Origin of the sequence: Bradyrhizobium sp. SZCCHNS1050, assembly GCF_032484785.1 — a bacterium.
In the GTDB taxonomy this organism is placed as follows: domain Bacteria; phylum Pseudomonadota; class Alphaproteobacteria; order Rhizobiales; family Xanthobacteraceae; genus Bradyrhizobium.
In genome coordinates, this window is record NZ_JAUETR010000001.1 from 5150658 (window position 1) to 5265114 (window position 114457).

The 114457-nt window shown below is 65.8% G+C and carries 98 protein-coding genes (2 of these 98 only partly in view); 58 read left to right on the forward strand and 40 right to left on the reverse strand.

Features of this window, described 5'->3' with window-relative positions; all coding sequences use genetic code 11:
* Positions 1-412, forward strand: the 3' portion of a protein-coding gene (locus tag QX094_RS23310; RefSeq protein ID WP_315715690.1) for an alkyl/aryl-sulfatase. The gene continues 1532 nt to the left of window position 1, outside the view; 412 of the gene's 1944 nt are visible here — the last part of the coding sequence; the start codon falls outside the window, past its left edge; its stop codon occupies positions 410-412.
* A gap of 46 nt (positions 413-458) precedes the next feature.
* Here the strand turns inward: QX094_RS23310 and QX094_RS23315 are convergent, their stop codons facing one another.
* On the reverse strand, positions 459-1529 hold the full coding sequence (locus tag QX094_RS23315; RefSeq protein ID WP_315715691.1) for a glycosyltransferase family 4 protein: 1071 nt from the start codon (positions 1527-1529) through the stop codon (positions 459-461).
* 291 nt (positions 1530-1820) lie between these two features.
* Between QX094_RS23315 and QX094_RS23320 the strand changes: the two genes are divergently transcribed.
* From QX094_RS23320 to QX094_RS23335, 4 genes are all read left to right on the forward strand, one after another.
* Positions 1821-3584, forward strand: a complete 1764-nt coding sequence (locus QX094_RS23320) for an ABC transporter ATP-binding protein (RefSeq protein ID WP_316164324.1) — start codon at positions 1821-1823, stop codon at positions 3582-3584.
* A 72-nt stretch (positions 3585-3656) separates the two neighbouring features.
* Positions 3657-5858 carry an amylo-alpha-1,6-glucosidase gene (locus QX094_RS23325; RefSeq protein ID WP_316164325.1) on the forward strand — a complete coding sequence of 734 codons (2202 nt, stop codon included), beginning with the start codon at positions 3657-3659 and terminating at the stop codon, positions 5856-5858.
* Positions 5855-6364 carry a PRC-barrel domain-containing protein gene (locus QX094_RS23330; RefSeq protein WP_316174691.1) on the forward strand — a complete coding sequence of 170 codons (510 nt, stop codon included), beginning with the start codon at positions 5855-5857 and terminating at the stop codon, positions 6362-6364. The genes QX094_RS23325 and QX094_RS23330 overlap by 4 nt, the downstream gene beginning before the upstream one ends.
* 96 nt (positions 6365-6460) lie before the next feature.
* Positions 6461-7786 (forward strand): MFS transporter, encoded by a 1326-nt coding sequence (locus QX094_RS23335; protein ID WP_315715696.1) that lies wholly within the window; start codon positions 6461-6463, stop codon positions 7784-7786.
* A gap of 14 nt (positions 7787-7800) precedes the next feature.
* Here the strand turns inward: QX094_RS23335 and QX094_RS23340 are convergent, their stop codons facing one another.
* The 4 genes from QX094_RS23340 to fixL all read right to left on the reverse strand — a co-directional run bounded on the left by QX094_RS23340 (position 7801) and on the right by fixL (position 11232).
* On the reverse strand, positions 7801-8505 hold the full coding sequence (locus tag QX094_RS23340; RefSeq protein WP_315715816.1) for a helix-turn-helix domain-containing protein: 705 nt from the start codon (positions 8503-8505) through the stop codon (positions 7801-7803).
* Positions 8506-8616: 111 nt separating this feature from the next.
* On the reverse strand, positions 8617-9021 hold the full coding sequence (locus tag QX094_RS23345) for a response regulator (RefSeq protein WP_315715697.1): 405 nt from the start codon (positions 9019-9021) through the stop codon (positions 8617-8619).
* A gap of 77 nt (positions 9022-9098) precedes the next feature.
* On the reverse strand, positions 9099-9716 hold the full coding sequence (fixJ, locus tag QX094_RS23350) for a response regulator FixJ (protein ID WP_315715698.1): 618 nt from the start codon (positions 9714-9716) through the stop codon (positions 9099-9101).
* Entirely contained in the window at positions 9709-11232 is a 1524-nt protein-coding gene (gene fixL, locus QX094_RS23355) for a sensor protein FixL (RefSeq protein WP_409999224.1), read from the reverse strand. The genes fixJ and fixL overlap by 8 nt, the downstream gene beginning before the upstream one ends.
* 271 nt (positions 11233-11503) lie before the next feature.
* Here fixL and QX094_RS23360 point away from each other — a divergent pair, with 271 nt between their 5' ends.
* From QX094_RS23360 to ccoS, 10 genes are all read left to right on the forward strand, one after another.
* Positions 11504-12337, forward strand: coding sequence for a universal stress protein (locus tag QX094_RS23360; RefSeq protein ID WP_316164328.1), 834 nt, complete (start codon positions 11504-11506; stop codon positions 12335-12337).
* Between the two features lie 37 nt (positions 12338-12374).
* On the forward strand, positions 12375-12800 hold the full coding sequence (locus QX094_RS23365) for an HPP family protein (protein WP_315715700.1): 426 nt from the start codon (positions 12375-12377) through the stop codon (positions 12798-12800).
* A 215-nt stretch (positions 12801-13015) separates the two neighbouring features.
* Entirely contained in the window at positions 13016-14662 is a 1647-nt protein-coding gene (gene ccoN / locus QX094_RS23370; protein ID WP_315715701.1) for a cytochrome-c oxidase, cbb3-type subunit I, read from the forward strand.
* A 10-nt stretch (positions 14663-14672) separates the two neighbouring features.
* On the forward strand, positions 14673-15407 hold the full coding sequence (gene ccoO / locus QX094_RS23375) for a cytochrome-c oxidase, cbb3-type subunit II (RefSeq protein ID WP_316170621.1): 735 nt from the start codon (positions 14673-14675) through the stop codon (positions 15405-15407).
* 17 nt (positions 15408-15424) lie between these two features.
* Positions 15425-15589 carry a cbb3-type cytochrome c oxidase subunit 3 gene (locus tag QX094_RS23380; RefSeq protein ID WP_315715702.1) on the forward strand — a complete coding sequence of 55 codons (165 nt, stop codon included), beginning with the start codon at positions 15425-15427 and terminating at the stop codon, positions 15587-15589.
* A gap of 6 nt (positions 15590-15595) precedes the next feature.
* Positions 15596-16468, forward strand: coding sequence for a cytochrome-c oxidase, cbb3-type subunit III (gene ccoP / locus QX094_RS23385; RefSeq protein WP_316164330.1), 873 nt, complete (start codon positions 15596-15598; stop codon positions 16466-16468).
* Positions 16469-16580: 112 nt separating this feature from the next.
* On the forward strand, positions 16581-18062 hold the full coding sequence (ccoG, locus tag QX094_RS23390) for a cytochrome c oxidase accessory protein CcoG (protein WP_316164331.1): 1482 nt from the start codon (positions 16581-16583) through the stop codon (positions 18060-18062).
* Positions 18063-18079: 17 nt separating this feature from the next.
* Complete coding sequence (locus tag QX094_RS23395) at positions 18080-18580, forward strand: FixH family protein (RefSeq protein ID WP_315826421.1); 501 nt, start codon at positions 18080-18082, stop codon at positions 18578-18580.
* Positions 18581-18594: 14 nt separating this feature from the next.
* The gene (locus tag QX094_RS23400; protein WP_315715706.1) at positions 18595-20796 is read left to right on the forward strand and encodes a cation-translocating P-type ATPase; all 2202 of its coding nucleotides are present in this window, start codon (positions 18595-18597) and stop codon (positions 20794-20796) included.
* A complete protein-coding gene (gene ccoS / locus QX094_RS23405) occupies positions 20787-20972 on the forward strand; it encodes a cbb3-type cytochrome oxidase assembly protein CcoS (RefSeq protein ID WP_315715707.1) in 186 nt (61 codons plus the stop codon). The genes QX094_RS23400 and ccoS overlap by 10 nt, the downstream gene beginning before the upstream one ends.
* On the opposite strand, the gene QX094_RS23410 is transcribed toward ccoS, so the two are convergent.
* Together QX094_RS23410 and QX094_RS23415 are read right to left on the reverse strand one after the other, a co-directional pair.
* The gene (locus QX094_RS23410) at positions 20942-22171 is read right to left on the reverse strand and encodes an MFS transporter (protein WP_315715709.1); all 1230 of its coding nucleotides are present in this window, start codon (positions 22169-22171) and stop codon (positions 20942-20944) included. The two genes, ccoS and QX094_RS23410, sit on opposite strands and share 31 nt — an antisense overlap.
* Positions 22172-22263: 92 nt before the next feature.
* On the reverse strand, positions 22264-22749 hold the full coding sequence (locus QX094_RS23415; protein ID WP_409977935.1) for a cupin domain-containing protein: 486 nt from the start codon (positions 22747-22749) through the stop codon (positions 22264-22266).
* Between the two features lie 244 nt (positions 22750-22993).
* On the opposite strand from QX094_RS23415, the gene QX094_RS23420 reads away from it, so the two are divergent.
* Positions 22994-23275: a hypothetical protein gene (locus tag QX094_RS23420; protein ID WP_315715711.1), complete on the forward strand. Its 282-nt coding sequence runs from the start codon at positions 22994-22996 to the stop codon at positions 23273-23275.
* An 85-nt stretch (positions 23276-23360) separates the two neighbouring features.
* On the forward strand, positions 23361-24080 hold the full coding sequence (locus QX094_RS23425; protein WP_315715712.1) for a peroxiredoxin-like family protein: 720 nt from the start codon (positions 23361-23363) through the stop codon (positions 24078-24080).
* Here the strand turns inward: QX094_RS23425 and QX094_RS23430 are convergent.
* Positions 24068-24964, reverse strand: coding sequence for a LysR family transcriptional regulator (locus QX094_RS23430; protein WP_315715713.1), 897 nt, complete (start codon positions 24962-24964; stop codon positions 24068-24070). The two genes, QX094_RS23425 and QX094_RS23430, sit on opposite strands and share 13 nt — an antisense overlap.
* A gap of 183 nt (positions 24965-25147) precedes the next feature.
* Here QX094_RS23430 and QX094_RS23435 point away from each other — a divergent pair, with 183 nt between their 5' ends.
* The 3 genes from QX094_RS23435 (at position 25148) to QX094_RS23445 (ending at position 29563) form a co-directional block, all read left to right on the forward strand.
* Positions 25148-25969 (forward strand): 3-hydroxybutyrate dehydrogenase, encoded by an 822-nt coding sequence (locus QX094_RS23435; RefSeq protein WP_315715714.1) that lies wholly within the window; start codon positions 25148-25150, stop codon positions 25967-25969.
* A 76-nt stretch (positions 25970-26045) separates the two neighbouring features.
* The gene (locus QX094_RS23440) at positions 26046-27200 is read left to right on the forward strand and encodes a patatin-like phospholipase family protein (RefSeq protein WP_315715715.1); all 1155 of its coding nucleotides are present in this window, start codon (positions 26046-26048) and stop codon (positions 27198-27200) included.
* Between the two features lie 239 nt (positions 27201-27439).
* On the forward strand, positions 27440-29563 hold the full coding sequence (locus QX094_RS23445) for a HAMP domain-containing methyl-accepting chemotaxis protein (RefSeq protein ID WP_315715716.1): 2124 nt from the start codon (positions 27440-27442) through the stop codon (positions 29561-29563).
* Between the two features lie 21 nt (positions 29564-29584).
* Here the strand turns inward: QX094_RS23445 and glgA are convergent, their stop codons facing one another.
* Positions 29585-31000 carry a glycogen synthase GlgA gene (glgA, locus tag QX094_RS23450; protein ID WP_315715717.1) on the reverse strand — a complete coding sequence of 472 codons (1416 nt, stop codon included), beginning with the start codon at positions 30998-31000 and terminating at the stop codon, positions 29585-29587.
* Positions 31001-31339: 339 nt separating this feature from the next.
* On the opposite strand from glgA, the gene QX094_RS23455 reads away from it, so the two are divergent.
* The 3 genes from QX094_RS23455 to QX094_RS23465 all read left to right on the forward strand — a co-directional run bounded on the left by QX094_RS23455 (position 31340) and on the right by QX094_RS23465 (position 34949).
* Complete coding sequence (locus tag QX094_RS23455; RefSeq protein WP_409977934.1) at positions 31340-32407, forward strand: CaiB/BaiF CoA transferase family protein; 1068 nt, start codon at positions 31340-31342, stop codon at positions 32405-32407.
* A 230-nt stretch (positions 32408-32637) separates the two neighbouring features.
* On the forward strand, positions 32638-33705 hold the full coding sequence (locus QX094_RS23460; RefSeq protein ID WP_315715718.1) for an alcohol dehydrogenase: 1068 nt from the start codon (positions 32638-32640) through the stop codon (positions 33703-33705).
* Between the two features lie 164 nt (positions 33706-33869).
* A complete protein-coding gene (locus tag QX094_RS23465) occupies positions 33870-34949 on the forward strand; it encodes an isocitrate/isopropylmalate dehydrogenase family protein (RefSeq protein WP_315715719.1) in 1080 nt (359 codons plus the stop codon).
* On the opposite strand, the gene QX094_RS23470 is transcribed toward QX094_RS23465, so the two are convergent.
* From QX094_RS23470 to QX094_RS23480, 3 genes are all read right to left on the reverse strand, one after another.
* The gene (locus QX094_RS23470; protein ID WP_315715720.1) at positions 34946-35767 is read right to left on the reverse strand and encodes an enoyl-CoA hydratase; all 822 of its coding nucleotides are present in this window, start codon (positions 35765-35767) and stop codon (positions 34946-34948) included. The two genes, QX094_RS23465 and QX094_RS23470, sit on opposite strands and share 4 nt — an antisense overlap.
* 439 nt (positions 35768-36206) lie before the next feature.
* Positions 36207-36602 carry a helix-turn-helix domain-containing protein gene (locus QX094_RS23475; RefSeq protein WP_015668220.1) on the reverse strand — a complete coding sequence of 132 codons (396 nt, stop codon included), beginning with the start codon at positions 36600-36602 and terminating at the stop codon, positions 36207-36209.
* A gap of 7 nt (positions 36603-36609) precedes the next feature.
* Positions 36610-37830, reverse strand: coding sequence for a LysR family transcriptional regulator (locus QX094_RS23480; protein ID WP_315715722.1), 1221 nt, complete (start codon positions 37828-37830; stop codon positions 36610-36612).
* A gap of 515 nt (positions 37831-38345) precedes the next feature.
* On the opposite strand from QX094_RS23480, the gene QX094_RS23485 reads away from it, so the two are divergent.
* Both QX094_RS23485 and QX094_RS23490 read left to right on the forward strand, forming a co-directional pair.
* On the forward strand, positions 38346-38591 hold the full coding sequence (locus QX094_RS23485; RefSeq protein ID WP_315737708.1) for a hypothetical protein: 246 nt from the start codon (positions 38346-38348) through the stop codon (positions 38589-38591).
* Positions 38592-38895: 304 nt separating this feature from the next.
* On the forward strand, positions 38896-39630 hold the full coding sequence (locus tag QX094_RS23490) for a cytochrome c biogenesis CcdA family protein (protein ID WP_315715723.1): 735 nt from the start codon (positions 38896-38898) through the stop codon (positions 39628-39630).
* 6 nt (positions 39631-39636) lie between these two features.
* Here the strand turns inward: QX094_RS23490 and QX094_RS23495 are convergent, their stop codons facing one another.
* Together QX094_RS23495 and QX094_RS23500 are read right to left on the reverse strand one after the other, a co-directional pair.
* Entirely contained in the window at positions 39637-41154 is a 1518-nt protein-coding gene (locus tag QX094_RS23495) for a sensor histidine kinase (protein ID WP_315715724.1), read from the reverse strand.
* Between the two features lie 242 nt (positions 41155-41396).
* Positions 41397-42671 (reverse strand): serine hydrolase domain-containing protein, encoded by a 1275-nt coding sequence (locus tag QX094_RS23500; RefSeq protein WP_315715725.1) that lies wholly within the window; start codon positions 42669-42671, stop codon positions 41397-41399.
* 149 nt (positions 42672-42820) lie between these two features.
* On the opposite strand from QX094_RS23500, the gene QX094_RS23505 reads away from it, so the two are divergent.
* On the forward strand, positions 42821-43735 hold the full coding sequence (locus QX094_RS23505; RefSeq protein WP_315715726.1) for a dioxygenase: 915 nt from the start codon (positions 42821-42823) through the stop codon (positions 43733-43735).
* Between the two features lie 20 nt (positions 43736-43755).
* On the opposite strand, the gene QX094_RS23510 is transcribed toward QX094_RS23505, so the two are convergent.
* Positions 43756-45486, reverse strand: a complete 1731-nt coding sequence (locus QX094_RS23510; RefSeq protein ID WP_315715727.1) for a bifunctional protein-serine/threonine kinase/phosphatase — start codon at positions 45484-45486, stop codon at positions 43756-43758.
* A gap of 69 nt (positions 45487-45555) precedes the next feature.
* Positions 45556-46389, reverse strand: a complete 834-nt coding sequence (locus QX094_RS23515; RefSeq protein ID WP_315715728.1) for a formate/nitrite transporter family protein — start codon at positions 46387-46389, stop codon at positions 45556-45558.
* Between the two features lie 679 nt (positions 46390-47068).
* Here QX094_RS23515 and QX094_RS23520 point away from each other — a divergent pair.
* The 10 genes from QX094_RS23520 to QX094_RS23565 all read left to right on the forward strand — a co-directional run bounded on the left by QX094_RS23520 (position 47069) and on the right by QX094_RS23565 (position 61307).
* Positions 47069-48385, forward strand: a complete 1317-nt coding sequence (locus tag QX094_RS23520; RefSeq protein ID WP_315715729.1) for a CmpA/NrtA family ABC transporter substrate-binding protein — start codon at positions 47069-47071, stop codon at positions 48383-48385.
* 64 nt (positions 48386-48449) lie between these two features.
* Complete coding sequence (gene ntrB, locus QX094_RS23525) at positions 48450-49358, forward strand: nitrate ABC transporter permease (protein WP_315715730.1); 909 nt, start codon at positions 48450-48452, stop codon at positions 49356-49358.
* A gap of 9 nt (positions 49359-49367) precedes the next feature.
* Positions 49368-50162: an ABC transporter ATP-binding protein gene (locus tag QX094_RS23530; protein ID WP_315715819.1), complete on the forward strand. Its 795-nt coding sequence runs from the start codon at positions 49368-49370 to the stop codon at positions 50160-50162.
* An 82-nt stretch (positions 50163-50244) separates the two neighbouring features.
* Positions 50245-50670 carry a globin family protein gene (locus QX094_RS23535; RefSeq protein WP_315715731.1) on the forward strand — a complete coding sequence of 142 codons (426 nt, stop codon included), beginning with the start codon at positions 50245-50247 and terminating at the stop codon, positions 50668-50670.
* 5 nt (positions 50671-50675) lie between these two features.
* Positions 50676-51890, forward strand: a complete 1215-nt coding sequence (locus QX094_RS23540) for an NAD(P)/FAD-dependent oxidoreductase (protein ID WP_409977925.1) — start codon at positions 50676-50678, stop codon at positions 51888-51890.
* 19 nt (positions 51891-51909) lie between these two features.
* A complete protein-coding gene (locus tag QX094_RS23545) occupies positions 51910-54600 on the forward strand; it encodes a molybdopterin-dependent oxidoreductase (RefSeq protein ID WP_315715732.1) in 2691 nt (896 codons plus the stop codon).
* Positions 54601-54812: 212 nt separating this feature from the next.
* Positions 54813-55652, forward strand: coding sequence for an aldo/keto reductase (locus QX094_RS23550; RefSeq protein ID WP_315715733.1), 840 nt, complete (start codon positions 54813-54815; stop codon positions 55650-55652).
* Between the two features lie 195 nt (positions 55653-55847).
* On the forward strand, positions 55848-56801 hold the full coding sequence (locus QX094_RS23555; protein WP_315715821.1) for a DMT family transporter: 954 nt from the start codon (positions 55848-55850) through the stop codon (positions 56799-56801).
* 266 nt (positions 56802-57067) lie between these two features.
* Positions 57068-60049 carry an autotransporter domain-containing protein gene (locus QX094_RS23560; RefSeq protein ID WP_316188157.1) on the forward strand — a complete coding sequence of 994 codons (2982 nt, stop codon included), beginning with the start codon at positions 57068-57070 and terminating at the stop codon, positions 60047-60049.
* Between the two features lie 85 nt (positions 60050-60134).
* Entirely contained in the window at positions 60135-61307 is a 1173-nt protein-coding gene (locus tag QX094_RS23565; protein ID WP_315715735.1) for a fumarylacetoacetate hydrolase family protein, read from the forward strand.
* A gap of 203 nt (positions 61308-61510) precedes the next feature.
* On the opposite strand, the gene QX094_RS23570 is transcribed toward QX094_RS23565, so the two are convergent.
* The 4 genes from QX094_RS23570 to QX094_RS23585 all read right to left on the reverse strand — a co-directional run bounded on the left by QX094_RS23570 (position 61511) and on the right by QX094_RS23585 (position 65747).
* Positions 61511-62770, reverse strand: a complete 1260-nt coding sequence (locus QX094_RS23570) for a 2Fe-2S iron-sulfur cluster-binding protein (RefSeq protein ID WP_315715736.1) — start codon at positions 62768-62770, stop codon at positions 61511-61513.
* Between the two features lie 55 nt (positions 62771-62825).
* Positions 62826-63929: a ferredoxin gene (locus QX094_RS23575; RefSeq protein WP_315715737.1), complete on the reverse strand. Its 1104-nt coding sequence runs from the start codon at positions 63927-63929 to the stop codon at positions 62826-62828.
* 453 nt (positions 63930-64382) lie between these two features.
* Complete coding sequence (locus tag QX094_RS23580) at positions 64383-64757, reverse strand: hypothetical protein (RefSeq protein WP_315715738.1); 375 nt, start codon at positions 64755-64757, stop codon at positions 64383-64385.
* Between the two features lie 528 nt (positions 64758-65285).
* On the reverse strand, positions 65286-65747 hold the full coding sequence (locus QX094_RS23585; protein ID WP_315715739.1) for an Lrp/AsnC family transcriptional regulator: 462 nt from the start codon (positions 65745-65747) through the stop codon (positions 65286-65288).
* A gap of 141 nt (positions 65748-65888) precedes the next feature.
* On the opposite strand from QX094_RS23585, the gene QX094_RS23590 reads away from it, so the two are divergent.
* Positions 65889-68258 (forward strand): transketolase, encoded by a 2370-nt coding sequence (locus QX094_RS23590; RefSeq protein ID WP_315715740.1) that lies wholly within the window; start codon positions 65889-65891, stop codon positions 68256-68258.
* A gap of 490 nt (positions 68259-68748) precedes the next feature.
* Complete coding sequence (locus QX094_RS23595; RefSeq protein ID WP_315715741.1) at positions 68749-70179, forward strand: aldehyde dehydrogenase family protein; 1431 nt, start codon at positions 68749-68751, stop codon at positions 70177-70179.
* 95 nt (positions 70180-70274) lie between these two features.
* Here the strand turns inward: QX094_RS23595 and QX094_RS23600 are convergent, their stop codons facing one another.
* Positions 70275-71243 carry an SMP-30/gluconolactonase/LRE family protein gene (locus QX094_RS23600; RefSeq protein WP_315715742.1) on the reverse strand — a complete coding sequence of 323 codons (969 nt, stop codon included), beginning with the start codon at positions 71241-71243 and terminating at the stop codon, positions 70275-70277.
* 89 nt (positions 71244-71332) lie between these two features.
* On the opposite strand from QX094_RS23600, the gene QX094_RS23605 reads away from it, so the two are divergent.
* Both QX094_RS23605 and QX094_RS23610 read left to right on the forward strand, forming a co-directional pair.
* Positions 71333-72151, forward strand: a complete 819-nt coding sequence (locus QX094_RS23605; protein WP_315715743.1) for an NAD(P)-dependent oxidoreductase — start codon at positions 71333-71335, stop codon at positions 72149-72151.
* Positions 72152-72289: 138 nt separating this feature from the next.
* Positions 72290-73996: an IlvD/Edd family dehydratase gene (locus QX094_RS23610; RefSeq protein ID WP_315715744.1), complete on the forward strand. Its 1707-nt coding sequence runs from the start codon at positions 72290-72292 to the stop codon at positions 73994-73996.
* An 8-nt stretch (positions 73997-74004) separates the two neighbouring features.
* On the opposite strand, the gene QX094_RS23615 is transcribed toward QX094_RS23610, so the two are convergent.
* Positions 74005-74790 carry an enoyl-CoA hydratase/isomerase family protein gene (locus QX094_RS23615; RefSeq protein ID WP_315715745.1) on the reverse strand — a complete coding sequence of 262 codons (786 nt, stop codon included), beginning with the start codon at positions 74788-74790 and terminating at the stop codon, positions 74005-74007.
* A gap of 114 nt (positions 74791-74904) precedes the next feature.
* On the opposite strand from QX094_RS23615, the gene QX094_RS23620 reads away from it, so the two are divergent.
* Positions 74905-76140 carry an NAD(P)/FAD-dependent oxidoreductase gene (locus QX094_RS23620; protein ID WP_315715746.1) on the forward strand — a complete coding sequence of 412 codons (1236 nt, stop codon included), beginning with the start codon at positions 74905-74907 and terminating at the stop codon, positions 76138-76140.
* Here QX094_RS23620 and rbsK read toward each other — a convergent pair.
* Both rbsK and QX094_RS23630 read right to left on the reverse strand, forming a co-directional pair.
* Positions 76137-77045 carry a ribokinase gene (gene rbsK, locus QX094_RS23625; protein WP_316185145.1) on the reverse strand — a complete coding sequence of 303 codons (909 nt, stop codon included), beginning with the start codon at positions 77043-77045 and terminating at the stop codon, positions 76137-76139. The two genes, QX094_RS23620 and rbsK, sit on opposite strands and share 4 nt — an antisense overlap.
* 20 nt (positions 77046-77065) lie before the next feature.
* Complete coding sequence (locus tag QX094_RS23630; protein WP_315715822.1) at positions 77066-77959, reverse strand: sugar kinase; 894 nt, start codon at positions 77957-77959, stop codon at positions 77066-77068.
* A 205-nt stretch (positions 77960-78164) separates the two neighbouring features.
* Between QX094_RS23630 and QX094_RS23635 the strand changes: the two genes are divergently transcribed.
* The 3 genes from QX094_RS23635 to QX094_RS23645 all read left to right on the forward strand — a co-directional run bounded on the left by QX094_RS23635 (position 78165) and on the right by QX094_RS23645 (position 81349).
* On the forward strand, positions 78165-79424 hold the full coding sequence (locus QX094_RS23635; RefSeq protein WP_315754716.1) for a Glu/Leu/Phe/Val dehydrogenase: 1260 nt from the start codon (positions 78165-78167) through the stop codon (positions 79422-79424).
* The gene (locus tag QX094_RS23640; protein ID WP_316188158.1) at positions 79421-80269 is read left to right on the forward strand and encodes a VOC family protein; all 849 of its coding nucleotides are present in this window, start codon (positions 79421-79423) and stop codon (positions 80267-80269) included. The genes QX094_RS23635 and QX094_RS23640 overlap by 4 nt, the downstream gene beginning before the upstream one ends.
* A gap of 138 nt (positions 80270-80407) precedes the next feature.
* Positions 80408-81349 carry an NAD(P)H-binding protein gene (locus tag QX094_RS23645; RefSeq protein ID WP_316188219.1) on the forward strand — a complete coding sequence of 314 codons (942 nt, stop codon included), beginning with the start codon at positions 80408-80410 and terminating at the stop codon, positions 81347-81349.
* A gap of 747 nt (positions 81350-82096) precedes the next feature.
* Here the strand turns inward: QX094_RS23645 and QX094_RS23650 are convergent.
* On the reverse strand, positions 82097-83314 hold the full coding sequence (locus QX094_RS23650; RefSeq protein ID WP_316188159.1) for a cytochrome P450: 1218 nt from the start codon (positions 83312-83314) through the stop codon (positions 82097-82099).
* Between the two features lie 280 nt (positions 83315-83594).
* Here QX094_RS23650 and QX094_RS23655 point away from each other — a divergent pair, with 280 nt between their 5' ends.
* The 3 genes from QX094_RS23655 (at position 83595) to QX094_RS23665 (ending at position 88652) form a co-directional block, all read left to right on the forward strand.
* A complete protein-coding gene (locus QX094_RS23655; protein WP_315715751.1) occupies positions 83595-84281 on the forward strand; it encodes a helix-turn-helix domain-containing protein in 687 nt (228 codons plus the stop codon).
* A 1-nt stretch (position 84282) separates the two neighbouring features.
* Positions 84283-85473: an efflux RND transporter periplasmic adaptor subunit gene (locus QX094_RS23660; protein ID WP_315715752.1), complete on the forward strand. Its 1191-nt coding sequence runs from the start codon at positions 84283-84285 to the stop codon at positions 85471-85473.
* Positions 85474-85553: 80 nt separating this feature from the next.
* A complete protein-coding gene (locus QX094_RS23665) occupies positions 85554-88652 on the forward strand; it encodes a MexW/MexI family multidrug efflux RND transporter permease subunit (RefSeq protein ID WP_316188160.1) in 3099 nt (1032 codons plus the stop codon).
* Between the two features lie 121 nt (positions 88653-88773).
* Here the strand turns inward: QX094_RS23665 and QX094_RS23670 are convergent, their stop codons facing one another.
* The 11 genes from QX094_RS23670 to QX094_RS23720 all read right to left on the reverse strand — a co-directional run bounded on the left by QX094_RS23670 (position 88774) and on the right by QX094_RS23720 (position 100974).
* Positions 88774-89055 carry a hypothetical protein gene (locus QX094_RS23670; protein WP_316183413.1) on the reverse strand — a complete coding sequence of 94 codons (282 nt, stop codon included), beginning with the start codon at positions 89053-89055 and terminating at the stop codon, positions 88774-88776.
* Positions 89056-89080: 25 nt separating this feature from the next.
* Complete coding sequence (locus QX094_RS23675; RefSeq protein ID WP_316188220.1) at positions 89081-89911, reverse strand: ABC transporter permease; 831 nt, start codon at positions 89909-89911, stop codon at positions 89081-89083.
* A 64-nt stretch (positions 89912-89975) separates the two neighbouring features.
* Complete coding sequence (locus QX094_RS23680) at positions 89976-90917, reverse strand: ABC transporter permease (protein WP_316188161.1); 942 nt, start codon at positions 90915-90917, stop codon at positions 89976-89978.
* A gap of 223 nt (positions 90918-91140) precedes the next feature.
* Positions 91141-92652 carry an ABC transporter substrate-binding protein gene (locus tag QX094_RS23685; RefSeq protein ID WP_316188221.1) on the reverse strand — a complete coding sequence of 504 codons (1512 nt, stop codon included), beginning with the start codon at positions 92650-92652 and terminating at the stop codon, positions 91141-91143.
* An 84-nt stretch (positions 92653-92736) separates the two neighbouring features.
* Positions 92737-93447: a DUF1028 domain-containing protein gene (locus tag QX094_RS23690; protein ID WP_316188162.1), complete on the reverse strand. Its 711-nt coding sequence runs from the start codon at positions 93445-93447 to the stop codon at positions 92737-92739.
* Positions 93448-93460: 13 nt separating this feature from the next.
* Positions 93461-95263, reverse strand: a complete 1803-nt coding sequence (locus QX094_RS23695) for a gamma-glutamyltransferase family protein (protein ID WP_315715757.1) — start codon at positions 95261-95263, stop codon at positions 93461-93463.
* 48 nt (positions 95264-95311) lie between these two features.
* On the reverse strand, positions 95312-96307 hold the full coding sequence (locus QX094_RS23700; protein ID WP_315715758.1) for an oligopeptide/dipeptide ABC transporter ATP-binding protein: 996 nt from the start codon (positions 96305-96307) through the stop codon (positions 95312-95314).
* A complete protein-coding gene (locus QX094_RS23705; RefSeq protein WP_315715759.1) occupies positions 96304-97287 on the reverse strand; it encodes an ABC transporter ATP-binding protein in 984 nt (327 codons plus the stop codon). The genes QX094_RS23700 and QX094_RS23705 overlap by 4 nt, the downstream gene beginning before the upstream one ends.
* Positions 97288-97321: 34 nt before the next feature.
* A complete protein-coding gene (locus QX094_RS23710; protein WP_315715760.1) occupies positions 97322-98287 on the reverse strand; it encodes an ABC transporter permease in 966 nt (321 codons plus the stop codon).
* A 2-nt stretch (positions 98288-98289) separates the two neighbouring features.
* Positions 98290-99270, reverse strand: coding sequence for an ABC transporter permease (locus QX094_RS23715; RefSeq protein WP_315715761.1), 981 nt, complete (start codon positions 99268-99270; stop codon positions 98290-98292).
* Between the two features lie 108 nt (positions 99271-99378).
* Positions 99379-100974 (reverse strand): ABC transporter substrate-binding protein, encoded by a 1596-nt coding sequence (locus tag QX094_RS23720; RefSeq protein ID WP_315754699.1) that lies wholly within the window; start codon positions 100972-100974, stop codon positions 99379-99381.
* A gap of 525 nt (positions 100975-101499) precedes the next feature.
* On the opposite strand from QX094_RS23720, the gene QX094_RS23725 reads away from it, so the two are divergent.
* Positions 101500-101760: a DUF6489 family protein gene (locus QX094_RS23725; protein ID WP_315715763.1), complete on the forward strand. Its 261-nt coding sequence runs from the start codon at positions 101500-101502 to the stop codon at positions 101758-101760.
* A 138-nt stretch (positions 101761-101898) separates the two neighbouring features.
* On the forward strand, positions 101899-102903 hold the full coding sequence (locus QX094_RS23730; protein ID WP_315715764.1) for an alpha/beta hydrolase: 1005 nt from the start codon (positions 101899-101901) through the stop codon (positions 102901-102903).
* 99 nt (positions 102904-103002) lie between these two features.
* Here QX094_RS23730 and QX094_RS23735 read toward each other — a convergent pair whose 3' ends face one another.
* A complete protein-coding gene (locus tag QX094_RS23735) occupies positions 103003-103923 on the reverse strand; it encodes an alpha/beta hydrolase (RefSeq protein WP_315715765.1) in 921 nt (306 codons plus the stop codon).
* 146 nt (positions 103924-104069) lie between these two features.
* Between QX094_RS23735 and QX094_RS23740 the strand changes: the two genes are divergently transcribed.
* The 8 genes from QX094_RS23740 (at position 104070) to paaE (ending at position 110474) form a co-directional block, all read left to right on the forward strand.
* Positions 104070-104843 carry a hypothetical protein gene (locus tag QX094_RS23740; RefSeq protein ID WP_315715827.1) on the forward strand — a complete coding sequence of 258 codons (774 nt, stop codon included), beginning with the start codon at positions 104070-104072 and terminating at the stop codon, positions 104841-104843.
* 188 nt (positions 104844-105031) lie between these two features.
* Positions 105032-105508 carry a phasin gene (locus QX094_RS23745; RefSeq protein ID WP_315715766.1) on the forward strand — a complete coding sequence of 159 codons (477 nt, stop codon included), beginning with the start codon at positions 105032-105034 and terminating at the stop codon, positions 105506-105508.
* 90 nt (positions 105509-105598) lie between these two features.
* On the forward strand, positions 105599-106480 hold the full coding sequence (gene paaX / locus QX094_RS23750; protein WP_315715767.1) for a phenylacetic acid degradation operon negative regulatory protein PaaX: 882 nt from the start codon (positions 105599-105601) through the stop codon (positions 106478-106480).
* Positions 106481-106559: 79 nt separating this feature from the next.
* A complete protein-coding gene (gene paaA / locus QX094_RS23755) occupies positions 106560-107549 on the forward strand; it encodes a 1,2-phenylacetyl-CoA epoxidase subunit PaaA (protein ID WP_315715768.1) in 990 nt (329 codons plus the stop codon).
* A gap of 15 nt (positions 107550-107564) precedes the next feature.
* Positions 107565-107852 (forward strand): 1,2-phenylacetyl-CoA epoxidase subunit PaaB, encoded by a 288-nt coding sequence (gene paaB, locus QX094_RS23760; protein ID WP_315715769.1) that lies wholly within the window; start codon positions 107565-107567, stop codon positions 107850-107852.
* A 129-nt stretch (positions 107853-107981) separates the two neighbouring features.
* A complete protein-coding gene (paaC, locus tag QX094_RS23765) occupies positions 107982-108758 on the forward strand; it encodes a 1,2-phenylacetyl-CoA epoxidase subunit PaaC (RefSeq protein WP_315715770.1) in 777 nt (258 codons plus the stop codon).
* Positions 108752-109255, forward strand: coding sequence for a 1,2-phenylacetyl-CoA epoxidase subunit PaaD (gene paaD / locus QX094_RS23770; protein WP_315715771.1), 504 nt, complete (start codon positions 108752-108754; stop codon positions 109253-109255). Before paaC ends, paaD begins: the two co-directional genes overlap by 7 nt.
* A gap of 139 nt (positions 109256-109394) precedes the next feature.
* Entirely contained in the window at positions 109395-110474 is a 1080-nt protein-coding gene (gene paaE / locus QX094_RS23775; protein WP_315715772.1) for a 1,2-phenylacetyl-CoA epoxidase subunit PaaE, read from the forward strand.
* Between the two features lie 138 nt (positions 110475-110612).
* On the opposite strand, the gene paaK is transcribed toward paaE, so the two are convergent.
* Positions 110613-111941 (reverse strand): phenylacetate--CoA ligase PaaK, encoded by a 1329-nt coding sequence (gene paaK, locus QX094_RS23780; RefSeq protein WP_315715773.1) that lies wholly within the window; start codon positions 111939-111941, stop codon positions 110613-110615.
* Positions 111942-111984: 43 nt separating this feature from the next.
* Positions 111985-112434, reverse strand: a complete 450-nt coding sequence (paaI, locus tag QX094_RS23785; RefSeq protein WP_315715775.1) for a hydroxyphenylacetyl-CoA thioesterase PaaI — start codon at positions 112432-112434, stop codon at positions 111985-111987.
* A gap of 232 nt (positions 112435-112666) precedes the next feature.
* On the opposite strand from paaI, the gene QX094_RS23790 reads away from it, so the two are divergent.
* Positions 112667-113713: a YeeE/YedE family protein gene (locus QX094_RS23790; protein WP_315715828.1), complete on the forward strand. Its 1047-nt coding sequence runs from the start codon at positions 112667-112669 to the stop codon at positions 113711-113713.
* 192 nt (positions 113714-113905) lie between these two features.
* On the opposite strand, the gene QX094_RS23795 is transcribed toward QX094_RS23790, so the two are convergent.
* Positions 113906-114457: the final stretch of a bifunctional alpha/beta hydrolase/OsmC family protein gene (locus QX094_RS23795; RefSeq protein WP_315715776.1), read on the reverse strand. It continues 666 nt past the right edge of the window; 552 of the gene's 1218 nt are visible here — the last part of the coding sequence; the start codon falls outside the window, past its right edge — the gene reads right to left on this strand; it ends in the stop codon at positions 113906-113908.

Genomic DNA, 114457 nt, shown 5'->3' on the forward strand with positions numbered 1-114457 from the left:
GGAGGTTCCGGCCCGGCCCGGCCTGCCGCGCGAGACGCTGGCGGCGCTGCGCACCGAGCAGCTATGGGACGTGCTCGGGGTCAGGCTGAACGGGCCCAAGGCGGAAGGCAAGCATATCGTGCTGAACTGGACGTTCACCGACACCGGCGAGCGCTTCGTGCTCACCTTGCAGAATTGTGCGCTGACCTATGCGGTCGGCGTGCAGGCGTCGACCGCCGATGCGGGGTTCACGCTGGCGCGTTCGACGCTCGATGCGGTCATTGCCAAGGCCACGAGCTTTCCGGAAGCGGTCGCGGCCGGGAAGATCAGCTTCGCGGGCAATCCGATGCGGCTGGCCGAGCTGATGTCGCTGATGGACGAGTTCCCGCGCATGTTCGAGATCGTCGAGCCGAAGCGGGCTGCCGTCACCTGAGATGAGGCGGAGGCCGGGCTCGCCGAACTTGCCCGGCCTCCTCATGCTACTCGGCGCTGCTGACCAGCCGGATGCGCGGCGCAGCGATGTCGATCAGGCGGCGATAGGCCGCGAGATAGTCGAGCGCCATCCGGCGCGCGGTGAAGCGTCGCTCGAACTGCGCGCGCACGCGGGCGCGGCTCAGCTCGGGCAGGCGACTGACGGCCGCTACCGCGCTGAGCTCGTCCTCGACGATGAAGCCGGTCACACCGTCGTCGATCACTTCGGGAACCGAGCCGCGGTTGTAGGCGATCACGGGCGTGCCGCAGGCCATCGATTCGATCATCACCAGGCCGAACGGCTCCGGCCAATCGATCGGCAACAGCAGGCCGAGCGCGCCGGACAGGAACTCCGGCTTCTCGTGATCGCTGATCTCGCCGATGAACTCGACGAGCGGATTGCCGTGAATCAAGGGACGGATCGTCTGCTCATAATAGTCTTGGTCGGCGCGATCGATCTTGGCCGCGATCTTCAGCGGAATCCCGCAGCGCATCGCGATCTTGATGGCACGGTCGACACCCTTTTCCGGGGCGATGCGTCCGAGCACGGCGAGATAGCTCGGCGTCACCGGCCTGGGCACCAGGAGCGTTGCGGGCAGTCCATGCAGCACGGTGCGCACCCAGTTCGCATTCGGAACCGGCCGGCGCTGCGAGTCCGAGATCGAAACGACGGGAACATCCTTGAAGACCGAGAACACCGGCTGGTGCTCCGGAAGATCGAGCCTGCCGTGCAAGGTGGTCAGGAACGGTGTGGGTTGCCGGTGGAACAGGGAGAACGGGTAGTAGTCGAGGTGGAAGTGCAGAATGTCGAACTGTTCGTCGTCGCATTGCTGCCGCACGTTTTCGAGCATCACCATGTGCAGCGCGTTCGGATCCCTCACCGAGCCGTCGAGGCGCAGAGCTTTTGGCCATGTCGGAGAGAGCTTCGCCGAGGTCTGAGAATCTCCGCTGGCGAACAGGGTGACGTCGTGTCCGAGGGCAACGAGTTCTTCGGTCAACCAATGGACGACCCGCTCAGTGCCGCCGTAGAGCTTCGGAGGCACGGCCTCCGTCAATGGAGCTATTTGCGCAATGCGCATCTCATCGTCTCCTGTTCGTGACCGATCATGGATGAATCCCCAATGGCACCGGCACTGCCACAGCGGGAACGTTGTCGCATGTGCGAAGTTCCATTCACGCGATCACTCTTTCTTCGACACAACGTGTTCCGTGCCGTCTCATTGATGCCATCCCCGCTCTCCAACGCTGCTGCCGCGGCATCGTCGGAGGGCAGGTTTGCGCCGCGAAGGCGCACGGAACCCGAGAAACCGTTCGTCGTTCATCTGGCCGCATCAGGTGTCGCCACGACCTCGCTCATCAACGGGAAGACCATGGATCAGCTTTCTGGCTACGCGCACCGCCCCTTTCCCTTCGTGATGCGCTATCTGCGCAAGCGCCCCACCGCCCACCTCGTGATTCTGATGGCCGTCATCGGTGCGGTTGCCTGTTCGGTAGGCACGCAATATGGCGTGAAATCCCTCGTCGACAGCCTCTCGGCAGGGCCTGCGGGCGGCGGCAACGTCTGGGCCGCGTTCGTGCTGCTGATGGCGCTGATCGCGACCGACAACATTCTTTGGCGTGTCGCCAGCTGGATCGCGAGCTTCACCTTCGTCCGTGTCACCGGAGATCTCCGGCGCGACATCTTCCGTCATCTCACCGGGCATTCGCCGAGCTATTTCGGCGACCGTTTGCCCGGCATGCTGTCGAGCCGCATCACGGCGACGTCGAACGCCGTGTTCACCGTGGAGAACATGTTCGTCTGGAACGTCTTGCCGCCATGCCTCGCCACCGTCGCGGCGATCTGCCTGATCGGAACCGTGAGCGGCCCGATGGCCATCGGCCTGCTGCTGATCGCGGCGATGATGGTGGCGGCGATGTTCCGTCTGGCGGCCGCCGGCAAGCCGCTGCATGACGATTTCGCCGACAAGGCGGCCATGGTCGACGGCGAGATGGTCGACGTGATCTCGAACATGCCGCTGGTGCGCGCGTTCTGCGGCCTGCGCCACGAGCACGACCGGTTCGACGCGACGGTCGACAGGGAGTTGGAGGCACGCGGGCGCAGTCTCCGCTACCTCGAAAAGCTGCGCATTCTGCACGCGACGGTGACGATCGTGCTGACGATCGCGCTCATGGCGTGGGCGATCTCGCTGTGGCAGCGGGGCGGGGCGACGACCGGCGACGTCGTGCTGGTCTGCACGCTCGGCCTCTGCATTCTCAACGCGACGCGGGATCTGGCGGTGGCGCTGGTCGATGTCACCCAGCACGTGGCGCGCATGAGCGAGGCGATCGCGACCCTGCTGCAGCCGCACGAGCTGCGCGATGACCCGCAGGCCGAGCCGCTGGTCAAGAGCGGTGCGGCCATCGCCTTCGACAACATCACCTTCCACTATCCTGGCGGTCACAAGCTGTTCGAGAATTTCACGCTGCGCCTGCAGCCAGGCCAGCGCGTGGGCCTGGTTGGGCAGTCCGGCGGCGGCAAGTCGAGCCTGTTCACGCTGCTGCAACGGTTCTATGATCCGCAAGCCGGGCACATCAGGATCGACGGCCAGGACATCGCCAAGGTCACCCAGCAGAGCCTGCGCGAGGCGATCTCGGTGGTTCCGCAGGACATCTCGCTGTTTCATCGCTCCATTCTGGAGAATATTCGCTACGGACGTCCGAGTGCGACCGACGACGAGGTGTTGCGGGCGGCGATCGCGGCGCGCTGCGACTTCGTCGAGACGCTGCCGGAAGGATTGCAGACGATGGTCGGGGATCGCGGCGTCAAGCTGTCGGGCGGGCAGCGCCAGCGCATCGCGATCGCGCGCGCCTTCCTCAAGGATGCGCCGATCCTTCTGCTCGACGAGGCCACCGCCGCGCTCGACAGCGAGTCCGAGGAGGCCATCCGTGAGGCGTTGAGTCGTCTGATGCGCGGCCGCACCGTCATCGCGATCGCGCATCGCCTTGCGACCTTGCGGAACTTTGACCGCGTGGTGGTGCTGAGATCGGGCAGGATCATCGAGGACGGCGCGCCTGACCGGCTGATGCAGGACGAGGGCCCGTATCGTGAGCTCGTCACCCAGGAGATGAACCGGCTCGCCAAGTTCGCCGCCTGATCGTAGCGTCGGGTCGCGTCGAGAATGTGCACTCTCGGTTGTCTGGGCACTTCAACATCGCATGAGGCCAACATGTCCGCCGAAGTCGCAAGCACACTGTCGTTGATCACCCAGACGGACGAGCCTGCCGAGCAGCCGTTCTATATTCCCATGACGGGGCCGGCGTCCCGGCCGCGGCGCTCGCTCAAGCACGACGATACGTTCATCGTCCTCGACGGCCATGGCGACATCGGCGCCTCGGCCGGCGGACCGGACGGTCTCTTCAACGCCGATACGCGCTATCTCGCGCGGCTCGAATTGACGCTGGACGACGTTCAGCCCCTGCTGCTCGGCTCGAGCCTGCGCGACGACAACTCCGCGCTGACCGTCGATCTCACCAATCCCGACATCTACAGCCAGGGCCGCCTGGTGCTGCCGAAGGATATGCTGCACATCGTGCGCACGATCTTTCTCTGGCATGGCACGGCCTATCAGCGCATCGGGCTGCAGAACCATGGCGATCGCCATGCCAGCTTCGATCTCAAGCTGACATTCGACAATGATTTTGCCGACCTTTTCGAGGTGCGAGGCACCGTGCGGCCGCGGCGCGGCATCGGCTCGAGCCGGCTGGTGGAACCGTCCGAGGTGGTCCTGCACTATCGCGGCCTGGACAATGTCCTGCGCACCACCGACGTGAGCTTCGATCCGCGTCCGACGCATCTCACCGTCAATGTCGCAACCTATCATTTCGACCTTGCCCCGCAGGAATCGGCCTCGCTGTTCGTGGCCGTGATGTGCAACGCCAAGGCCGGCGAGCGGCCCCGGCCCTTCTTCCGCAGCCTGCTCGCCCATCGCCGAGAGATGCGCCGATGCACCGTTGGCGCCGCCAGCATCGAGACCTCCAACGACATCCTCAACGAGGTGCTGTGCCAGGCAGCGGCCGATCTGAACATCCTGATGACGGATACGCCGGAGGGGCGTTATCCCTATGCCGGCATTCCCTGGTATTCGACCACATTCGGTCGCGACGGGCTGATCACCGCGATGCAGATGCTGTGGGTCGATCCGCGCATTGCCCGCGGCGTCCTGCGCCGGCTCGCCGTGCATCAGGCGCGCACGACCGATCCGCTGTCCGATGCCGAGCCCGGCAAGATCCTGCACGAGATGCGCGGCGGCGAGATGGCGGCGCTGCGTGAGGTGCCGTTCGGCTGCTATTATGGCAGCGTCGATTCCACGCCGCTGTTCGTGCTGCTCGCCGGGCTCTATATCGAGCGCACCGGCGACATCGACACCCTGAGGGAGCTATGGCCGGCGATCGAGCTGGCGTTGCGCTGGATCGACGGCCCCGGCGATCCCGATCGCGATGGCTTCGTGGAATATCAGCGCGCCTCCGAGCAGGGTCTCGCCAACCAGGGCTGGAAGGACTCCTACGACGCGGTGTTCCATGCCGATGGACGTCTCGCGGAAGGTTACATCGCGCTTGCGGAGGTGCAGGGCTATGTGTTTGCCGGCAAGCAGCTGGCGGCGCGTTGCGCCCGCCGGCTCGGCAAGGCCGAGATGGCGGACCGGCTCCAGGCCGAGGCCGCTGATCTCGCGGAACGGTTCGAGGACGCCTTCTGGTGCGAGGATCTGAACACCTATGCGCTCGCGCTCGACGGCCACAAGCAGCCCTGCCGCGTCCGGACGTCCAACGCCGGGCAGCTGCTGTTCAGCGGCATGGTACGCGAGGATCGCGCCCGCAAGCTTGCCGCCGAACTGCTGCGGCCGCATTTCTTCTCGGGCTGGGGCATCCGCACCGTCGCCTGCGGCGAAGCGCGCTACAATCCGATGTCCTATCACGACGGATCGATCTGGCCGCACGACAACGCGCTGATTGCGCTGGGCCTGTCGCGCTATGGCCTCAAGCATGCGGTCGAGCAGGTGTTCGGCGGCCTGTTCGAAGCCGCGTCCTACATGGATCTGCGCCGGCTGCCGGAGCTGTTCTGCGGCTTCCGGCGCGAAAAGCATCGCGGCCCGACGCTCTATCCGGTGGCCTGCGCGCCGCAGGCCTGGGCCAGCGCGACGCCGTTCACCTTGCTCGAGGCGGCGCTCGGGCTCGAGTTCGACGCCGCGCGCGGCGAGATCCGTCTGCGCAATCCGCGGCTGCCCGCCTTCCTGGACTGGGTGGTGCTGCGCGATCTCAGGCTCGGCAGCTCGACGATCGACCTGCGCATTCGCCGCCATGGCGAGGACATCTCCATGGAGGTGCTGCGGCGGCGCGGTCAGATCCAGGTCTCGCTGGTGCTGGCGCAATGATGGCGTTGAAACCCACTCTCCACCGAGCTGCTTGCGGCTGTCTCGTCACGCTGCCGTTGCTCATCGGTCCGTATGTCGGCGACGGGCATGCGCAGCAGCCGTCGCCGGCACCGCCTGCCAAGGATGCCGCGGCGCCCGCGAAGGAGCCGGCACCGCCGCCCTCGGTCACCATCCTCGGCGCGCGCGATGCGCATGGCGTGCTCGGTCGCGACGTGCGCAGCTCGACCGGCGAGGACATGGGCCACATCGTCGACGTCATCGTCGATTCCACCGGCACGGTGCGAGCCGCGGTGATCGATTTCGGCGGCTTCCTCGGTGTCGGCAGCCGCAAGATCGTGGTCGACTGGACCGCGCTCGACTTCAAGCACATCGCCGAGAAGAGCGACCAGGTCACGCTCGACCTCACCAAGGAGCAGGTGAAGGCCGCGCCCGAATACAAGGAGGACAAGGCCGTCGTCGTGCTCGGCGCGTCCGGCAAGCTGTCACCCTGGGATTTCGATCATTGAGTTGATGTGTGCGATTGCCGGTCCGGCCTGCGCGTGCAGCGGAACACGGTGGGGATGTTCTGTCCCGTCAGCCTCATGAGTTGAGATGTGAGAGCCATGCCGATTGCACGGCCGTCGAGATCGCCTGACCGGGAGCCCGAGCCTGACCGCGCGGCAGAGGCGGGCGCGCGTCCGGATGCCGGGCAGGATCATGGCCAGTCGACTGCGAGACCGGCGCCGTCGCGGCAGAGCCTGCGCGGGCTGGACTGGTTCATCTTCTTCCTGGCCGACGTGCAGACCGGCTTCGGTCCCTTCATCGCGGTCTATCTGACGACGCAGAAATGGACGCAGGCCCAGATCGGCCTAGTGCTGTCGATCGGCGGCATCGTCGGGCTGATCGGGCAGATGCCGGGCGGCGCGATCATCGATGCGGCCAGATCCGAGCGCCGCGTCGCCGGTCTTGCCATCGCGACCATCGGCTGCTGCGCGCTGGCCTATGCCGCTTGGCCGATCTTTCCCGTGGTCGCGGGTGCCGCGACGTTGCATGCGGCGGCGAGCTGCGTGCTGGGCCCTGCGATCGCGGCGATCAGCCTCGGCCTGGTCGGGCCGCGCGGCATGGCGGAGCGGCTCGGCCGCAATGCGCGGTTCGCGTCGCTCGGCAATGGCGTGGCTGCGGCCGTGATGGGCACCTGCGGCTATCTGCTGTCCAGCCGCGCCGTGTTCCTGGTCACCTTCATTCTCGCCTTTCCGACGCTGATCGCGTTGTCGCGCATCCGCGAGCGCGAGATCGACGTCGCGCGGGCGCACGGCCGGGCCCATCACGAGGACAAGGAGGTCGCGCGGCTGTCGAATCTGCTCGGCCTGCTGCGCCAGCGCGCGCTGCTCGTGTTCGCGCTCGGCGTGTTCCTGCTGCAGCTCGCCAATGCGGCGATGCTGCCGCTGATGGCCGGCGTGGTGACGACGAAATCGAGCGAATGGGCGCCGATGCTGATCGCGTTCTGCATCGTGGTGCCGCAGGCGATCGTGGCGCTGACCTCGCCCTCGGTCGGCGCGGTCGCGCAGCAATGGGGCCGCAGGCCGCTGCTGATGCTGGGGTTTGCCGCGCTCGCGATGCGCGGCGCGCTGTTCGCGGTCGTGCACGATCCCTACGTGCTAGTGGCGGTGCAGATCTTCGACGGCGTCACGGCGGCCGTGTTCGCCGTCATGATTCCGCTGACGGTGGCCGACGTCGCCTTCGGCAGCGGGCATTTCAATCTGGCGCAGGGAATCGTCGGGACGGCGTCCGGGATCGGCGGATCGCTGTCCACCGTCGTCGCCGGCTTCGCCAGCGACCGTTACGGCAGCGCCACCGCCTTCATGGGTCTGTCAGGCGTGGCGCTGACGGGTCTTCTCTTGATCGCGCTGCTGATGCCGGAGACCGGGCAGCGCGAGCGCAGGGCGTGAACGGGCAGGGCCGCTCAGGCGTCCATGCTGCGCAGGCGCTGACGGTTGCGCAGCACGATCTGGCGGGCACCGGAGAAGCCGAGAACGCCCTGGCTGTGCAACTGCGACAGCGCGCGCGACACGGTCTCCAGGGTCAGGCCGAGATAGTCGCCGATATCGCGGCGGCACATCGGCAGCGCCATCATGCCGGCGACGGCGAGGCGGCGGTCCATCTCGAGCAGGAAGGTCGCGACGCGCTCCATCGCAGTCTTGCGTCCCAGCAGCAGCATGTGGTCCTCGGCATGGCGGAGATCGCCGGCCGTCATGGTCCAGAGCTTGCGGGCGACCGCGACGTCGACGCCTGCTGCCTGTTCGAGGCTGCGGCGCTTCACCAGGCGCACGGTGGTATCGATGATGGCCTCGGCGGCGAGGCGATGCATGGAGCCGAATTCGAGGCCGAAAACGTCACCGGGAAGATGGAAGGCGCCGATCTGGCGGCGGCCGTCGGAGAGCAGCTTGTAGCTGCGAACCGCGCCGGAGATCACCTGGTAGACGTACTCGGCCGGCTCGTCCTCGCCATAGATCTCCTCGTCCTTCTTGTAGGAGAACTCGCTGGCGATGAGCCCGGCATGGCCGGTGATCTCGGCAAAGGGATTGGCGGCAGGAGAGACGACAGGAGAGGGGACGGCGTGGGGGGCGTTGGTGCTGACGACCGAATTGGTAATCGACTGATTGAGCATGACCATCTCCTTGCGGCGGATGGCGATGTGGTACACGGCGGCTCCCGTTAAGGACATTTCGGCCGTTATCTTAAGGGGGGTTCCTTACGTAGATATACGTAGCCGGCCCGCTCAGGAGACGCGCTGGGCGGTACCCGAATGGTCGTTGGCGATCGCCTTGCGGATCCGCTTCACCAGATTGTCGTCGAGCAGCGGCTTGAGCAGGAAATCCTGGATCCCGACGGCCGCCGCGCGCGCCGCAAGCCGGTCATCGTAGTGCCCCGTGATCAGCACCACCGGCGCGGTCGCCCCCTGCTTGCGCAACCGTTCGGCGAGCTCGACGCCGTTGATCTCCGGCATCTTGTAGTCGACCACGAAGCAGTCGACGGGCGCGTGGTCCGAGGCCTTGAGCAGCGCGGTGCCGCTGCGAAACGTGCGCACGTCGAAGCCATCGGCCTCCAGCAGGAAGCGCAGCGAGCCGAGGACGTCAGCATCGTCGTCGGCTACGTAGACCGTAGGTTTTGTGTGAGCCGACATCGCACGTGCCGCGAGAATGTGATGTTGAACCGAGGCGCAAGATAACACTCGATTCTGTCAAGGTAGCTTGATCTAGCTCAATCCTTCAGCGCGCCTGCGCGCATCGCCAGACGCACCAGCTCGGAGAGGCTGTTCGCTCCCATCTTGGTCATCACGTTGGCCCTGTAGACCTCGATGGTGCGCGGACTGATGTCGTATTCGCGCGCGATCAGCTTGTTGGAGAGACCGGCCATCAGTCCATCCATTACCTGGCGCTCCCGGGGGCTCAGGCTGGCGACGCGGGCCAGGATGTCCTGCGTGACCGATTCGTTCTTCGCGGCCGGCTCGGCCTGCTGGATTGCCGTTTCGATCATGGCGACCAGTCGCTCGTCCTCGAACGGCTTCTCCAGAAAATCGACCGCGCCGAGCTTCATCGCCTCGACCGCGAGCGGCACGTCGCCATGGCCGGTCATCACCAGGATCGGAAAGCTGCTGCCGGCGGCCTTCATGCGCTTGAGCAGCTCGATGCCGTCGATGCCGGGCATCCGCACGTCCGAGACGACGCAGCCGAAAGGGAGCATCGGCAGTCGGCCGAGAAAGACCTCCGCGTTCTCGAACAGCGTGACGTCAAAGCCTGATGAATCGAGCAGGAAGTTGAGCGAATCCCGCATCGCCTCGTCGTCGTCGATCACATAGACCTTGGCCCGTTCAGCCATCGTGCTCAACCTTGGTGGAGGCCGCGGGCAGGGTGAAGCGGAACGTCGCGCCTCCCGCTTCGTTGTTCTCGGCCCACATGCGCCCGCCATGGGCCTCGATGATGGACCGGCTGATCGAGAGGCCGACTCCCATTCCGGTGTCCTTGGTGGTGAAGAAGGTCTTGAAGAGATTGGGCATGACGTCGTCGTGGAATCCCGTTCCGGTGTCGGACACCGAGACCTCGATCAAGTCGTCGCTGAGTCTGCAATTTGTCGCACTGAGCTCGCGGCGTTCGGAATGAGACATCGCCTCGAGTCCATTGCGGAACAGATTGACCAGGACCTGCTGGATCTGGACCCGGTCGGCGAGCACGAGATCGGCCTCCGGATTGAGTTGGAAGCGCAACTGGACGTTCTGCTCGCGGGCGCCGGAAAGGCCGAGGGCGCCGGCTTCCTCGATCAGCTTCGACAGGCTCTCGACCCGCTTCTCCGATTCGCCGCGCGAGACGAAATCGCGCAGACGGCGGATGATCTGGCCGGCGCGAATCGCCTGCTCGGCGGCGCGGTCCATCGCGCTCTCGATCTTGGGCGTGTTCGGATCACTGCTGCCGGCCAGCAGCCGGCGCGAGCCTTTCATGTAATTGCTGATCGCGGCGAGCGGCTGGTTGAGCTCATGCGCCAGCGCCGAGGCCATCTCGCCCATGGCGCTGAGGCGCGACACGTGGACCAGTTCCGACTGCAGTTCCCGCAGCCGTGCCTGGGTCTGCTGGTGCTCGGTGAGATCATGGGCGAAGCCGGTGAAATAGGGCTTGCCGCCGGACTGCATCTCGCCGATCGACAGATGCATCGGGAATGTCGTGCCGTCGCGGCGGCGGCCGGTCACGATGCGGCCGATGCCGATGATGCGGCGCTCGCGGCTGGCATGGTAGCGGGTGAGGTAGCCGGCATGGCGCGAGCGGTCCGGCTCGGGCATCAATTCGCTGACGTCAAGGCCGACCGCTTCTGCCTCGGTGAGGCCGAACATCCGCTCCGCCGCGGAGCTGAAGAACTGGATCGTGCCGCTGCCGTCGATCACGATCATCGCGTCCGGCACGGTGTCCAGGATCGAGCGGAAATGCTGCTCGCGCAGCCGCAGCGTCTCCTCCAGCCGCTTCTCCTGGTCGATGTCGAGGGCGATGCCGCGCAGATGATGCGGCGCGCCGGCCTCGTCGGGGACCACGCCGGCAAGCACGCGAATCCAGTGGCCGCCGCCGGACACCTTGAACGACATGTCGAACCCGGTGCTCCGATGGCGCGAATCCTCGATCGCCGCCTCGACCGGCGCGCGATCCTCGGGCGCGAGCAGCGCCAGGAAGGACCCGTAGGTCACCGGCTGATCGGCCGCCACGCCGAACAGCTTCCGCGTCGTCACCGACCAGTAGAACTCGCCCGAGGCCAGATCGAGATCCCACGCGCCGAAGCCCAGCCTCCGAGCGTCCTCGGGAGCGTCGTCGAGCCTGGCGGATGCATCCGGGAAGGGGTGGGTGAAGTCGCGCAATTCGAGGCCTTTGATCGATTCGCCGTTGTCCGATTCGCCGTTGCCGCCGCGGCCGGGAGGCCGACCACCGCGGTATCCTATACCAGATTGCGCCCCTGCAACCCGGCCCGACTTAAACTTTGGTTCGACAATTCAAGGCTTTCTCCGATCCTGGGCCGGGTTCCAACGGTGTCCTGCCGCCCGTGCTTCACCGCCGCACCTTGATCTATCTCATCACGGCAGGTGATTTCACCTCTAAGAGCTGCATGGAAGCAATGTTTGGAGAGGCGGGATGACGTTCGCGACTGTCATGGTGAGCCTTGCGCTCAGTCAGCCGAATGAGGCCCGCCTTCAGGTCGCGGCCGACTTGGCGGCGCGCTTTGACGCAGGTGTCATCGGCGTGGCGGCCGCGGAATTCGCGCCGCCGCTGTATTTCACGACCGGCGAGCAGGCGCAGGATCTGATCGAGCAGGGTGAGGCCGCGCTGCGGAATCGACTGGCCGAGCTCGAGCAGCAGTTCCGCACCGCAGTGGGTGACCGGGCTGCGTCGTTGAGCTGGCGCAGCGCCGTGGATTTCCCCGCGCGCTACGTGCTGGCGCAGGCCCGTGCCGCCGACATTCTCGTCACCGGCGGCGTGCCGCCCGGGGTGTCCGATGCGTTCGCGGTGGCCAATCCCAAGGATCTCGTCATGCAGGCCGGGCGCCCGCTGCTCGTGGTGCCGGACAACGTCAGCAGCCTCGATCTCGGGACCGTGCTGGTGGCCTGGAAGGAGACACCGGAGGCGCGCCGCGCTTTGACCGATGCCCTGCCGCTGCTCGCCAAGGCGAGCGGCGTCGTGGTCGCCGAGATCCCGGAGACCGCCTCGGAATATGACGCCTGCGCGGCGCGTCTTGCGGACGTCGTCGCATGGCTCGGCCGTCACAAGATCGTCGCATCGGCGCGCGTCGCGGAGCCGGGGCAGGGGCGCAACGTTGCGGCTACGCTCGACGCCGTCGCCACCGATGTTTCGGCCGGTCTCGTCGTGGCGGGCGCCTATGGCCATTCCCGATTCCGCGAGCTCGTGCTCGGCGGGGTCACCGAGCATCTGATGACGCGCAGCGAGCGTTGTGTTCTGCTGTCGCACTGAAATTCGACCCGCTCCATTCGAGAACAGGATTGCCGCCTTGTACAGATTTCTCGAGGAAACCGCCGGCAACTACATGACGCGGAACGTCACGACCGTGACCCGGGAGACGACGATCCGCGAGCTCGGCGAGATGTTCGACCGCGACGATTTCAACACCTACCCCGTCGTCGAGAACGACGAGGTGATCGGCATCGTCACCAAGTTCGACGTGCTGAAATGCTTTGCCTTCACGCCGAATCAGATGCTGCCGCGCTACAGCGACCTGATGAACCGGACGGTCGCCGACGTGATGACGTCCGAGTTCATCTACGTCAGGCCGGATACGAAGCTGACGCGCGTGCTGCAACTGATGGTCGAGCATCGCATCCGCAGCCTTCCCGTGACCGATGCCGACAACCGCGTGGTCGGGATCGTGGCGCGCGAGGACATCGTGCGAGCGCTGGCGGCTGCCGCCAAGGATTGAGCGCGGCGCGCTGAGTCCGAAGCCTGCTACGAACGTCTAATGACGGCCGGCATGCATCGCTGCATGCCGGCCGTCGCCGTGTCTGCGAGCGAAACCGCGTCGTCGTGCAACACTCTGCCTGTTTACCGGCGAACTGGTCGCAAAGTTGATTTCGATCAATTCCACGTGTGAACGATTGTGGTTGCTGGGCTCGTGTTCTTTCAGCGAGATTCCGCATGAGCGCGTCCTCATCCACAAAATCCATGACCATCGGCGAAAGTGGCTTGTCGCTCACTTTTGCCGTCACCGCCTTCCTGTGCGTCTTCGCTGCGGCGAAGGCACTGGATACGGCCTTCGCGTTCCACGCCTCGCTCGCGGCTGCCGCCAGCGCGGCGTCCGTCTTCTTCATCCTCAACCGCTACTTCGAGCGCCGCGAGCTGCCTCCGCAGGAGATCAATGGTCGGCCGAACTACAATCTCGGTCCGATCAAGTTCGCCTCGTTCATGTCGATGTTCTGGGGCATCGCCGGCTTCACGGTCGGCCTCATCATCGCCTCGCAACTGGCCTGGCCCGCGCTGAACTTCGACCTGCCATGGACCAGCTTCGGCCGCCTGCGGCCGCTGCATACCTCGGCGGTGATCTTCGCCTTCGGCGGCAACGTGCTGCTGGCGACGTCGTTCTACGTCGTGCAGCGGACCTGCCGCGTGCGTCTCGCCGGTGATCTCGCGCCCTGGTTCGTGGTGATCGGCTACAACTTCTTCATCCTGATCGCGGGCACGGGCTATCTGCTCGGTGTCACCGAGGGCAAGGAGTATGCCGAGCCCGAATGGTACTCGGATCTTTGGCTGACGATCGTCTGGGTGGTCTACCTGCTGGTCTTCCTGACGACGATCATCAAGCGCAAGGAGCCGCACATCTTCGTGGCGAACTGGTTCTATCTTGCCTTCATCGTCACGATCGCGGTTCTGCACCTCGGCAACAATCCGGCGCTTCCGGTGTCGCTGTTCGGCTCCAAGTCCTACATCGCCTGGGGTGGCGTGCAGGATGCGATGTTCCAGTGGTGGTACGGCCACAACGCGGTCGGCTTCTTCCTGACCGCCGGCTTCCTGGCCATCATGTACTACTTCATCCCGAAGCGGGCTGAGCGTCCGATCTACTCGTATCGGCTGTCGATCATCCACTTCTGGGCGCTGATCTTCCTCTACATCTGGGCCGGCCCGCACCATCTGCACTATACGGCGCTGCCGGACTGGACGCAGACCCTGGGCATGACCTTCTCGATCATGCTGTGGATGCCCTCCTGGGGCGGCATGATCAACGGCCTGATGACCCTGTCGGGAGCGTGGGACAAGCTGCGGACGGACCCCGTGCTGCGCATGCTGGTCGTCTCGGTCGCCTTCTACGGCATGTCGACCTTCGAAGGTCCGATGATGTCGATCAAGGTGGTCAACTCGCTCAGCCACTACACCGACTGGACCATCGGTCACGTGCACTCCGGTGCGCTCGGCTGGGTCGGCTTCGTCTCCTTCGGCGCGCTGTACTGCCTGGTGCCGTGGATCTGGAACCGCAAGGGTCTCTATAGCCTCAAGCTCGTGAACTGGCACTTCTGGACGGCCACGCTGGGCATCGTGCTCTACATCTCCGCGATGTGGGTCTCGGGCATCCTGCAGGGCCTGATGTGGCGGTCCTACACGGCGCTCGGCTTCCTCGAATACTCGTTCATCGAGACCGTCGAGGCGATGCACCCCTTCTACATCATCCGTGCCGCTGGTGGCGCACTGTTCCTGATCGGCTCACTCATCATGGCCTACAATCTCTGGATGACGGTCCGTGTCGGTGAGGAAGAAGTTCAGTCGCCCGTCGCCCTTCAGCCGGCGGAGTGAGGTATCAACCATGTCTTTCTGGCAACGACACCAAGTCTTCGAGAAGAACTCGATCATCCTGGTCATCGGCATCCTGCTGGTGATCGCGATCGGCGGCCTCGTCGAGATCACTCCGCTCTTCTACCTGAAGAGCACGATCGAGGCGGTCGACGGCGTGCGTCCCTATACGCCGCTCGAGCTGGCCGGCCGCAACATCTACGTCCGCGAGGGCTGCTATCTCTGCCATTCGCAGATGGTTCGTCCGCTGCGCGACGAAGTGGAACGCTACGGCCACTTCTCGCTCGCCGCGGAGAGCATGTACGACCATCCGTTCCAGTGGGGCTCCAAGCGTACGGGTCCTGACCTCGCCCGCGTCGGCAACAAGTACTCCGACGACTGGCATGTCACCCACCTGACCAACCCGCGCGCCATCGTCCCGCAGTCGATCATGCCCGGCTATCCCTTCCTGAAGGAGGCCGAGCTGAACGCCGACAACGTCGCCGATCACCTGAAGACGCTGCGGGCGGTGGGTGTGCCCTACACCGACGACCAGATCGCCAACGCCGCCGCCGACCTCAAGGCGCAGGTCGATCCGGATGGTGCCGGTGCCGAGGCGCTCACCAAACGCTATCCGAAGGCGGTGGTGCGCAACTTCGACGGCAAGGCGGGTGCGCCGACCGAGATGGATGCGCTGGTAGCGTACCTGCAAATGCTCGGCACCTTGGTCGACTTCAAGATCTACAACGAAAAAGCCAATCTGCGCTGAGATCAGAGGCGAACATCATGAAGCCCATCATTGCAGTCGAAAACATCGCGTCGTCACTCGTGACGACGCTGTGGACCCCGATCTTCGTCGCGATCTTCATCGCGATCGTGACCTATGCCCTCTGGCCTCGCAACAAGGCCGCTTTCGACGAGGCGGCGAGCATGCCGTTGCGGGAGGATTAATTCATCATGGCTGACCATACCGAAGTCGACAGTGTCTCCGGCACCCCCACCACCGGCCACGCCTGGGACGGCATCAAGGAGCTCAACACCCCGCTGCCGCGGTGGTGGGTGATCACCTTCTACATCACCATCGTCTGGGCGATCGGCTACTGGATCGTGTATCCGGCCTGGCCGACCATCTCCAGCAACACTCAGGGCCTGTTCGGCTACTCGTCCCGTGCGGACGTGGGGGTCGAGCTTGCCAATCTCGAGAAGATCCGCGGCGCCAAGATGGCGGCGCTCGCGACCGCCTCGCTCGCCGACATCGAGAAGGATCCGGCGATGCTGGCCCTGGCGCGTGCCAAGGGCAAGACCGTGTTCGGCGACAACTGCGCCGCCTGCCACGGGACCGGCGCGGCCGGCGCCAAGGGCTTCCCGAACCTGAACGACGACGATTGGCTGTGGGGCGGCTCGCTGGAGCAGATCCAGCAGACCCTGCTGTACGGCGTGCGCTCGGGTCACCCGAAGACGCGCGAGGGCCAGATGCTCGCCTTCGGCAAGGACGGTGTCCTGAAGCCGGCGGAGATCGTCACGGTCGCCAACTACGTCCGCGAGCTGGCGGGCCTGCCGACCCGGCCGGGTTATGACGCCAAGGCCGGCGCCAAGGTCTTCGCCGAGAACTGCGTGGCCTGCCATGGCGACAACGCCAAGGGCAATCCGGAGCTCGGCGCGCCGAACCTCACGGACAAGATCTGGCTGTACGGCTCCGACGAGGCGACCTTGATCGAGACCATCACCAATGGTCGCGCCGGTGTCATGCCGGCCTGGGAGGGCCGTCTCGACCCGACCACGATCAAGGCGATGGCGGTCTATGTCCACTCGCTCGGTGGCGGAAAGTAACGGAAATCCAACGGAACTTTCCCTTCGATTGAGCTGGATCAACTGAGCGGCCGGAGGTGGACATACCTTCGGCCGCAACTGCGAGAAGACCCCCAGCCATGATCCGCCAGCCATGAACCAGACGGTAAGACCGGACGACCTGAAGCCTCAGGACCTGCAGCCCGTGGACGATTACGGTCCGCTCTATGCTGCGCACAAGAAGGTCTATCCGCAGAGCGTCTCGGGCACTTTCCGCCGGATCAAATGGGGCCTGATGGGCTTCTGCCTCGGCGTCTATTATTTCCTGCCGTTCGTGCGCTGGAATCGCGGCCTCGGCGCGCCCGACCAGGCGGTGCTGATCGACTTCTCGAACCACCGCTTCTATTTCTTCTTCATCGAGCTGTGGCCGCAGGAGGTGTACTACTTCACCGGCCTCCTGATCATCGCCGCCATCGGCCTGTTCCTGATGAACGCGATCGGCGGCCGTATCTGGTGCGGCTATCTGTGCCCTCAGACGGTGTGGACCGACCTGTTCTATGCCGTCGAGCGCCTGATCGAGGGTGACCGGCGGGAGCGCATGAAGAAGGATGCCTCCGGCGACCCGATGAAGCTGGAGCGGATTTCGGAGCTCGTGCTCAAGCATTCGATCTGGCTGATGATCGCGTGGTGGACCGGCGGCGCCTGGGTGCTGTATTTCAGCGATGCGCCGACGCTCGTGAAGGATCTCATCACCTTCCAGGGGCCGATGCTCGCCTATGTCTGGATCGCGATCCTGACCGCGACGACCTACACGCTCGCCGGCTTCATGCGCGAGCAGGTCTGCGTTTATATGTGCCCGTGGCCGCGCATCCAGGCGGCGCTGACCGACGAATGGGCGCTCAACGTCACCTACCGCTATGACCGCGGCGAGAGCCGCATGTCGGTCAAGAAGGCCGCCGAATTGCGCGCGCTCGGCCAGCCGGCCGGCGACTGCATCGATTGCAAGCAATGCGTGGCGGTATGCCCGACCGGCATCGACATCCGCGACGGCGCCCAGATGGATTGCATCCAGTGCGGCCTCTGCATCGACGCCTGCGATACCGTCATGACCAAGATCGGCCGCCCGACGCGGCTGATCGGCTATGACAACGACATCAACATCCATCGTCGACAGGAAGGCAAGCCGCCGATCTACAAGCTCGTGCGCCCGCGGACCATCGTCTATGCCGCGATCATCGCCGTGGTCGGCGGCGCCATGGTCTACAAGCTCGCGACCCGGTCGCTGCTCGAGGTTAACGTGCTGCACGATCGCAATCCGATCGCGATCAAGCTGTCCGACGGCTCGATCCGCAATGCCTATACGGTGCGCGTCCTCAACAAGCACGGCTTCGATCGCGTCATCGCCATCGACATCGAGGGGCCTGCCAATTCGACCGTCCACGTCGTCGGTGCGGATTCGGTGACGCCGGACCGGCCGATGATCGTGATCGGGCGCGACCAGACCGAGGAGCTGCGCCTCCTGGTGACCGCTCCCGAGGAGAACAATCCCGCGAAGTCCATCCCAGTGAAGTTCCATGTGACGGATATCGGTCTCGGCGTCGTCGCCTCCGCCACCGACAATTTCGTCAGCCCGTAGAGCTAAGGAGCCTGTCAATGGCCAGCCGTTCCAATCCTTCTTTCCAGCTGACCGGAGGCATGGTGCTCGCGATGCTCCTCGCCTTCTTCGGGACCGTGATCGGCGTCAACGTCTACATGATGAAGATGGCGATCTCGACCCTGCCGGGCACCGAGGTCGACAGCGCCTACAGCGCCAGCCTCGGCTACGAGAAGGAGATCGCGGCGGCGCGCGCCCAGGAGGCGCGGCGGTGGCAGGTCGAGGCGCATATCGAGCGTGGCGCCGGCGGCGCCGCCATCCTGCAGGTCAACGCGCGCGACGCGAGCGGCAATCCCGTCTCGGGCCTGACCTTCCAGGGCCGGCTCGAGCGTCCCGCCGACAAGCGCGCCGATCAGGACGTCGCCCTCGCCGAGGTCGGCATCGGCATCTATCGCGGCACGGCGGAGGCGATCGCGCCGGGCCAGTGGGACCTCGTGCTCGAAGGTGATTCCAGCGGCCGCCGCCTGTTCATGTCGAAGAACCGCGTGCTGCTGAACTGAAGGGACTTCCGATCATGCATGTGACGCGTGACTTCTCCCATTACGTCAAGGATCTCGGCGCCGGCCTGAAGCACATCGACCTCGCGGTCGAGGGTGTCAGCTGCGCCGGCTGCATGGCCAAGATCGAGCGCGGCCTCTCGGCACTGCCCGACGTGACGCTCGCGCGGGTCAACCTGACCGACCGCCGCGTCGCGCTGGAATGGAAGCAGGGCACGCTCGATCCGGCCAAGTTCATCGACCGCCTCGCCGAGCTCGGCTACAAGGCCTATCCGTTCGAGAAGGCAAGCGCCGAGGCCACCGAGGCCGAGGAATCGCGCTTCCTGCTGCGCTGTCTCGGCGTCGCCGCGTTCGCGACCATGAACGTGATGATGCTGTCGATCCCGGTGTGGTCCGGCAATGTCAGCGACATGCTGCCGGAGCAGCGCGACTTCTTCCACTGGCTGTCGGCCGTCATCGCATTGCCGGCCGCGGCCTATGCCGGCCAGCCGTTCTTCCGTTCGGCATGGCGCGCGCTCAAGAGCGGCAACGTCAACATGGACGTGCCGATCTGCATCGGCGTGATCCTGGCGCTGGGCATGTCGGTCGTCGAGACCTTCCACCACGCCGAGCACGCCTATTTCGACGCCGCGATCATGCTGCTGACCTTCCTGCTGGTCGGCCGCTATCTCGACCAGAACATGCGGCGGCGGACTCGCGCCGTCGCCGGCAATCTCGCCGCGCTGAAGGCGGAGACCGCGACCAAGTTCATCGGCCCCGACGAGATTTCGGAGGTACCGGTCGCCGCCGTTCGCGCCGGCGATCTCGTGCTGCTGCGGCCCGGCGAGCGCTGCGCTGTCGACGGCGTCGTGGTCGAGGGCCGCTCCGAGATCGACCAGAGCCTGATCACCGGCGAGACGCTGTACGTGCCGGCCGAGCAGGGCACCGCGGTCTATGCCGGTTCGCTCAACATTTCCGGCACGCTGCGCGTCCGGGTGTCGGCCGCGGCCGAGGGCACCTTGCTCGCCGAGATCACGCGCCTGCTCGACAACGCGCTGCAGGCCCGCTCGCGCTACATGCGCCTCGCCGACCGCGCCTCGCGGCTGTATGCGCCGGTGGTGCATGCGACCGCTGCGCTCACCGTGCTCGGCTGGGTGCTGATGGGCGCGAGCTGGCACGACGCCATCGTCACCGGCATCGCCGTGCTGATCATCACCTGCCCCTGCGCCCTCGGGCTCGCGATTCCCACCGTGCAGACCGTGGCGTCGGGCGCGATGTTCAAGTCCGGCGTGCTGCTCAATGCGGGCGATGCGATCGAGCGCCTCGCCGAGGCCGATCACGTCATCTTCGACAAGACCGGCACCTTGACGCTGCCGGAGCTCGAGGTCGTCAACGCCGCCGACATCCCTGCAGATGTGTTCGCGCTGGCCGGCCAGCTAGCGCTGTCGAGCCATCATCCGGTGGCCGCGGCGGTGGCCCAGGCCGCCAATGCGCGGTCGCCGCTGATGGGCGCGGTCGAGGAGCCGGGCCAGGGTGTCCGCGCCGTCGTTGACGGCGTCGAGATCAGGCTGGGACGTCCAACCTTCTGCGGCGCCGAGGCGCTGGTTGCGCAGACCGGCAGCGTCGATCCCGAGGCCTCGGTGGTGGCCTTCAGCCGCGGCGACAGCAAGTACCTGTTCTCGGTGCGGCAGGGCTTGCGCCCCGACGCCGCCAAGATCGTCGCCGGCCTGCAGCGGCGCGGCATCAAGGTCGAGATCCTCTCGGGCGATCGCGAGGCGGCGGTGGCTGCGGCCGCCAAGGCGCTCGGCATCGGCGAGTGGCGCGCCGGCGTCACGCCGGCCGACAAGATCGCGCGCATCGAGGAGCTGAAGCGCGCGGGCGTCAAGGTCATGATGGTCGGCGACGGCATGAACGACGCGCCGTCGCTCGCCGCCGCGCACGTCTCGATGTCGCCGATCTCGGCCGCGCATCTGAGCCAGGCCACCGCCGATCTCGTCTTCCTCGGTCGTCCCCTGGCGCCGGTGCTGGCCGCGATCGACTACGCGCGCAAGGCGCTGCATCTGATGCGGCAGAATCTGTGGCTCGCAGTCGGCTATAACGCCCTGGCGGTGCCGCTTGCGATCAGCGGCGTCGTCACCCCGCTGATCGCGGCAGCCGCGATGTCCGGCTCGTCGATCATCGTCATGCTGAATGCGCTGCGTGCCCGCAAGGTGGCCGGGGAGGCCGCGTCATGGAAGTGATGATCATTCTCGTCCCGCTCGCTCTGGCGCTCGGCCTTGCCGGCCTGGTCGGCTTTCTCTGGTCGCTGAAGAGCGGCCAGTATGAGGATCTCGAAGGGGCGGCCTGGCGCGCCATCGCCGACGACGATGAGCAGGCCCCGCCGGCTCAGCCCGAGGCCGCGCCGAGCCGGTCCTGAACGCCTGGCAGCGTCATCCGACGCGCCAGGTATCCCGCGACCGCGAGCGCGGCGGCGATGCCTGCCACGCAAGCCGTCCAGCCGAACCGGTCGAACAACTGGCCGAGCACGGCCGTTCCGATGATGCCGCCGGCGAAATAGCTGGCGAGGTAAAGACCGCTTGCAACGCCCTGATCGTGGGCGGCGGTCTTTCCGACGAAACCTGTGGTCACGGCCTGGGCGAAGAACGTGCCCGCTCCGACCAGCACCATGCCGGCGAGCACCGCCCCGAGCTGTGACGACAGCATCAGGACGAGGCCGAGGCCTGCGGTTGCGAGTGCGCCCCAGATCGCGCCCTGTGTGCCAATCCTTGCGACCGTCCGGCCGGCGAGCAGCGTGGTGACGATCGAGGGCAGGAAGACGAAATACACCAGTCCGACCTCCATCATGCCGAGCGACAGCGGCGGTCGCACCAGCACGAAGTTCACGAAGGTGAAGGCGCCGATGAAGGCGAACAGGACGCAGAAGCCGACGCCGAAGGCCGCGCGCAGCCGGCGGTCGCGCAGGTGATCGGCGATGGCCCCGCCGCGCAGCCGCATCGTTCCCTGCGCACGCATGGCCGCGCCTCCGACCGCGAATGCGGCGAGAAGGGCGCCGCAGACATTGAGCGCGGCGAAGACGTAGAAGGTCGGCTTGAGGCCCAGGGCACCGGTGAGACCGGCCGAGAGCAGGCGCCCGACCAGATTGCTGGCGACGTTGCCGGTGATATAGGCCGCGAAGGCGCCGCCGGCCTCGCTGGCGGTGCACTGCTCGCCGAGATAGGCAAGGGTGAGGGCGAACGCCGAGGCCATGCACAGGCCCTGCAGGATGCGCAAGCCTGCGAACACCGTCAGGTCGGGCGCGCTGCCGAGCAAGGCGGTGAAGCCGGCGAGCAGGGCAAGGCTGGCGACGATGCCGATCCGGCGATCGATCAGCGGGCTGAGCAGGCCGATGACCAGGCTCGCGATCGCCATTCCCAGCGTGCAGGCGTTGACGGCAAGCCCCATCTCGGCCGCGCTGACCTGATAGTAGCGCGCGAGGACCGGCAGCATCGCCTGCGCCGCGAACAGATCGACGAGGCTGAAAAAGGCGAGCAGGCCGACCAGGACCGCGCGCCGCGCCGCCCTTCGTGCATTCACATCGGCGGCTCCAATCGGCAACCGTGCGGACAGATCCGTCATGGCAATCTCCTCGGCTCCACAGGCAACGCGGCCGCATCCGGATCGCCTGCCTGAAGGGGGCGATCCGAAGGCGGCTGGCGGAGGCCCGCGATCTACATGTTGTGATCGTGCGGATCCTTGCGAACGTCGCCGACATAGAGGATGACCGTCTCCTTGCCGTCGTTCTTCCACCAATGCGACGTGCCGAACACCTCGGCTCTCAGATCGCCGGCCTTGTGCAGGATCGGCTCGGCGCAGTTGCTGGCATATTCGATGATCTCGCCCTGCTGAACGAAGATCAGCGCCGGGCGATCGTCATGGCTGTGCCACGGCACGATGCCGCCGGGCGCGATGGTCAGCTTGCGGAAGCGCAACTCGCGGTCCTTGATATTGGCGGGCTGCTTGGCGAGATCGATCGCGCCAAGCGTGACGTCGGTAACGCCGACCGCCTTGACGTCGGCTTTCTCACGTACGCCGGCCTTGATCTTGTCGGCCGGACACTCGCCGGCGCGGGCGCCGGACGCCGCGATCACCGTCGTAGCAACGGCCAGGACGAAAGCAGCGCTCAGGCGGCGCGCGCGTGTAGGTGCGATCTGCATCAACATGTCATTGTCTCCTCTGATGGAACAGCGGCCCGCGCCGAGCGGGCATCGCGAGGCGCACCATCGGGGAGCAGGGGACATGATGGAAATGCATCCTTTCTCTGGAGCCGATAGACCGCCGCTATCGATAGGCGGACGCTATCCTCGCGATTGGACAACGGCATTTCTCAAGCAGAGCAGGTCGCGCTTGTAATGCGGACGCCCGATGACGGGCGACAGCATTCATGAGGAGGAGATATCCATGACCCGCCTGTCCAAGACCTTGATCGCCGCGGCCGTGGTCGCGGTCTCTGCCACCGCAGCCATCGCGCAAGGCGGTCTCGATCTCGCGCCCGGCATGGCCTATGTCTACAGCGCCGGCAAGACCAGCATGATGACGATGGCCGCCGGCGACGCCAATCATCGGGCCATGATGCGCCACGCCAGGAAGGTGCCGAACAACACCGTCTTCTTCATGAGCGACGGGCAGCTCTATTCGGCGTCCGGCATGCTCGATCCCACCGGCAATTTCTATCGGCCCTGAGCGCGACGGTCGGGCAGGCCGCCCTTGTGGTCGGCTTGCCCGGGAAACTATCATGGTTGGGGTCCTGAACCTGCCGGAGCTGCTCATGACAGTGCTTTCACCCGCGGATGCCGAGCGGCTCAGACAGGCCTTCCTGCAATGCAGGGAGATGCAGGGCACCCTGCGTCAGCAGCTCGAGGCCTATGCCGCTGCGGGTCGCGAGATCTTTCCGGCCTACGCATCCGCCGTCGACCGCCTGGTGGCGCGGCTCGGAGACAACGGCGGCGGCGAGACTGCGCCGCGGCCCGGTGAGACGATGCCGCCATTCGTCCTGCCCGATGAGGCTGGCCGGCTAGTGAGCCTGCAATCCTGCCTCGTCCGGGGGCCGGTCGCCGTGATGTTCTTCCGCGGCCATTGGTGCCCCTATTGCCGGCTCAACGTTCGCGCGGTGATCAAGGCGCAGGAGCGCATCGACGCCGCGGGCGGCGCGATCGTCGCGATCATGCCGGAGCTGCAGGCGTTCACGCAGCAGTTCAAATCGGACGCCGGCGCCACCTTCCCTGTGTTGACGGACCTCGACAACGGCTATGCCTTGTCGCTCAACCTCGCGATCTGGCTTGGTCGTGAGATCCAGCAACTACTGGCGCACCAGGACCTGGCGAGCTTCCACGGCAATGACGGCTGGGTGTTGCCCATTCCGGCTGCCTTCGTGGTCGGGCGTGACGGTCTCGTAAAGGCGCGTTTCGTCGATCCCGATTTCCGCAAGCGGATGGAAATCGACGATCTGGTCGAAGCGCTTCGCCAGGCCGCGGCTCAGGACAGCTGAGCGAGCCATTCCTGCCAGTTCCTGCCGCGCAGCATGCGCATCACGGTCGAGGCAACCGCCGTGCGTTCACGGCCAGCAACGCCGTAGAGATGAACGGTGCGCCGCACGTCGAGTCCGTCGACGGTGGCCCGATGCAGGGTCTCCGGCAGCGTGGTCGTTTGCGGCACCACACCGATGCCGACTCCGGCTTCCATCAGCGCGATCAGGTCGCGTTCGGAGTGGACATCATGAGTTCGTCCGAGGTCGACGCCGCGTTCGCGGAGCAGCGTGCGCAACCTGTCCGCATGTTCGCAATAGTTGCGGCACAGCAACGCGTCACCGCCCAGATCATCGATCGCGATCGGATCCTGCCCGGCCAGCCGGTGCCGGCTGCTCACGGCGAGCGCGAAGTCCTCCGTGAAGAGAGGCCAGACATCCAGCCGATCCCAGGTCTCGTCGATCTCCGAGGCGATGCCGAGCTCCGCTTCGCCGCTCTTCAGATGCTCTGCGATCATGCGGCTGCTGCCGCGTAGAAACCTGAGCTCGAGCTGGTTGAACTGGCGCTGCAGCTGATCGAGCAGCGGGATCAGCAGCGCAAGGTCGACCGAGTCGGCGAGCGCGATCCGGAGCGTGCCGAGCTCTCCGCTCTTGAAGGACGAGGCGAGGGTTCGCGCGCCAACGGCAGCCTCGTAGCATTGCTTCAGCAGTGGATGCATGCGCTGGCCGAGCTCGGTGAGTTGCGCGGCCGGCCGCTCACGCCGGAACAAGTCGCCACCGAGCTCGGCTTCGAGCTGCTTGATCGCACGCGTCAGCGACGGCTGCGTCACGTTGCATTCCTCGGCCGCGCGCGTGAAGTGCAGCAGCCGGGCAACGGCAAGAAAATACCGAACCTGATGCATTTCCATCGAGGTGCTCCGTTCGATCGGGCTGACGTCCCGGGTGCAATATCCTACCAAGCGGGGCTTGGCACCAGCGATTGCGATAGCGAGCACCTATCGTGTGGCGAGCCAAACGGCATTTCCATTGGTCATGGCGGCCCGGCAATTTGTGCAGGCACGGGGCTCAACTGCTCGGACGAAGGCGACGCCATGGCTGTAGATTCACTGAAAGCCCGATCCACATTACCTCCGTTGTCCGGCAGGGTGGCGGTGATCACCGGCTCGTCCAGCGGCATCGGTCTGGGGATTGCGCAGGCACTTGCCGGTGCCGGGGCGCACGTCATGCTGAACGGCTTCGGAGCTCCCGAGGAGATCGGCCGCATCAGGTCGCAGATCGCTGCGGAGTTCGGTGTTCGCACCGGCTATGCTGCGGCCGACATGACGCAGCCGGAAGCGATCGCGAGCATGATGGCCGGTACCCTGCAGGAATTTGGCCGTATCGACATCCTGGTCAACAACGCCGGCATTCAACACGTCGCGCCGCTCGAGCAGTTTCCCGTCGAAAAGTGGGACGCCATCGTTGCGGTCAATCTCTCGTCGGCGTTCCACACGATGCGGTTGGCACTGCCGTCGATGCGGCGGAATAGCTTCGGTCGCATCATCAACATCGCCTCGGCGCATGGCCTCGTCGCGTCGCCGTTCAAATCGGCCTATGTCGCTGCCAAGCATGGCATCATCGGCTTGACCAAGGTCGCGGCGCTGGAGGCGGCCGAGATCGGCATCACCTGCAATGCGATCTGTCCAGGCTACGTCTACACGCCGCTGGTCGAGGCGCAGATCGACGGACAGGCCAGGGCGCACGGCATCTCCCGCGATCAGGTCATCCGCGATGTCCTGCTGGCGCAACAGCCGAACAAGCGCTTTGCAACGGTGGAGGAGATCGGTGCGCTCGCCGTCTTTCTCGCCAGCGATGCCGCCGCATCGATCACCGGTGTTGCCCTGCCGGTCGATGGTGGTTGGACCGCACATTGACGGTTGGGCGATGTAACAGCGACGGGAAAACTGCGAACAGGACAATGCATCAGGAGGGAGACATGAGGAGGGAGACATGGCCGACGTCGACGACACGATGTGCGCGATGATCGATCGCAGCAGGCTGCCTGGGCAGGTGGTTCTCGTCCTGCAGGGCGGTGGTGCGCTCGGTTCATACCAGGCCGGCGTCTATCAGGCGCTGCACGAGGCTGGTCTGGAGCCGGACTGGGTGATCGGGACATCGATTGGCGCCATCAATGCCGCTCTCATCGCCGGCAGCCCGGTGCAGGAGCGCATGACGCGGCTGCGGGAGTTCTGGAAGCGGATGCACCGGCGGCCAGCCTGGACAGTGCGCACGGCCTTTCCGGATTTCAACGAGCGGCTGTCCTATTGGACGACCGTGACGCATGGGATTCCGGGCTTCTTCCGTCCCAACGCCCTGGCGCATGCCGGGGAGTCCTATCCGCTCGGTGCCGAGCAGGCCGGCTATTACTCGACCGCTCCGCTGCGCGAAACGCTGCAGGAGCTCGTCGACTTCGATCGTCTCAACAATGGCGGTCTACGCCTCACGGTCGGGGCGGCGCATGTCAGGACGAGCCGGATGAGCTATTTCGACAGTCGCGACGAGGTGCTGGATGTCCGCCACATCCTGGCATCGGGCGCGCTGCCTCCCGCGTTTCCGGCAGTTCGCATCGATGGCGAACTGTATTGGGACGGCGGCATCCTGTCGAACACGCCGACCGAGGTCGTGTTCGACGACAATCCGCGAAAGGACTCGCTGATCTTCGCCGTGCATCTGTGGAATCCCGAGGGAGCCGAGCCGACGACCATGGCGGAGGTGTTCAACCGCCACAAGGACGCGCAATATTCGAGCCGGATCTCGAGCCATATCGCGCGCCAGCAGCAGACGCATCGGCTGCGGCATATCATCAATCAGCTTGCGGTTCATTTGCCGGAGTCGGCCCGCAATGATCCGGCGATCCGCGATCTTGTCAGTCACGGTTGCCAGACGCGGATGCATGTCGTCCGGCTGCTGGCCCCGCAACTCGCTCGCGAGAGCCATACCAAGGATATCGATTTCACCGAGCGAGGCATCATCGCGCGCTGGACTGCGGGCTATCAGCACACGCGATCGGTCCTGCAGCGCAGGCCCTGGTCGGGCGAGCACGATCCGCTCTCCGGCGTGGTGTTGCACGATCCCTCGGTCACGCTTGCAGCGGCTGCGGAGTAGAGGGCCCGATGAGCCGAGTCGATCCGATTGGCGCGGTATCGCGGCATTCAGATACCGCTCGGATCAGCTCAGTTTAAGGGATTAGTCGCCATTCGTTCTTAATCATTATGGCGCGGCAGCATCGCCGCGATTCGTGTTTGCCGACCGCGCGGGGACGTCGCCGGAGGCCGCTGCGCCAGCGCGTATCGGCCGACGCGAGCGTGACCGGCCGGGCAGCGATATTTGATTGGGAACGGCCGATGTCCGAGCGCTCGGTGCTGCAGAATGAGACGATCAAGCCGGAGACCGGTGCGGTCAGTCTCAAATGGAAAATTCTTGCCGGCAATCTGCTGACCGGCTTCTTCGCGATGGCCTTCGCCTTTGCGCTCGCATGGAGCGGGTGGGGCGACTTGCGCAAGCGCGAGCGGGCGGAGCAGGTTCTGGACGCCTTCGAGCTGGCACTGAAGGTCAATGCGCAGATCCCGCTCGAGCGCGGCCAGTGGAATCTGCTCGCGGCGGCCGGGTCCGCGTCGGCGGATGATGTCGCCAAGCTCGACAAGGCCATCGCCACGACGGACGAGTCGCTGGCACGGGCCAAGGCCGCCGCGCAAGTTGCGGGCCTGCCGACCACCAACATCGATGCCGCAGCGACGACACTGCGTGGCGTCCGTTCGGCGGCGCGCAACGCTGTACCGCTTCCGGCCGCGCAACGTCCGGCGAACATCCAGGCGACGACCACGGATGGCCTCGGTCGGGCGGCCGAGTCCCTGAATGCCGCCATCGACGAGACCGCGATCGAGCTGTCGGGGGCCGGCGGCGAGGTCGAGAACCTGTTGCCTTCGGCCCAGCTTGCGCAGCTGTCGCAATCGATGCGCACGATCAACGGCGCGCGCTCCGCCGTGCTGCGCTTCTTCATCCAGAACGTCAGCTGGACCCCGGCGCGTCTTGCCGAGGTGACCGAGCAGAGCGGACAGGTGACCCTGCTGTGGCAGCAGATCGAGCTCGCGGCGCGCAGCGTTCGCAATACGCCGGAGGTGTCCGCCGCGCTGGAGCACGTGCGCACGACCCTGATGGGTGCTGGCGAACAGCGCTACCGTCAGATCGTCACGGCGGGGCGCGACGGACAGCCGTCGCCGGTCACGGCTGAGGAATGGGGCCGCTGGACCACGCCGATGCTGAACAACGTCATCGTGCTGCGCGATGCGGCGCTGAAGTCCGCGCATCAGGCCATCGATCAGGCGATCGGCGCGGCGCGGCTGCGGCTGTTCATCGCGCTCGGCGTTCTGCTGCTGGTGGCGATCGTGTCGGTCGCCGTGGTCATCGGCGTCGTCCGCGGCGTCATCGGCCCGCTGGTCGGACTGACCGGCGTGACCCTGCGCCTCGCCAATGGCGAGCTGAGCGCCGATATTCCGAACGAGTCCCGCAAGGACGAGATCGGCGCGATGGCGCGCGCCCTGAAGATCTTCAAGGACGCGCTGATCGCCAAGAAGGCCTCGGACGAGGCCGCGCAGCGCGACGCGCAGGCGCAGATCGATCGGGCCCAGCGGCTGGATGCGCTGACGCGCAACTTCGAGTCGACGATTGCCGACATCGTCAACACCGTGTCGTCGGCGGCCTCGGGCCTCGAGACGTCGGCGGACATGCTGACAAACACCGCTAGCCGCTCGCAGGAGCTCAGCACGGTGGTGGCGGCTGCGTCGGAGGAAGCGTCCGCCAACGTTCAGTCGGTCGCCTCCGCCACCGAGGAGCTCTCCTCGTCGGTGACCGAGATCAGCCGTCAGGTCCAGGCGTCGGCCCGCATGGCCGGCGACGCCGTGCAGCAGGTGCGCCAGACCAATGGGCGCGTCGCCGAGTTGTCGCAGGCCGCAGCCCGCATCGGCGACGTCGTCGAGCTCATCAACAGCATTGCCGGACAGACCAATCTCCTCGCACTCAACGCCACCATCGAGGCGGCGCGCGCCGGCGACGCCGGCCGCGGTTTCGCGGTGGTTGCGACCGAGGTGAAGGCGCTCGCGGAACAGACGGCGAAGGCGACCGAGGAGATCTCACAGCAGATCTCGGGCGTGCAGGCCGCGACGCAGGAATCGGTGAATTCGATCCAGGCGATCAGCTCGACGATCGAGCGGCTTGCCGAGATCGGAGCAGCCATTGCGGCGGCGGTCGAAGAGCAGGGCGCGGCAACGCAGGAAATCTCGCGCAACGTGCAGCAGGCCGCCCACGGCACCCAGCAGGTCTCGTCCAACATCACGGACGTGCAGCGCGGCGCCTCGCAGACCGGCTCGGCCTCCGCCGAGGTGCTGTCGTCGGCCAAGTCGCTGGCTGGAGATTCCAACCGCCTCAAGCGGGAGGTCGGCAGCTTCCTGGAAGCGGTCCGCGCAGCGTAAGAAGCCAGCCTTTCAAGCGGGCTACGACGCCAGCATCTTCCGGTACAGTGCGTTGTAGCAGGCGGCCGACAGGTTCCAGCTGAATGAGCGTGCCATCGCCGACAGCCGCATCTCGTTCAGCCGTTCGGTGCTGGTGAACGCCGAAAACGCGCGCTTAACCCCGCCGAGGAAGGATTCCGCCGACGGCTTCTCGAACAGGAATCCGGTCTCGCCATCTGTGATGGTCTCGGCGAGGCCGCCGGTCTGGTGGCCGATCGGCAGCGAGCCGAAGCGCTGGGCATACATCTGGCTCAGGCCGCATGGCTCGAAGCGCGACGGCATCAGGGTGAAGTCGCTGCCGGCGAAGATGCGCCGCGCCTGTGCATCGTTGAAGCCGATGGCGACCCCGATCGCGTCCGGCCGGCGGCGGTGGGCCTCCATCAGCGCGCGCTCGATGGCGGGCTCGCCGGTGCCGGTGACCACGATCTGGCCGCCGGCGCCGACGATCTCATCGGCGGCTTCCAGCACCAGGTCGATGCCTTTCTGATGGACGAGGCGCGCGACGATGCCGAACATCGGACCGCGCGACACGGCGAGGCCGAACTGCTTGCGGACGTAGTCGGCGTTGGCCTTCTTGCCCTTCCAGTCGCCCGCGGCGAAGGGCTGCGCCAGCTGCTGGCAGTAGCGGGGATCCCAGCTCTCGTCGATGCCGTTGAGAATGCCGGTCAGCTCATCGGCATTGGAGCGCTGCCGGAGCAGGCCCTCCAGCCCGCAGCCGAGCTCGGGCGTCGTGATCTCCTGGGCATAGGTCGAGCTGACCGTGGTGAGATGCGACGCATAGATCAGACCGCCCTTGAGAAAGGACAGTTTGTCGTAGAACTCCAGACCGTCGATGTGGAACGAGGATTCGGGGGCGCCGATCCGGCGCAGCGACTCGCGCGGGAACAGGCCCTGATAGGCGAGGTTGTGGATGGTCAGGATCGACGGTACGTCGACCCCGCGCCACGCCAGATAGGCCGGCACCAATGCGGCCTGCCAATCATTGGCGTGGACCAGATCGGCTGCCCAGTTCTTGTCCAGCGTGCCCGCCGCCAACTCGGCGGCGGCGGCGGCGAGACGGCCGAAGCGGATGTCGTTGTCCGCCCAGTCCTGCCCGCTTTCGTCGCCATAGGGGTTGCCCGGCCGGTCGTAGAGCTCGTCGCAGAGCAGGACGTAGACCGGCAGGCCGTCGCGGGTCGACGACCGCCCCAGGGCGCAGCCCGGCATCTCTGCCAGGGGCGCGCAGTGGCCGACGATCTCGATGTGAGTGAGTTGCTCGATCACGTCCCGGTAGCCGGGCAGCATGATCCTGACATCGGTGTGTGAGCGCAGCGCCCGGGGAAGTGCCGCCGAAACGGCAGCCAGTCCGCCCACCCGGACGAAATCGTCCATTTCGGTCGTAACGAACAGAACCCGCAAGAGATGTCCTCGATCAAGCCCCATGTTCGTCCTATGCAAGAAAAGGTCCAAATTCAGTCATGAAGAAAGGCGCTGCCGCACCGCGGCGGGACGCCAAACGCTTTCGACATCGAATGGTTCGATCTAGAAACGACCTGCACAACGATCGATGGCTTACGCTTTGTGAATCCGCGACGGCAAAGCGGACCTTCGGCCTCGGTGCCGAGCGAGAAGAGTTCAAACCAGGGAGCTGCCAGGGTGAGTCTAGTGGGAAACGATGAGAGCCGTTTGACAGGATGTTTCGAGGGACTGCGCGTCCTCGACTTCTCGACCACCATCGCCGGCCCGCACTGTGCCCGCATGCTTGCCGATATGGGAGCGGAGGTGATCAAGATCGAGTCAGTCGAAGGTGAAACCATGCGCACCCGGCCTCCGATGCGTCATGGCTGCTCTACCGCTTTCGGTCAGCTCAACGTCGGCAAGAAGAGCGTCGTGCTCGACCTCAAGTCGCGCGACGGTGTCGCCGCGGTGCGTCGGCTGGTCGCATCGGCCGATATCCTGGTTGAGAACTTCCGCCCTGGAGTGATGCAGCGGCTCGGGCTGGACTATGCGGCCTTGAGCGCGCTGAATCCGCGGCTGATCTACTGCTCGATCTCGGGCTACGGCCAGACTGGCCCATCGGCGGAACTCCCGGCCTACGCCCCGGTGATCCATGCGGCTTCGGGCTACGACATGGCGCATCTCGCCTACCAGCCGGGGCGCAGCCGACCCGATTATTGCGGCATCTACCATGCCGACGTCGTCACCGGGACCTACGCGTTCGGCGCCATCGCCTCCGCTCTGTATCAGCGCGAACGCAACGGGCGCGGCCAGCACATCGACTGCTCGATGCTGGAATCGATGCTGAGCCTGACACTGAACGAGATCCAATGGTCGCAATTTCCCGTCGCGCAGCCGTCGCGGCCGACCTTCGGCCCGGCGGAGTGTCGCGACGGCTATGTGATGATCGCCATCGCCAGCGAGAAGACGTTCCAGAACCTGATGACCGCGATCGGCCATCCGGACTGGGTCGATGATCCCAGATTCGCAAAATATTCCGACCGGCGGGCAAACTGGGGGGCGCTGATGGATGGCGTGGAAGCCTGGTCGCGCCGGCTCACCGTCGCCCAATGCCTGGAGGCATTGAATGCGGGCGGCGTGCCAAGTTCGGCCTACCGCAGCGTGGCCGATGCGCTGGCTGATCCGCAGATCGCGCATCGCGGCGCGCTGGCCGATGTGGAGGATGCAGCCGGCAGCTTCAAGGTCGTCAACCTGCCGTTTCGGATGTCGGAAGCGAAGGTTGCGGCCGGCCCGCGGGCCGCAAGCCTCGGAGAGCACACCGTGGAAATCCTGCGGGGGGCTGGCGTAGGCGACGCTGCAAAACCTTGAGCTCGCTGAGGCAAAACGCTGCAGGGCTGCCATGACCGCAGGCGCTGCGCGCAGCCTTGCCGCTCCTCGCGTTTCCAGCCAATGTCGCGATATCGCAAGAACAGTCCGGACCAGCCGGACGCGCTCATGCCGGGGAGGAGGTCCAAGGCGACGTTGCCGCGCGCAGCCTCGCCGCTCGTCCCGTCGATGCGCCACCGGTCGCGCCCGCACCGGACTACGGGAGTGAAACCATGAAGAGCTTCAAGGTCACCGATTTCAATGCGCCGCTGACCGAGGTCGACGAGCCGACACCGCAACCATTCGGCAAACAGGTGCTGATCAAGGTGAAGGCGGCCGGCGTCTGCCACAGCGATCTGCACATCTGGGAAGGCGGCTATGATCTCGGGCACGGCCGCAAACCGCTGTCCCTCAAGGATCGCGGCGTGTCGCTGCCGCGGACCATGGGCCATGAGAGCGCCGGTGAGATCGTGGCGTTCGGGCCGGAGGTCACCGAGGCGGAGAAGGGCGGGCTGAAGGTCGGCGACGTCGTGCTGGTCTATCCCTGGATCGGCTGCGGCAAGTGCGCGACTTGTCTCGCCGGCGACGAGAACATGTGCCTGAAGCCGGCCTCGCTCGGCGTCTATTGCGACGGCGGCTATGCCGACCACATGACGGTGCCGCATCCGCGCCACCTGATCGATCTCAAGGGGCTCGATCCGGTGACGACCGCGCCTTACGCCTGCTCCGGTGTCACGACCTACAGCGCGCTCAAGAAGGTCGAGAAGGATTTCGACACGCCGATCGTGATCTTCGGCGCCGGCGGCCTCGGGCTGATGGCGCTGTCGCTGTTGAAGGCAATGGGCGGCAAGGGTGCGATCGTGGTCGATATCGACGCGCGCAAGCGCGAGGCGGCGCTGGCGGCCGGCGCGCTGGCGGCGGTCGACGGCAAGGCGCCGGATGCGCTGGAGCAACTGAACAAGGCCGCAGGCGAGCCGATCCGGGCCGTCATCGACCTGGTCGGCAATGCCGCCACCGCGCAGCTGGGCTTCGACTGCCTCACCAAGGGCGGCAAGCTGGTCATCGTCGGCCTGTTCGGCGGCGGCGCGCCGTGGGCGCTGCCGCTCATTCCGATCAAGGCGGTGACGATCCAGGGCAGCTATGTCGGCAATCTCCGCGAGACAAAGGAGCTGCTCGACCTCGTCCGCGCCAAGCACATCGCGCCGATCCCGGTGACGCCGATGCCGCTCGCCAAGGCCAACGATGCCCTGCGTGAGCTGCAGAAGGGTCAGCTGGTCGGCCGCGCCGTGCTGACGCCGTAGGACACACCCTCTCCATCGTCATTGCGAGGAGCGAAGCGACGAAGCAATCCAGAGTCTCAACCTGGGCCCTGGATTGCTTCCGCCGTCGCCCTTCGGGCTAAGGCGGACAAGTCGCTTCGCTCGCAATGACGGCGCTAAATCCCTCGTGTGACGAAGAAAAAAGCATGCCCTCCACCAACGCACTCCACATCGCAGTCCTCCCCGGCGACGGCATCGGTCCTGAAGTCATGGCGCCGGCACTCGAAGTGCTGCGCAAGGTCGAGGCCAAGGCCGGCCTGTCGTTCCGGTTCACCGAGGCCCAGGCCGGCGCGAACAACTATCTCGCGACCGGCGTCTCGATCGCCGACTCCACGATCCGGCTGTGCGAAGAGGCGGACGCGATCCTGCTTGGCGCCTGCGGGCTGCCGTCGGTGCGCTATCCCGACAACACCGAGATCGCGCCGCAGATCGAGCTGCGCTTCCATTTCGACCTTTATGCCGGCGTGCGGCCGGCGCGGCTGATCCCGGGCGTGCCGAGTCCGATCGTCGGCGCCGCCGAGCGCGGCATCGACTTCGTCGTGATCCGCGAGTCCACCGAAGGCCTGTTCGCTTCGATGGGCAAAGGTGTCGTGACGCATGAGGAGGCGCGCGAGACCCTCGTCATCACCCGCAAGACATCCGAGCGGCTGTTCAACTTCTCCTTCAAGCTCGCCGCCCGGCGCCGCGCGCGCGGCCGCTCGGGGACTTTAGCCTGCGTCGACAAGGCCAACGTCTTCAAGGCCTTCGCCTACTTCCGTAAGATCTTCGACGAGGTCGCTCAACTTCATCCGGACGTGAAGACGGACCGCCTCTACATCGATGCTTGCGCGCTCATGCTGGTGAAGCGCCCGTGGGATTTCGACGTTCTGGTCACCGAGAACATGTTCGGCGATATCCTGTCCGATCTCGCCGCCGGTCTCGTCGGCGGCATGGGCATGGCGCCGTCGGCCGACATCGGCGATCGCCACGCCGTGTTCCAGCCCTGCCACGGCACCGCGCCCGACATCATGGGGCAGGGCAAGGCCAACCCGACCGCGATGATCCTGTCGGCCGCGATGATGCTGGACTGGCTGGCGGACACCCATGGCATCGAGGGGGCAGCCGAGGCGGCCCAGCGGATCGAGCAGGCCGTCGACCAGGTCTACGCATCCGGCCTCAAGCCATTCGAGTTCGGTGGCAATGCCGGCACGATCGACGTGACCAGGGCGGTGCTGGAGGCGCTCTAAAGTCCCTTGAAGGCTGGCTTGCGCTTCTCCATGAAGGCGCGGCGGCCCTCGCGGAAATCCTCCGAATCCATGCAGATGTCGCCGATCCGCTTGATGGCTTCCATGTCGCGGCGGCTTTCGTCCTTCAGCACCTCGGCGATGGTGATCTTGGCGGCCTTGACCGCCAGCGGCGCATTGACGGCAATGGTGCGGGCGATCTCCAGCGTGGCCGGCAGCAGTTCGTCGTTGCTCATCATCCGGTCGACGAGGCCGATCCGCAGCGCCTCCGCGGCATCGATCCGCAGGCCCGTATAGAGCAGCAGCCGCGCCTGCGACGGGCCGACCAGTGACACCAGGTTGCGCAGGCCGTCATAGCCATAGGCGATGCCGAGCCTGGCGGCGGGGATGCCGAACTGGCTGTCCGCGGCGGCGAAGCGCATGTCGGTCAGCATCGCGATCTGCAGGCCGCCGCCGAGGCAGAAGCCGCTGATGCAGGCGATCGTCGGCTTCGGGTAGCCGGCGAGCAGCGCCCGCTGGGCGGCGCTTCGCTCGGCATAGGCCTCCGAGGCCGCGGCATTGTGGCGGCTCTGCTCGAACTGGCTGATGTCGGCGCCGGACACGAAGGCCTTGCCGCCGGCGCCGGTCAGCACCACGACCCGGATCGCGTCATCGTCGCGCAGCGCGACCAGTGCCTGGCCAAGCCCCTCCCACATCTCCAGCGACATCGCATTGCGCTTGTCCGGGTTGTTGAAGGTGATGATGCCGACGCCATCGCCCGCTCTGGTCATGAGGATCTTGTCCCCGGCGAAGGTGGTGGGGAGCTCGGAGATAGTCGGCATGTGGGTCCGTCCGCAGGAGGGCAGGCGGCCGGCATCGTTCACCGCGCCGGTGACGGCGTCAATGCAAGTTCAGGACATGATGGGCAGGCAAAGGGACGTTCGGGCCGAGCTCTCGACCTGTGCACGGGTGGCCCAGGAGAGGACGCGCAGCGTTCATGATCAGCGTCGGCCGGACGGAACCGAAACGCCGGCATGCCGCCACTTCCTATGACGGCAGAGAGCACGAGATTATAAAAGCGACGAAGCCTCAGACCGCGCAGCGATCGCTGTGCGGACGAGAAGGGCCGGTGTGTCGGCCGCGCCGATCGCTCGGCCTTGAGCCGAGGCAGTGAACTCGCCCGAGCTGGCAGAGCGCCTGGCGCCCCCAAGTTGCGCCCTCGAGCGAAGATGGCCCATATCCATCACGGGCAGACCTGTCTGACGGATCAGACAGCCTTGCCTATTCTTCGTTCGCTGCGATCGATTCCATCAAGGATACCAGCTGACGTTGCACGGTCTGGTCCTTGATCTTGCTGTAGGCGCGCAGCAACCGCAGGCTGAAGGCTGAGTCCAGGAACAGGAGGCTCTCGACCTCGCGCGCCTTGCTGTCGCCGTCGTAGAAGAACGTCACAGGCACGTCGAGCGCGGTGGCGATCTGCTGCAGACGCGCAGCGCCGACCCGGTTGACGCCCTTCTCGTACTTCTGGACCTGCTGGAAGCTCACGCCGAGCTTCTCGCCGAGCTCGGCCTGCGAGATCTTCTGCTCTACACGCCGCAGGCGAATCCGCTTGCCGAGCTCGATGTCGGGCTTGCCCGCACTGCGCTGCTTCATTTTCTTTGCCGCTGATTTGTTCATACTGATTTTACCGTCCTTCCATCGGAAAGCCCCCGAATAGATGGGTCAGGGGTTCACCCATATATACTGTTTTAAGTTGCTGTGGATGAATGAATTCGTCTTTAAACCACGGGTATTTGCCAGGGTTAAAAGCCTCGACCAGCCAGTCGATCATGTGACGCACCCTAGGGATGCGTCCGGTGGTGGCATGATAAGACAGCCAGATGTCGTAGGACCACTTGAGGTCAACCTCCAGTGGTATGATCTTCCCGCCCAGGGCACTCGCATAGGTTGGGAAGACCCCGATGCCGGCGCCGTGCGCCACGGCCCAGTAATTGGCGCTCGAGACATTGGTGGTCATCGCGATCAGGTCCCGCTGTTCGAAACCGGGGAAGATGGTGGCGAAGGCGGCATTGGCGGCGGCTTCGTCCGCCACCTGCAGAACCAAGCGGTGTTTGACGAGATCGTCAATCGTCTTTGGGATGCCAAATATCTCCAAATATTTCTCGCTCGCAAAGCACATCAGGTGCATGCGGCCAAGCCGGACCAGCTTGACGTCGAGCGCCGCCGGCCGGGAGAGGTGGATGGCGACGTCGGCCTCGTGACGCGACACGTCGGCCGAGCGCATCGCGCAATAGAGATCGACCATGACGTTGGGAAAGCTCTGCTGAAATTCGACCAGCCGGGGCGCCAGCCAGAACGTGCCGAGCCCCTCGGTCACCGCGACCCGGACCTCGCCCGACGCAGCGCCGGCGAGACCATCGCCCGCGCGCAGCAACTCGAATGACGCGGCCTCCATGTGCTCGACGGCGGAGACCACCAGCGCGCCTTCGTCGGTCAGCCGAGCGCCGTGGACATCGCGCGTGAACAGCGTCGCGCCGATCTGCCGCTCGAAATCATCGATGCGTCGCCGTACGGCATTGATCGAGAGCGTCAGCCGCTCGGCCGCGGAGCGAAAGCTGCCGGCCCTGACAACCTCGAGGAATATCCGCGCTGCATCCCAGTCGGTGAGGCTTGCCTGCGCCGATTTGCTCACGGTCGACTTGGCCGGGGCGGCCCGGCCCGTCGCAGTTCTTGCCGGCTTGCTCGCCGTTGCGCCCTTGGCGCCGCCACTCTCTCGGCTCAGTTCAATGCTCGATCCTGCCCCAGCAGACGAGCCGCCGTGCTCCCCTGGTGCCAGCGTCGCAGGGGTCTCGGCTAGTTCCCGGCGTTCCTTCTGAGGAACGCCCCGTTCCGCCGCAACGCGCATACAAGCTCTCTCCGCCTGCTAGAGTGATTCCGATAAATTACGGGCAGGGCACGTTCGTGCCATGATTTGGTTGAGCGATCGAGGGTCGATGAGTCTGCCACCTTCAGTTCTCTGCAGCATGGTCTTACTGCCAGCAGATGCGCGGTCTGACACATCATGTAGGACAGGGACACGCTTAACGCGAGTCGAACCTAAGATCGACGGTTTTTGCCTCGACCGCAATGAAATGGTATTCGAAGATGGGCCGTTGTCATGCTATCGTGATGAACGGATCGTGGCGCTAATTCATCGAATGCCGGGGAGCGGTGATGTCTCTTCACCCTGCGTCATGCCAGGACGCCGTCGTGCCGTCCCAGGGGGTAGGTGCATGGCTCGGCTGAGCCGCATCGGCAAAGCGCAGGGGAGCAACGACATGACGTATTTGGAAGCCATCCGCGAGTCGGGAGTTGCTCGGCTCCATCTCGTCGCACGCTACTAGAACGGAAACGACGCCTGTGGCCAATTCAGACGAACAAATGCTTGCAGTGCTTGCGTCCCTCGAGCAGTGCCGCGCCATGCTCGCGGCGACGGGCAATCGCGAATCGGCGCATTTGGTCTCGGTTGCCATCCTCGACCTGCGCATGAAGCTGAACCGTCTGAGCGAGGACGATCTGAAATCGCTTTGCGATGAGATGGTTCAAGCCGACAATCCCGACAAGCTGCGCGATGCGAAGCTGCAGCCAGGTCAGCGCCGGCCACCGTTGCTTCGAGTGGTGAAATAGCACAGTTCGGTGTGTGCACAAGGGTGCATTTGGCGCATTTGTGATATGTCGTGATCCCACGGTGAGGCGCGCGCCGGCTCGCAGACGAGCCGGTTGAAGCGAGGCGACACTCCCTATCGGGGCGGGGGACTTCGCCAATGAGGCCCCGATCCGGGGGCGTCGGGCTCTATCCTGGCGAAAGCCCCCAGGCCGTGATCATCGTTGACCGCCGTAACTTCGGCACGTCTGTTGCGTATTCCCCGCATCGGCGGCAAGAAGCGTCGTGCCCCGGCTTGCGCCTGGAGGGGCGTATCGCGGGACTCGCATGATCCAGAACGTATCGATTCCGGCCGCGTTCATTGCTGGCTTGGTCAGTTTTCTTTCGCCCTGCGTGCTACCGCTGGTTCCTCCGTATTTGATCTATCTCACCGGCGCCACGATCGAGCACATCGAGAGCGACGAGCCTCCGGCCGCGTCGCGTCGCGCCGTGATGATCTCGGCCGCACTGTTCGTGCTGGGCTTCTCCACCGTGTTCGTGATGCTGGGGGCGAGCGCCTCGCTGATCGGCGGCCTGATCCGGGCCTGGTCGGAGCAGTTGTCCATCCTCGCCGGCGTCGTCATCATCGTGATGGGCCTGCACTTCCTCGGCCTGACGCGGATCTCGTTCCTGATGCGCGAAGGGCGGCTGCCGATCCCCAAGCCGGTCGGCCTGTGGGGCGCCTATGTCATGGGGCTCGCCTTCGCCTTCGGCTGGACGCCGTGCATCGGGCCGATCCTGGCGGCGATCCTCTCGATCGCAGCTGCGGAGACGACGGTCGCCAAGGGGGCCGGGCTTCTTGCCGTCTATTCCGCCGGCCTCGGCATTCCGTTCCTGGTCGCGGCGTTCATGATCGAACAGTTCTCGGCGCTGTTCATCCGCATGCGTGGCCATCTCGTGAACATCGAGCGCGCGATGGGCGTGCTGATGATCGCCACCGGCATCGGCTTTCTCACTGGCGCGGTCTCGACCTTCAGCATCTGGCTGCTCGAGACGTTCCCGGCGCTGCAGAGGTTCGGCTGACGCGGCTCAATCGTCGAGCTTGCAGGTGATGGTGTAGACCACGCCCGGCGGCAGGAAGTCGACCGTGGCCTCGCCGCCGAGCTGATCGCGCGCGCTGCGCTCGATCAGGCGGGAGCCGAAGCCGCGCTGGATCGGCGCCGAGACCACCGGGCCGCCGGTTTCCTGCCACACCAGCCGCAGCCGTGCCGGCAGCTTCTTCGCCGCGTCGGCCGCGTTCGCCAGCTCCCAGGACAGATCGACCGTGCCGGTGTCGTTGGAGAACGCACCATATTTGGCGGCGTTGGTTGCGATCTCATGCACGATCATCGACAGCACGACGGCGAGCCGCGGCGACAGCGCCACCTTCGGGCCGGAGATCCTGATGCGGTCGGGCGTGTTGAGGCGGTAGGGCTTGAGCACGCGCTCGATCACGTCCTGCAGCTCAGAACCCTGCCATTTCTCCTTGCTGAGCAGATTATGCGCCTCGGCGAGCGCGCCGAGCCGGCCCTCGAACTTCTCACGCTCAAGGCGGCTGGCGCTGCGGAAGGTCTGCACCGCGATCGCCTGCAGGATCGCCAGCGTGTTCTTGACCCGGTGATTGAGCTCCTCGATCAGCAGGTCGTGCAGCATCTCGGCGCGCGCGATCGTCGTCGCCATCCGCACCGCGAAGGCCAGACCGATCGCCAGCATGATGCCGCCGAGCAGGCTGGTGACGGCGAGGTTGCGCCACAACGGCGCAACCAGCGAATCCTCGGCGATGCCGGCGCCGATGGTCCATCCGGTGAGGGTGGAATGGGTGAAGCTCGACAGCAGCGGCACGCCCTCGAGCGATACGCTCGACAGCGTCGCCTCCTGCTCGCTGCGCATGCGATCAAACACCGAGGGCGAGGCCTGCTTGCCTATCGTCTCCGCCGGATTTGGCACGCGTGCGAAGACGGTCGCCTGGCGGTCGAGCAGCGACAAGGTCCAGTCCGGATTCGGCCGCTGCTTTTCCAGGATGGTCTGGAACATCTCGATCGGCGGGCTGAACGAGATGTCATAGACGACCTCGCCGTCGCGAAAGACGGGCACCTCGACGGTGACGATCAGGCTCTTCTTCACGACGCCGTAGAACAGGTCGGAATATTGCGGCTGCCGGGTCTCGAACACGCGGCGGGTGATCTCGCGGTTGTTGCGCGTCGGCAGGTGAGCCGTATCCGTCGTCGCCGACGAGAACAGCTGGCGTCCGTTGCGGTCGGCGACCACGATCGTGCCGTTCTTGCCGTACTGCTCGAGGAAGCCCGTCGCGATCGGCCGGAAGCGTTCGAAATCGCCGGTGGTCAGGGCATCGGTCAGCGCCAGGACCTGAACGCCGCCAGTCATGCGCTGCATTTCGGCATCGAGCGTCAGCCGGATGCTGCGCACCGTCTCCAGCACGCGCTGACGGGCGTCGCTGCGATCCTGCATGTAGCTGTGCAAGACGATTCCGCCTGCGAACAGGATGAGCGGCAGTGTGGTCCCTGCGACCAGAAGAGCAAGCCGGATCGGCAGGGAGAGTTTTGGCACGGATGCCCCGTTTGAGCTGGCGCTGCTGATCGCCGTTGGGACTGACGCAGGCGGGAGACGCGTCGGGCGGAGGCGAATTTGTGCGGCGAGCGCATATCAGGCTGGAGCGGCTGCCTCCGCAAGGGCTCGGCGGTTGCAGCCGTTCACATGACTGTCAGCATAAGAGAGCACCGCGTGCACGCCAAGCGCAACGCGCGGGGATCGCCGGTTCCCTGAGCGGCTTTACCGCCACGACGCCGCTCCTAGACGTTGCTTTCGGTGATCGCCGCGTACACCATCGTGCGCAGCTCGCGGCGGATCGGGTAGGCGCTCGACGGCAAGACCTGGGTCATGAAGATCGTGATCAGCTCCTCGGCCGGGTCGATCCAGAACGCCGTGGAGGCCGCACCGCCCCAGGCATATTCGCCGGCGCTGCCGGGAATCAACGTCTTGGCCGGATCCATCGTCACCGAGAAGCCGAGACCGAAGCCGATCCCGTTATAGGCTGCTTCCGCGAACATCGAGCGCGACAGCGCCGGCAGGTCGACGCCGCCCGGCAGATGGTTCGAGGTCATCAGCTTCAGCGTCTTCGGTCCGAGCAGCCTGACGCCGCCGAGCTCGCCGCCATTGAGCAATGCGCGGCAGAACGTCAGATAGTCGGCCGTGGTCGAGCACAGGCCGCCGCCGCCGGAGATGAAGTCGGGCGGGCTCAGGAACGAGCTGGTCGCCGGGTCGTCCTGCAAGGTCAGGCCGCCCTTGCGATCGGCGGCGTGGAACGACAAGGCGCCGCCGGCATCGGCCGAGTAGCACGCCGCCAGCCGGTGCGCCTTCGCCGCGGGCACGTGGAAATCGGTGTCGCTCATGCCGAGCGGATCGAAGATGCGCTGCTTCAGGACTTGCTCGAACGGCTGGTCGGCGATCTTGCCGACGAGATAGCCGACCACGTCGGTCGAGACCGAGTAGTTCCAGGCCTCGCCCGGCGAGAATTCGAGCGGAATACGCGAGAGATCATCGATCATCGACTGCAGCGTTCCCGCCTTTTCGACTGCGCCGATCTTGGCGTCGCGATAGGCGGCATCGACGTTCGATCGCTGCTGGAAGCCGTAGGTCAGGCCGGAGGTGTGGCGCAGCAGGTCGACGATCAGCATCGGCCGCGACGGCGGCCGGCTGACAAAGGCCGGCGCGGTGCCGGCGACGAACACGCCGAGATTCTTCCACTCCGGAATGTATTTCGCGACCGGCTCGTCGAGCGCGACCTTGCCTTCCTCGACCAGCATCATGAAGGCGACCGAGGTGATCGGCTTGGTCATCGAATAGATGCGGTAGATCGTGTCGTCCCTGACCGGGACCTTGCGCTCGACGTCGGCATAGCCGAGCGAGCTCGCATGCACGATCTTGCCGCGGCGATAGACCATCAACTGCGTCCCGGGAAAGCGGCCGGCCTCGACATAGCGCTGCCGCAGATGGGCATCGATGCGATCGAGCGCGGCTTTCGACATGCCGACGGTTTCGGGCGAGGCGGGTGTCGGGGCGAGCATCGGGCGTCTCCGCTATGATCGGTTTCTGGCGGCCTGCGCGAGGATCGGCCGCGCATCCCGTTTGTTCCGGGTGATAGCCGAAAATCGCGCCGCGTCCAATGGCAGGCCAGGCATGCGTCGTGTACCCTTTGCGCCGGGAGGAATTGGCAATGACACAATTCAATGAAGGCGAGCTCACGGAGGCCGTCGTCGCGAGCCTCGAACGGACACCCGATCCGCGCGCGAAATTCCTGCTGCAGGAATTGGTGAAGTCGCTGCACGATTATGTGCGCCGGACGGAGCTCACTTTCGACGAATGGGCCGCCGCCATCGACTTTCTCACCCGCACCGGACAGACCTGCACCGCAAGCCGGCAGGAGTTCATCCTGCTGTCCGACGTGCTCGGCGTGTCGATGCTGGTCGACGCCATCAATCATCGCGACCGGGCAGGGGCGACGGAGACGACCGTACTCGGCCCGTTCTACGTCGGCGAGCACAAGGTGACGCCCCACGGCACCGACATCTCGGCGGATCTCAAGGGCGAGAAGATGTTCGTCCAGGGACGGGTGACCGATCTGGCGGGTGCCCCGCTGGCAGGCGCCGCGGTCGATGTCTGGCATGCCGACGACGAGGGCTTCTACGATTCGCAGCGGCCGTCCTATGAAAGCGATGGTCCGTCGTCGCGGGCGCGCTTCATCACCGATGCGGATGGCCGCTTTTTCTTCCGCACCATCCTGCCCTGCAGCTATCCGATCCCGACCGACGGTCCGGTGGGACGGATGATCCTCGAGACCAAGCGTCATCCGATGCGCCCGGCCCATGTGCATTTCCTGGTGGACGCCAAGGGCTACGAGCCGCTCATCACCCATGTCTTCGTCGGCGGCGACGAATATCTCGACAGCGACGTCGTCTTTGGCGTCAAGGACGAGCTCATCGCCCAGGTCGAGCGGCGCAGCGACGCTGTGATGCCGGACGGCAAGCTGGCCATCGGGCCATGGCACTTGATGACCTACGATTTCCGCATGAAGCCGGGAGCGGGCGTGGCGCCGAGGCCGCTTGGCGCGATCGCGCCTGAACCCGCCTGATCCGCAGCCGGCAGGTCCGCCTACCAGCCGCCGTGGCGAGCCGCGAGCAGGATGATCACTGCGATCGCGAGCAGCGCAGTCGTCGCCTTCCAGAACAGCAGCGGATTGCGCTCGATCAGGGGCGTCCGGCCGCCGCCGATATAGGCGGGATTGGGGTGCCGAAGGTCGAAGACGAATTCCGAGAGGCTCTCGTAACGTTTGGCGGCGACGGGATGGACGGCGCGCCGGAGTGCGCCATCGATCCAGAGCGGGACGGTTTGGTCATCGCCGGAGGCCGGGTGATAAAGCACCTTGCGAAACTGCGCCCGGGTTCGTGCACGTGCCATCTGCGCGCCGTAGGGCAGCCGGCCCGTCAGCATCTGGTAGGCGATCACGCCGAGCGAGAACTGGTCGGACCATTCGGAGCCGCCCTCGCCGAGAAAATATTCCGGCGCCGTATACTGCTGGGTGCCGAGGATGCTGTCGTGGTCGGCAGCCGGATCGGCCTCGACCACGCCGCTGACGCGCACCGATCCGAAATCGATGATCTTCACCGTCCCGGTCCGGTCGATCATGATGTTTGCAGGCCGCAGATCCTGGTGCAGCACTTCCTTGCGATGCAGCGCCTGCAGCCCCCTGGCGATCTGCTCGATGATGTCTCTGACGGCATCGAGATCGGCTTTGGGATGGTCGATCATCCATTGCGCCAGGGTCTGGCCTTCGACGAATTCGGTGACGACGTAGAGATGATCGCGGCGACGCGTCGATGGGAAGGCCTTCAGCACGTGCGGGTTGTCGATCCGCCGCGCAATCCAGTCTTCCATCAGGAACCGTTTGAGATAGGCCGGGTCGCCGCGCAGGTCGATCGAAGGCACCTTGAGGGCGACGGCGAGCTCCGTCTCGACGTCGACGGCCAGATAGATGTGGCTGCGGCTGCTGGCGTGGATCTCGCGCACGATCCGGTAGCCCTCGAAGATCATCCGCGCGTCCAGCACCGGCGCCGGCGGCAGCTGCTCGGCCTGGACCGGAATCTCGGCGGCATCGCCGGCACCGAGTTCGTCGATCCGCACGATCTGGATCGTGAGATTGTCCGCGCTGCCCTGCGCCAGCGCCTCAGCGACGATGATACGGGCCGCCTGGTCGAGGTCGTGGGAATTCTCTTTCAACACGTTGGCGACAAAACGCTTGCCCACGTGTTCGTGAACGCCGTCGGTCGCGAGCACGAAGATGTCGCCGCGCTCGATCCGAATGGCCTGATAGTCGATTTCGACCTCGGGATTGACCCCGAGCGCACGCCCCAGATAGCTCTGCTGCGACGAGATGATGACGCGATGATCGTCGGTGAGCTGTTCGAGCGAATGGCCTGCGGGGCGATAGATGCGACAATCGCCGATATGGAAGAGATGCGCCGTGGCCGCCTTGATCACCACCGCGCTGAGCGTGCAGACGTAACCCTTGTCGCGGTCATAGGCGTATTGGCTGGCTCTGGTCTGGGCGTAGAGCCAGGAGTTGGCCGCGGCGATCACGCGTCGCGCCGAGGTCTTCACCGACCAGGCATCCGGCGTACAATAATAGTCGGTCAGGAAGCTCTTGACCGCCGACTCGCTCGCAATGTGGCTGACCTCGCTGCTGCTGATCCCGTCCGCGATGGCGATCGCGATGCCCTTCAGGCTGAGCGCCGGCTCATCGGGAATCAGTGCGCCGTGGAAGTCCTGGTTGCCCGGCTTCTGCCCTTTGTCGGAATGCGCTCCGATGGTGATCCGCAATGGCATTTGGGCTATCGAGCGATTTGAGGAGAGTCCGACCTTAACTGAAGCCGGGCTCTCCAAGGGAGACGGAAATCAGGCCGCGACGCGGGCTGCGATCTTGGCATCACGCTTCGGCTGCGTCCTGATGTGAGTGGCATAGAGCGTCAGGCCGGTGAACGAGAGACCGCCGACGAGATTGCCGAGCACGGTCGGGATCTCGTTCCAGATCAGGTAGTCCATGATCGAGAACTTCGCATGGAGCATCAGCCCCGACGGAAACAGGAACATGTTCACCACCGAATGCTCGAACACCATGTAGAAGAACACCAGGATCGGCATCCACATCGCCAGCACCTTGCCCGGGACCGTCGTCGAGATCATCGCGCCGACCACGCCGGTGGAGACCATCCAGTTGCACAGCATGCCGCGGATGAACAGCGTCGCCATGCCGGCCGCGCCATGCGCCGCGTAGCCGAGCGTCCTGCCTTCACCGATATTGCCGATGACAGCGCCGACCTTGTCCGGCTCCTGCGTGAAGCCGAACGTGGTCACGAATGCCATCATGAAGGCAACGGTCAGTGCTCCGGCGAAATTGCCGATGAAGACGAGGCCCCAGTTGCGCAGCACGCCCGCGAGGGTCACGCCCGGACGCTTGTCGATGAGCGCCAGCGGCGACAGCACGAACACGCCGGTCAGCAGATCGAAGCCCAGCAAATAGAGCATGCAGAAGCCGACCGGAAACAACAGCGCGCCGATGATCGGCTGGCCTGTGTTCACATTGATGGTGACGGCAAACCAGGCCGCGAGCGCCAGGATCGCGCCAGCCATGTAGGCGCGGATGACGGTGTCCCGGGTCGACATGAAGATCTTGGACTCGCCTGCGTCCACCATCTTGGTCACGAATTCTGAAGGCGCGAGGTACGACATTCAAACGTCCTTTGTTTGCTCTCGGGAATAGATTGCGCGCTGCCTTGCGAGAGGTTCTGGCTCTCGCGGGACATCGCCACGGGCAGGCGGATCGGATGTCGAATGCGGGGAAGGGCGTCACGACGACCGCGCCGAGGTGACCCCGGTCGCGAGCGCGCGTCCGTCCCGGAGATCAGGCGCCATCGGCCTCGACAGTCCGGCGAACCGCAGTCATCGTTGACTTGTAGGCGTCGAAGCAATGCCTGTGCCAATTTTGACGCCAATCAAAAGATCATCGATTTCAATCGATTACGTTTGGACGTCCGGGCCGCGGCTGCTTGAAAGGGCTGATTTGCTGCCCTGGTGCTCATGGAACAATCGCGCCATGCCCACTTTGTGTGCGGCGCACACAAAGTGGGCGAATCGCAAATTTTGGATGCGGCCTTCTGCCTCTGATGGATTTGCTGTGTGCAGTTAAACGATTGAATTTACTTGTAAATTCAAAATTGATGCGTTGGCACGAAGCTTGAAAGAGCATTCGCGACGCCATCGATGCCGTCCGCGCAATCCTCATCCGAATCGTGACGCTGCCCCTTCCGAGGCCACCTCGGAACACGCGCCTTCGTGCGTGGCGCAGCGACCCGCAACGGACGGCCTTTTCACCCATCGAGCGCTCTTCAGACAAAGGACGACAGCACTCATGACGAAGACTGCCAATCCTGCTCGCCGCAACGGCTTCAGCCGTCGTCAGCTTCTCAAGGCGGGCGCCGGCACGGCTGCGCTGCTAGCAGCCGCGAAGCTGAACTTGCCGGGCGGAGCGTTCGCCCAGGGGGCGGGGCCGGAAGTCGCCAGCGCCAAGCTCGGCTTCATCGCGCTCAGCGATGCCGGTCCGCTGTTCGTGGCCAAGGACAAGGGCATCTTCGCCAAATACGGCATGCCCGACGTCGACGTACAGAAGCAGGCCTCGTGGGGCACCACGCGCGACAATCTCGTGCTCGGCTCTGAAGGCAACGGCATCGACGGCGCGCACATCCTGACCCCGATGCCGTACCTGATCTCCTCGGGCAAGGTGACGCAGAACAACCAGCCGACGCCGATGTACATTCTGGCGCGGCTCAATCTCGATGCGCAGTGCATCTCGGTCGGCAAGGAATATGCGGACCTCAAGCTCGGCCTCGATACCGCGCCGTTCAAAGCCGCGCTGGAGAAGAAGAAGGCCTCCGGCAAGTCCGTGAAGGCCGCGATGACCTTCCCGGGCGGCACCCACGATCTCTGGATCCGCTACTGGCTCGCCGCCGGCGGCATCGATCCCGACAAGGACATCGAGACCATCGTGGTGCCGCCGCCGCAGATGGTGGCCAACATGAAGGTCGGCACCATGGACTGCTTCTGCGTCGGCGAGCCGTGGAATGCGCAGCTCGTCAACCAGGGTATCGGCTACACCGCCGTCACGACGGGCGAGATCTGGAACAAGCATCCCGAAAAATCCTTCGCGATGCGCGCCGCCTTTGTCGACAAATATCCGAAGGCCGCGAAAGCGTTGACGATGGCGGTGATGGAAGCGCAGCAGTGGGCCGACAAGATGGAGAACAAGCAGGAGCTTGCGACCATCATGGCCAAGCGGCAGTGGATGAATTGCCCGGTCGAGGACGTCGCCGGACGCACGGCCGGCAAGTTCGACTACGGTACCGGCAAGGTCGTCGACAACTCGCCGCACATCATGAAGTATTGGCGCGACTTCGCGTCCTATCCATTCCAGAGCCACGATCTCTGGTTCATCACCGAGGACATCCGGTGGGGCAAGTATGAGGCTGGCTTCGACGCCAAGTCGCTGATCGCCAAGGTCAACCGCGAGGACATCTGGCGCGAGGCCGCCAAGGAGATGAACGTCGCAGCCGCCGAGATTCCGACCTCCAAGTCGCGCGGCAAGGAGACCTTCTTCGACGGCAAGGTGTTCGATCCGGAAGATCCCGCCGCCTACCTGAAGTCGCTGTCGATCAAGCGCGTCGACGCCTGATCAGGACCTCCCGCTGCGCGCGCAAGGCGCGCGGCCTCTCTCATTGCACGGAGAAAGATTTCCGATGTCCATGCCAGCGTTGACCAACGATAGCGCTCCCCAGGTCGTGCCGACCGCGGCGGCGTCCACCTCGGCGTCCATCGTGACCATGACGCCCAAGCAGGCGCCGAAAGCCGAACGCTATGGAAAGATGGCCCGCGAGGCCGCGGTGCGCGTGGTGCCGCCGTTGATCGTGCTGGCGCTGTTCCTGCTGATTTGGGAGCTGGTCTGCCGCCGGGCCGGCTCGGCGCTGCCGCCGCCCTCCCGGGTGTTCAGCGATACCCGCGAGCTGATCTTCGATCCGTTCTTCGATCATGGCGGCATCGACAAGGGACTGTTCTGGCATCTCGAGGCCAGCCTGCGCCGCGTCGCCTTCGGCTACGCGATTGCTGCCGTCGTCGGCGTCGGTGTCGGCACGCTGATCGGCCAGTCGGTGTGGGCCATGCGCGGCCTCGATCCGATCTTCCAGGTGCTGCGCACGATCCCGCCGCTCGCCTGGCTGCCGCTGTCGCTGGCGGCGTTCCGCGACGGCCAGCCGTCGGCGATCTTCGTCATCTTCATCACCTCGGTATGGCCGATCATCATCAACACCGCGGTCGGCATCCGCAACATTCCGCAGGACTATCGCAACGTCGCCGCGGTGGTGCAGCTCAATCCGCTGGAGTTCTTCGCCAAGATCATGATTCCGGCGGCCGCGCCCTACATCTTCACCGGCCTGCGCATCGGCATCGGCCTGTCGTGGCTCGCGATCGTCGCGGCCGAGATGCTGATCGGCGGCGTCGGCATCGGTTTCTTCATCTGGGACGCGTGGAATTCCTCGCATATCAGCGAGATCATCCTGGCGCTGTTCTATGTCGGCATCATCGGCTTCGTGCTCGACCGCCTGATTGCGGTCGTCGGCAAGATCGTCACCCGCGGCACCGCGACGAATTGAGAGGTAGAGATCATGGCCTATCTGAAGCTCGACCACGTCGACAAGACCTTCACCCGCGGCACCGCCACCACCGAAGTGCTGAAGGACATCAACCTCTCGATCAACAAGGGCGAATACGTCTCGATCATCGGCCATTCCGGCTGCGGCAAGTCGACGATGCTCAACATCGTTGCGGGGCTCACCACGGCCACGACCGGCGGCGTGCTGCTGGAGGAGCGCGAAGTCAATTCGCCGGGACCCGACCGCGCCGTGGTGTTCCAGAACCACAGCCTGCTGCCCTGGCTGACGGTCTACGAGAACGTGCGGCTCGGCGTCGACAAGGTGTTCGCCAAGACCAAGACCCGCGCCGAGCGCGACGCCTGGACCATGCACAATCTGAACCTGGTGCAGATGGCCCATGCCAAGGACAAGCGGCCCAACGAGGTCTCCGGCGGCATGAAGCAGCGCGTCGGCATTGCCCGTGCGCTCGCCATGGAGCCGAAAGTGCTGCTGCTCGACGAGCCGTTCGGCGCGCTCGACGCGCTGACGCGGGCGCATCTGCAGGACTCGGTGATGGCGCTGCACCAGAAGCTCGGCAATACCATCCTGATGATCACGCACGATGTCGACGAGGCGGTGCTGCTGTCCGACCGCATCGTGATGATGACCAACGGCCCGAGCGCGCATATCGGCGAGGTGCTCGAGGTCGCCCTGCCGCGGCCGCGCAAGCGGCTCGAGCTGGCGACCAACGCCACCTACGTCAAGTGTCGCCAGCGCGTGCTGGAGTTCCTGTATGAGCGGCATCGCTACGTCGAGGCGGCGTGACGATTGGAAAGCGGAGAGCGCATCGAACCGCTCTCCGCGTCGGGCAACTAACGGGTTCTCGTTTCCATCATAAGGATTTCCCATGACGCCGTCTCAGATCGCATTGGTTCAGAATAGCTTTGCCAGGGTCGCGCCGATCTCCGATCAGGCCGCGACCATCTTCTACGATCGGCTGTTCGAGGTCGCGCCGCAGGTGCGCGCGATGTTTCCCGACGATCTCACCGAGCAGCGCAAGAAGCTGATGGCGACCTTGGCGGTCGTCGTCAATGGATTGACGAATCTGCCCGCGATCCTGCCGGCGGCAAGCGCGCTCGCCAAGCGCCACGTCGATTACGGCGCCAAGCCGGAGCACTATCCGGTGGTCGGCGCCGCGCTGCTGTGGACCCTCGAGAAGGGACTTGGCGACGGCTGGACGCCCGATGTCGCCGATGCCTGGACCGCGGCCTACGGCACGCTGTCCGGCTACATGATCGCGGAAGCCCATGGCAAGGCGCAGGCGGCGGAGTAGGCGCTTTGAGTGAACCGCTCGTCATCGTCGGCAACGGCATGGCTGCCGCAAAGCTGGTCGAGGAATTGTCGCAGACTGCGCTCGGCCGCTACGCGATCGCCGTCATCGGCGAGGAGCCGCGGCTCGCCTACAACCGCGTGCTGCTGTCGTCGGTGCTGGCCGGCGAGGCCGCGTCCCACGAGATCGAGCTCAAGCCGGCGGCCTGGTGGCGCGAGCGCGGGGTAACGTTGAAATACGGTGCGCGCGTCACCGCCATCGATGTCGGCCGTCGCGAACTGCGGATCGAGAACGACGAGAACGTGGCGTTCTCGCGCCTGGTCCTCGCCACCGGCTCGCTGCCGCTGCGGCTGCCGGTGCCGGGCGCCGATCTGCCGGGTGTGCACACATTCCGCGACAGCCGGGACACGGACGTGCTTCTGGCGCTGGCGGCGAAGAAGGGGTGCGTGGTGGTCGTCGGCGGCGGGCTGCTCGGGCTGGAAGCGGCCTATGGCCTGGCGCGTGCCGGCGCCAGGGTGACGCTGTTGCATCTGATGGACCGGCTGATGGAGCGGCAGCTCGATGCGCCGGCCGCCGCGTTGCTCAAGTCGCTGGTGGCGCGCAAGGGCATCGAGGTTCTGCTCAATGCCAGCACCGCGGCCATCCATGGCGATGGTCGCGTCGAAGGAGTCGAGCTGGCCGATGGGCGGCGCCTTGCCACCGACGCCGTGGTCTTCGCGGCCGGCATCCGGCCGAATGTGACACTGGCGAAGGAGGCGGGGCTCGCGGTCAATCGCGGCATCGTCGTCGACGACGCGATGCAGACCTCGGCGCCCGGCATTTTCGCGCTCGGCGAATGCGCCGAGCACCGTGGCACTTGTTATGGGCTGGTCGAACCTGCTTATGAGCAGGCGCGGGTGCTGGCGCGGCATCTCGCCGGCCGCCAGGCGGCCTATGGCGGCAGTGTCGTCTCGACCAATCTGAAGGTGTCGGGTGTGTCGGTGTTCTCGGCCGGCGACTTCATGGGCGCCGAGGGCAGCGAGGCGATCGTGCTCAACGACGCCAGGCGGGGCATCTACAAGAAGCTCGTCATCGCCGAGGGACGCCTCACCGGCGCCGTGCTGATCGGTGAGACTCAGGACGCGTTGTGGTATCGCGACCTGATCCGGAGCCGCGAACCGGTCGCAGCGATCCGGACAGCGATGATGTTCGGCCGCGCGGGGGCGCGGCCGCAGGCAGCGTGAGAAGGGGCCACGCACGACGATGACGACGCTCGATCCGAAGCTGCCGATGGTGCGCACCGCCTGTCCTTATTGTGGCGTCGGTTGCGGCGTGCTCGCCACGCCCGACGGTCGCGGCGGCGCGGCGATCTCCGGGGATCCTTCGCATCCGGCCAATCTCGGCCGGCTCTGCTCCAAGGGCTCGGCGCTCGGCGAGACGCTCGGGCTGGAGAGCCGGCTGCTGTACCCGATGATCCGCTGCAAGGGCGGAATGCAGCGGGTGGCCTGGAGCGATGCGCTCGATCACGTCGCGACCCGGCTGAAGCACATCGTCGCCCGCGACGGCGAGGATGCAGTGGCGTTCTATCTCTCCGGCCAGATGCTGACCGAGGACTACTACGTCGCCAACAAGCTGATGAAGGGCTTTCTCGGCTCGGCCAATGTCGACACCAATTCGCGGCTGTGCATGGCCTCGTCGGTCGCCGGCCACCGCCGTGCCTTCGGCGCCGACACCGTGCCCGGCACCTATGAGGATCTCGATCAGGCCGATCTGCTGGTCTTCGTCGGCAGCAACGCCGCCTGGTGCCACCCGGTGCTGTACCAGCGCATGCTGGCCAACAAGCAGGCGCGCGGCGCCAGGTTCGTGGTCATCGATCCACGTCGCACCGACACGTCGAGCGAAGCCGATCTGTTCCTGGGATTGAAGCCCGGCGCGGATGCGGCGCTGTTCTCCGGCCTGCTGGTGCATCTCGCCGACAGCGGTGCGCTCGATCACGACTACATCAACGCTCACACCGGCGGCTTCGACGAGACCCTGGCCCGCGCCCGGAGCCTCGCCGGCAGCGCCGCGGCGACCGCGCTCGCCACCGGCCTGTCCGAGGTCGACGTCGCCGCCTTCTTCAAGCTGTTCCGCGATACTCCCAAGGTCGTCACCCTCTATTCGCAGGGCGTCAACCAGTCGGCGCAGGGCACCGACAAGGTCAACGCGATCCTCAACTGCCATCTTGCGACCGCGCGCATCGGCAAGCTGGGCATGGGGCCGTTCTCGCTGACCGGCCAACCCAATGCGATGGGCGGCCGCGAGGTCGGCGGGCTCGCCAACCAGCTCGCGGCCCACATGGGCTTCACGCCGCCGGACATCGACCGCGTCCGCCGCTTCTGGAAGGCCAAGGACATCGCCACCCATGAGGGTCTCAAGGCGGTGCAGATGTTCGAGGCGATCGCGCGCGGCGAGATCAAGGCGCTGTGGGTGATCGGCACCAACCCCGCGGTGTCGCTGCCGGACGCCGATCTGGTCCGCGCCGCGCTCAAGAAGCTCGAGCTGCTCGTCGTGTCCGAGAACGTCCGCTCCAACGACACCGTCGATGCTGGCGTCCACGTGCTGCTGCCGGCGCAGGCCTGGGGCGAGAAATCGGGCACGGTCACCAACTCCGAGCGCCGCATCTCGCGCCAGCGCGCCTTCCTTGCGCCGGCCGGCGAGGCCATGCCGGACTGGTGGATCCTGAGCGAGGTCGGCAAACGGCTCGGCCACGCGGGCGCCTTCAATTACAACTCTGCGGCGGACGTGTTCCGCGAGCACGCGGCGTTGTCGGCGTTCGAGAACGACGGCACGCGCGACTTCGACATCGGCGCGCTGGCGACGCTCACCGACGACGAATACGACGCGATGGCGCCGGTGCAATGGCCGGCGCGCGCGGGCAGGCCGCCCGAGCCGCGCTTTTTCGCCGAAGGCGCCTTCTTCACCAACGATCGCAAAGCGCGCTTCGTCGCGCCGGAGGTGCCGGCGCTGCGCGGCGAGACCACCGCCGCCCGCCCGCTGCGCCTGAACACCGGTCGCATCCGCGACCAGTGGCACACGATGACGCGCACCGGCTTGAGCCCGCGGCTATCAGCGCATCTGCCGGAGCCGTTCGTCGAGGTGCACCCGGATGACGCGCTGCGCTATGGCCTGATGCATGACGGTTTCGCCAAGGTCACGACCGAGCACGGCCAGTGCATCCTCAAGGTCGTCGTCAGCGAGCGCCAGCAGCGCGGCATGCTGTTCGCGCCGATCCATTGGAGCGCCACCAACTCATCGCATGGCCGCGTCGGCGCGCTGGTCGCCTCCTACACCGATCCGTTCTCCGGCCAGCCCGAGGCCAAGGCGACCCCGGCTGCGATCAGTTCTTATGAGTACGTATTCCGCGGCTTCATCCTGTCGCGCAACGAGCTCACGCTGCCGTCCAACCTGTGGTGGGCGCGCGCGACGGTGCAGGGCGGCTTCGGCTATCTGTTCGCCGACAACGGCGATCTGTCGCGCTGGCCGGCCTGGTTCAAGGCGCGCGCCACCGACGATGTCACGGACTACATGGATGTCGGCGGCGGCGTCTATCGCGCCGCGTCGTTCGCCGACGATCGCATCGAAACCTGTTTGTTCGTCGGCCCCGGCCATGATGCTGGCGACTGGAACGTCGTGAAGACGATGTTCGCCGCCGACCGCCTCGACGACGACCAGCGTCGCACGCTGCTGTCCGGCCGCGCGCCCGACGGCGTCGGCGGCGGCCCGATCGTCTGCGCCTGCTTCGGCGTCGGCCGCGACACCATCTGCGATGCGATCACGGCAGGTGCGCGCACGCCCGCCGCCATCGGCGCGCAGCTCAAGGCCGGCACCAATTGCGGCTCGTGCATTCCGGAGATGAAGCGGCTGATCGCGCAGACGGCCACGGACGCCCCGCCCATCGCGGCGGCGAGCTAGCCGAGAACACTGTCGTTCCGGGGCGAGGCCAACGGCCTCGAACCCGGAATCTCGACATGGTGGAAATGAAACAGCGCAAGACAAGCTCGGGATTCCGGGTTCGACGCTGACGCGTCGCCCCGGAATGACGTGGGTGTGGAAGCGTGTCAGATGCCTTGAGCAGGGAGGGCACCCAATCGACGCCGTGCGCCTCATCCACTATGCTCCCGCGCATGAAGCACAAGACATTCGGAACCGGCGGCGGCGGCGTCTCCGTCATCGGGCAGGGCACTTGGTATCTCGACCACGCCGATCGCCGCCGCGCCATCGCCACGCTGCGGCGCGGCCTGGATCTCGGCATGAGCCACATCGACACCGCCGAGATGTATGGCGATGCCGAGCTCGTCATCGCCGAGGCCATCGCCGGCCGACGCGACGAGGTGTTCCTGGTGTCGAAGGTGCTGCCGAGCAACGCCTCGCGCAAGGGCACCGTCACCGCCTGCGAGCGCTCGCTGCAGCGGCTGAAGACCGACCGGCTCGACTGCTATCTCCTGCACTGGCCGGGCTCCTATCCACTCGCGGAGACGGTGGCGGCGTTCGAGGAGCTCAAGGCGGCCGGCAAGATCGCGTCCTGGGGCGTCAGCAATTTCGACGTCGACGATCTCGACGAACTGCTGGAGGTCGCAGGCGAGGGCAAGATCGCCTGCAACCAGGTGCTCTATCATCTGCAGGAGCGCGCCATCGAGCATGCCGTCATCCCGTGGTGCGGCCAGCATGGTGTTGCCGTGGTCGCCTACTCGCCGTTCGGCCATGACGACTTTCCGGAACGCCGCGGCGCCGGCGGCGAGGTGCTGCAGCGGATCGCGGAGCAGCATGGTGCAACGCCGCGCCAGGTCGCGCTGGCCTTCCTGACGCGGGCGTCGTCGCTGTTCGCGATCCCCAAGGCGTCGCGGCCCGAGCATGCCGAGCAGAATGCGGCGGCCGGCGACATCGAGCTCACCGCGGCCGAGATCGCCGCGATCGATCGCGCCTTTCCGCGCGGGCCGAAGCCGCGTGGCCTGCCCATGCTGTAATGCAGCATCACGGAAAATTACGGATGTTTGCTACCCCGGCGCGTAGCAACGCATAAGTGCTGCCCGCTTCGATGGGTTGTCGCGGCGTCGCGATTGGCGTCTTGTCGGCACTCACCGAATCGTCCTGTTTCCAAACTTCCGAGTTCGACCGTGACCCCGCCACCGAGTGCGGCCGCCGCCGCGCGCCTCGACGACGTGCCGACATCCGTGCAGGAGAAGCCGCAGGCCACGCGCAAGCGCGCGCCCGCGCGCGCCGACCGGCCGTTCCGCGGCATCGCGCTGATCCTACTGTCGACCGTGTTCCTCGGCACCTCGGACGTCACCGCGAAGTATCTGTCGAAGACGCTGCCCTCGATCGAGATCACCTGGATCCGCTTCGTGGTATTCGCAGCGATCATGGTGCCGGCGATGATCCCGGGCTCGCCGCTGTTCGCGATGCGCACCGAGCAGCTCAAGTTCCAGCTGCTGCGCGGCGTTGCGCTGCTCGGCTCGTCGCTGATGTTCATCACCGGTTTACGCTATCTGCCGATCGCCGAGGCCTCCGCGACCGGCTTCGTCGCGCCGCTGTTCGTCACCGCGCTGTCAATCATCTTCCTCAGCGAGAAGGTCGGCCTGCGCCGCTGGGTCGCAACCGCGGTCGGGCTGTGCGGCGTGCTGATCATCCTCCGCCCCGGCACCGGCGCGTTCCATCTTGCCGCGCTGTTCCCGATCGTCTCGGCGTTCGCCTGGGCCTGCACGCTGATCATGACGCGGATGATGAGCGGCCGCGAGCACGCCATCACCATCATGACCTATTCCTCGATTGCCGGCGTCTGCGTGCTCACGGCAATCGTGCCGTTCGTATGGACCACGCCGTCCTGGCAGGACATCGGCTTCGGCGTGCTGGTCGGCGTCGCCTCGACCATGGGGCAGTGGATCGTGGTGCTGGCATTCCGCTATGCCGACGCCTCGGTGCTGGCGCCGTTCTCCTACACCCAGCTCCTGTGGGTCAGCATCCTCGGCTTCCTGGTGTTCGGCGAGGTACCGGACGTCTGGACCATCGTCGGCGCCGCCTTTATCGTCTCCAGCGGCCTCTACACCGCCCATCGCGAGCGCGTCCGCCGCTCGCAACTGCTCCAGGTCGCCGGCGAGAGCTCGCCGAATCCTTGAGCCATCGGTCGCACGCCCCGGGCCATTACGGGGGAGCGACTTTTTGGGTGGATGCGTTGCGTGTCCGCTACACCTGCGATCAAACGCGTAACGTGCTGATTTCAAATAAGAAACAGTAACGCCGTCGATCTCGGCGGGCGCCGTGCGCCTGCTAGGTCTTAAATTGCATCACGGGGTGCAGAGCAAGATCGGGGGATTGCGTGCGGAGGCGGGTCGAAACGGCGGTGTGTCGGACGGCGCGGGCCGTGTGGGGCGCGCTGGGACTCATGCTCGGGCTCTGTGGGCTCGGGCTGACGACGTCGGCGCAGGCCCAGACCGACTACACCTGGGGCGGCACCGGCTCGTCCACCGCGACCTCCGACTACAATCTCTCGACCAACTGGGAGAGCCCGCCGGCCGGCGCGCCGCCGGCATCGAGCGGCCAGGAGGCGCTGTTCGGCGCCACCGGCGCATCGACCATCACGGTCACCGCGCCGATCAATCCGGATTCCTGGATCTTCCTCAGCAACGCCCAGTCCTATTCGATTGGCGGCGCCGACGTGAATTTCGGCGTCGCCGGCTCCGGCTGGGGCTTCATCAACAACGCCAATTCCGGCCAGACGATCACGATCGGCAACAATCTCGGCGAGACCGTTGCCGGCGTGCGCGCCGAGCTGCTCGGCAACAGCACCACGATTCTGCTCGGCACCAACTCCTATTCCGGCGGCACCTTCATCGGCAGCGTCGCGACGCTGCAACTCGGCGACGCCACCCACACCGCCCGCATCATCGGTGACGTGTCGAATTTCGGCATCTTCAACATCGTCAGGGCCGACACCTCCGGCATCACCTCGCTCACCAATGACGGCGGCACCACCAACTTCCTCGGCGCGAACTCCGCCGGTGCGATGACGATCGTGAACCAGTCGATCGCCACGACCGCGTTCGGCGTCGCCGGCGGCACCGATACCGCCACGGCGGGGAACGCCGTGATCACCAACCATCAGGGTCGTACGCTGTTCAACGCCAACACCAGCGCCGGCAACGCGACGATCACCAACGATACGTTCAGCATGCTGGCGTTCGTCAATGCCGCCACGGCCGCCAATGCGGTCATCACCAATGGCGGCAATTCGTACGTGATGTTCGGGATCGGCTTCGGCAGCGACACCCCGTCGGCCGGCAATGCCACCATCATCAACAACATGAACGGCCAGGTCCAGTTCAACGCCCATTCCACCGCGGCGAACGCGACCGTCACCACCAATGACGGCGGATCGACGCTGTTCTTCGATCATGCCAGCGCCGGCTCCGCCACGATCATCACCAATGATGGCGGCCGCACCCGCTTCCTCGACAATACGACCGGCGGCACCGCCCAGTTCGTCACCAATGGCACCGGCGTGGTCGATTTCTCCGGTAGCGTGGGTGTCAATGGCGACGGCCGCATCACCGCCGGCTCGCTGGCGGGTTCCGGCAACTACTACATCGGCGCCTTCAACACGCTGGTGGTCGGCGGCAACAATCTCTCCACCGAGGTCTCCGGCGTGATCGGCGACACCGATCCTTGCGGGTGCGGCACCATCGGCCCAGGCTCGCTGACCAAGGTCGGCAGCGGCAAGCTGATATTGTCCGGCATCAACACCTACACCGGCACGACCACGGTCGATGGCGGCATCCTCGCCGTCAACGGCGCCATCGCCGGCAGCAGCGTCACCGTGAATGCCGGCGGCACGTTCGGCGGCAACGGCATCGTCGGCAGCACGCTGGTCAATGGCGGCGCGCTCGCGCCGGGCAATTCGATCGGGCTGCTCACGGTGCAGGGCAGCCTCACCTTCACGGCGGCCGCGAGCTACATGGTCGAGGTGTCGCCGGCCAATGCCGACCGGGTCAACGTGACGGGCACCGCGACGCTCGGCGGCGCGACCGTGCAGGCGGCGTTCGCCCCTGGCAGCTATGTCAACAAGCAGTACACGATCGTCAACGCCGCCGGCGGCATCAGCGGCACCTTCAACACGCTGATCAACACCAACCTGCCGGCCAACTTCTCTTCGAGCCTGAGCTACGACGCCGACAACGTCTATCTGAACCTGACGCTCGGCACGGCCGGGACCAACACCAACCAGCAGAACGTCACGGACACCACGACCGGCTATTTCAACCGCACCGGCGGCATCCCGCTCGCTTTCGGCGCGTTGACCCCAGCCGGTCTGACACAGGCGTCCGGCGAGATCGCCACCGCCTCGCAGCAGGCGATGTTCGACTCGATGAATATCTTCCTTGGCCTGATGACCGATCCCTTTGTCGCCGGGCGCAGCGCGAACGCATCTGGTCCGGCTGCAGCGTTCGCCGACGCAGGACAGGGCGCCGCGCCGCGCGATGCCTTCGCGCGCATGCCGGTGAAGGCCACACCGGCCCAGCGCTTCGATGAGCGCTGGAGCACCTGGGCGGCGCCGTTCGGTGGCGGTTCGTTCGCCGACGGCAATGCCGCGCTCGGCTCGAACAACGCCACCATCCGCGAGGTCGGCTTCGCCGCGGGCGCCGATTACATCGTGTCGCCGAACTGGCTGGCCGGCTTCGCGCTGTCGGGCGGCGGCACCAGCTTCGGCGTCAATGGCGGCGGCAGCGGCCGCTCCGACCTGTTCCAGGCCGGCGCCTTCGCCCGCTATCGCAGTGGTCCGGACTATCTCTCCGCGGCGCTCGCCTATGGCTGGCACGACGTGACCACCGACCGCGCCGTGACCGTCGCCGGCGTCGACCAGCTCCGCGCCCGCTTCGATGCGTCGGCCTATTCGGCCCGCCTCGAGGGCGGCCGCCGCTATGCCACGCCGTGGGGCGGGATCACGCCCTATCTCGGCGGCCAGGCGACGGCTTACGTGCTGCCGTCCTATGCCGAGCAGGTGCTCTCCGGCGCGGGCACCTTCGCGCTGAGCTATGCCGGCAAGACCGTGACGGATGCGCGCACCGAGCTCGGCGCGCGCGTCGACCGGTCGTTTGCGCTCGCCGACGGCATGCTGTCGCTGCGCGGCCGCGCCGCCTGGGCGCACAATTTCAACCCCGATCGCACCATGACCGCGGGCTTCCAGGCGCTGCCGGGCACGAGCTTCGTCGTCAACGGCGCCGCGCAGTCGCGCGACCTCGCGCTCACCACGGCCTCGGCCGAAATCGCCTGGCGCAACGGCTGGTCGGCGGCCGCCACCTTCGAAGGCGAATTCTCGTCCATCAGCCGCTCCTACGCCGGCAAGGGCGTGGTGCGCTACAGTTGGTGATCGCGCGACGTCGTGTGGCTTGGAGCCGGCGTGCACCGATGCTAGGGGTGCGCTGAGCAACAAGAACAACAGGGAGCACGACGCCATGATCAACCTGACGCCCGAGACCGTCCTGCCCGACGACGGCACCAGCGGCACGCTGGTTGGCCGGGTCTGGCGCCCCGACGTGGACGGACCGGCCGTGGTCGCGGTGCGCGATGACGGTGTTTATGACGTCACCTCGGCTTTCCCCACCGTCAGCGCGCTGTGCGAGCAGGATGATCCGGCGACGGCGCTACGCGGCATGGGCGGGCAGCGCATCGGCGACCTCGCCGCCATCCTCGCCAACACCCCGCCGGATCGCCGCGATCCGGCCAAGCCATGGCTGCTGGCACCGGTCGACCTGCAGGTCCTGAAGGCGGCCGGCGTCACCTTCGCGATCTCGATGCTGGAGCGCGTCATCGAGGAGCGGGCGCGCGGCAATCCGGCCTCGGCCGAGGCGATCCGGAAAGAGGTGGTGCGCCTGGTCGGCGACGATTTCTCCAAGCTGAAGCCCGGCTCCGACCAGGCGATGCACCTCAAGCAGGTGCTGATCGAGCAGAACGCCTGGAGCCAATATCTCGAGGTCGGCATCGGCCCCGATGCCGAGGTCTTCACCAAGGCGCCGACGCTGTCATCTGTCGGCACCGGCATGGATGCCGGGCTGCATCCGAAATCGACCTGGAACAATCCGGAGCCGGAGGTCGTGCTGGCGGTGTCGAGCCGCGGCCGGATCGTCGGCGCGATGCTCGGCAATGACGTCAACCTGCGCGACTTCGAGGGCCGCTCGGCGCTGCTGCTGTCGAAAGCCAAGGACAACAACGCCTCCTGCGCCATCGGCCCCTTGCTGCGCCTGTTCGACAAGACCTTCACGCTGGATGACGTCCGCAAGATGGACGTGGCGCTGAACGTGACCGGCAGCGACGGCTTCGTGCTCGACGGCCATTCCTCCATCAGCAAGATCAGCCGCGATCCGACCGACCTCGTCGCCCAGACCATCGGTGCCGTGCATCAATATCCCGACGGCTTCGCGCTGTTCCTCGGCACGATGTTCGCGCCCGTCAAGGATCGCGACGCACCGGGCCAGGGGTTCACCCACAAGCGCGACGACATCGTCACGATCTCGGCGCCTCAACTCGGTCGTCTCGTCAACCGCATGCGCAACAGCGACGAATGCGAGCCGTGGACGTTCGGCGTGGGTGCGCTGATGCGCAGCCTGGCGCGGCGGAAGCTGATCTGAGGCACGCAGCCTCCACACCCACGATGTCATTCCGGGGCGCGCGACAGCGCGAGCCCGGAATCCATACGCCGCAGCGCTCGTGAGGCAGACGGCCTGAGTTACGATCGCGCTCCATCACGCAGGCTGGTGGTTATGGACTCCGGGCTCGCTCGCTTCGCGAGCGCCCCGGAGTGACGGAGAGACTGGGGGGCTCCTGCGTCATCTCACACATGCCCCGAGGCCATCTGGCTGGCGGCGCGGCGCGGGCGCTCCTGCAGCGATGAGGCGTCGCCCAGCGCGCGCTCGCGCACCAGCGAGAGTGCGTGGTCGCGTTCGGCGGCCGTGCTGCGCCGTGGCTCCGACCGGCGCAGGCCCAGATCGTCGTCGATCGGATCCTTCGGCACCAGCGACAGCGCCCGCTCGAACGGATCGAGCGACGCGTCATGCCCCCTGCCGCCGTCACGGCCCGGCTCAGGCTCGGGCGGACGTCGCGCCACGAGCGTCTTGATGCGGCCGATCAGGCCGGATGGCGCTTCTGGTGGCGCGGAATCGAACGGGTCGGCATAGAACGTCGCGCCGGCCTTCTCGACCATCCCGGCGAGCGCGGTCACCATGCGCGGCGAGCCGCAGGCATAGACGACATCGGAGGCCGTCAGCGTCGGCATGTGCGGCTCGATCCGTCCGGTGCGGATCGAGGGATGATTGACCGGACCTTCCTCGACCGTCGGGATGATCGTGACGTTCGGCAGCCGCGCCAATTGCGCCAGGATCGGCGTCATGTAGAGCTGCGGCAGCTTCTTGGCGCCGGCGATGATCACCATCGGCCGGTTGCGGGACTCGCGCAGCGCCATCGCGGCGATCGCCCAGATCGGCGCGAAGCCGGTGCCGCTGCCGGCGAGGACGAGACGGCCGGTGCCGCCCGGGCGCAGGAACGCATGCCCATACGGCCCCTGGATGCGCAGCCGATGGCCGGGACGGATGCCGCTGCCGAGCGCCGTCGTGACGCGGCCGCCGCGCACGCGCTTGATGTTGAGATGGATGACGCGGCCGCCGATGCGGCCGTCGAACGACGCCGTTGGGCTGTAGGCGCGTGCCGGATAGCCGTTGAAGGTGAACTTGAAGTACTGCCCGGGCAGATAGCTGATGCTCTTCTCCGGAGCGATCATCAGCTCCATGATGTCGGGCGCGACCTCGCGCAGGCCGACCAGCCGCGCCTTGCTGGTGTCGATTTCCGGCACGTCCTCCAGCTCGACGTCGAGATCGGAGACGACGCGCGCCTGGCAGGCATAGATCATGCCCTGCGTATGCGTCTCGCCGCACACCGTCTGGCCCTTGGAGACGTGAACCATGCAGGTGCCGCAGGTGCCGGCGCGACAGTCGAACGGAATCTCGACGCCGTTGGCGAGCGCGCCATCGAGCAGCACGTCACCCGCGCGGACGCGGAACTGGCGGCCCTTGACGGTGACGGTCCTGAAGTTCGACATGGTTCACTCCTCGATCGGATACGCTGTGACGATGGTGGGATGAGACCGCGGGGATTCACGCCTTGCCGGGCGACACGCGGATGAGATTCTTGTTGGCGGTGCTCTCGAACCGGCTCGACCAGTAGTTCGACGCCATCACCGGCCGCTTCAGCCAGCTCACCTTCGGCGAACGCAGCACCAGGAACCAGAAGAAGAACGGCGTCGTGATGAGATGCGAGACCAGCGGAAACCAGTCCGGCAGCAAGGATGCCGGGCCGGGCAGGCGATACCAGTAGTAGGTGCTGATCGCGGCCGCCGCGAAGATGCGATGCATCCGGGTGCGGGCGGCGGGCCTGTAGCGCAGGATGTGCTCGCCGACCCTGAAGACGACGTAGCTGACGAGCGCGGCGCCCAGCGGCCACACATAGGCGGTGATGATCGCGGCCTGGTCGACCTGCTGCGGCGGATAGTCCGGCACTTGATACCAGCCCCAGACGAAGCCGGGGAAGCTGCCGATCAGGAAGTTGCCGAGGAACTGCTGGACTTTGGTGGGCACGCCCGCCGTCGGCGTCAGCTCGGGCGTGGAGTCGGGACACGGATTGCTGCAGGCCTCGCAGATGTTGCAGCGGGCATTCTTGAAGGTCAGGGCGGGGTTGGTGCCGTAGAGCCGCTCGACGGGGTGGATCGGACACAGCGAGGTGCACCAGCCCGAGCGCATTTCGAACACAGAGCCCATCGCGAACGCCATGACCGCGGCCGACAGCAGCATGACCGCCGTCAGCGGACCGTCGACATTGAGTCCGATTCGTCGCATCGGCACGACGATGAAAAGAAGCGTCACGCTGATCACCGCGAGCGTCGCCGCGCCCCATTCCGGCATCCGGATGTTCTGCGAGATGCCCATCTTGTTCGGCAGCAGATGGAATGTCGCCATTGGACAGATGTTGCGCCACAGGCCGGGCGAGATCGTCACCAGCGCGGGCGCGATCGGAATCAGGAGATTCCACATCAGGGCGATGCCGAGGGGAGGGAAGAACAGCAGCAGGTTCACCAGCAGCACGCCGACGACCAGCATGACCGTCTGCATCGTCAGCCAGAATCGCCGCTCGGCCCGTCCGGTGCTGCGGCTGCCGGCCTGTGCGGCCGGCTGATACCTGGCGGGAGCCACCTTCACCGCCACGTGCGCGAGCGGCCGGGCATCTCGATGTTGCGAAGCGTAGTCGTGTCGGGGCGAACGTTGAGCGCTGTTGTTCTGCATTGCTTTCCAGGACGCGAGTTGGTCTTCACGATCGCGCCGACGTCACGTTCACAGGCGCGGAGTTGTTAGTCCCGCAATCCCTGTGACTTCGTGTCGCAGCGCATGCTGTGACGCAGAATCTGACGGCGAGATGTGGCGCTTTTTGACGGCCAATATGGACGTCCCTGGGCCATGCTGCGGTCGGCCTGCGGCCGTTTGATCTGGATCAAATCGAGGAACATCAAGGATTTGATCGGGGGCTGGAGCAGTTTTTCCAGATCGTTTGATCTGGATCAATGACGGCCTCGGCTGTGACGTAGTTCGGGCGTGATCAGGGCAGTGCGCAGATGATTTCGACGCTGCCATAACGACCCGACGGGCAAATCAGATCGCGCGCTAAAATCCTGTCCAGCCGTCAGGCAAAAAATAAATCGCTTGCCGATTTCGTATAATCAGCATTACAGTCCAGCCCGTTCCGTTGCGTCGGAGGGGACGTATCGCGGTCGTCATGGACGTCGGCAGCGGAATGCGATGGGCGTGTGTCGTTGCAGCGTGATCATTCGCGCCGACGAACAATGATGCACGCACGGTCAAGTCGCGCGGTCCTGGCACCCCGATGCTGGTGTCCCCGCGGCGGCGCGCGGACAGCGCGTCGTCGCGCACGGTGGCCAAAAGCCGGCGCACCGGGGAGAACGCGAAGCAGCCGTCAAAACCATCGCGCAGGGAGGGCCGGGCGTCTTCGGCCAGACCTGTGGTACCTGCCGCCTGCATTTTTTCCGCAGGCGGGCCACGGGCGCGGCCAGCGCCCGGCCTTCCCTGCGCCCTTCACGTCATAAGGGCGATGATATCGGCATCACCCGGACGCAACGCGCCGCGGGAGTGAGAACGCATGTGACCATCCCGGTCGGTCCTGGACTCACGATTGTGGCAAATCCGATGACACAACAAAGGTCGTTATTCCGGGACGCGTCGCGCAGCGGCGCGGGCCCGGAATCCATACGCACGATCGTGGTTATGGATTCCGGGCTCGCCCTGCGGGCGCCCCGGAATGACGGCGCAGGGAGAGGGGCTCATGCGAGGTCTCTCATGGCCGAGCGCCAGAGATGGCCGAAAGTCTCGCTTGGCTCTCCGCCGTCGTCCCGGACAAGCGTGCGCAGCACGCGCAGATCCGGGACCCATAACCCCAGGGAGATGTTGTTGCGCACGATGTTGGACCAGTCGTTCTTCGCAACGTCTGCCGCGGAGTATTGGTCCCTGCGTTCGCAGGGACGACAGCTGAGGTCGTGGCGATGGCCTGCCTCACACCGGCAGCGCGATGGAGTACTTCACCTGGCTCAGCGCAAAGCTCGATTCGATCGAGGCGATGCCGTCGAGGCGGGTCAGCTTGCTCTTCAGGAACGCCTCATACGACGACAAATCAGCCGCCACCACGCGCAGCAAATAGTCGCGATTTCCCGTCATCAGATAGCATTCCAGCACCTCGGGCCAGGCCGAGATCGCCTTTTCGAAGCGCTTGAGGTCCTCCTCCTTCTGCCGCGCGAGCTTGATGGAGATGAAGACGGACACGTGCAGCCCGAGCGCCTTCTGGTCGACGGTCGCGAGATAGCGGGTGATGACGCCGCGCTCCTCCAAGAGCTTGACGCGGCGGTGGCAGGGCGAGACCGACAGCCCGACCTTGTCGGCGAGCTCCTGCATGGTGATGCGGCCGTCGGCCTGGAGATGGCCGAGGATCTTGCGGTCGATGGCGTCGAGCTCGGGCATTGGGATAAAATCGCTCAAAGTGGATTCTGAATGGGAAAATATCTCAACAATCGGCAACTGCACGCGAAAAATTGAGAATTATGGCCGGTGCGACAGGATTAAAATCGGCGAATCCAACAAGGCCCCGGGGAGCAGCGCGCCATGGCCACGCCATCCGCATCGTCAGACCGTCTCGACATCCTGAACGCGCTGACCCGCAAGGCGCTGTGGCTGTCGTCCTGGACCATCCATCACGCCAACCACATCCGGCCGAACACCGACGGCCTGAAGGTCGGCGGCCACCAGGCCTCCTCCGCCTCGCTCGCGACCATCATGTCGGCGCTGTACTTCTCGGTGCTGCGCCCGGAGGACCGCGTCGCGGTGAAGCCGCATGCGAGCCCCGTCTTCCATGCCATCCAATATCTGTTCGGCCGGCAGACGCGCGAGAAGCTGGAGAATTTCCGCGGCTTCAAGGGCGCGCAATCCTATCCGTCGCGCACCAAGGATGTCGACGATGTCGACTTCTCGACCGGCTCGGTCGGCCTCGGCGTCGCGCAGACTTTGTTCTCCTCGCTGGTGCAGGACTACGTACACGCGCATGGCTGGATGAAGGGCCGCCGCGAGGGCCGCATGATCGCGCTGGTCGGCGACGCCGAGATGGACGAGGGCAATATCTTCGAGGCCCTGGCCGAGGGCTGGAAGCACGGCCTGCGCAACACCTGGTGGATCGTTGACTACAACCGCCAGAGCCTGGACGCCGTCGTGCGCGAGGGCCTGTGGGAGAAGTTCGAAACCATGTTCCGCAATTTCGGTTGGGACGTGGTGATCGTGAAATACGGCCGGCTGATGCGAGAGGCGTTTGCCGAACCCGGCGGCGAGGCGCTGCGGCGCTGGATCGATAACTGCCCGAACGCGCTTTATGCGGCGCTGTGCTTCCAGGGTGGGGCTGCCTTCCGCAAGCACATCCAGGACGAGATCGGCGATCAGGGCGACGTGACCCGGCTGCTCGACAAGCGCACCGACGACGAGTTGCTGGCGCTGATGAGCAATCTCGGCGGCCACGACATGGCCAGCATGCTTGATGCCTTCGAGTCCATCGACCACGACCGCCCGGTGTGCTTCATCGCCTATACCATCAAGGGCGTCGGCCTGCCGTTCCAGGGCCACAAGGACAATCACGCCGGCCTGATGACCGTCGCCCAGATGGAGAAGTGGCGCGCGCAGCAGAACATTCGCCCGGGCCATGAGTGGGACAAGTTCGAGGGACTGACGCAGGATGCTTCGACGCTGGAGTCGTTCCTCGCGTCGGTGCCGTTCAATCGCGATGGCCGCCGGCTCGATGATGCGGTGTTCGACGTGCCGGAGCGGCTGACCTTCACCGCGGCGGCGCAGATGTCGACGCAGCAGGGCTTTGGCCTGATCCTCAACGATCTCGCCCGCAGCGACACCGCGCTGGCCTCGCGCATCGTGACCTCGTCGCCCGACGTCACCGTCTCGACCAATCTTGGCGCCTGGGTCAACCGCCGTGGCCTGTTCGCCCGCGCGGAGAAGGCGGATTTGTTCCGCAGCGAGAAGATCCCGTCGACCTTCAATTGGGCGGCCTCGCCGAAGGGCCAGCATATCGAGCTGGGGATCGCCGAGATGAACCTGTTCATCATGGCCTCGGCGCTTGGCCTGTCGCACGCCATCAACGGCGCGCGGCTGCTGCCGGTGGTCACCTTGTACGATCCCTTCATCGAGCGCGGCCTCGATGCGCTGAACTACGCCTGCTATCAGGATGCGCGTTTCATGGTGGCGGCCACGCCGTCGGGCGTGACCTTGGCGCCGGAGGGCGGCGCGCATCAGTCGATCGCGACACCGTTGATCGGCATGGCGCAGGACGGGCTGTCGTCGTTCGAGCCGGCCTTCGTCGACGAGCTCGCCGCGATCATGAAATGGGGCTTTGCCCACATGCAGCGCGAGGCAGGCGAGGGCGGCTCGCTCTATCTGCGGCTGTCGACGCGCACCATCGATCAGCCGCAGCGGATCATGACGCCGGAGCTGGAATCCGACATCGCCGCCGGCGCCTATTGGCTGCGCAAGCCGGGACCGAATGCCGAGGTGATCGTCGCCTATACCGGCGCGGTCGCGCCGGAGGCGATCGAGGCCACCGGCCTGATCGGCGAGTCCCGCCGCGACGTCGGCCTGCTCGCGATCACCTCGGCGGACCGGCTGCATGCCGGATGGACGGCGGCGCGCAGCCTGCGGCGGCATCGGCGCGGTGTGCAACATCTCAGCCACATCGAACAACTGCTGGCGCCGCTGCCGCGCGATTGCGGCATCGTCACCGTGATCGACGGCCATCCGGCGACGCTCGGCTGGCTCGGCTCGGTGCGCGGCCATCGCGTCGAGGCGCTGGGGGTTGAGAAATTCGGCCAGACCGGGACGATCGACGACCTCTATCGCCACAATGGGATGGACGCCAACGCGATCATCGATGCGGCCGAGAGCCTCACTGGCGCGCCGGTCCGGCATCGCAAGATGGCAGTGTGAGGGCGGGCCAAGAACGGGGACGCCGTCTCCCTCACCTGGATGAAGGAGACGGCGTCGCAACTTGGATCAAATGTCTACGTACTGAAAGGCTGCGCAATAAGAACTGGCGAAAATATCGGTTCTGAAATCTTATCCGGCGTCCTTTCGAGATGCCGGGATGTCTATGAAGAGGAGATTAGCCAGAGCGATCGAACGGCGATGTGAAGCAGTTCACATCTTGGAAATGAATCTTCGACGGCGGGAATTCTGCCATCCGGAATGATGGCGATCTGGAGGGGGCGAAGGGGACACGCGGTTGCTGCGATGCAAAATGGAGCGGCGACGAAACGCAGGCCGGTCGGCTTGCGCCGGTCGCGGCCTTGCTCCTATATCCGCGGGACGCAACCCCGGTCCCCGCATGTGGCGGGTTCATCCCGCGGATCGCGCGTGCCAGGATGCCGGCCGCGTGCTGCCGCCCCCTCCAGATGCTTCCACGTGAAGAGGTTTTCCGATGGTCAATCGCCTGCAATTCTACATCGACGGCGCCTGGGTCGATCCGGTCGTCAAGAAGTCCACCCAGGTCATCAATCCGGCGACCGAGGAGGCGATGTACGAGGTTGCGCTGGGCTCCAAGGCCGATGTCGACAAGGCCGTCGCCGCCGCCAAGCGCGCCTTCGAGACCTTCTCACAGACCTCGCGCGAGGAGCGCGTCGCGCTGCTCGAGAAGATCATCACGATCTACAAGGGCCGCATGAAGGAGATCGGCGCCGCCGTCTCCGACGAGATGGGCGCGCCGCTGCCGATGGCGGAGAAGCTGCAGGCCGGCGCCGGCCTCGGCCATCTGATGTCAACGCTCGACGTGCTGAAGAAGTATGAGTTCGAGGAGACGCTGCCTGCGTCCGTGGTGGTGCGCGAGCCGGTCGGCGTGGTCGGCATGATCACGCCCTGGAACTGGCCGCTGAACCAGATCGCCTGCAAGGTCGCGCCGGCGCTGGCCGCGGGCTGCACCATGATCCTGAAGCCGTCGGAATTCACTCCGACCTCGGCGCTGATCTTCGCCGAGATCCTGCATGAAGCCGGCGTGCCGAAGGGCGTGTTCAACCTGATCAACGGCCTCGGGCCGGAGGTCGGCGCTGCGATGAGCGAGCATCCGGACATCGACATGATCTCGTTCACCGGATCGACCCGCGCCGGCATCGACGTCGCCAAGCGCGCGGCGCCGACCGTGAAGCGCGTCAGCCAGGAACTCGGCGGCAAGTCGCCGAACGTGATCCTGGAGGGCTCCGACCTGGTGAAGGCAGTGACCGGCGGCGTCATGCATATGTTCAACAACTCCGGCCAGTCCTGCAACGCGCCGTCGCGCATGATCGTGCCGGCCGCGCGCATGAAGGAAGTCGCTGCCATCGCGAAGGGCGTCGCCGACAAGACCAAGGCGGGTGACCCGCGCGGCGAGGGCACCACGATCGGCCCGGTCGTCAATCGCGGCCAGTGGGACAAGATCCAGGCCCTCATCAATAAGGGTATCGAGGAGGGCGCGACCCTCGTCGCCGGCGGCCCGGGCCTGCCGGAGGGCGTCAACAAGGGCTTCTATGTGCGGCCGACCATCTTCGCCGACGTCAAGCCTGAGATGACGATCTCGCGCGAGGAGATCTTTGGACCAGTGCTCGTGATCATCGGCGCCAAGGACGAGAACGAGGCGGTGCGTATCGCCAACGACACGCCCTATGGTCTTGCCGGCTATGTCACGGCCCCGACGATCGAGAAGGCCCGCGAGGTCGGCCGCAAGATCCGCGCCGGCAACGTCAACCTGCAGGGTGTCCCGAACGACCGCACCGCGCCGTTCGGTGGCTACAAGCAGTCCGGCAACGGCCGCGAATGGGGCCGGTTCGGTCTCGAGGAGTATCTCGAGGTCAAGGCCATCGCGGGCTACAAGGCGGCTTGATTGGTCTCCGTCATTGCGAGCGCAGCGAAGCAATCCAGGGGCCGGGAAGGAAGTCTGGATTGCTTCGTCGTTTCGCTCCTCGCAATGACGGCCAATTATCCCCCCAGCGCGCCCTGCGTGTTGACGTAGAGCGCGTAGATCGACTGGCTGGCGGCCATGAACAGCCGGTTGCGCTTCAGGCCGCCGAAGCAGAGATTGGCGCAGCGCTCGGGCAAGGCGATGCGGCCGATCGGGGCGCCGTCGGGCGCGAACACCATGACGCCATCGAGTTCGGGCGAGCCCATCCCCCAGCCGCACCAGAGATTGCCGTCGACGTCGCAGCGCATGCCGTCCGGCGTGCCCGGACCGGCATCGATGTGGACGCGCTTGTTGGCGAGCTTGCTGCCATCGGCGGAGACGTCATAGGCGAGGATCTTGCGGTTCGGTACGCCGCGGGATTCGACGATGTAGAGGATGGATTCATCGGGCGAGAAGCACAGCCCGTTCGGTCCCAGCACGCCCTCGGCGACGATGGTCGCCCGGCCCGTGGCCGCGTCGATCCGGTACACGTTGGCGTCGATCTCGGACTCGGCCTTGTAGCCCTCGTAATTGCCGAGCAGGCCGAAGGTCGGATCTGTGAACCAGATCGAGTCGTCCGATTTGACGACGACGTCGTTTGGCGAGTTCAGCCGCTTGCCGTCGAAGGAGTCGATCAGCACGGTGATGGAGCCGTCATACTCGGTCCGCGTGACGCGGCGGCCACCGTGCTCGCAGGTGACGAGACGGCCCTGGCGATCCCGGGTGTTGCCATTGGCGAAATTGGAGGGCTTGCGAAACACCGAGACCGCGCCGCTTTCCTCCTCCCATTTGAGGATGCGCTGGTTGGGGATATCGCTGCACAACAGATAGCGCCCGTCGCCGAACCACACTGGCCCCTCCGCCCAGCGCAGGCCCGTCGCCAGCCGCTCCACGGCCGAGAGCTTGAGCCAGTATTTCTCGAAGCGCGGATCCAGCGCCTGGATCGCCGGATCGGGATAGAAGGTGGCAGGGCGCCAGCCCTGCGCGTGAGCGTTTCCGTCGGACATTTGGCCGGTCCTGTTATTGCGCGGTTGCGATCTCTGCTATCATTGGCCCGCCACAACCGCAAACCTGCGGACCCAACACGAGGGATGAAATGCCACGTATCTTGATGACCGGTGCGAGCGGTGGAATCGGCACTTCCTTGCGGAAGCTGCTGCCGCCGATCTATCCGGACCTTCTGCTCAGCGACCTGAAACCGCCTGCCGATCTTTCCAGCCAGGAGACCTTCAAGGCGGCCAATCTTGCCGACCTCGCTCAGGTCGAGGCGCTGTGCGAAGGCGTCGACGGCATCATCCATTTCGGCGGCTATTCGGTCGAGGGACCGTGGAACGACATCCTGCAGGCCAACATCATCGGCGGCTACAACCTGTTCGAGGCGGCCCGCCGCAAGGGCGTCAAGCGCGTGGTGTTCGCCTCGTCGAACCACGCGGTCGGCTTCTATCCCCGCCACCGCAAGATCGACAATGACGTGCAGCCGCGTCCCGACGGCCGCTACGGCGTCAGCAAGGTGTTCGGCGAGGCGCTCGGCTCGCTCTATGCCGACAAGCATGGGCTGAAGGTGACGTGCCTGCGCATCGGCAATTTCGGCGACAAGCCGCTCGACAAGCGCCGGCTGTCGATCTGGCTCAAGCCGGAAGATCTGGTGCAACTTTGCCGCATCGGCCTCGAGCATCCCGACATCCATTTTGAAGTGCTCTATGGCGCATCGCTGAACGAGCGCGCCTGGTGGGACAACCAGCGTGCCTATGACCTCGGCTATCGCCCGACCGGCCGCGCGGAGGATTTCCGCGAGCACGCCTTGGCCGAGCAGGCCAAGCTGCCCGCCGATCCGATCGGCGACTATTTCCAGGGCGGCGCGTTCTGCACCACTGAGTTCGACGGCGACACCAGCCGGATCATCGACTGGGGTTGATCCGACCTCGTCATTCCGGGGCGCGTCCGCAGGACGCGAACCCGGAATCTCGATGTGAGAGCGCAAGACAATGTCTGGATTCCGGGTTCGCGCTTCGCGCGCCCCGGAATGACGTTGAGAATGAAAGAAGAGAAGACCATGACCGATGGATTGCGCAAGGGACTGACCGCTTACGGCGATGCCGGCTTCTCGCTGTTCCTGCGCAAGGCCTTCATCAAGGCGGCCGGCTATTCGGACGACGCGCTCGATCGCCCGATCGTCGGCATCACCAACACCTACAGCGACTACAATCCGTGCCACGGCAACGTGCCGCAGATCCTGGAGGCGGTGAAGCGCGGCGTCATGCTGTCGGGCGCGATGCCGTTCGTGTTTCCGACCATCTCGATCGCCGAGAGTTTTGCGCATCCGACCTCGATGTATCTGCGCAATCTGATGGCGATGGAAACCGAGGAGATGATCCGCGCGCAGCCGATGGATGCGGTGGTGGTTATCGGCGGCTGCGACAAGACCCTGCCCGCGCAGATCATGGCTGCGGTGTCGGCCGATCTGCCGACGGTGGTCATTCCGGTCGGGCCGATGGTGGTCGGGCATCACAAGGGCGAGGTGCTCGGCGCCTGCACCGACTGCCGACGTCTCTGGGCGAAGTATCGCGCCGGTGAGATGGACGGCAGCGAGATCGACGCAGTCAACGGCCGGCTCGCTCCTTCGGTCGGCACCTGCATGGTGATGGGCACGGCCTCGACAATGGCCTGCATCACCGAGGCGCTCGGACTGTCCTTGCCGATGAGCGCGACCATCCCGGCGCCGCATGCCGAGCGCTTCCGCTCGGCCGAGGCCAGCGGCCGGGTCGCGGCCGAGATGGCCAAGGTGAAGGGACCGAAGCCGAGCGAACTGCTGACCCCTGCGGCGTTCCGGAATGCGCAGGTGGTGCTGCAGGCGATCGGCGGCTCGACCAACGGGCTCGTGCATCTCACCGCCATCGCCGGCCGGACGCCGCATAAAATCGAACTCGATGCATTCGACAGCATCGGTCGCGAGGTGCCGGTGCTGGTCGATCTCAAGCCGTCCGGCGATCACTACATGGAGCATTTCCATCACGCCGGTGGCGTGCCGAAGCTGATGAAGCAGCTCGGCGATCTCATTGATCTCGATTGCCGCTCGATCACCGGCCAATCGTTGCGCGACATCGTGGCCGCTGCCGAGGACGTGCCGGGGCAGGACGTGATCCGCGCGCGCGGCGACGCGATCAAGCCGGAAGGCGGCCTTGCCGTGCTGCGCGGCAATCTGGCGCCGCGCGGCGCGGTCATCAAGCATTCGGCGGCAAGCCCCAAGCTGCTGCAGCACACCGGGCGCGCCGTCGTGTTCGAGTCGATCGAGGACATGACCTTGCGGGTCGATGCTCCCGATCTCGACGTCTCGGCCGACGACGTCCTGGTGCTGCGCAACGCCGGGCCGAAAGGCGCACCCGGCATGCCGGAGGCGGGGTACCTGCCGATCCCGAAGAAGCTCGCGCGCGGCGGCACGAAGGACATGGTGCGCATCTCCGATGCGCGCATGAGCGGCACCGCCTTCGGCACCATCGTGCTGCATATCACCCCGGAGTCCGCGGTTGGAGGCCCGCTGGCGCTGGTGCGGAGCGGCGACATGATCCGGCTCGATGTTCCCAAGCGCAGCATCGACCTGCTGGTCGACGACGCCGAGTTGGACCGGCGTCGCGCTGCGCTGAAGCAAGCCGCAACGCCCGAATGGGCGGAGCGCGGCTATGCGCATCTCTTCCATGAAACGATCCTGCAGGCCGACGACGGCTGCGATTTCGATTTCATGCGCCGGAAAGGGAAGGGGTGAGCGCAGTCCTACTTTCCCTTGCTGGTGAACCGCTTCACGGCGGCGCGGAATTCATCCGTGTGCATGCAGTTGATGATGGCATCGCGCTCGGCGGCGAGCTGGTCTTCGACCGAGCTGGTTGGCGCGCGATGGATCAGCGCCTTGGTCGCCGCGATCCCCGCCGGCACATTCTGCGCCAGCCGCGCAGCCAGCGCGTCGGTGGCTGCCGCGAGCTCGGGGGCGGGGACGACTTTCGCGACCAAGCCCCATTCATGGGCCTGCGCGGCCGTGAAGCTGTCCTCCGCCAGGAAGATCTGCAGCGCCCGCCTGATGCCCACAGTGGCGACCACGCCAACTGTACCGCCGCCGTCGGGCGACACGCCGAGCTTGGCATAGGCCGGCGTGAAGCGCGCGTCCTCGGCGGCAATGCAGAGGTCGGCGGCGAAGGCGAGCGACATCCCCGCGCCGGCGGCGGAGCCGTGCACGCTCGCCAGCACGATCTTGGGCATGCGCCGCAGGCTCGCGATGAAGGCATGGTAGTGATGCAGCAGTTCGCTGACGACAGGCGTGATGGCGTCGGCCTCGGCGGCAGCGCCGATCGTCTGCAGGTCGCCGCCGGCGCTGAAGGCGCGGCCTTCGCCTTTCAGGATCAGCACGCGGATGGTGTCGTCGGCCTCGACCTGGGCCGCAAGCAGCTCCAAGCGCTTCGCAATCGCAAGGTTGATGGCGTTGAACGCTGCCGGGCGGTCGAGCGTGATGGTCGCGATCGGACCTTCGATGCTCAGGCGGGCAGGTTCCGCTACGGCGTCCGACATTCATACCTCCCGGGGCGTGGCTTTTGTTGCCGCATTTAAACCGTACGGCGGGACCGGTGACAATGCCGGACAAGTCTGCCAAAACCCGGTTCCGTCGGCGTGGACAATGACAGAATGGGGCAGGGTGCAGTGACGAAGGGACCGGTGGTGATCGTGGGTGCGGGGCATGCGGGATTCCAGCTCGCGACCTCGCTGCGTCAGGCAGGCTTTGCCGATCCGATTCATCTGATCAACGACGAGTCGCATCTGCCGTATCAGCGCCCGCCGCTGTCGAAGGCGTATCTGAAGGGCACTGGCGGTCCCGAGACCCTGATGTTCCGACCGCAGAAGTTCTACGCCGACCAGACCATCGATCTCGTCTACGATCGTGCCGTCGCTGTTCAGCGCGATCAGCGCCGGGTGCTGCTCGCCTCCGGTAGGACGCTCGACTATGGGCACCTCGTGTTCGCGACCGGTGCGCGCAACCGGCTGCTCGACATTCCCAACGCCAATCTCCCGGCGGTGCGCTATCTGCGCATTCTCGACGACAGCGAAGCGCTGCGAGGCTTGCTCGCCGATGCCAAGCGGGCCGTCGTCATTGGCGCCGGCTTCATCGGTCTTGAATTCGCGGCGACTGCGCGGATCAAGGGCCTCGCGGTCGACGTGCTCGAGCTCGGCGCGCGGGTGATGGCGCGGGCAGTGACCGCCGAGATCTCGGACTACTTCCAGAAGCAGCATGCGGAAGCCGGCGTGCGCATCCATCTCGGCGTGCAGGCCACCAGCATCGAGGCCGACGGCAACAAGGTCACCGGCGTCAGCCTCAGCGATGGTCGGCACATCCCCGCTGACCTCGTCGTGGTCGGCGTCGGCGTGCTGCCGAATGTCGAGCTCGCCGCCGAGGCTGGATTGCAGGTCGCCTCCGGCATCGTCGTCGACGAATATCTGCTCACCAGCGATCCGCACATCTCGGCCATCGGCGACTGCGCCCTGTTCGTCAGCCAGCGCTTCGGCGGGACGCTGCGGCTGGAGTCGGTGCAGAACGCCACCGATCACGCCCGCTGCGTCGCGGCGCGGCTGACGGGCGACGTCAAGCCCTATGACGGACAGCCGTGGTTCTGGAGCGACCAGGGCAATGACAAGCTCCAGATCGCGGGGCTCACCACCGGCTATGACCAGGTCGTTCTGCGCGGTGACCCGGCGCAAAAGGCGTTCTCCGCGTTCTGTTACAAGGAGGGCCGACTGGTCGGCATCGAGTCGGTCAACCGCGCCGGCGACCATATGTTCGGCCGCAAGTTGCTGGCTGCGGGCGGCACCTTGGATGCAGCCAAGGCCGCTGATCCCAGCTTCGACCTGAAGAGCGCTCTGGCCTAGAGCCACGCGCGAACCTCCTCCTCGGTCGGCATCGACGGGCCGGCGCCCATGCGCTGCACCGAGATCGACGCGGCGACGTTGGCATAGCCGATCGCATCCGCAATCGCCGCGCCCTGTGACAGCCGCGCGGCCAGCGCACCGACGAAGCAGTCGCCGGCGCCGGTGGTGTCGACAGCCTTCACCGCGCGGCCTTCGACCAGCCGGGCCTCGGCACCAGAAACCGCAACCGCGCCACGCGCGCCGAGCGTGATGCAGACTGTCTGGTCGTCGCGAGGCTTGAGCGCGCGAACCGCCTCATTCACCTGCTGCGGCGTCGACGCGTCGCCGAGCTCGATGCCGGCCAGGAAACCGAGCTCGGTTTCGTTGAGCACGAGGACATCAACCAGCGCAAACAGCGTGCTGTCGAAGGCGCTCGCGGGGGCGGGGTTGAGGATCGTGGTGGCGCCGGCCGCTTTGGCACGCTGGAAGAACGCGGCAATCGTCGCTTGCGGGATCTCGAACTGGCTGACGGCCACGTCTCCCGAGCCAAGAGACACCTGCGCCACATCGTCGGCGCTGACCTCGGCGTTGGCGCCTGATATCACCACGATCGAGTTGTCGGCCTTGGCCAGCGTGATGATCGCGGTGCCGGTCGACGCGCTGGCGCTGTCCTTCACGGCGGTGAGATCGATGCCCTGAGCCGTGAGAAATGCGCGCAACTGCTCCCCGAAGGCGTCGCGACCGAGCCGACCGATCAGCGCCGTCGGCACGCCGAGCTTGGCCGCGGCGACGGCCTGGTTCGCTCCCTTCCCGCCCGGAAAGTACATCACCGACCGGCCGGCGACGGTCTCGCCGATGCGCGGATGGCGCTCGGCCGCAGCCACCACATCCATGTTGATGCTGCCGGCGACGACGACCCGCCCCATCCGCCTGCTCCCCACAACCGCTAGACGCGAGCCTCGAATTCCTGCCGAACCAGCTCGATATCGGCGAGCGTCGGCAGGCCGGCCTCGTTGCCGAGCTTCTGGATCTTGAACGTCGAGGCCGCGCGGGCGAACTCGAAATGCTCCTTCCAGCCCTTCGCAGGATTGGCGAGGTACGAATACACATAGGCGCCATGGAAGACGTCGCCGGCGCCGTTGGTGTCGATCACGCGCTCGCGCGGGATCGGATAGGCGGGCAGCGTATGCACGGCGCCGACCTCGTCATACCAGAGCAGGCCCTTTTCGCCCTGGGTGACGCCGCCGATGCGGCAGCCGCGGCTCTTCAGGTAGTCGAGCATCTTCTCCGGCGTGAGGTCCATCTGCTCGCACAGCCGCTCGGCCACGATCGCGACGTCGATATATTCCAGGAGCTCATGGGTGTTGGTGCGCAGGCCGCCGCCGTCCAGCGAGGTCAGGATGCCGGCCTCGCGGCACAGCTTGGCATAATGCAACGCCGCGTCGGGCTGGTGGCCGTCGACATGCAGCGCCTTGCAATTGCCGAGATTGAGCAGCGGGAACGGGTGGATATGCGCATCGTCGCGGCAGCGCACGATGGCGCGCTTGCCGTCCTTCGGCATGATGAAGGACAGCGAGGAGGCATTGACCTTCCGGGGATGGACGGAGATGCCGTATTTCGCGGTCATGTCCTGGAACATCCGCCCGAGCCAGTCATTCGCGACGGTGGCGATCAGGTCGGGCACGATGCCGAGCTTGGCGCAGCAAAATGCCGCAGTCACCGCATTGCCGCCGAACGAGACGGCATAGTCGGATGCCACGTGCTTCTCGTCCCCCGTCGGCATGTGGTCGGTGATGAACGTCACGTCGATGTAGGTCTGTCCGATGAAGAGGGCCTGCATTGCCATTTCTGTCTCACTAAGGGGTGATCGCGGCCCCGGCGCCGCAGATTAGCAAGCGGTCAAAGCGGATCAACGCTGAAATTCTTCGTCAAATCGTCACCTTGGTGGTTGAGATCGGCCGTCTGCTACCGGTGGCCCCCTGCCGCCGGCGCTCGGGTCGCGCTATGGTTGCCGGCCTGCAGAAGCGCAGATTCGGGAGTGGAATATGACTGTCTATGCGGGTCCGGTCTTCGAGATGGCCACCAATCAGTTCAACGTGATCGCCGACCACCTTGGCATCCCAGCCGACGAGCGGGACCGGCTGCTCTTGCCGAAGCGGGCGATCACCGTCTCGTGTCCGATCCACAAGGATGACGGCACGATCGCGGTCTATGAAGGCTACCGGGTCCAGCATCTGCTGACGATGGGGCCGACCAAGGGCGGCACGCGGTTCGCTCCGACGGTCGACATTGGCGAGGTCGCCGCGCTCGCGATCTGGATGAGCTGGAAATGCGCGCTGGTCGGGTTGCCCTATGGCGGCGCCAAGGGCGGCATCAACGTCGATCTCTCCAAACTGTCGAAGCGCGAGCTCGAATCGCTGTCGCGCCGCTATATGCAGGAGATGATCCCGTTCGTCGGCCCGCATACCGACGTGATGGCGCCCGACATGGGCACCAACGAGCAGGTGATGGCGTGGTTCATGGACACGTATTCCATGTACCAGGGGCAGACGGTGATGGAGATCGTGACCGGCAAGCCGGTGTTCTCCGGCGGCACGTTGGGGCGCCGCGAGGCGACCGGCCGCGGCGTCGCCCATGTGTCGAGGCGGGTGATGGACGAGCTGGGCATCGACCCGACCAAGTCCACCGCGGTCGTGCAGGGCTTTGGCAACGTCGGCTCGTATGCCGCGCTCGGCTTCCACCAGATGGGCATGAAGGTGATTGCGGTCAGCGATCACACCGGCGCCCTCCATGATCCGCGCGGCCTCGACATCCCGGCCTTGATGGCGCACGCCGCCAGGCACGGCAGCATTGCCGGCTTCTCCACCGAGCTCGCCTTCGATCCGCGGGAGATCCTGACCCTGGCCTGCGACATCCTCGTGCCGGCCGCGGTCGAGCGGGTGATCGACGCCAAGGTGGCGGCGAACCTGAAATGCCGCGTCATTGCGGAAGCCGCCAACGGCCCGACCACGCCGGATGCCGATCTGGTGCTCGACCAGCGCCGCAACGAGATCTTCCTCATTCCCGACATTCTCTGCAATTCCGGTGGCGTCATCGTCAGCTATTTCGAATGGGTGCAGGACCTGCAGCAGCTGTTCTGGGAGGAAGAGGAGGTGATGCGCAGGGAGTACCAGATCCTTGACCGTGCCTTCGAGCGCATGCTGACGCGCGGCAAGACCGACGGCATCTCCCACCGGACCGCGGCGATGGCGATCGGCGTGGAGAAGGTGCGCGCCGCCAAGAACTCGCGAGGGCTGTTTCCGTGATCACCGGCCTCGACCACGTTGTCGTCCTGCTGCAGGACATCCAGGCCGGCAGCGCCGCGTTCGAGACGCTGCTGGCGCGCAAGCCGTCCTGGCAGAATTCGGGCGAGGGCGCCGATCGCGTCCTGTTCACGCTCGACAATATGAGCCTGGAGCTGATGGCGCCGGCGGGCCAGGGCGTGGCCGCCGACCGCATCCGCAACGTGATCAAGATCTGGGGCGAGGGGCTCGCCAGTATCTGCTTCGCCACCGGCGATATCGGCAAGATGCATCGGCGGCTCGAGCGGGTCGCGCTGAAGCCGGATCCGATTGCCGAGGTCGACAGCACCGACCGCATCTCGGGCCAGACGCTGCATTGGAAGCGCACCCGCGCCATGACCGATCTCACGCGTGGCGTGCGCATGTTCTTCCTCGAGCTCGCCGAGCCGCGCCCGCCGTCCGCCAAGACCGCCGATACGGCCGTGCTCGGCCTCGACCATATCGTGATCTCGACCGAGGATCCCGAACGCGCCGCCGCGCTCTACGGCGCGCGGCTCGGCCTCGACATGGCGCTCGACCGCAGCCATCAGGAATGGGGGCAGTTGATGTTCTTCCGCTGCGGCGACCTGATCGTCGAAGTGGTAAAGCGGCCGGTCGCCGGCAACGACAAGGCCCATGACAAGCTGTGGGGCCTGAGCTGGCGCGTCGCCGACATCGAGGCGACGCGCGCGCGGCTGCTCGCCGCCGGCCTGCAGGTCTCCGAGCCGCGCGCCGGCCGCAAGCCGGGCACACGGGTGATGAGCCTGTACAGCGGCACCTGCGGCATCCATACGCTGATCCTGGAGAAGACGCCGCGCGCGGCGCAGTGAGGTCGAAGCGGAGCCGACAGCGTCATGGGCCAGCCGGCCGTGATATGGGTCGGAACGGCATTCGGAGTCTTTGCCACGCCGATGATCTCTCCTTCCGAACCGGCTCCCGCCACTGTGTCCCGTCCACGCCGCGTCTTCATGCTTGGCGCGACGGGAACGATCGGCCGTGCCACGGTACGCGCGCTCGTCGCGCGCGGGCACGAGGTGGTCTGCTTGGTGCGTCCGCGCCATGACGCCGTGAAGATCGCGGGCGCCACCGTCAGGACGGGGGATGTCACCGATCCCGCCTCCCTCGCACGTGACGGCTTTGGCGGTGAGCGGTTCGACGCCGTGGTGTCCTGCATGGCCTCGCGGACCGGCGTGCCCAGGGATGCCCAGGCGATCGACGACCAAGCCCATGTGAACGTGCTGGATGCCGCGCGGAGTGCCGGTGTGAGTCACTTCGTCCTGCTGTCCGCCATCTGCGTGCAGAAGCCGCTGCTGGCGTTTCAGAGGGCCAAGCTGGCGTTCGAAGCGCATCTGATGGAGCAGGGGCTGACCTACTCGATCGTCCGCCCGACCGCGTTCTTCAAGTCGCTGTCGGGACAGGTCGCGCGGGTGAAGCAGGGCCGGCCCTATATGGTGTTCGGCGACGGCCGGTTGACGGCGTGCAAGCCGATCAGCGACGGGGACCTCGGCGACTATCTGGCCGGATGTCTCGATGACGAGCGCCGCTGGAACCGGGTGCTGCCGATCGGCGGCCCAGGCCCCGCCATCACGCCGATCGAACAGGGCGAGCATCTGTTCGCGCTGCTCGGACGCAAGCCGCACTTCCGGCACGTCCCGGTGGCGCTGCTCGATGTCATCATCGGCGGGCTCGATGTCGCCAAGCGGATCGTGCCGTCGCTGGCCGACAAGGCGGAGCTCGCCCGCATCGGCCGCTACTACGCGACCGAATCCATGCTGGTGCTCGATTCCGCCACCGGCCGCTACGACGCCGACGCCACGCCGTCGACCGGATCGGAGACGCTGTTCGACTACTACGCCAGGCTGATCCGCGGCGAGGCGACCGCCGAGCGCGGCGATCACGCTGTGCTTTAACCTCGATCTCTCCGCGTCATTGCGAGGAGCGCAAGCGACGAAGCAATCCAGAGTCGCGGGCGCGGCCCTGGATTGCTTCCGCCGTCGCCCTTCGGGCTTTGGCGGACAGGTCGCTTCGCTCGCAATGACGGAGAGATGAGACATGCGGTCTTCTTCTCGCGGCGCGTTTCGCGTCCGAGCTTTACCGTTCGTCCTGCCCTTTTCGAGAAGAGGGCACGGGGAATGCCGGGCGCTGGCCGCACCCATGGCCCGCCTGCGGAAAAAAATGCAGGCGGCAGGAACCACAGGTTCAGCCGAGAACACCCGGCATTCCCCGCGCGATGGTTTGACGGCTGCTTCGCGTTCTCCCCGGTGCTCCGGGCTTTCTGGCCACCGTTGCCCGCGCGGCGCGTGAGCGCCGGCACGGGCGTGACACCAGCGTCGGGGTGTCAGGACCACGCGACTTGACCGTGCGCATCGCTGCCGTTCGTCCGCGCGAGGTTCACTCGCGCGCAGCACCGACACGCCCACCGCATCCCGCACCCGACGTTCGTGACGACCGCGAAGCGCCCCTCGTGTGAGGCGGGACGGGAGAACGTATACACGAATTCTGAAAAAAAGAAAGAAGATTCTTTCGACGGGTGAGTGTCGGCGGAAGCGGGCGGGGATCACCCTCTTCGTGTCGCCGGTCGGACCTTCCGACAGCCGCGCGTAGAGCGGATTGCGGACTGAATTGCTCCGGTCACGCCGCGCAACGTGATCCTCGCCTCAGCCGACCACACACGGCACACTCGCAAACCCGCGAAACCGCACCCGGCCGCCGCGCACTGGCTCGCCCTCGAGCTGATAGTTCGGAAACCGCGCCAAGAACCGCCCAATTGCCACGGCGCCCTCCAGCCTTGCCAGCGCCATCCCTGCGCATTGATGGGCGCCGGTGCCGAAGGCGAGGTGGCGGTTGGCGAGGCGGGTGATGTCGAAGCGTTCGGGATCGTCGAACTGGGCGGGATCGCGGTTGGCGGCGCCGATGCACAGCGTGACCGATGTTCCAGGCGCCAACGCGATGCCGCCAAGCTCGACGGCTTCCGTCGTCATCCGATTGCCGAGCTGGTTGGAGCTCTCGTAGCGCAGGATCTCTTCGACCGCGGTACGGATCAGGTTGGGGGCCTCGATCAGCCTCCTGCGCTCGGCCGGATGCTGGCCCAGCAGGACGAGGCCGTTGCCGATCAGATTGGTGGTGGTCTCGTGGCCGGCATTGAGCAGGAAGATGCAGTTGTGCAAGAGCTCCGTCTCGCTCAGCCGCTCGCCGTCGGCCTCGCCTTGGATCAGCCGCGTCAGCACGTCGCGCTCGGGATTGCCGGGAGCCACGCGCCGCCGCGCGACCAGGTCTTTGAGATAGGTCAGCATGTCGCCGACCGCCTGGTTGCCACGGGCGAATTGCTCGGCCGACAGCACCGGCTCCAGCGCGCCGAGAATGGCGAGCGACCAGTCGCGCAAGGGACCGCGCTCCTCGTGCGGCACGCCGAGCAGGTTGCCGATCACCTCGATCGGAATCGCCGCGGCGAAATCCTCGATCAGCTCGAAGCGGTCCTTGGCGGCGATCCGGTCCAGCAGTCCGTCGACCAGCGCGATCAGCGCCGGCTCCATCTCGGCGATCGCGCGCGGCGACAGCGCGCCCATGATCAGGCGGCGCACCCGGGTGTGCGCCGGAGGATCGTTGAAGACGAGGCTCGTCGTGTGATGCTCGTACAGCAGCGAGTTGCCGTATTTGGGCGCGAACTCGCGCTTCTTGTCCGACGAGAACGTCCTGGTTGCCTTGTAGGCGGTGACCAGATCGTCGTAGCGGGTGAGGAAATAGGAGCCGTTGCGCATGCGCTTGACCGGGGCGTGCCGGCGCAGCGCGCGATAGGTCGGGTAGGGATCGGCGTAGAACTCCGGCGTCAGGCTCTCGAGATCGAACTGGCTGGCGAGCGCTGCGTCGTCGGTCATGTCTGGTCCTCCCGGCCGATTCTTGTTTTTGTCCCGGCGACCGTCGCACGGCGAGCAGCGGAAGAAAATGTGCCCGCCGCGGTGGTCCCCGCGCGGCCTTGCGTCCACCGATGGAGCGGTGCCCCAGATCCGCCGCTTTGAGAGGTATAGAATTGCCTTTGGCGCCGGTGAAATCCCGCCTGCAATTTCAGGGACTTGGCCGCCGACCCTGCTGCGCCGCGGCATCTTTCTTGACATAGATCAAGTGAGTATTTACTCACGGCCGATGTCCACTTTGCGCATGACAAGCGATCTCCGGAGGCAGCTGATCCTCGGTGCAGCCAAGCGCTGCTTCGCGCGTCATGGCTATGCCGGCACCACGACCAAGAGCGTGGCGGCCGCGGCGGCGATCTCGGAAGCGCTGCTGTTCAAACATTTCCCCTCCAAGGCGGCGCTCTATGCGGAGATCCTCACCGAGGAGTGCGAGACCGATCCGGATTTCGAGGTGCTGCTCAGCCAGGAACCTTCGACCGCGACGTTGGTCATGCTGATGGCCGGGATGGTCCGGCATTTCCTCGGCATTGCCGACGGCCCCAATGAGGAAGAAGAGCAGCGGCTGCGGCTGATGGCGTCGAGCCATCTCGACGATGGCGAGTTCGCAAGGCTGCTGTATACGAAGATCGATGATCTGATCGGCGCCAAGTTCGTTAACTCTCTGGACAGCGCCGTTGCCTCCGGTGACGCCGTGCGATTGGCGGCCGCGCCGCGCGATCTGTTCTGGTTCGCGCATCACACGGTCTTGATGGCGGCATTGACGCGGCTTCCATCCATTCCCTGTGTGCCGTATGGAACTGCGGCGAGCCTGGAGCGCCAGCTCAGCGAATTCATCCTGCGCGGCATCGGACTGACCGACGCCGCCATTGCGTGCTACCTCGATCACGAATTGTCGCAACCTCCGGCCCGGCCGGCGACGGCAGAAAGTGCATGACATGAACATTGCGACGGAACCCAAGCTCTCAGGAAAGCCGGTCCACGGCAAGCCGCGCAAGCGCACCCGCCCGGTGCTGTGGTTCATCGTGGTTGGCGGCCTGCTCGTGGCGCTGGTCGGCGGTCTCGTATGGTTCAACATGTTCCGCGACAAGATGATCGCGCAGTTCTTCGCCAACATGAAGCCGCCGCCGCTCAACGTCAGCGTCGCGACGGCGAGTTCGGAGACGGTGCCGAACCTGTTGACCGCAGTCGGCGATCTCGCCGCCGTGCATCAGGTCAACGTGACCTCGGACGTCAGCGGCCGCATCACCGACATCATGTTCACGCCGGGCTCCACGGTGAAGCAGGGCGCGCCGCTGGTGCAGCTCTATGACGCGCCGGATCAGGGCGATCTCGCCAACTACAAGGCCCAGGTGACTGTGGCGCAATTGTCGCTTGATCGCGCCAAGCAGCTGGCGTCGCGCCAGTTCGGGCCGCAGGCGACCGTCGACCAGGCCCAGGCCGCCTACGACCAGGCCCAGGCCGGCATCGCCAAGACCGAGGCGCTGATCGCGCAGAAGCTGGTGCGCGCGCCGTTCGACGGCGATCTCGGCGTCCGCAAGGTCGAGGTTGGCCAGTATCTCAGCGCCGGCACGCAGATCGTGTCGCTGACCGATCTGTCGGAGCTGTGGGTGAACTTCACCGTGACGGAGAAGGACAGCGGCCAGCTCAAGGTCGGCCAGACCGTCCGCATCGGCGTCGATGCCTATCCGGGCCGGACCTTCGAAGGCAAGATCACCACGATTGAGCCGCAGATCGCGACCGACACGCGCAACATCCGCGTGCAGGCGACGATCGCCAATCCGGAGCGCATCCTGAAGCCGGGCATGTTCGCCACCGCCACCGTGGTGCTGCCGGAGAAGCCGCCGGTGCTGACGGTGCCGGAGACCGCGGTCGACTACACGCTCTATGGCGACTCGGTGTTCGTGATCAACGAGAAGAAGACCGACGACGGCAAGACCGCGCTGACGGCCGACCGCATCTATGTGCAGACCGGCGACCGCATCAACGGCCGCGCGGTGATCCTCAAGGGCCTCAAGGAAGGCGATCGCGTCGTCGCCGTCGGCCAGCTCAAGATCCAGTCCGGCGCCGCGGTCGCGATCTCCACCGATCCGCTGCCGCCGGTCCCGGCGAAGCCGCCGCGCTACTGAGCGACCTCTGATCCAATGCTGGGCCGCCCTGAGGCGGCCCGCCCGGACCTCATCTGACTTCTGCTGACGGGATTGCCGCGATGCGTTTCACCGATATCTTCATCAAGCGCCCGGTGCTGTCGGTCGTGGTCAGCCTGCTCATTCTGCTGCTCGGCCTGCGCGCCGCCTTCGTGCTGCCGATCCGGCAATATCCGAAGCTGTCCAACACCGTCGTCAACGTGACGACCGTCTATCCCGGCGCCTCCGCCGATCTGATGCAGGGCTTCATCACCACGCCCTTGGAGCAGGCGGTCGCATCAGCCGAGGGCGTCGACTACATCACCTCGTCCTCGGTGCAGGGCACCAGCACGATCCAGGTGTTCATCAAGCTCAATTTCGATCCGAACCAGGCGCTCACCGAGGTGCTCGCCAAGGTGAACTCGGTCCGCTACCTCATTCCGAAGGAATCCAACGATCCCATCGTCACCAAGACGACGGGACAGACGACCTCGGTGATGTATCTCGGCTTCTCCAGCGAGGAGCTGTCGGGCTCGGCGATATCAGACTATCTGACGCGCGTGGTGCAGCCGGTGCTGTCGACGGTCGACGGCGTCGCCGCGGCGAACATTCTCGGCGGCCAGACCTTTGCGATGCGGATCTGGCTGAACCCCGAGAAGATGGCCGGCCGCAACGTGTCGCCGACCGACGTCGCGGCAGCGATCGCGGCCAACAACTTCCAGTCCGCGGCCGGACAGGCGAAGGGCTATTTCATCGTCTCCAACGTCACGACCAACACCGGCCTCACCGACGTCAACCAGTTCAAGCGGATGATCGTCAAGGCCAAGGACGGCGGCTTCGTGCGGATGGAGGACATCGCCACCGTCGAGCTGGCGGCGCAGAGCACCGATGCCAGCGTCGCCTTCAACGGCGAGCGCGCCATCTTCATCGGCGTCGACGCGACGCCGCAGGGCAACCCGCTCAACATCGTCAAGGGCGTGCGCGCGCTGTTCCCGGACCTCGAGCGCAATTTGCCGCCGTCGATGAAGATGAAGGTGGCCTACGATTCCACCAAGTTCATCCAGTCGTCGATCGACGAGGTCGAGCACACGCTCGGCGAGGCCGTGCTGATCGTCATCGTGGTCATCTTCCTGTTCCTGGCGTCGCTGCGTTCGGTCATCATTCCCGTCGTGACGATCCCGCTGTCCCTGATCGGCGTCTGCACGATGATGCTGGCGCTCGGCTTCAGCATCAACCTGCTGACCCTGCTGGCGATGGTGCTGGCGATCGGCCTCGTCGTCGACGACGCCATCGTGGTGGTGGAGAACATCCATCGCCATCTGGAGGAGGGCAAGGCGCCGGTGCAGGCCGCATTGCAGGGCGCCCGCGAGATCGTCGGCCCCGTCGTCTCGATGACGATCACGCTGGCTGCGGTGTATGCCCCGATCGGCTTCCTCGGCGGTCTCACCGGCTCGCTGTTCCGCGAATTCGCGTTCACGCTCGCCGGCTCGGTCATCGTCTCCGGCGTCATCGCGCTGACCCTGTCGCCGATGATGTGCTCGGTGCTGCTGCGCAGCGCCGAGGAGGGCCGCTTCGCGCGGCTCGTCAACCGCGTGTTCGGCGCGATGACGCGCTGGTACGGCCGCCAGCTCGACCGCTCGCTCGACTACCGGCCGGTGACGGCGCTGTTCGCGCTGACGATCCTCGGCCTCGTCGGCTTCCTCTACATGCACACCTCGAAGGAGCTGGCGCCGGAGGAGGATCAGGGCATCGTGTTCTCGATCACCAAGGCACCGAAATACGCCAACATCGACTACATCAACTTCTACACCGACAAGGTCGACAAGGCGTTCCAGAAGTTCCCCGAGACCGACCTTCGCTTCGTTCTGAACGGCATCCTCGGCCCGCAGGGCGGCTTTGCCGGCATGCTGCTCAAGCCCTGGGACGAGCGCACGCGCTCCTCGATCAAGCTGAAGCCGCTGGTGCAGGCGGAGCTGTCCAAGATCGAGGGCATCAACGCCTTCGCCTTCAACCTGCCGGCGCTGCCGGGCGGCCCCGGCGGCCTGCCGGTGCAGATGGTGATCAGCTCGACCAGCGGCTTCCAGGCGGTCTATGAGCAGATGGCCAAGCTGAAGGACGCCGCCCGCAAGAGCGGCATGTTCATCGTCTCCGACAGCGACCTCGAGTTCAATCAGCCGGTGGTCAAGGTCTGGATCAATCGCAGCAAGGCGAGCGATCTCGGCATCACCATGCAGTCGATCGGCAACACGCTGGCCGTACTGCTCGGCGGCAACTACATCAACCGCTTCAACCTCGAGGGCCGCTCCTATCAGGTGATTCCGCAGGTGCCGCGTGACAAGCGGATCTCGCCGGAATCGCTGTCCGGCTACTATGTCGCGACCTCGGCCGGCCAGCAGGTGCCGCTGTCGACCGTCGTCAATATCGAGACCGCGACCGACCCGAACTCGCTGACGCATTTCAACCAGCTCAACTCGGCGACCTTCTCCGCCGTGCCGATGCCGGGCGTCACCGTCGGGCAGGCGGTCGACTTCCTGGAGAAGCAGGCCAAGAACCTGCCGTCCGGCTTCAGCCACGACTATCTCGCCGACGCCCGTCAATACGTCCAGGAGGGCAATCAGCTCGCCATCACCTTCGGCTTCGCGCTGATCATCATCTTCCTGGTGCTGGCGGCGCAGTTCGAGAGCCTGCGCGATCCGCTGGTGATCATGATCAGCGTGCCCATGGCGATCGTCGGCGCGCTGATCCCGCTGTTCTTCGGGCTGGCGACCATGAACATCTACACCCAGGTCGGCCTGCTGACGCTGGTCGGCCTGATCACCAAGCACGGCATCCTGATGGTGGAGTTCGCCAACGAGCTGCAGCTCAACGAGGGGATGGACCGCCGCGCCGCCATCGAGACGTCCGCGCGCATCCGCCTGCGGCCGATCCTGATGACCACGGCGGCGATGGTCACCGGCCTGATCCCGCTGTTGACCGCGACCGGCGCCGGCGCCGCCAGCCGCTTCTCGATCGGCCTCGTCGTCGTCGCCGGCATGTCGATCGGCACCTTGTTCACACTGTTCGTGCTGCCGGCCGTCTACACCGTCATCGCCACCAACCACCAGGCCGCCGCCAAGTCGCTGCGCGCCCGGCAGATCGCCCAGTTCGACGCCGAGACCGACCACGCGCTGAAGGCGACGTGAGCGGGCAGTTTCTTTGGGTTGCTGAAGATCAACGGCGGCTGCTCCTGGCAGTCGCCGTTTTTGTCGGGCCGTCTCTTACTCCCTTTACTGGCGTCACGGCCGGCGGCGCCCGCCGCGGCGCTCAGCACAGCGGCCTCCTAAAGAACAGATGGTCGAGCAGGATCAGCAGAGCGGCGATGCCGATGATGATGAGAAACGCGAAGGCGTAGTGCAATGACCGATGGAAGTGCGCGCGATAGGCGCGGGAATATTCGTCGGCAGTCACACGGCGGAGCGTGAACCAGCCGCGCCATTCCGGTGCATGGCTCGCCATCAAGACCCGCTCGCGAAACGCCAGCGCCCAGATCACGACGCCAGCCCCCATGTCGACGATCGTCAACAATCGCAGGAGATCCTCAGCCATTCGAGCTAGCATGGAGAGACCTCGCTCACTCTTCCTGCTGCGGATCGAGCGCGTCGCGCAGGCCGTCGCCGAGGAGGTTGAGCGACAGCACGACGAGGAAGATCGCAAGGCCGGGCCAGATCGCCATCCACGGCGCGTTGGTGAGGAAGCGCTGGGCGGCGTTGAGCATGCTGCCCCAGGACGGGGCGGGCGGCTGCTGGCCCAGGCCTAGGAATGACAGCGCTGCCTCGGCGATGATGGCGGCGGCGACCGACAGCGTCGCCTGCACCAATAGCGCCGGCATGATGTTCGGCAGGATGTGCCTGACCGCGATCTGCAGGTCGGTATCGCCGACGCTGCGGGCGGCCTCGACATATTCCTCGACCTTGACGCTCATCACCTCGCCGCGGGTCAGCCGGACGAAGATCGGCGTCGCCGAGATGCCGATCGCGATCATGGCATTGCCGAGGCTCGGCCCCAGGAATGCCGCCAGCGCGATCGCCAGGATCAGGAACGGGCAGGCCAGCATCGCGTCGGTGATGCGGCTGATCAGAGCATCGAGGAAGCCGCCGCGGTAGCCTGCGATTATGCCGATCGGGACGCCGATCGCCAGCGCGATGGCGACCGAGATCGCTCCGGCCAGCAGCGAGGCCCGCGCGCCGTAGATCACACGGGCCAGCACGTCGCGGCCGAGATCGTCGGTGCCGAACCAATGCGCCGCCGATGGCGCCTTGCGCACCAGCGCCCAGCTCGTCTTGATGGGATCGTAGGGCGCCACCACCGGCGCGAGCACGGCGAGCAGGATGAAGGCCGTGATCAGGCAGAGCCCGACCATGGCGCCTTTGCGCTTCACCAGTCGGCGCAAGGTGCGCTGCATCGGCCGCTCGAGCGGAGCGAGGGCGCGGGCTCCGTGGGGAGCTGACAGCGTCGTCTCGGCCATCTCAGCTCCTCAGCCGCGGATTGACGAGGACATAGGCGAGATCGGCGATCAGGTTCAGCATGATGTAGACGGTGGCGGTGACCAGCACGACGCCCTGCACGACGGCGTAGTCGCGATTGAACACGGCATCGACGATCAGCTTGCCGAAGCCGGGGATCGAGAAGATCTGCTCGGTCAGCACGGCGCCGGACAACAGCGTCCCGAGCTCGAGCGCGCCCAGCGTGATCACCGGCGTCAGGGCATTGCGCAGCGCGTGGCGCAGGATGACCTGGCGTTCGGAGATGCCCTTGGCGCGCGCGGTGCGAATGTAGTCGCTGCTCAGGACCTGCAGCATCGCGCTGCGGGTGTGGCGCATCAGGATCGCGGCGATGGCATTGCCGAGCACGAAGGCCGGCATGATGGTGGCGGCGAGACTGGCCCGCCAGTCCTCGGCGGGCGAGACGTAACCGGAGGCGGGCAGCCAGCCGAGCTGGATCGAGAACAGGAAGATCAGCATGATGCCGAGCCAGAAGTTCGGCGTCGAGATGCCCCACAGCGCAAACAGGTTGGCGGCATAGTCCCAGGCGGTTCCGCGCTTCACGGCGGAAACGATGCCGGCGGGAATGCCGATCAGGAACGCGATCACGATCGCCATCGAGGCGAGCTGCAGGGTTACGGGGAGCTTCTGCAGGATGAGATCGCGCACCGGCATCTTGATGCGCAGCGACTCGCCGAAATCGCCCGAGAGCACGCCCTTGATCCAGTAGCCGTACTGAACCGGAAGCGGCTGGTCGAGGCGATACTGCTTGCGGATCTGCTCGATCACCGCGGGATCGCGCTCCTCGCCGGCCATCACCAGCGCGGGGTCGCCGGGCAGGAGCTGTTGCAGCGAGAAGATGAGGATGGAGACAAAGATCAGCGTCGGGATGATCTGGGCGATGCGGCGGGCGAGGAACGTCAGCATGATCAGCTCTTCCTGCGGCGCTGAGGATGTCGGCCGTCAGATGCAGGTCGCGCCTCCTGCGTTCCCTCCCCCCTTGTGGGGGAGGGACAGGGAGGGGGGTGCCCCAAGCGACAACGGCGTGCGTGGCACCCCCCTCCCCAGTCCTCCCCCACAAGGGGGGAGGGAGCAGAGCAGGCGCGGGGCGCTAGTTGCGCTTCCCAACGAGCGGGCGCCACCTGTTCTCTCACTTCAGCTTCAGCCCGACCACGCGCAGCAGGCCGTCCGGCATCGGCTTGAAGCCCTCGAGCTTCGTGGTCTGCGCGAACAGGAATTTGCGGTGATAGAGGTAGAGGATCGGCTCGTCGGCCTGCTGCTCCTTGACCAGCGTCTCGTAGATCGCCTTGCGCTTGGCCTGGTCGGTGACGAGGCGCGCGTCCTCCAGCGCCTTGTCGGCGGCGGCGTTGCTCCAGGCGCTGTAGTTGAGCGCCGCACCCGAATGGAGATGGTTGTAGGTGTTGCCGTCGGGATCGCTGCGGCCGCTCCACTCCAGCATGAAGGCCTGGTATTCGCCGGCCTCGGCCTGCTTCAGCGACGTCGCGAATTCGGTGATGCGGATCTTCAGATCGAAGCCGGCCTCGGCGGCCATCGCCTGCAGCACCTGCGCAGCCGCTTCGCTCTCGCTTTCTTTCGGCACCATGAAATCGACGGCGACCGGCGGCGTCACACCGGCTTCCTTCAGCAGGGCCTTGGCCTTCTCGACGTCGCGGCCGCGCACCGGGAAGGCGGCCTGGTAGTAAGGATTTTCAGGATTGACGAACTGATTGCCGGGCTTGAACTCGCCGTTGAAGACGACTTGGTTCAGCGCTTCGCGGTCGATCGACAGATCGAGCGCTTGGCGCACCTTGGCGGACTGGCTCAGCGGGCCCTTGGTTTTGTCCTTGCCGATGTTGAGCGTCAGGCCGCGATAGCCGAGGCTGGTCGCGGTCGACAGCTTCAGGCGCTTGTCGCTCGTGACATCCTTGATGTCGGTGGCGAGCAGGCGCTCGATCATGTCGAGGCCGCCGGATTTCAGGTTCGCCAGCCGCACCGTGGCGTCGACGATCGGCTGGTAGACGATCCTGCCGATGAAGACGTTGTCCTTGTTCCAGTAGTCGGCGAACTTCTCGAACACGATGCGGTCCTGCTGGACGCGCTCGACGAACTTGTACGGACCGGCGCAGACCGGATGCAGGCCGAACTTGTCGCCGGCCTCTTTCGCGGCCTTCGGCGACACCATCATGCCGGCGCGGTCGGTGAGCTGGGCGATCAGCGGCGAGAACGGCGCTTTCAGGACGAGCTTGATCGTCAGGGGATCGACGACGTCGACATGATCGAGCGACGCCAGCTCGGGCTTGCGGAACGAGCCGGGGAAGGTGAGGTGGCGGTCGAGCGAGAATTTGGCGGCCTCGGCGTCGAACGGCTCGCCGTCATGAAACTTGACACCGGGCCGGAGCTTGATGGTGACCTCCTTGCCGTCGGCGGAGGTCTGCTGCGACAGCGCGAGCTGCGGCACGATGTTGAGCTTGTCGTCGATGTCGAACAGCTTGTCGCAGGTCGCGGCGAAGACGATGCGGCCGACATAGGTGCGGGCCATGGTCGGATCGAGAACATCGGGGTCCTCGGCAAGGCCGATGCGCAAGGTGGTCTGCGCCTGTGCGGCAGGCCCCCAAGAGACCACGGCAACGGCCGCGACCGCGGCCAAGCACCAGTTCCTCATCATCCGATTTCCCTCACGAAGATGCAGCCTGCGTTGTTGCGCTATCAATACCAACCCCGGTCACGCGCCGTCCTTCCGGCTCGGTCATGTCTGGTTCGCGAGCGCGGCGGCGATGCCGGCATCAATCGTGGCGCGATCCGTAATCCCAGCCGGATTGTCGCGCGTCGGCATGAACTGCCGGAACACCGCCCAATGCTTGCGGCTGACGCCCTCCAGGCGTGCGAGCTCGGCGAGCGGATCGGCGTGATCGTCGACACGCAGATCGAGCTCGGACCACTCCTCCTTGCCGTGGACCAGGAGGGCGGCCGACTGTTTGCCGCGCTTGTCACCGCCGGCCGCCTCACCGGCCTTCATGGCCGCGATCAGACGCTCCGCGAAGGGCAGGGCGTGGCTGGCGATAAACGCGTTCGCGGTTTCGTTCAGCACCTGCGGGCCGGCCAGCATGTTGCCGGCAATCGAAAAGCCACGGCCTTCGAGATGGCCGCACCAGCCGATGCAGTCGCGGCCGGTGTGGGCGGCAATCTGGCCGTTGTGATCGAGGATGTGGAGCTGGCGGCTCTCGCGGCCGGGATCGGCAGATGTCAGCAGTTGCACGATCTCGCGCGGATGCCGGCCGTCGCGCAGCAGCGTGACGCCGTCGATGCCGTAATAGGGATTGACCAGCGCCTGTGTGGCGATGCCGCCGTGGCCGGCGACGATGAAGGGCACGCGCGCGCCGACGGCGAAGAAGCGGGTGGCGACGGCGATGCCGATCCGGCCGGTGAGATCGTCCTTGGCAATGATCGACCAGGTCATCGGCGTCTCGCTGTCATCGTCCGGCCGCGTAGCCCTGCATGCCCCGTGGATTGGCCGCGGCGCGGCGGCGGCGGCCGACGCGTGATGCGGCCGTGAGCCGGCCTTCCGACCAGTCCGGACCGACCTCGACGACATGGCCGCGACGGCGCAACTCCTCGACGGTCGCCTTGGGCACGCGGCCCTCGACCACCAGCACGCCGGGGCGCGCGGTGCGCGGCCAGAACGAGATCGGGAAATGCTCGGAGTGCCACGCCGGCGCGTCGATCGACTCTTGCAGGTTCATGCCGGCATGGACGTGGCGCAGGAAGAACTGCGTGTTCCACTGGTCCTGCTGGTCGCCGCCGGGCGAACCCCAGGCCACATAAGGCTCGCCGTCGCGCAGCGCCATGGTCGGCGATAGCGTCGTGCGCGGCCGCTTGCCCGGCACCAGCGCGGCCGGATGATCCTCCTCGAGCCAGAACATCTGCGCGCGCGTCCCCAGGCAGAAGCCGAGCTCGGGGATGACCGGCGATGATTGCAGCCAGCCGCCGGAGGGCGTCGCCGAGATCATGTTGCCTCGGGAATCGATGATGTCGAAATGCACGGTGTCGCCGCGCACCTCGCCGAAGCGGCCGACGGTCGGCTCGCCCGAGCCCATTGCGCCGACGGCCTCGCGGCGGCCTTGGGCCTCGCGCAGCTTCACCTTGGCGCCGTAGCCGTCGAGCGTGCCGGGACGCAGCTCGAGCGAGGCCTTTTCGGTGATCAGCTTGCGGCGCTCGTCGTTGTAGGCATCCGACAGCAGCGTCTCGATCGGGATGTCGGCGAAAGCAGGATCGCCGTAGAAGGCCTCGCGATCGGCGAAGGCGAGCTTCGCGGCTTCGATCTGCCAATGAATGAAATCGGGGCCGGTCGGATCGAGGCCGTCGAGCACAAAGCCCTTGAGCAGCGCGAGCTGCTGGAGCAGCACCGGGCCTTGGCTCCAGACGCCGGCCTTGCACACGGTGTAGCGGCCGTACTGATAGGTCAGCGGTGCCTCGATGGTCGGCTGCCAGCGCGCCATGTCGTCGGCTGTCAGCACGCCCTTGTGGCGCGAACCCGAGACGTCCATCACTTCCTGCGTCCGGCAGAAACGGTCGATGGCCTCGGCGACGAAGCCCTGCGACCAGGCCTTGCGCGCGCGCTCGATCTGCGCGTCGCGATCAGCACCCGCGCTTTCGCCTTCACTGAGGATGCGTGCGTAGGTTTCCGCGAGCTGTGGATTGGTGAACAGCGTGCCCGGCCTCGGCACCTCGCCATTGGGCAGATAGAGCGCGGCCGAGGTCGGCCAATGCGTCTTGAACAGCTGCTCCACGGTCTGGATCGTCGCCGAGATACGCTCGACAAGCGGATAGCCGTCGCGCGCGTAGGAAATCGCCGGCTCCAGCACGTCGCGCAGCCGCATCGTGCCGTAGTCGCGCAGCAGCAGCATCCAGGACTCGAACGTGCCGGGCACGCAGGCCGCGAGCAGGCCGGTGCCGGGCACCATGTCGAGGCCTTCGTTCTTGTAGTGCGCGATGGTGGCGCCTGATGGCGCCGGGCCCTGGCCGCAGATCACCTCGGTGCGCCCGCGCCTGACGTCGTGCAGGATGATCGGCACGTCGCCGCCAGGACCGTTCAAATGCGGCTCCACCACCTGCAGGGTGAAGGCCGCCGCGACGCCGGCGTCGAAGGCGTTGCCGCCGCGCTCCAGCATCGCCATGCCCACCGCGGTGGCGAGCCAGTGCGTGGAGGTGACGACGCCGAAGGTACCGTCGATCTCGGGGCGGGTCGTGAAGGGATCGGGGTTGATGAAGCTCATGTGACTTTCATTCTGATGATCGGTCCGTCCGCACCACGACTCGTTGCCTCATGCAGGAACGGCCGCGCTCGCCGGCTGGTTCACCGCATGGCAGGCCACGCCGCCGATGAGTTCGGGCGACTGCTGCCGACAGAGATCGAATGCAAGGGGACAGCGTGGGTTGAAGGTGCAGCCGGAGGGCGGATTGATCGGGTTCGGGATCTCGCCTTTGACCGGAATGCGCTGGCGGCCGGACATCGACAGGTCCGGCACTGCGCCGAGCAGCATCTTGGTGTAGGGCATGCGCGGGTCGCTGAACAGCGTGCGGCCATCGGCGATCTCGACGATGCGGCCGAGATACATCACGCCGATGCGGCTCGCCATGTGGCGGACGACTGCGAGATTGTGGCTGATGAACAGATAGGTCAGGCCGAACTTGTCCTGCAAATCGCGCATCAGATTGAGGATCTGCGCCTGCACGGAGACGTCGAGCGCCGAGGTCGGCTCGTCGCAGACGATGAACTCGGCCTCGGAGGCGAGCGCGCGCGCGATGGCGATGCGCTGACGCTGCCCGCCAGAGAATTCGTGCGGGAATTTCTGGCCGTCGTCGGGATGCAGGCCGACCAGCGTCAGCAACTCGCCGACGCGGTCCTTGATCTGGCGCTCACCCTCGATGATGTCAAAGGCGCGGATCGGCTCGGCGATGATGCTATCGACGCGGAAGCGCGGATTGAGGCTCGCGTAAGGATCCTGGAACACCATCTGGATGCGGCGGCGCAGCTTGCGCCGCACCTGGGCCTGGCGCGCTTCGCTCATCGACACGCCGTCGATGATGACCTCGCCCGACGTCGGCGCCAGCAGCCCGACCACCATGCGCGCGACCGTGGTCTTGCCAGAACCGGATTCGCCGACCAGCGCGAAGGTCTCGCCCTTCCTGATGCCGAAGCTGACGCCGTCGACCGCCTTCAGGAACTCCTGCGGCTGACGCTCGATCACGCGGTTGAGCCAGGGTTTCGAGACGTCGAAGACCCGGCGCAGGTTCTTGACCTCGACGAAATCGGTCATGCCGCGGTCTCCGTCGCGCGATCGTACAGATGACAGGCGACGGCCTGCGTGCCCTGGCGTAGCGGCTCCGGCCGGTCGACGCGGCAGCGGTCGAAGGCGAAGCTGCAGCGCGGATTGAACGAGCAGCCGGGCGGGATCGCGGACAGTCGTGGCATCGAGCCTGGGATCTGCACCAGCCGCTTCTCCTCGCCCGCGAGCGTCGGGATCGCGCCCATCAGCCCCTTGGCGTAGGGGTGCAGCGGGTTGTTGATCACCTCCTGCACCGGGCCGATCTCGGCGACGCGGCCGGCATACATCACGGCGACGCGGTCGCAGGTCTCGGCGATCACGCCCATGTCGTGGGTCACCAGCATCACGGCGGTGCCGTGGTCGCGGCCGAGCCGCTTGATCAGCGAGATGATCTGCGCCTGCACGGAGACGTCCAGCGCGGTGGTCGGCTCGTCTGCGATGATCAGTTCCGGCTCGGCGCACAGCGCCAACGCGATCACGACGCGCTGGCGCATGCCGCCGGAGAATTCGTGCGGATAGCCGTCGATGCGCTTCTCGGGCGCCGATATGCCGACCTCGGCGAGCAGGTCGATGGCTCGCTTGCGCGCCTGCTGCTCGGTGAGGTTGGTGTGGGTCCTGATGGTCTCGATGATCTGGTCGCCGACGCGATACAGCGGATTGAGCGAGGTCAGCGGATCCTGGAAGATCATGCCGATGCGCTTGCCGCGCACCTTGCGCATCTCCTCCGGCGGCAGGTTGTCGATCCGCAGGCCGGAGAGCTGGATCTCGCCGCCGGAGATGCGGCCCGGAGGATCGATCAGGCCGATCACGGCGAGGCCGGTGACGGACTTGCCGGCACCGGATTCGCCGACGACGCCGAGCACCTCGCCCTTGGCGATGTCGTAGGAGACGCCGTCGATCGCGCGCAGGGTGCCGCGCCGGGTCGCGAACTCGACCTGCAGGTTGCGCACGGACAGAACGGGGGCGGTCATGAGCTCAAGCCTCGGAAGGACGCATTCACGCGGGTCATCGCAGTTTCGGGTTCAGGGCGTCGCGCAGCCAGTCGCCGAGCAGGTTGATGGCGAGGATCAGTCCGGCCAAAGCGATGCCGGGGAAGGCAACGATCCACCATTCGCCGGCGAACAGATAGTTGTTGCCGATCCGGATCAGGGTCCCGAGCGACGGCATCGTTTCGGGCATGCCGGAGCCGAGGAACGACAAGGTCGCCTCGGTGATGATCGCCAGCGCAAGGTTGATGGTGGCGATCACCAGCACGGGACCGGTGGTGTTGGGCAGCACGTGGCGCAGCATGATGACCGGCGCGGGCAGGCCGATCAGCTGTGCTGCGGCGACGTAATCCTTGTTCTTCTCGACGAGGACCGAGCTGCGCACCGTGCGTGCATATTGCACCCAGAAGGAGAGGCCGATCGCCAGCACGAGCACGACCAGCATGCTGAGCCAGTCCAGCCGGTTGCCGGACACCGACTTGGCGATGCCGTTGACCAGCAGCGCAATCAGGATCGGCGGAAAGGTGAGCTGGACGTCGGCGATGCGCATGATCACTGTGTCGACCCGGCCGCCGAAATAGCCGGCGATCAGGCCGAGGCCGATGCCGAGCGCGCCGGAAAAGGCAACGCCGAGAATGCCGACCAGGAGCGAGATGCGCAGGCCATAGAGGATGGCCGAGAGCACGTCGCGGCCCTGCTCGTCGGTGCCGAGCAAGAACGGGCTCTGTCCGTCGGCGGTCCACAGCGGCGAAATCCGCGAGTTCAACAGCTGCAATTGGGCCGGGTCGAACGGGTTTTGCGGCGACAGCAGCGGCGCGAAGATCGCCAGCAGGAAGAACAGCAGCGTGATCACGGCCGCGGCGACCGTCAGCTTGGAGCGGCGGAACGAGTAGAACAGGTCGCTCGCAAGCGCACGCTTCAGCCATCCGTCGGCGGCGCGCGGCGTCTCGACGGGCGTGGGGTGGGGAAGGGCGGCGTCGCTCATGATCAGGCCGGACGGCTGATGGTCGCGCGCAGGCGCGGATCGACCACGGTGTAGAGGATATCAACCACGAGATTGATGGTGACGAAGATCAGCGACACCATCATCAGGTAGGCCGCCATGATCGGGATGTCGACATTCTGCACCGCCTGCACGAACAACAGGCCCATGCCCGGCCATTGGAACACCTGCTCGGTGATGATCGAGAACGCGATCACCGAGCCGAACTGCAGGCCGACCACGGTGATCACCGGCACCAGCGTGTTGCGCAGCGCATGGCCGAAATGAATCGCGCGCGTGGTCAGCCCACGGGCGCGGGCGAAGCGGATGTAGTCGGTGCGCAGCACCTCGAGCATCTCGGCGCGAACCAGTCGCATGATCAAGGTCATCTGGAACAGGCCGAGCGTGATCGAGGGCATGATGAGCGCCTTCCAGCCGGAGACGGTGAACAGGCCCGATGTCCACCAGCCGAACCTGACGGTGTCGCCGCGGCCGAACGACGGCAGCCAGCCCAGCGTGACCGAGAACAGGTAGATCAGGAGGATGCCGATCAGGAAGGTCGGCAGGGAGATGCCGATCAGCGACAGCATCTGGAACAGCTTGGCGAGCAGGGAGTCGCGGTGCAGCGCCGAGAACACGCCCATCAGGATGCCGCAGAACAGCGCCAGGATCGTCGCGCAGACCGCGAGCTCCAGGGTGGCGGGCATGCGCTCCTTGAGCAGATCGGAGACCGGCTGCCGGAACTGATAGGAGACGCCGAACTTGAACTGCGCCGCGTCGAACAGATAGCGACCGAACTGCACGATGAAGGGATCGTCGAGCCCGAGCGACTGGCGGATGCTGGCCCGTTCCGCGGCCGACGCGTCGATCGGCACGATCTGGCTCACCGGGTCTCCGGCGAAGCGGAACATGGCGAACGCGATGATTCCGACGGCGATCATGACGCCGATGGCCTGAATTGCTCGGCGAAGCGCGAAGGCGAGCATCTGATCCTTTCAGGTCCTTCGAGATGCGGCGGCGCGTAGCACCTGCCGCAGGAAATGAAAAGTCCCGAAAAGCAGTTCTGCTTTCCGGGACTTGTCGTTGCGTCTGGACTACTCGGTCTTGGTGGCGAGGAACAGCAGCACGGCGTTGTCGGCGCGCAGCGGAATCTTCACCTTCTTCGAGACGCCCCAGGCCACCGCCTGCTGATGCAGCGGGATGTAGCCGTAATCCTTGATGCCGATCTCGAAGGCCTGCTTGATCAGTTGATTGCGCTTGGCGGTATCGGTCTCGACCAGGACCTTGTCGGTCAGGGCGTCGAACTCCTTGTTGCAGTAATTGCCGAGATTGGCCTCGCCCCGGGTCGGGTCCTTGGCATCGTCACGGCAGCCCATGATGTCGTGCATCACGTTGTGCGCGTCCATCGAGGAGGGCGTCCAACCGAGCAGGAAGAACGAGGTGTTGTAGCCGCCGGGCTTCAGCACCTTGGCGAAGTACTGCGCCTTGGGCTGGGCGTTCAGGTTCACCTTGACCCCGATGCGGGCGAGCATGCCGACCACGGCCTGGCAGATCGCGGCGTCGTTGACGTAGCGGTCGTTCGGGCAATCCATGCCGACCTCGAAGCCGTCGGGATAGCCGGCCTCGGTCAGCAGCTTCTTGGCGGCGTCCGGATCATATTTCGGCCGGGTGAAGTCCTTCGACAGCGCATAGAGCTGCGGAGCGATCATCAGCGCCGACGGGGTCGACAGGCCGCGCATGACGCGGGTCTTGATCAGCTCGACGTCGATCGCCTTGTAGAAGGCCTCGCGGACGCGGATATCCTTGAACGGGTTCTTGCCCTTGACGTTGGAGTACAAGAGCTCGTCGCGCGTCTCGTCCATGCCAAGGAAGATCGTGCGCAGCTCCGGTCCCTTCAGGACCTGGGCGTTCGGGCTGGAATCGACGCGGCCGATATCCTGCACCGGGACCGGCTCGATGACGTCGACCTCGCCGGACAGCAGCGCGGCGACGCGCGTGGCGTCGGAGGCGATGGTGGTGAACACGATCTCCTTCAGATTGTGCTCGGGCTTGCCCCACCAGTTCGGATTGACCTTGAACACGGTCTTCACACCGGGCTGATGGCTCTCGATGATGAAGGGGCCGGTGCCGTTCTCATGCAGCGCGGCGTAGCTCGGCGTGGTTGCCGACACCGGCGTCGGCGCGACCGAGTTGTTGTCCTCGCACCACTTCTTGCTCATGATGTACCACGTATCCCATTGCGAGATCAGGATGGGATTGGGGGCATCGAGCTTCACGTCGACGGTGTAGTCGTCGACCTTGATGAATTTTGCGTCCGGCGGAACGTTGGAGAGGAAGTTGGAACCGGTGGCGCGGACGCGATCGGCGGAGAAGATCACGTCGTCGGCCGTGAAGGGTTCGCCATTGTGGAACTTGACGCCCTTGCGCAGATGGAAGCGCCAGCGGGTCGGCTCGGGCGTTTCCCAGCTCTCGGCCAGCGCGGGGATGATCTTCAGATCCTTGTCGCGCGCGGTCAGCCCCTCGTAGACGTGAGCATGGTGCGCAATCGTGGTCGATTCCTTGAAGGTGTAGGGATCGAGCGATTTCAGGGTGCCCTGGTTGGCATAGCGCAGGGTCTGGGCCGAAGCTGGCATGACGGCGAGGCCGAATGCGACCGCTGCCGCGATGAGCAGGGATTTGCGTCCCGACATATGTCCAAATTCTCCGCGTTTGACGCTTGGTTTTTCGGCAGGCGCGATTGTGTCCGGCCTGTTTTGCTTCGAAGTTCGTGTTGTCTGCAGCGCCTCTTGCACGAACTTCAAGAAGCAACAAGACGCCGGGCGATATGCTTGCAAGTCTGATGCCGCGCCGGAATGAACTGATCCCGTTGGCTCTGGCCTGGCGGTGCGTCGTGCGACCCGCGGCAGATCGATCCGAATATGTTGCCAGAGTTCAGCGGCGGCACACAAGTGCAGTTTGTTTAAGCCTAAACGATATGGTTATCCCCCCGCCGCCGCTGTGCGGCGCACGCGAGCGGCGGCTTCCGGGATGGGGCTGAGGGCTCGCCGGATTGACCATGTCCCGGGAATTGCGCACCTGCAGCAACGCGCCGCTTGCTAGAGGGGGGCCGGCGCGGTGATACTGGACACCCCCTGCCGCGAGTCCGGGATGGTCTTCCTGGTGAAGGGAGCCCGGCCCGGGGCTCGCGTCGGGATGGTTCGAACAGCGGAGCGGACATGAAAGTCAATATCGAGATCGATTGCACACCGCTCGAAGCGCGGCAGTTTTTCGGACTTCCCGATGTCGGTCCGATGCAGGCTGCGGTCATGGACCGGCTGCAGAACCAGATGACGAGCAACATCGACAAGCTCACGCCCGAAGCCATCATGCAGAGCTGGTTCACGTTCGATCCCCGCTTGGCCGAACGGTTTCAGGACCTGATGCTGACCATGACAGGCCTCGGCGGCAGCCGCTCGAACGACAAGAAGTCGGCCTGACGCGGCCGACGGCCGCACGGATTACGCTTGCGCGGAACTCCGAAGGGACGTGGCGTGACGTCACGGCATGGGGCAGGCTCCATGCCGGAGCCGAAGACCGGTCGAAAAAGACCGGCTGAACACTTCAGGGGAGGACGCATGACCGATCCGTCTTGGATGCCGGCGCTGCAGTTCGCGACGACCAACGGCATCCGCATGGGCTATTACGAGGCGGGCCCCGTCAGCGACCGGCCGCCGATGATCCTCTGCCACGGCTGGCCGGAGCTGGCCTTCTCCTGGCGGCATCAGATCAAGGCGCTGGCCGAGGCCGGCATCCGCGTCATCGCACCCGATCAGCGCGGCTATGGCGCGACCGACCGGCCGGAGCCGGTCGAGGCCTATGACCTCGAGCATCTCACCGCCGACCTCGTCGGCCTGCTCGATCATCTGAAGATCGACAAGGCGATCTTCGTCGGTCACGATTGGGGCGGCTTCGTCGTCTGGCAGATGCCGCTGCGATACCCCGACCGAGTCGCGGGCGTGGTCGGCATCAACACGCCGCATCTGCCGCGCGCGCCCGCCGATCCCATCGCCATCATGCGCAAGCGGTTCGGCGACATGATGTACATCGTGCAGTTCCAGGATCCCGCACGCGAGCCGGACCGCATCTTCGGCAGCCGTGTCGGGGAGACCTTCGATGCCTTCATGCGCAAGCCGCTGCCGCGCAGCGATACGCCGCCGACGGAGCCGCCGGACGGCGGGATCGCAGCCTCGCCATCGCTCAACCTGGCGTTCCCGCAGATGATCGCAGCCTATGACGCCGCCAAGGACACGCGGCAGCCGATCCTGTCGGAGGCGGAGAAGCAGGTGTTCGTCGACACCTTCACGCGCACCGGCTTCACCGGCGGCATCAATTGGTATCGCAACATGACGCGCAACTGGCAGCGCGCCGAAGGGCTCGATCAAACGGTGCGCGTGCCGTCGCTGATGATCATGGCGGAGAACGACGCCGTGCTGCCGCCCTCGGCCGCCGACGGCATGGAGAAGCTGGTGCCGGACCTGGAGAAACATCTCGTCCGCGACAGCGGCCATTGGACGCAGCAGGAGCAGCCCGCGGAGGTCAGCGCGAAGCTGATCGAATGGCGCCGGCGACGGTTCGGTTGAAGAACGGCCGAGGCAGATTGCACGTCCGAGTGAGAGGCTGCGGCCGAGCCAAACAACAACAGATGTCGTCAAGCCTGCCGACGCAGCGCGTCGGCTCTCCTAAGCCGCCTGCGCATTAGCGCCGTGCGCGTGCTCGGCGATTGCGTCGATGATCTGCGGCCACATCGGCCGCGGAGTAGCGTGACCCATGCCGTCGATCATCAGGAGCTTGGCATTCGGAATCGACTCCGCCGTGTCCTTGCCGGCGGTGGGATGGACCAGCGGGTCGACCTTGCCGTGGATCACGAGTGTCGGCGCCGTCACCAGATGCAGCCGCGGCTTGCGGCTGCCGGAGGCCAGGATCGCGCGCAACTGACGTCCGACGCCGGCGGGATTGATGCCGCGCGCGAAGCAGCGTTCGGCGAGTGCCACGTCATTTACCTCGTCCTCGGGAAATGAGCCGACGCGCAGCGCCTTCCAGGTCTTCTGGAAGCGCTTGATGTAGTCGTCCTTGGTCTTCGGCGGCGGCGCCATCAGCAGCATCGCGACCTCGCGCGTCGGCGGCGGGATGCGCGGATTGCCGGTCGTCGACATGATCGACGTCAGCGAGCGCACGCGATGCGGAAAGGAGATCGCGATCTCCTGCGCGATCATGCCGCCCATCGACGCGCCGACCAGATGCGCCGACTTGATGTCGAGCGCGTCCATCAGGCCGACCGTGTCCTTGGCCATGTCGAGCAGCTTGTAGGGCGCGGAGACGGGAATGTTGAAGAAGCGCAGCTTGATCAGCTCGAACGGGGTCAGCCGGCGGCCGCCATGCAGCTTGCTCGATTGGCCGATGTCGCGGTTGTCGAAGCGGATCACGCGGAAGCCGCGGCTTGCGAGCTGTTCGCAGAACTCGTCGTACCAGATGATCATCTGGCCGCCGAGGCCCATGATCAGCACGAGGGGAGGGGCCGCCGGGTCGCCGAAGATCTCGTAGCAGATGTCGATACCGTTGGCGCGCACAGTCTGCGGCGGCTGATGAGCAGTTGCAGTCACTTGATCCCTCGTTCAAGGCCTTGGAACCCTCTATGGCATGGTTCTGTTGGTCGAGAGAAGCAAGCTACAAGTTCTCCCGCACCGCAGCGAAGGCGTGCTATGATAAGTTGTGTTTGAGTCTTGTATTGGTCTGAAGGAGCGTGCCGATGGCGAACAAAGCTGGCGACCCGATCGCATTCTGGCAGCAGATGGTCGGAGAGATGCAGAAGAGCTTCAGCGCCTTCACGCGGCTGCGCCCGATGGGTGTGACGCCCCGTCCATCCTCCGACGGTCCCGCAACTGGTTCAGGAAACGGACAGAAGCCCATGGTTGATCTGATGGAAAACTATTTCGCCGGCATGAACGTGCCGAGCCGTGGTCAGCTCACCGCCTTGAATGAGCGGCTCGCCTCCATCGAGGGCGAGCTGGCGGAGACACGGGTGTTGTTGAAGGAGCTGCTGGCTTCCGCGCAGGTGCCCGCGACGACGCCCGCCGATCTCGCTCCGCAATTGAACGAGATCAGGAGCGTGCTGGATTCGCTTCTCTCCGCGTCCAAGGCGCCGGCGCCAGTCGTGGCGCCGCCGCGCGACGTCACGCCGGACTTGAAGGGGATCAAGGACTTGCTCAACGAGCTTCTTGCCGCGACCAAGGCTCCGCAACCGGCGGCAAAATCCGCCGTCGACGTCACGCCCCAGTTGAGCGAGATCAAAGCATTGCTCGACCGGACGCTGAACGCTGCCAAAGCACCCGATCCGTCACCGACAGTCGCGATCGAGGCAGAGTTGCGCGAGATCCGGGCCATGCTCGACACGTTGATGAAGCCGTCTCAGCCCGTCGACGCCGCGCCCAAGGCTGATGAGGCGGCTCCAAAGCCGGCCGAGCCGGCCCGGTCGGGGAAGAACCGCAACAAAAAGCACGGCGGCGCCCCTGCCGAGCACTGAGGTTCACCCGAACGTTCCGACGTGCGGCGGGTCGCTCAGCGGTTGCCAGTTCTTTCCTCCCATCCCGGGATGGTGCGTTGCAACATTTATGTTGCGTTGCACCATTCAGAATGATATAGCTGAGTCACTCCGGTTTCATAAGGGACGGAGCGAGCCATAGCTCAGAAGCATTGAGGATGGAGACAGCCATGACCACCGAGACCAACACCGTGTTCGACACCGTCAAAGACGCCTTTGCGCCGGTGACCGACGCGTTCAAGAACCTGCAGACGATGGAAGTGCCGGAGTCCGCGCGGGAGTTCGTCAAGAAGACCGCGTCGACCGCCAAGGAGCGCGCTGCGGAGGCCCTCGCTGGCTCCGAGAAGGTGACGTCGGCGATCGAGACCGCCGTGTTCGACGGCGTGACCGAGGCCGGCAAGATCAGCCGGAACATTCAGCAGGCGCTGTATCAGGACACCGAGGCCTTCTTCGACGGCATCGACCGGCTGGCGTCCGCCAAGTCGATCAGCGAAGCCGTTCAGATCCAGGGTGAGCTGGCCCGTGCCCGCGGTGAGGCGCTCGTCGCCCGCGCCAAGTCGACCAGCGAGTATGTCGGCAAGCTCGTCACCGAAGGTGCCAAGCTCGCGCAGGAGAACATGGCCAAGGCCTACAACAAGACCGCCTGATCGCCTCGCGCATCAGCCGATCGACCTGCAAGGCCCGCATCGTGCGGGCCTTTTCTTTTGTGACCAGGCGAAACCGGATAAAGCGGAGACATGGCGCAGCCTCTGTCCCGCATCGTCAATCAACTGAAGAGCGAGCCGTCGCGCACGGGCTCGCTGATCATCACCGTGTTCGGCGACGCCATCGTGCCGCGGGGCGGCAGCGTCTGGCTCGGCAGCTTGCTCGCCTTCTTCGAAGGGCTCGCCATCGACGGCAGCGTGGTGCGCACGGCGATGTCGCGGCTGACGGCGGAAGGCTGGTTCGAGCGCAGCAGAATAGGACGCAACAGCTTCTATCGCCTGACCCGGCGCGGCGAACAGACCTTCGCCGGCGCCACCCGCCACATCTACGATTCGCCGCCGGCGGAATGGAACGGCAGCTTCGAACTGCTGCTCATCGGCAGCGCCGAGGATCGCGAGCAGGCGAGGACTGCGCTGCGCGATGCGGGCTTCGGCAGCCCGCTGCCCGGTGTGTTCGTGGCCCCCTCGAGCATCGCCGTCCCTGACGCAGTGGAGGGGGCCATCCGCCTGCAAGCGTCCGCCGGCTCCGACATGGCGCGACGGCTGGTCGCCGAGAGCTGGGCGCTGGAGCGGACGGCGGAGGCGTACCGCAAGTTCAGCGCCTCCTTTGCGCCGCTCAAGGACAGCATCGCGCGCGGCGAGGTGTTGTCCGACGGGCAGGCCTTCACCGCCCGGATCCTGCTGATCCACCACTATCGGCGCATCGTGCTGCGCGATCCGCTGCTGCCGGCCGAGCTGCTGCCGGGGAATTGGCCTGGACGGCAGGCCCGGGCGCTGTGCGGCGAGATTTATCGGTTGCTGCTGCCGGGTTCCGAGCGCTGGCTCGACGCGCATGCAACAAATGAGGAGGGGCCTCTGCCGGCGGCCGGAGCGGCGCTGCTGCGGCGTTTCGCCGTTGAGAATGCGGTCCGTTGATATATTACAGAATTCGATTGCACGGATGAAATCTCGTTATATATTGGCGTCAACCAAGTCCTGGGAGGACGCCGCCGCAATGTACACGCAGGCGCTCAATTCGCCCGAGGAGGGCAGCTTCGCCGAGGACGCTGGACGCGCCTCGCGCTTTCAGGCGCGCATCGATGCCGAAGAGCGCATCGAGCCGAACGATTGGATGCCGGCGGCCTATCGCAAGACGCTGGTCCGGCAGATCTCGCAACACGCCCATTCCGAAATCGTCGGCATGCTGCCCGAGGGCAACTGGATCACGCGCGCGCCGAGCCTGCGCCGCAAGGCAGCGTTGCTCGCCAAGGTCCAGGACGAGTGCGGCCACGGGCTGTATCTCTACGCCGCCGCCGAGACGCTCGGCGCCTCGCGCGAGGAGCTGGTCGATGCGATGCTCGCCGGCAAGGCCAAGTACTCCTCGATCTTCAACTACCCGACCCTGACCTGGGCAGACATCGGTGTGATCGGCTGGCTGGTCGACGGCGCCGCGATCATGAACCAGATTCCGTTGTGCCGCTGTTCCTATGGTCCCTATGCGCGTGCGATGATCCGCGTCTGCAAGGAGGAATCGTTCCATCAGCGGCAGGGCTACGAGATCATGCTCACGCTCTGCCGCGGCACGCCCGAGCAGAAGGCGATGGCGCAGGACGCGCTGAACCGCTGGTGGTGGCCGGTGCTGATGATGTTCGGCCCGCCCGACCAGGCCAGCCAGCACAGCGACACCTCGACCAAGTGGAAGATCAAGCGCTTCTCGAACGACGAGCTGCGCCAGAAGTTCATCGATGCCACCGTGCCGCAGGCGCAGTATCTCGGGCTCACCATTCCCGATCCCGAGATGACGCAGGACGAGCAGGGCCATTGGGTGCACGGCCCGATCGACTGGAACGAGTTCAAGCAGGTGCTGGCCGGCAACGGCCCGTGCAACCGCGATCGCATGGCCGCGCGCCGCAAGGCGCATGCCGAGGGCGCCTGGGTGCGCGAGGCCGCGACCGCCTACGCCGAGAAGCGCGCGCGGCGCCGGATGGCGCAGGCTGCCGAATAGGACAGGGAGATCGAAATGGCGACGCCGAACACGCCGTTGTGGGAAGTCTTCATCCGCAGCCGCAACGGGCTTGCGCACAAGCATTGCGGCTCGCTGCACGCGCCGGATGCGACCATGGCACTGCAGGCGGCGCGCGATCTCTACACCCGCCGCGGCGAGGGCCTGTCGATCTGGGTGGTGCCGTCGAGCGCGATCACCGCGTCCGATCCTGCCGACAAGGGCATGATGTTCGAGCCGGCGGAGTCGAAGATCTATCGGCATCCGACGTTCTACGATGTGCCCGAGGAAGTCGGGCATATGTGAGTGCGGACGGCCGTCAGCCGTCGTCATTGCGAGCGCAGCGAAGCAATCCAGACTGCCGGCTCGGATGAATCCCTGGATTGCTGCGCTCGCAATGGCTGAGTTCGTGGCGGGCCTGATCGGATCACAACCATGACCGCTCCCTCGATCACCGTCTGCGAAACGCCGCTGGTGCTCTACACCTTGCGCCGCGCCGATGATGCGCTGATCCTCGGCCATCGCCTCTCCGAATGGTGCGGCCATGCGCCTGTTCTCGAAGAGGACATGGCGCTGTCCAACATGGCGCTCGATCTGATCGGTCAGGCGCGCGAGCTCTACGGCTACGCCGCCAAGGTCGAGGGTCGCGACAATGACGAGGACAAGCTCGCTTATCTCCGGGATGTCAGGCAGTATCGCAACCTGCTGCTGGTCGAGCGTCCAAATGGCGACTTCGCGCACACGATGGTGCGGCAGCTGTTCTACGCGGCGTTCGCCGATCTGTATTGGCGCGGCATGATGGGCTCGACCGATGCGACCCTGGCGGCGATCGCGGCCAAGTCGGAGAAGGAATGCGCCTATCATTTGCGCCACGCCAGCGAATGGGTGATCCGGCTCGGTGACGGCACCGACGAAAGCCACGCCCGCGCGCAAGCCGCGATCGATGACCTCTGGCCCTATACCGGCGAGATGTTCAGCGTCGACGAGAGTGAGCGCGGTCTGATCGACGCGGGTATCGCGATCGATCCGACGATGCTGCTGCCGGAATGGCTGTCGAGCGTGTCGCATGTCGCGCGCGAGGCGACCCTGATGCTGCCGGAGAACGAGTGGATGCAGCAGGGCGGCCGCGACGGCCGGCACAGCGAGCATCTCGGCCATCTCCTCTGCGAGCTGCAATACATGCAGCGCAGCTTTCCCGGTGCGACATGGTAGTTGCGGATTTCAGCCCGGCCGAGCTGCGCCAGCGCGCCTGGGACGCCGCGGCATCGGTGGTCGATCCGGAAATTCCGGTGCTGACGATCGACGATCTCGGCGTCCTGCGCGAGGTCGAGGTCGTCGGCGACCGCGTCGAGGTCGCGATCACGCCGACCTATTCGGGCTGTCCGGCGATGAACATGATCGCGCTGGAGATCGAGCTGGCGCTCGAGCGCGCCGGCTTCCGTGAGACCCACGTTCGCACAGTGCTGTCGCCGGCCTGGACCACGGACTGGATGAGCGAGGCGGGGCGGCGCAAGCTGCGGGAGTACGGCATCGCGCCGCCGCAGCCGTCGAGCGGGCGCCGCGCTCTGTTCGGCGTGGCCGAGGTCGCGTGTCCGCAATGCGGATCCGTCGATACCGAGCAACTCGCCGAGTTCGGCTCGACCTCGTGCAAGGCGCTGTGGCGCTGCAGATCGTGCCGCGAGCCGTTCGATTATTTCAAGTGCCACTGATGCAGCAGCCGTCATCGCGAGCGCAGCGACTTTGTCCGCCGAAGCCCGAAGGGCGTAGGCGGAAGCGATCCAGAGTCCCGCGCGCGGTCCTGGATTGCTTCGTCGCTTCGCTCCTCGCAATGACGGGAGGATGAACCCGATGTCGACCACGCCACGCTTCCACCGTCTCGCTATCCGTGACCTGCGCCGCGAGGCGCCCGATGCCGTGTCGCTGACCTTTGCGATTCCGAACGAGCTGGCGGCGGACTATCAGTTCGCGCCGGGGCAATATCTCACGTTGAAGACCACGCTCGGCGGCGAGGAGGTGCGGCGCTCCTATTCGATCTGCTCCGGCCCCGATGATGACGAGATCCGCATCGCGGTGAAGCGCGTCGATGGCGGCGCGTTCTCCAGCTTCGTCACTGACGAACTGAAGCGCGGCGACGAGATCGACGTGATGACGCCGACCGGCCGCTTCGGTGTCGCGCTGCAGCCTGAGGCGGCCCGCATCCATGTCGGCTTCGCGGCCGGCTCCGGAATCACGCCGATCCTCTCGATCGTGAAGGCCGTGCTGGCGCGGGAGCCGCACAGCCGCTTCTTCCTGTTCTACGGTAACCGCACCACCGCAGGCATGCTGTTCCGCGAAGAGCTCGAGGAGCTTAAGGATCGCTTCCTCGACCGCTTCTCGCTGTTCCACGTCATCTCCGGCGAGGAGCAGGATCTGCCGATCCTGCACGGCCGGCTCGATGGCGAGAAGGTGCGCGTGCTGCTGCGCTCGCTGGTGCCGGCCGAGACCGTCGATCACGTCTTCATCTGCGGTCCCATCGGGATGAGCGAGGATATCGAGGCCGCCTGCCGCGCGCTCGGGATCTCCGACGACCGCGTCCATGTCGAGCGCTTCGTCTCCGGCGCCGGCGGCAAGCCGCGGACCAAGATTGTCGTTCCGGACTCGGCGCCGCCGAAGGCCATCGCCGCCCTGATCATCGACGGCAAGCGCCGCGAGGTTCCGGTCGCCGACGGCGAAGCCATCCTCGACGCCGCGCTGCGTGCCGGTGTCGACTTGCCCTTCGCCTGCAAGGGCGGCATGTGCTCCACCTGCCGCGCCAAGCTGGTCGAGGGCAAGGCCGAGATGGAGCTGAACTACTCGCTCGAGCCTTGGGAGCTGAAAGCGGGGTTCGTGCTGACGTGCCAGGCCAGGCCGGTGACGGAGCGGGTGGTGGTGGACTACGATCATATGTGAGGAACTACGCTCGCCGTCATTGCGAGGAGCGAAGCGACCAAGCAATCCAGAATCTTCGCGCTGCCCTGGATTGCTTCGCTTCGCTCGCAAGGACGAGCCGCGACCATTTGCCGAACCTCACACTCGCGACACCAACAATTACCCCACCGGCCGCTTGTCCTTGATCCGTTTCGCCTTGCCGGCCGAGCGCTCCAGCGTGTCGGGCGGGACGACTTTCACCTTTGCCGTGAGGCCAATGGTGTTCTTGATGTGGATGGAGATGCGCTCGGCGTGCGCGCCGAGGCCGCTCTCGTCCCAATGCTCGGGGCGCGACTCCGCGTAGATGGTCAGCTCGTCCATGCGGCCCTCGCGCGTCAGCTCCAGCATGAAATGGCCGCCGCACCACTCGGTCGACAGCAGGATCTCCTCGATCTGTGACGGGAACAGGTTGACGCCGCGCAGGATGATCATGTCGTCGGAGCGGCCCGTGACCTTCTCCATCCGTCGCATTCCCGGCCGCGCGGTGCCCGGCAGCAGCCGCGTCAGATCGCGGGTGCGATAGCGGATGACGGGAAAGGCCTCCTTGGTCAACGAGGTGAACACCAGTTCGCCCATCTCGCCGTCGGGCAGCACCTTGCCGGTGTCGGGATCGACGATCTCCGGATAGAAATGATCCTCCCAGATGTGCAGCCCGTCCTTGGTCTCCAGGCATTCCTGCGCCACACCAGGGCCGATCACCTCGGACAGGCCGTAGATGTCGGTGGCGTCCATCGCGAACGCATCCTCGATCTCGGCGCGCATCGCATTGGTCCACGGCTCGGCGCCGAAGATGCCGATCCTGAGCGAGCTCTGCCGCGGATCGAGGCCCTGACGCTTGAACTCGTCGAGGATTGCCAGCATGTAGCTTGGCGTCACGGTGATGATGTCAGGGCGGAAATCATTGATCAGCTGCACCTGCCGCTCGGTCATGCCGCCGGAGATGGGCACCACCGTGCAGCCGAGCTGCTCGGCGCCGTAATGGACGCCGAGGCCGCCGGTGAACAGGCCATAGCCGTAGGCGTTGTGGATGATCATGCCGCTCCTGCCGCCGGCGGCGCGGATCGAGCGGGCCATCACGGCCGACCAGGTCGCGATGTCGTTCCTGGTATAGCCGACCACGATCGGCTTGCCGGTCGTGCCCGAGGAGGCGTGTACCCTTACCAGTTGCTCGCGCGGCACGGCGAACATGTTGAACGGGTAATTGTCGCGCAGGTCGGTCTTCACCGTGAACGGAAACTTGGCGAGGTCGGCGAGCTCGCGGAAGTCGGAGGGATGCACCCCCGCCTTGTCGAAGGCGCGGCGGTAATGGGCGACGTTGTCGTAGGCGTGCTTCAGCGACCAGGCGAGCCGGCTCGTCTGCAGCGCCATGATCTCGTCGCGCGAGGCTCGCTCGGCTGCGTCCATCTCGGGAACGTAGCTGCCGGTCGATTGAAGCTTGGTCGATGTCATGGTCAGGTCCTCCGGCAGGGGCGCGGGGCGATAGGGAAGCGGATCAGCTCGCGGCGGCCGGGACCAGCGTGCCGCCGATGCTGCGGGAATGGCCGCGGAATTCGGCGATCACCGTGTCGCCTGCCGTAACGCGGACATCATAGATGCCTGAGCGCCCGCTGCGGGATACCTCGTGCGCGCGAGCAAGCAGAACGTCGCCGAGCTTGCCGGGGCGGATGAAGCTGATGCTGCCCTGTGCGGCCACGGTGCGGTCGTTGTGCGAGTTGCAGGCAAAGGCGAAGGCGGAATCGGCCAGCGTGAAGATGAAGCCGCCATGGGCGATGCCGTGGCCGTTGACCATGTGCGGCTGCACCGTCATCTGCAGCGCGGCGCGTCCGGGGCCGATCTCGACGATGTGCATGCCGAGCCCCTGGCTGGCGCGGTCATCCTGCCACATCGCGTCGGCGCAGGCGCGGGCGAGAGCGTCGGCGGAAAGTGTCGCCACGCCGCTCACCGTGCGGCCTCCATGCATGCGCAATGCGTCGGCCACCCCTGAGGATGCGCTTCTGAAATCACGGCGTTCTCTCCCGTCGATGCTTGTTGGAACAAGCATTCTCATCTAGTTAGGTGCGACATCGTGGCAAATATTCTGCGCGCGTCAAGCGAAAGCGCTGCCTGCGCAACGCGCGTGTTGTCTGCAACCGGAAGGATTCCCGAACGTGCCCGAAGCCGCCAATCTGGCCATGATGGCCGGTCTCGTGATCGGCCTGGTCTATGGCGTGGTGGGGCTGCTCAGCGGCTTCTGCATGATGAGCAGCCTGCGCGGCTGGTGGGCCGACGGCGACCGCCGGCTGGTGCGAACTTACGCCCTGGCGATGGGCATCGCCATCATCGCCACACAGCTGCTCGCGGCCAACGGCGCCGTCGATCTCGGCAAGTCGATCTATCTGCAGCCGACGTTCTCGGTGCCACTGATGCTCTTGGGCGGTGTTCTGTTCGGCTACGGCATGGTGCTCGCCAACGGTTGCGGTTCGCGCGCGCTGGTGCTGCTCGGCCGCGGCAATCTGCGCTCCTTCGTCGTCGTGACCGTGCTCGCGATCGCGGCGGAGATGACGTTGAAGGGCCTGATCGCGCCGCTGCGCATCGCGCTGATGCAGGGCTCGCAGACCACGGCGACCGCGACGTCGCTGCCGGCTGTGCTGTCGGTCGGTGGCCTGCATGGTGCAGCGGCGCGGCTGCTGCCGGCCCTCGGGCTCGGCGGCGCGCTGATCGTCTTCGCCCTTGCGCATGCGCCATTCCGGCGCGCGCCCGGCCAGATGCTCGCCGGCCTCGTCGTCGGCCTGCTGATCGCGGCCGGCTGGTTCGCGACCGGCACTCTCGGCGCGGACGATTTCAACCCCGTGCCGGTCGCGTCCCTGACCTTCGTCGCGCCGATCGCCGATGCCCTGCAATACATCATGCTGTCGACCGGCTCGACCGCCAATTTCGGCATCGCCACCGTGGCCGGGGTGCTCGCCGGCAGCCTCGTCACCGCGGTGGCGACGCGGCGCTTCAAGCTCGAAGGCTTCCACTCTCCGCATCACATGCTGCGCTCGGTTGGCGGCGCCGCGCTGATGGGCATCGGCGGCGTGATGGCGCTGGGCTGCTCGGTCGGGCAGGGCCTGACAGGGCTGTCGACCCTGGCGCTGCCGTCCTTCGTCGCCGTCGCGGGAATCTTCATCGGCACGGCGGCCGGCCTGCGCGGAGCGTTGCGCGTCAGGCCGCTGAAGAGCGAGCCGCAGGCCGCGCGTTAGTCTCATTGTGTCACGACCACCGTCGTTCCGGGGCAATCGTCGGTGCGAAGTCGCGAAGCGGCTGTGCGTCGGCGATTGAGCCCGGAATCTCGACATTGCCGGAAATGGACGCAGGACAATCTCGGGATTCCGGGTTCAAGGCCTCGCGGCCTTGCCCCGGAATGACGGTGGTTGTGACTCAGCCGAATGAGCTCACTCCGTCGCGCGCGTGACGATACGGATCTCCGACGTCAGCGTCCGGTGCACCGGGCATTTGTCGGCGATCTCCATCAGCTTCCTGCGCTGCTCCTGATCGAGCGCGCCGTCCAGGTGGATCTCGCGGTCGAGCTGATCGATCAGCCCGACCTTGGTCTCGCACTCCGCGCAGTCCTCCGCATGGATCTTGCTGTGGCGCAAGGTGACCGTGATGCGGTCGAGCGGCAGGAATTTGCGGTCGGCATAGAGCCGCATCGTCATCGAGGTGCAGGCGCCGAGCGCCGCGAGCAGGAGGTCGTAGGGGCCCGGGCCGGTGTCCTGGCCGCCGACCGAGAGCGGCTCGTCGGCGGTGAGATGATGCGGGCCGAGCGCGATGGCCTGCTGCAGCTTGCTCGACCGGGTCTCGCGCACGACCACGTCGCGCGGACCATCCGCGGGCGCCGGCTCGGCGGCCGCCGGCGCGACGTAACGGCCGGCCCAGCTCGCGATCACCTCGGCGATGTAGGCTGCGTCCTCCTTCCTGCTGATGAGATGATCAGCGTGATCGAG

What these genes read in the sequence shown, in the direction of transcription:
- QX094_RS23545 (WP_315715732.1), top strand. Translation starts at nt 51,910, where the DNA reads ATGACGACGCTCGATCCGAAGCTGCCGATGGTGCGCACCGCCTGTCCT.
- QX094_RS23400 (WP_315715706.1), top strand. Translation starts at nt 18,595, where the DNA reads ATGCATGTGACGCGTGACTTCTCCCATTACGTCAAGGATCTCGGCGCC.
- QX094_RS23425 (WP_315715712.1), top strand. Translation starts at nt 23,361, where the DNA reads ATGACAGTGCTTTCACCCGCGGATGCCGAGCGGCTCAGACAGGCCTTC.
- QX094_RS23680 (WP_316188161.1), bottom strand. Translation starts at nt 90,917, where the DNA reads ATGCTGACGTTCCTCGCCCGCCGCATCGCCCAGATCATCCCGACGCTG.
- QX094_RS23570 (WP_315715736.1), bottom strand. Translation starts at nt 62,770, where the DNA reads ATGTCGAACTTCAGGACCGTCACCGTCAAGGGCCGCCAGTTCCGCGTC.
- QX094_RS23485 (WP_315737708.1), top strand. Translation starts at nt 38,346, where the DNA reads ATGCTTGCAGTGCTTGCGTCCCTCGAGCAGTGCCGCGCCATGCTCGCG.
- QX094_RS23480 (WP_315715722.1), bottom strand. Translation starts at nt 37,830, where the DNA reads ATGCGCGTTGCGGCGGAACGGGGCGTTCCTCAGAAGGAACGCCGGGAA.
- QX094_RS23535 (WP_315715731.1), top strand. Translation starts at nt 50,245, where the DNA reads ATGACGCCGTCTCAGATCGCATTGGTTCAGAATAGCTTTGCCAGGGTC.
- QX094_RS23615 (WP_315715745.1), bottom strand. Translation starts at nt 74,790, where the DNA reads ATGTCGGACGCCGTAGCGGAACCTGCCCGCCTGAGCATCGAAGGTCCG.
- paaB (WP_315715769.1), top strand. Translation starts at nt 107,565, where the DNA reads ATGGCGACGCCGAACACGCCGTTGTGGGAAGTCTTCATCCGCAGCCGC.
- QX094_RS23430 (WP_315715713.1), bottom strand. Translation starts at nt 24,964, where the DNA reads ATGGAAATGCATCAGGTTCGGTATTTTCTTGCCGTTGCCCGGCTGCTG.
- QX094_RS23500 (WP_315715725.1), bottom strand. Translation starts at nt 42,671, where the DNA reads ATGCTCGCCCCGACACCCGCCTCGCCCGAAACCGTCGGCATGTCGAAA.
- QX094_RS23345 (WP_315715697.1), bottom strand. Translation starts at nt 9,021, where the DNA reads ATGTCGGCTCACACAAAACCTACGGTCTACGTAGCCGACGACGATGCT.
- ntrB (WP_315715730.1), top strand. Translation starts at nt 48,450, where the DNA reads ATGTCCATGCCAGCGTTGACCAACGATAGCGCTCCCCAGGTCGTGCCG.
- QX094_RS23725 (WP_315715763.1), top strand. Translation starts at nt 101,500, where the DNA reads ATGAAAGTCAATATCGAGATCGATTGCACACCGCTCGAAGCGCGGCAG.
- QX094_RS23470 (WP_315715720.1), bottom strand. Translation starts at nt 35,767, where the DNA reads ATGCCGACTATCTCCGAGCTCCCCACCACCTTCGCCGGGGACAAGATC.
- QX094_RS23670 (WP_316183413.1), bottom strand. Translation starts at nt 89,055, where the DNA reads ATGGCTGAGGATCTCCTGCGATTGTTGACGATCGTCGACATGGGGGCT.
- QX094_RS23340 (WP_315715816.1), bottom strand. Translation starts at nt 8,505, where the DNA reads ATGCTCAATCAGTCGATTACCAATTCGGTCGTCAGCACCAACGCCCCC.
- QX094_RS23585 (WP_315715739.1), bottom strand. Translation starts at nt 65,747, where the DNA reads ATGCCCGAGCTCGACGCCATCGACCGCAAGATCCTCGGCCATCTCCAG.
- QX094_RS23460 (WP_315715718.1), top strand. Translation starts at nt 32,638, where the DNA reads ATGAAGAGCTTCAAGGTCACCGATTTCAATGCGCCGCTGACCGAGGTC.
- QX094_RS23660 (WP_315715752.1), top strand. Translation starts at nt 84,283, where the DNA reads ATGAACATTGCGACGGAACCCAAGCTCTCAGGAAAGCCGGTCCACGGC.
- ccoO (WP_316170621.1), top strand. Translation starts at nt 14,673, where the DNA reads ATGTCTTTCTGGCAACGACACCAAGTCTTCGAGAAGAACTCGATCATC.
- QX094_RS23490 (WP_315715723.1), top strand. Translation starts at nt 38,896, where the DNA reads ATGATCCAGAACGTATCGATTCCGGCCGCGTTCATTGCTGGCTTGGTC.
- QX094_RS23475 (WP_015668220.1), bottom strand. Translation starts at nt 36,602, where the DNA reads ATGAACAAATCAGCGGCAAAGAAAATGAAGCAGCGCAGTGCGGGCAAG.
- ccoS (WP_315715707.1), top strand. Translation starts at nt 20,787, where the DNA reads ATGGAAGTGATGATCATTCTCGTCCCGCTCGCTCTGGCGCTCGGCCTT.
- ccoG (WP_316164331.1), top strand. Translation starts at nt 16,581, where the DNA reads ATGAACCAGACGGTAAGACCGGACGACCTGAAGCCTCAGGACCTGCAG.
- QX094_RS23560 (WP_316188157.1), top strand. Translation starts at nt 57,068, where the DNA reads ATGCTCGGGCTCTGTGGGCTCGGGCTGACGACGTCGGCGCAGGCCCAG.
- QX094_RS23720 (WP_315754699.1), bottom strand. Translation starts at nt 100,974, where the DNA reads ATGTCGGGACGCAAATCCCTGCTCATCGCGGCAGCGGTCGCATTCGGC.
- QX094_RS23325 (WP_316164325.1), top strand. Translation starts at nt 3,657, where the DNA reads ATGTCCGCCGAAGTCGCAAGCACACTGTCGTTGATCACCCAGACGGAC.
- QX094_RS23675 (WP_316188220.1), bottom strand. Translation starts at nt 89,911, where the DNA reads ATGCAGCGCACCTTGCGCCGACTGGTGAAGCGCAAAGGCGCCATGGTC.
- QX094_RS23620 (WP_315715746.1), top strand. Translation starts at nt 74,905, where the DNA reads ATGGGGCAGGGTGCAGTGACGAAGGGACCGGTGGTGATCGTGGGTGCG.
- QX094_RS23745 (WP_315715766.1), top strand. Translation starts at nt 105,032, where the DNA reads ATGACCACCGAGACCAACACCGTGTTCGACACCGTCAAAGACGCCTTT.
- QX094_RS23330 (WP_316174691.1), top strand. Translation starts at nt 5,855, where the DNA reads ATGATGGCGTTGAAACCCACTCTCCACCGAGCTGCTTGCGGCTGTCTC.
- QX094_RS23435 (WP_315715714.1), top strand. Translation starts at nt 25,148, where the DNA reads ATGGCTGTAGATTCACTGAAAGCCCGATCCACATTACCTCCGTTGTCC.
- QX094_RS23515 (WP_315715728.1), bottom strand. Translation starts at nt 46,389, where the DNA reads ATGTCGTACCTCGCGCCTTCAGAATTCGTGACCAAGATGGTGGACGCA.
- QX094_RS23690 (WP_316188162.1), bottom strand. Translation starts at nt 93,447, where the DNA reads ATGACCTGGTCGATCATTGCCAAGGACGATCTCACCGGCCGGATCGGC.
- QX094_RS23595 (WP_315715741.1), top strand. Translation starts at nt 68,749, where the DNA reads ATGGTCAATCGCCTGCAATTCTACATCGACGGCGCCTGGGTCGATCCG.
- QX094_RS23320 (WP_316164324.1), top strand. Translation starts at nt 1,821, where the DNA reads ATGGATCAGCTTTCTGGCTACGCGCACCGCCCCTTTCCCTTCGTGATG.
- QX094_RS23610 (WP_315715744.1), top strand. Translation starts at nt 72,290, where the DNA reads ATGACCGATGGATTGCGCAAGGGACTGACCGCTTACGGCGATGCCGGC.
- QX094_RS23700 (WP_315715758.1), bottom strand. Translation starts at nt 96,307, where the DNA reads ATGACCGATTTCGTCGAGGTCAAGAACCTGCGCCGGGTCTTCGACGTC.
- QX094_RS23685 (WP_316188221.1), bottom strand. Translation starts at nt 92,652, where the DNA reads ATGAGGAACTGGTGCTTGGCCGCGGTCGCGGCCGTTGCCGTGGTCTCT.
- QX094_RS23600 (WP_315715742.1), bottom strand. Translation starts at nt 71,243, where the DNA reads ATGTCCGACGGAAACGCTCACGCGCAGGGCTGGCGCCCTGCCACCTTC.
- QX094_RS23410 (WP_315715709.1), bottom strand. Translation starts at nt 22,171, where the DNA reads ATGACGGATCTGTCCGCACGGTTGCCGATTGGAGCCGCCGATGTGAAT.
- QX094_RS23790 (WP_315715828.1), top strand. Translation starts at nt 112,667, where the DNA reads ATGGCCGGTCTCGTGATCGGCCTGGTCTATGGCGTGGTGGGGCTGCTC.
- QX094_RS23645 (WP_316188219.1), top strand. Translation starts at nt 80,408, where the DNA reads ATGCTTGGCGCGACGGGAACGATCGGCCGTGCCACGGTACGCGCGCTC.
- QX094_RS23465 (WP_315715719.1), top strand. Translation starts at nt 33,870, where the DNA reads ATGCCCTCCACCAACGCACTCCACATCGCAGTCCTCCCCGGCGACGGC.
- QX094_RS23695 (WP_315715757.1), bottom strand. Translation starts at nt 95,263, where the DNA reads ATGAGCTTCATCAACCCCGATCCCTTCACGACCCGCCCCGAGATCGAC.
- QX094_RS23605 (WP_315715743.1), top strand. Translation starts at nt 71,333, where the DNA reads ATGCCACGTATCTTGATGACCGGTGCGAGCGGTGGAATCGGCACTTCC.
- QX094_RS23315 (WP_315715691.1), bottom strand. Translation starts at nt 1,529, where the DNA reads ATGCGCATTGCGCAAATAGCTCCATTGACGGAGGCCGTGCCTCCGAAG.
- QX094_RS23655 (WP_315715751.1), top strand. Translation starts at nt 83,595, where the DNA reads ATGACAAGCGATCTCCGGAGGCAGCTGATCCTCGGTGCAGCCAAGCGC.
- QX094_RS23710 (WP_315715760.1), bottom strand. Translation starts at nt 98,287, where the DNA reads ATGAGCGACGCCGCCCTTCCCCACCCCACGCCCGTCGAGACGCCGCGC.
- QX094_RS23650 (WP_316188159.1), bottom strand. Translation starts at nt 83,314, where the DNA reads ATGACCGACGACGCAGCGCTCGCCAGCCAGTTCGATCTCGAGAGCCTG.
- QX094_RS23360 (WP_316164328.1), top strand. Translation starts at nt 11,504, where the DNA reads ATGACGTTCGCGACTGTCATGGTGAGCCTTGCGCTCAGTCAGCCGAAT.
- QX094_RS23590 (WP_315715740.1), top strand. Translation starts at nt 65,889, where the DNA reads ATGGCCACGCCATCCGCATCGTCAGACCGTCTCGACATCCTGAACGCG.
- QX094_RS23715 (WP_315715761.1), bottom strand. Translation starts at nt 99,270, where the DNA reads ATGCTCGCCTTCGCGCTTCGCCGAGCAATTCAGGCCATCGGCGTCATG.
- QX094_RS23550 (WP_315715733.1), top strand. Translation starts at nt 54,813, where the DNA reads ATGAAGCACAAGACATTCGGAACCGGCGGCGGCGGCGTCTCCGTCATC.
- paaK (WP_315715773.1), bottom strand. Translation starts at nt 111,941, where the DNA reads ATGACATCGACCAAGCTTCAATCGACCGGCAGCTACGTTCCCGAGATG.
- ccoP (WP_316164330.1), top strand. Translation starts at nt 15,596, where the DNA reads ATGGCTGACCATACCGAAGTCGACAGTGTCTCCGGCACCCCCACCACC.
- paaA (WP_315715768.1), top strand. Translation starts at nt 106,560, where the DNA reads ATGTACACGCAGGCGCTCAATTCGCCCGAGGAGGGCAGCTTCGCCGAG.
- QX094_RS23565 (WP_315715735.1), top strand. Translation starts at nt 60,135, where the DNA reads ATGATCAACCTGACGCCCGAGACCGTCCTGCCCGACGACGGCACCAGC.
- QX094_RS23510 (WP_315715727.1), bottom strand. Translation starts at nt 45,486, where the DNA reads ATGCCATTGCGGATCACCATCGGAGCGCATTCCGACAAAGGGCAGAAG.
- ccoN (WP_315715701.1), top strand. Translation starts at nt 13,016, where the DNA reads ATGAGCGCGTCCTCATCCACAAAATCCATGACCATCGGCGAAAGTGGC.
- QX094_RS23335 (WP_315715696.1), top strand. Translation starts at nt 6,461, where the DNA reads ATGCCGATTGCACGGCCGTCGAGATCGCCTGACCGGGAGCCCGAGCCT.
- QX094_RS23445 (WP_315715716.1), top strand. Translation starts at nt 27,440, where the DNA reads ATGTCCGAGCGCTCGGTGCTGCAGAATGAGACGATCAAGCCGGAGACC.
- paaC (WP_315715770.1), top strand. Translation starts at nt 107,982, where the DNA reads ATGACCGCTCCCTCGATCACCGTCTGCGAAACGCCGCTGGTGCTCTAC.
- QX094_RS23415 (WP_409977935.1), bottom strand. Translation starts at nt 22,749, where the DNA reads ATGCAGATCGCACCTACACGCGCGCGCCGCCTGAGCGCTGCTTTCGTC.
- QX094_RS23730 (WP_315715764.1), top strand. Translation starts at nt 101,899, where the DNA reads ATGACCGATCCGTCTTGGATGCCGGCGCTGCAGTTCGCGACGACCAAC.
- paaX (WP_315715767.1), top strand. Translation starts at nt 105,599, where the DNA reads ATGGCGCAGCCTCTGTCCCGCATCGTCAATCAACTGAAGAGCGAGCCG.
- QX094_RS23580 (WP_315715738.1), bottom strand. Translation starts at nt 64,757, where the DNA reads ATGCAGGCGGCAGGTACCACAGGTCTGGCCGAAGACGCCCGGCCCTCC.
- QX094_RS23665 (WP_316188160.1), top strand. Translation starts at nt 85,554, where the DNA reads ATGCGTTTCACCGATATCTTCATCAAGCGCCCGGTGCTGTCGGTCGTG.
- QX094_RS23455 (WP_409977934.1), top strand. Translation starts at nt 31,340, where the DNA reads ATGCTTGCCGATATGGGAGCGGAGGTGATCAAGATCGAGTCAGTCGAA.
- fixJ (WP_315715698.1), bottom strand. Translation starts at nt 9,716, where the DNA reads ATGGCTGAACGGGCCAAGGTCTATGTGATCGACGACGACGAGGCGATG.
- QX094_RS23740 (WP_315715827.1), top strand. Translation starts at nt 104,070, where the DNA reads ATGGCGAACAAAGCTGGCGACCCGATCGCATTCTGGCAGCAGATGGTC.
- QX094_RS23440 (WP_315715715.1), top strand. Translation starts at nt 26,046, where the DNA reads ATGGCCGACGTCGACGACACGATGTGCGCGATGATCGATCGCAGCAGG.
- paaD (WP_315715771.1), top strand. Translation starts at nt 108,752, where the DNA reads ATGGTAGTTGCGGATTTCAGCCCGGCCGAGCTGCGCCAGCGCGCCTGG.
- paaE (WP_315715772.1), top strand. Translation starts at nt 109,395, where the DNA reads ATGTCGACCACGCCACGCTTCCACCGTCTCGCTATCCGTGACCTGCGC.
- QX094_RS23380 (WP_315715702.1), top strand. Translation starts at nt 15,425, where the DNA reads ATGAAGCCCATCATTGCAGTCGAAAACATCGCGTCGTCACTCGTGACG.
- QX094_RS23705 (WP_315715759.1), bottom strand. Translation starts at nt 97,287, where the DNA reads ATGACCGCCCCCGTTCTGTCCGTGCGCAACCTGCAGGTCGAGTTCGCG.
- QX094_RS23395 (WP_315826421.1), top strand. Translation starts at nt 18,080, where the DNA reads ATGGCCAGCCGTTCCAATCCTTCTTTCCAGCTGACCGGAGGCATGGTG.
- QX094_RS23505 (WP_315715726.1), top strand. Translation starts at nt 42,821, where the DNA reads ATGACACAATTCAATGAAGGCGAGCTCACGGAGGCCGTCGTCGCGAGC.
- QX094_RS23520 (WP_315715729.1), top strand. Translation starts at nt 47,069, where the DNA reads ATGACGAAGACTGCCAATCCTGCTCGCCGCAACGGCTTCAGCCGTCGT.
- rbsK (WP_316185145.1), bottom strand. Translation starts at nt 77,045, where the DNA reads ATGGGGCGGGTCGTCGTCGCCGGCAGCATCAACATGGATGTGGTGGCT.
- QX094_RS23630 (WP_315715822.1), bottom strand. Translation starts at nt 77,959, where the DNA reads ATGCAGGCCCTCTTCATCGGACAGACCTACATCGACGTGACGTTCATC.
- QX094_RS23635 (WP_315754716.1), top strand. Translation starts at nt 78,165, where the DNA reads ATGACTGTCTATGCGGGTCCGGTCTTCGAGATGGCCACCAATCAGTTC.
- QX094_RS23420 (WP_315715711.1), top strand. Translation starts at nt 22,994, where the DNA reads ATGACCCGCCTGTCCAAGACCTTGATCGCCGCGGCCGTGGTCGCGGTC.